Here is a 115,343-nt window from a genome sequence, read left to right as displayed (position 1 = left end):
AGCTCATGTACTCCCAAGGCAAAAGAAATAATTTTCATGGTGTGAGAATCTCCACTTTTTCAAAGCCATTAGGGCTAAGAGACTCCATAAAGGAAGATTTTTTTGCCTTTAAAATTGCTGCATTCGCCGTACCAAATTGGTAATTCTGACCGCTTAGAAAAAAAAATAATTCACTCACCGATGGATTGTGGCCAATCAACAGAATGTTTTTGTCATAATTCATTTCACCAAGCACCTCTAATAAAGTTTCTGGCTCGGCATTATATAGACGTTGATCAAAAATAGATGCAGGAGCGTGATGCATGTGTGAAGAGAGCTGCTCAAAAGTTTGTTGTGTTCTCAATGCCGGGCTGACTAAAGCATAATCTATCTTTAGTTTGAGATGATTTATGTGTTTAGCAATATGCGCCAGCTGCTGATGCCCATGATGGTTTAAGGGACGATCGAAATCTTTTGTGCCAATTGCGGCTTTTTCGCTTTTGGCATGTCGCATGATTAAAAGAAAATTGTTATTGTGCGCCATAATTTTCTCCGTTGTTTGAGTTTTTAGCCTTAAAAAAATGCTCGAGAGAATGATAAAAAAATAATTTCTCTAAGCTCGTTGCTTATAAACTTGTGTTGTAAATAAAAAAAGAAGTAGCCAATGCCCCTTTAGGAGCTTAGCTGCAAGAAGCCTTGCTTTCATGATTTTATTGTTGAAAGCCCCCAGCTGTAAGGAACACTACGTGCAAATTTATCGTGAATGCTTTTGCTTATACTGCTTGTCAGGGTATTAACTGGGAATCTTTTTTGCTTTTTAAACGCTTAGTCGCAACGAGCTCTATAGATAGATAAAAATTAACATCATTTAAACTTTCTATAAGTTATTTAAGAAAAATGGATTAATTGAAGCCTGTATTTCAGTTCTTTGGAGGGGTTTAATTAGGTGCGTATAGCCACAAAAAAATATTGCGGTACGTGGGAGATTGTTTGTGAAAGCTTGTGTCATATGGATTTTTTTTGGGCTGTTAACTTTTTGTGAATTTATATTTTCAATGGAAAATGCCCAAAAAGAGATAGGAAAGGAAATTACAAAAAAGAATTGAGAATAGTAATACCGCCTTATGAAGAAAAGAAGGAACTTGGTTCTCCCAAAAAAAAATCATCACCAACCAAAAAAATAGCTAATTTACTTTCCCCAAAGAGTAGAAAAATTTTAACCCGCTCAGATAGTCAATCACTGAGCAACAGTAAAATATTAGATCTGTCCAGCATTAAAACAAGAGCTCATAGTCCCGTAAATGGTATGGAGTTTTATTGCGATGGTCTCGAAGAAGGCTGTGGCGATAATTATATCGAATATATTGGTAGGTTTTCTTTTTCTTATATAGATGAATGCAGTCTTATAGACTCACTACATCGATTATTAAAAAAAACTCACTTAGATTTTTTTCAGTTAAGTACCTTAGAATTGCGGCAATGCAAACTTAGAGAATCTGAAATATTTTCTGCTGAATATGATATATTAAGGCGCTTGTGGAACCCCATGGTTAAAAAGCACCTTATCAAATTGCTGTTAAATCCAATGTTTCCTTCAATGATTGAAAGCTATACTAGAGATATTAGTGATAAGTATTTTGCCATCAATTCTTTGCCCATTTCTCAAGTGCAAAAAAATGATTCTTTAGAAGAAATAAAAGAAATTAAAAGTGAAATGATTACTCCTAAATCTGCCATCGAGGCTCAGCTTAGGTTTTTTGAAGAGCGGATAGGTAATGCGCAGATTAAAGAAAAGCAAGAAAAAATACCGGATGATTTCTTCGAGGCTGTTAGTAAAGCAGAAATAGAAGTTTTGCTTCAAGAAATAGCCGAAAGTGAGCTGAGTTCTTGCGAGAAAGAATATCTATTTTTGTTAGGAAACAATATTTTAACAATTATTTTTGAACAGCATAATGAAAAAAAGGTCTTTTTTAAATTTCTATATAATAGTTTAATTGATGGGTTGTCTTTAACTATCTCGCAAAAAAAGAAATGTGAAAATTTAGTTTTAAATTCATTATTACTTTATGTAATTCAACCGATCATTCTAAATATTAGAATTGAAAGAACCTATTTTAGCGAAACCCAGTTGCAAGGTTTTGAACAAGAATTTTGCCAAGAGAGGATCGCTAACGGCCAGCGATCATGCTCAAGGGAAAGTTTGATTGAGGGGGTTGTGGGGTTAATGAAAGAATCCGCTCATGATTCAGTCCTTAGGCAAAATTATTTTGAAGCAAAATTAGCTCGTGTTTTGATGAGCAGTTTTCAGGTGACAGAAATCGAAGATGAGCAAAGCCTTTTTATGAATCTTATTACAAAAATTAAGACCTTGATGATAAGAGGGTTGCTTTCTGCATCTAATAGAGTGTAGCGATTGTTTTAAAAGCATTTAAAAAAATATTTTTGCTTCCCTGAGATTACCAAGCCTATCTTTGCCCTTTTTTTCGTTCCAATTTTTGTCTAAACAGCTCCTTAAAGGAATATGCGGGCTAAATCAAAAAAATGTTAAGTTATATGCACTTGTGAGTAAAAACGGGAAAAATATATTATACTTATTGCATTTTTGAGTGATTCATTTAAAAAGAAAATATATTATTTTGACCTTATGAATTGTTTTAAGGTTATTTTATTTTATTTTGAGGTATTTTGATATGAAAATTGTATTGGTATTATTGGCGGCTTGCTCACTAAACGCAGTTAATGATCCTTCTGGTGGACAATCTCAGGCATCTCTTGCCCCTGGGCTCAGAGTTTATAATGTGGCGCAAAGTCTAGAAGATGACCATTTTCTTATGGTAAATGCAAATAATCCTGGTGACTATCGAATAGTTGATCGTGATATTTTTAATATCAGAAGAGTAAACCACAGAAATTCTAATAATTCACAACTTGTTCCATTCTTGCCAGCTTTGCAGGCAGTCCAGCCATTAATCAATAATAGCCAAGCGGCAGTTAATCCTAATAATGATGTGCAAAGCAATGTGGATAGCGATAATTTAAGTGACAGCGATGATACAATGGATTCCGATTCAGAAAACGAAGATGCAGAAGATAATTTCTTTAACTTAGCCGATCAAGAATAGTTTTGTATTGATTAAGACTTTTAAAAAAGCCCCATAAAAATGGGGTTTTTTCGTGGTTTCACCAAAATATTCAGCATTAATTTACCTTATTTCTTAACAAAAACTAAGGCAACAACAAACTACTTCATAGGCAAAAGAGGGTGAGCTTTCAATATGATTACTTAAGGCATTCGAGCGCCAGTTTGAGCATAACTTTATTTGTATCGTTCAGGTAGAAATGAATTTCACAGTAAGGCATGTCTGTGAGCCAATCAACAGTCTAAACAATGTATCGAATTTTTGAGTAGTTATTTCTCTGTGATGGTATTTATCGCCATGCTTTTTTACGTCGTCAAAGTATTTTTGTGAGCTATAGCTTCCATCTAATGACACCTTTTTTAACTATGAAACGCTCTTGGGTTTTATTCTATGTTCAAAAAGAAACGGCACGCTCTAGGCTGGGGGCAGTGACCTGTCTCTTAGAATTTCCTCAATTTTAGCTGAAGAAAATTAGTTAAAAATAATTTTATTAAATCCACTAAAGAGCAAATAATCCAGCTATTAATGCAAAAAAGTTGAGTTTTATTTTTTTATTTTTCAATATGAAAAAAAACAAGCCTCAACAGTGTCTCAGCGTTTTTATAGAATTTAATTTGATTTTTGTTTTAATTTTTTTGACGAAATACGTGAAGTGAGCACACGACATAGGCTAAAACTAAAGAGCATCCTAATCGAGTTGGTCATGATGCTCTTAGAAAATGAAAAAGAGGACACTCAATGAAAAAGAAAATAATTTACCTGATGTGTGCAGTAGCAAGCCTCATAACGGTGAATCAAGTCTTTGCTCAGTCATCCCACGATTCACTCAATTATGCAGATCCAGATACCATGGAAGACATGAGTAAGTTTGCTATATCGACACCCGATGGAAATTTTAAACTTGCTATCAAAGGTCATGTGCAACAGAGAAATGAATGGACTTATGTTCCTGAAACTAAGGACAAAAATTTATCGATTTCACTTCCACGTGCACGATTGAAGGTTCTTGGTAATGCCTTTAACCCCGCCATCACCTACTTTTTTCAAGCTCAATTCGAAAGCCCATACTATGATGACGGTACAGGGCTCGCTACTAATGAATTTCAATATAATGTAGCTGGTTCTACAGGCCTTAGAGATTACTATTTAAATGTTGCTCCCTATCCTGAATATTTTCAGGTCAGAGTTGGTAAGTTTAGAACCCCATTTTCCCGTCAACAACTGATCTCAAGCTCTCAAATGCAATTTGAAGATCAAAGTGATGCAAATAATCAATTCCAATTGACTCCTGATGGTCACGATATTGGTGTGATGTTTCACAATGGCTTTAACAATGCACTTGAGTGGGCATTGGCTGCTGTAAGCAATGGTGTGGTGGCTCGTCTTGGTTATAACTACGGTGGCATCGATGGGTATGACTTTGCTGATTTTGCTGGCGGTGGTTTTCGTTTTGCTCTTGCTATCAACGGTTTTGCTAACACCGATTATCAGTCGAGTGATTTTACAAAGGATCTTCGCGGTGGAGCTGATTACATTGTTAAATGGGCAGGTTTCTCTAGCAATGGTGCCTTTTACTATCGTCGTTATAAAGGTGCTGACCAATTTGGAGGAGGAGCTGACTTAGGATATTTGATAGCCAAGCATTGGGAGCCAGTTGTACGATATTCATGGTTGAAAACAGACAAAGATCATGAACATCAAGCTCGTCTTGGTATCAACTATTACGTATTTGGTCATCATTTGAAATTATTGACTTATGTCGGACCAGACTTGATTAACGATAAAATCGATAAATGGTATGCCGGAACCCAATTCCAGTTTGCTCTTTAATCAGTTTTTTGCTCAATAAAAAAGCCGAAAAATATTTCGGCTTTTTTTAATTACTGTGGATTATTACCTTTCAAGAGGAACAAAGCGTTTAGCATTGCCTCTTCTTGTGAGCATCATGAGGGTAGAGTCTTTCTTAGCATTATCTACAATCTTTTTGAGCTGTGCGGCTGAGCTTAGTGTCTCACCATTTACTTCAGTAATGACGTCTCCAGGCAGTAAACTCGCAAATTCTGCAGCACTTCTTCTTAAAACTGCCACCACAAGCACACCTGGATTTTTTGAGCTCAAGTCCATTTCTTTTCTTAGCTCTACCGACGTATCCATTACTTCAAGACCAACACTTTCAATACTAACGCTTTCTGTTTTATTTTGTCTTGCGTGAGAGATATGCTGGCTTTCTTCTTTTCTTTTTTCTAATTTAATGGTGATTTTTTTGTAACCGCTTCCCTTTCTAAAGAGTTTTATGATGACACTTTGGCCTACGCCTTTATACGCAGTGTGCTGGCGCAAATTGAATGAATCGGCAACTTTTAAGTCATCAATTTCTAAAATAACGTCCATGGCCTTCATACCCGCTTTCTCAGCAGGCGTATCAGGCAAAACCTGCACTACCACAGCTCCTGTGACGTTTTCAGAAAGACCAAGAGCTTTGGCGTACTGCGGAGTAAGATCGGTAGGTTCTACCCCAAGAAAAGCTTTTTCAATTTTGCCATGTTTGAGCAGCTGAGGAACCACGGCTTTGATAATATTGATGGGCACGCAGAAAGCAATGGCTTGACCTGATGCCAAGATGGATTCACTCACACCTACAACCCGACCATAAGGATCAATAACCGGCCCACCAGAATTACCTGGATTAATAGGCATCTGCATTTGAATTAGCTCAGCGTAGAGATCACGTCCTGATGGGCGAATACCCCCACGGTGTTTTTGCGAAATAATTCCTGTATTGACTGATTGAACGAGGCCTAGAGGACTTCCCAAGGCCATGACGGGGTCGCCAAGGCGCAATGTATCAGAATCACCTAAGGGCAAGTACGGCCATTTAATTTTTTCTTCTTTTTTGCTCAGTTTTATTTTGATAAGCGCAATATCGAGTGCTTCATCTGAACCAATAACCTCTGCATCATACTCGCGCGGTTTCATGCCAACGGTTACACGAATTTTTTGTGCACCATCGATCACGTGTTGATTGGTTATGATGTAACCATCTTCATTGATAATAAAACCGCTTCCTTGTCCTCGCTGTTTTTCTGGTGGGAAAAACCTAAAAGGCCCTGGGAGACCTGGAAATTCCATAGCAGGCTGTTGAACCAAAGCTTCGGTTGTGATTACTACCACTGCTGGTTGAGATTTTTCTACTAAAGGAGCCCATGAAGAGATTTCAATTTTTTGTGCTTGAGCTTGTTTATCTGAAAGTTCACGCCAAAGGTTTTGAGTAACCAAAACAAAGGCGCTTGAGCACGCAAAGGTTATTAAAAGCCAAAGCCAGAGAGTTTTCTTTTGTATCCGTATAAACATATATATCTATTCTCCAATAATTTTTAGATGAGCAATTATTCTGATAATCGCTAGCGTTTGACGGACTAGCTTTGATTTTATAAATTTTTTTGGCAAGACTTCGAATTGCTAATTCTGGTGTGATCTTGACAATAATGTTACAGCAATCCCAGAAATTAACTAAAGCTTTAATTTCTGTCTAGTCCTCGCTTTGTTGCGGGCGTTTAGAAATTAAAGCTTTAGTTAATTTCTGGGATTGCTGTTAATCAGGATTTTTTTAGAGGTTTTTATGTATTCAATAAAATTTTTTTTCCTGTTTGTGCTTTCCCCAGCAATTATATTGTGCAAAGCTGTTGATAAAAAAAATCAAGCTCCATCTCATACTCATACTGAGCCAAGCCTTGTCATTGTGTTAGAAAAATTAGTTGAGAAACAACAATTTACCAATGCTATCAATCTTATCGATAAAAAATATTCTGCAGGTCATTTGCATCACGATAGCGCTTTTTATCTAAAGTCTCGTATTTATTTGAAGCAAAATAATTTCAAAGAATGGAAAAATAATCTGCTCAAAATAAAGAAATCTCAGTTCTTGAATAACGTAAAAATTGTAAGTGATTTATTTGAAGAGCTTGATTTTGAAAACAAAAAATGGCTGGCAAAAAATTTAATGGGTCAAAGGATATTTGATAAAGCCGTTCCTAGCTCGTGTCCATTTTATGAACTCAATGAGAGAGCACGGCGAGGAAATTTTTTAAGTAATGTTCTAGAGGTGGCAGAGTTAGATAAAAAGACCAGAACTCACTTTTATGAAGAACTGTATTTGGAAAAACCAGAAAGCATCGATGTTGCAAGATTTAGCAGCAACAAAAAATTTATTAAATGGCAAAAAAAATTAACCGCGCAAGACTACACAAAGCGAATGCTCAATTTAATGCTTTTTGGAAAAAATAAAGAAGCTCGTGAAACCTATGAAAAAGCCCGTAGTTCTCTCAAGAAAATATCGAAAGACGAAAGGTGTGAACTCGATTATCAAAATGCCAAAATAGAGCGAAAAATGCGCAACTATAAAGGCGCTCGTTTGGCTTTTCAGACGCTGATAAAAACATGTGGCTCAGAAGTAAAAAGAAAAGCTCGTTACATGGAGCTGATGTTGGCATCCATGGCAAGTGATGTGAGTCAAAGAGCTCAATTTGATCAATTTGTAAAAGATTATCCTACCGATGGTCTGAGCGATGATGTTCTTTTCTTTGCGGCTGACATGGAAAGAACTGTTGGCAAATATGACGATATGTTTAAGACGCTTGATATTTTAATTAAAAAGTATCCCGATGGGGATATGATCCATAAGGCGTTATTTTCCAAAGCTTTTGAACTTACTAAATTAGGTGAGCTAGAACTTGCTGCAAAAAGTCTCGAGCATCTCAAAAAGATATCTCACCCTGATTCTTTGAGTTTTCAACAAGCCCAGTACTGGATTACACGTTTGAGTATCTCTAAGGATATAAAAACTTTTAAAGCATTGAACAAAAACAAACTCTCTACCATTAAATCTCAGCTAATGGCTTTGGTCCATCACAAGATACCGACAGTCTATTCTTGGTTATCGTGGCTTTTGCTTAAAGAACTCAAGGTGCATGTTCCTCTCAAAAAAATTGCTGCACAAAAAATTGAAGGTCTTCAAACAAGCAAAGATCCAGAACTTATTTTAACCAATCAGCTTATTGAAAATGGTTTTAATAAAGAAGCTCTTGCTTTGTTGTTGGAAAAATCTGTAAAAAGCAGCGATGAAGCGTCAGTCTTTTTTATAGCAAAATTATTTTTGGACTTAGATGATGCCCACCTGGCCTATCTGAAATTAATCCAGTGCAACTTTAAGGCAGGGCAAATTTTAAGAGCTCGTCCAGGAATATATAATGCAATAGCTTTTCCTAGACCTTTTAAAGAAGAAGTAAGAGAGGCAACCCAAAGGTCTCATGTTTCACCAAATCTTGTTTATCCCATTATGAAAAGAGAAAGTTGTTTTTTGCCAGATGCGCGATCGTGGGCGCAGGCTCGAGGTCTGATGATGATGATGAAAGTCAGCGCGGATGAGCAAGCGCAAAGAATGGGGATTAAACTTCAAAGCGAAGAAGATCTCTATAAGCCCAAGACAAGTTTATTGCTTGGGGCAGGTTTGATAAAAAACTATCAGCAGCGCTTCGGTAATTTGGCTGTTGCGCTCGCAGCTTATAACGCAGGTCCAGGTCATGCCCAGAGGTGGATCACAAAAAATAATCATGCTCCTATAGATGCTTTTCTTGAAAATGTTTCTATCGATGAAACTAACCGTTATTTAAAGAATGTACTGGGTGGGATGTTTCATTATTCATTGATGGATCCAAATGCGCAGCTAAATGAATTAGATTTTTTATTAAAAAACGATAATAGCGATGTGTCATCCTCGAAGAGTAAAGCTTGAAAGCCATATTTTATGGCTGTTGTGACATTGGTTTCTTTGTCATCGATCAATAAGATATGTTCTCTGTTAATTGACGAGATGTAGGATAGTCGCTCAAAAAATTGCTTGTGTGGTTTAAGCTGTTTTTCTTTGAACGAAAGAATAGAATTGTTTTTTGTAAAAGGAGAGAGTTTAAGTTTTTTTACGAAGTGATAATAGTGCAATTCATTAATATTGCTGAAAAAAACCCATGGAACTTTAAGCTGATTCAGATGATAGCTTATGGGTAAAGCCTGTACCATTGAGCAGAATATCGATTCGAATTTTTTTGCTTCAAGCGAGAGTTTTGAGCTCTTATTTTTTATAAATTGCGTGCTTGGAATGAGGCCTCTTTGCAGCAATAAAAAATCCTCGTCAAAAAAGTCTTGGATATTGATGCCAGCCTTGTAGCAATGAAAGAACAGCTTACTTTTGTTTATGTGAGCAAGTACACCACCAATGTCGAGTGCTAATAATTTTATATTCATGCACAAGGCCACTCGCGAAGCAGCAATTGTTCCACTACCAAGCGAGGATTAATATTTCTTTCGAGCAGGGTACATGCATTGTTCAAAGCCTGACTGATATGGAGCGCTAAGGAGGGATGAAGATTCTGTGATGTAGCAGAATTGGAGTAAGATCTCAAAAGTATGTGGCATTGTTCACGCATATTTTCTAGTTCTTGATAGAGTTCAGCTCGCTGAGAGCTAAACTGGCCGCATATTTTAAAACGTTTATTTGGGCTTAGTTTGTTTATGGCATGAATTAGTTGGCATGTTTTTTCATCGGGGGAGTCGAGCAGGGCAGCAGGTTTTATTGGCACTGAAATTAATCGTGATGCAATGGTAGGTAAGACGCTTGATCTCGAGGGAGCAAGACAAAAAAACGATTTATTATCACCACTTTCCTCAATGGACTTGAGCAAAGCATTAGCAGCAGCTTTTGTAATTTGATGCATGTGGGTAATAATAAAAATAGCAGTCCCTTTTTCGTAGTTTGCTTTTTGATTTTCAAAAATAATACGACGCACTTGTTCTATTTTTATCTCTTCACGAGAATTTTTTTCAGGTGCATCATCATTGTGCAGGGGCTCTATGTAAGTGAGGTTTGGGTGGCATCGAGTAAGAATACGTTCACAGTTGTTGCAGGTTTGGCATGCTTTATTGTTTTGGATATCAAGGCACAAACTCACCATGGCAAGTTCCTTAGCATGATTCATACGATCTTGATGTTCTGCCCCGCTGATAAGAATATTCATAGTTTTACCGCTTGTAGCTAAGAGACTGTTTCGAAAATAATTACCAAGCTTTTTTTGTCTCTTTTTTCCCGTATCTAACAATAATTTTTTGCTATCGCTTAGTCTGGAGCTCAGTCAAAAAATGGCGATCTTCATTCCCAAACTTAGATGAGGTACCACCATATGCCAACTAAAGCTCGTTAATTTTTAATTGCCAAGGCAAATGACTATTTCAAATATTTTAAAATAGTTTCTAGACTGCTTATAAGCTTGCAAAAAATAATGCAATCGCAATGAAGTAAGCTAATATCCAAAGCCTTTGGGTTCTTTTTCTTAATAACGCTGTAATTCTCGACTAAAAAATAAATCTTGTTTTTAAGGGGATTACAGAAAAAAATGTATAAATTTTATCATCAATGAATTTTCTGCCGCATGGATACTCTGCTCATTTGAGTATGGTGGTAGTCAAATAATTTTGAGTGAGGAGGCAGCGTGGAAAAAAGTTTTAATAAATATTCTAATCTTAATAATTTTGTGGAATTTTATATATTTTTGGGCAGAGTTGCGTAAATATCGGAAAAAAGTTAAGGGGCCCAACGCAAAAAGGCAACTCTGTCCCTCGTCGTGTTCAAGCAAAAAAAGTCTTGTATTTACTGATGATTGGCTAATAGATTTTAAAGATATCGTTCTATTATCTGACCGAAAATATTTATTAAATGCTTTATAGGAGTTGAGAGTTGATTGAAAAATCTATGCCATAAAAAATAGCTCATTTGTCGGCAAGTAATAAAAGCAAAAGAAAACGTCCAAAGATTCGACTGAAAGTTTTGAATAGGACACCATAGTACTTGAGGGTAGAGTTACTACTCATAAGAGCTGTACACAGCATTATTAAACGATTGGATGGTAAGAGGAGCGTACAAAAATGGCAGAAAAAGTCCTCAAAGCAGGAATTACCCGGAAACCGGGCTGGTTGTACTACCTTGATCGTAATCTGAATGTATTTAGAGCAAAAATGGTTCGTGGTGGCGAAAAAAAAGGTCGCGGCCAAAAGCCTGAGCTGGTACTAAAATCAGGATTGCGCAGGGATGAGAACTTTCTTTATTATGTAGACAAAGCGGGAGATATAGCACGAGTGAAAGCAAGCAGAGGCGGTAGTGCCAAAAAAGGAAAAGGGAAGAAAGCTGCTGCAGTTAAGAAAGCAGCAGCAGCCAAGAAAAAATTGCAAGCTAAAAAACAGGCAGCTCTGAAGAAAAAAGTGCTTGCTAAAAAGAAAGCTGCAGAAAAGAAAAAAGCGTTGGCAGCTAAAAAAGCAGCTTTGAAGAAACGTTTAGCTGAAAGAAAGGCAAATGCTCGTAAGAAAGTAGCAGCCAAAAAGCCAGCAGCTCGCAAAAAAGTGGCAGCTAAGAAATCAGCAGCAGGCAAAAAGGTAGCAGCCAAGAAACCAGCAGCAGGCAAAAAGGTAGCAGCCAAGAAACCAGCAGCTCGCAAAAAAGTAGCAGCTAAGAAACCAGCAGCTCGCAAGAAAGTAGCAGCTAAGAAACCAGCAGCTCGCAAAAAAGTAGCAGCTAAGAAACCAGTTGCTCGCAAGAAAGTAGCAGCTAAGAAACCAGCAGCTCGCAAAAAAGTAGCAGCTAAAAAAGCTGCTCCCAAAAGAAAGCCAGTAAGAAGTGCTGCAAAATCAAGCAAGGCTAGAAGAAAGGCTGCATAATCACTTATGTTAGCAAAAAAAATTGCCGGGTATTACTCGGCATTTTTTGTAATTGATGAAAAATAATTTTATTTTGTGAAGAGAATATAAAATTTTTTCTTTGAAAAAAATATTTTTAATTCGTGGTAAAAAAATACGAAATAAATAGCTCTTTAAATATCTTAAGCAAAAAATAGCCGATGCTGATCCTCACGACTTTTGTTGGTGCTGAAGTTCTGAGGGCTTTAGTTTTTTGGAGCTCGCAATGGTGCATGAGTGCAGCCCAGTCATAAAAGAAACTGGATTATCTAGCGATAATTATTTTACAGCTATGGTGGAAGGAAAAAAAATTAGAATACCTGTGAGACGCTTGAGCGAGCAAAAAACCTTTTTTGCTATTTGTTTTGCTTTGGATTCAGATGAGATAGAGATCTCGACTGGAGCGGCATTAGCTTTGGGTAAGCTAAAAGATAAACGTGCGCTACCTTTTTTACTTAAATCATTTCTTACCACCAATTTAAAGCAGGCCCAGGCTGTCGCATGGGCACTGGGTGAATTAAAAGATACCCGTGCGCTACCTTTTCTTATTGAAGCACTGGATGCTGATTTTATATCTCAAAGCGTAATTGTTGCATTAGGAAAAATAGGAAGTTTGCAAGCATTGGAAACCTTTTTTCGACTGTTAGATGAAAGAGACGAGAAACAGCGTGCACTGATTGTGAAGGCTATTGGCCAGTTATCTTTTGAACATGAACATGCTTTAAAAAGAGAGGCTGTGACACGGCTGATGAAATGTTTAGAAAAAGAAAAATCCCGTGCTGTACGTTTGACTATTTGTGTAACTTCAGCACGTTTGGAAAAATTTTAAACTTTGGTGGATTAGAAAATCAACTTTCTGCCTAAACTTCATTTTTTATAATGCGTCAAATTGAAATAACAAAATGCTATAACTTTTGTGGAGTCGTTTATTTGATTGGCCCAAAAATTATTTTGATGAGGTTTTAAGAGTGCGTATTCAAACAACAGCGATCGAAGATAAAGAATTATCTCTGAGTGATTTGTTTATGGGTATATTTGATTGGACTCGAAGAAGATTGAGGTCGCAGTTTGACCTATCAAAAGATGATGCAGATGAAACTGAACTGATTGAAACTTTTAGACAGCATATTGGCCTTAGAGGAAGCAATCTCTGGGTCTTATTTTTTGCAATTCTCATCGCATCTGTGGGACTCAATATTAATTCTACACCTGTGGTTATTGGCGCTATGCTTATTTCCCCGCTCTTAGGGCCTATTATGGGCATTGGCTTTGGTGCTGCAATTTTAGATCTTGATATGGTACGTGAGTCATTTCGTAATTTATCAATAGCTGTTTTAACATCTGTAATTTCTTCAGCACTCTATTTTTACTTAAGTCCCTTGCATCAATCCAACTCAGAATTGCTAGCTCGTACTAGCCCTACCGCATACGATATTTTAATAGCTTTTTTTGGGGGCCTTGCTGTAAGCATAGCTTTTACCAGAAAAAATAAAACTACCAGTGTAATAATGGGGGCAGCCATTGCCACGGCTCTGATGCCACCTCTGTGCACCGCAGGCTATGGCGTGGCTCATTGGAACCTAAGGTTTTTTATTGGTGCGCTTTATTTGTTTTTCATCAATTCTACCTACATTTGTCTTGCCACCTATTTGGTAACCAGAATGATTGGAGTAAGGCAAAGGCGCCGACAAAGTGATGCAATCTGGAATAAATATTTGCCAAAAATAATTGCAGGCTTAGCGATTTTAGCGCTGCTGCCAAGCATTTATTTGGCCTACAAACTGATTCAGCATCAAATTTTTCAAGATAAAATTGACCAATTTATTAAGCATGAAATTATCGAAAATAATTTTGATCTATTGCAAAAGTCTCTCACAGAAGAAAAATCAGGTGATTATAAGTTGAGGCTTGTGGTGTTTGGAGATGGAAAGGTTGCGCTCTTAAAAGATACTCTTGCATCAAAGCTTGGGCGCTATGGGCTTGAAAACGTGCATTTGCAAATAGAAAACACTCTTTCAGAAATACCTGCCTTAGATATGTCTCAACTTAAAACGGGAGTTATTGAAGAACTTTTTGCTAAAAATGAGAACAAACTCAAAGAGCGCGAAAATCAAATAAATATTTTAGAGACAAAAATAAAAAGTTTAGAAGATGCAATTGTTAACTCACCAGAATTGTTGAAAGAATTGGCTGTAGAGCACCCCGAGCTTAAGGAACTTGTCTTGGTGAAGACCATGCAAAAAAATGGACAAGTAGAGCTTGTTGGTTATATCGAGTCCAATAGAGATATGAGTAAAATTGAAATAAACAAAGTAAAGGAATGGCTAAAAATTCGCACTAAAAGTTCAGTTATCAACGTGCTGTTTAAGGTCGTTGAATAATATTTATCATGTTGCTAGGTTCACTTTTTTTGCTGCTAAAGGGGGGAGCCTAGCAATAAATCTTAAGAACAACAGTTTTTAGAAACTATAATTTTTTTAAAAATTTTTTAGCCAAGGATTAAGTTCAATGTCTCTATTAGAAAATTACTCAGGAATTATATATTTATTTTTATTTATTCTTGGAGCTTCTTTAGGGAGTTTTGCTGGCGTTATTATTAGCCGTTGGCCATTAGGAATTTCTATTGTATGGCAAAAATCTTTTTGTGCTTCTTGTCAAAGACCTCTAAAAATATGGCATAATGTGCCAATCCTTTCATATTTATATTTAAGAGGGCGATGTGCCTTTTGTAAAAAATTTTATGGAATAAGGCCTCTTGTAATCGAACTTTTATGTGCTTTTTGTCTGCTCGCTCTTTATATAAAATTGGGCTTTAGTTTTGCTTTGCTTGAGCGTTTTATTTTCTTTTTTGTTCTCTTATGTCTTGCTTATATTGATATAGATACTTTTTGTCTGCCTTATAGCTTGCTTGCAGCATTGATAATTACTGGTGTAGTTTTCTCGATTATTTATTATTATTTCCCTAGTTTTTGGGTTGATTATTATGGACTTAAATTGCCTATCCCATTGGTATTTTCCTCGTCAGGTTTATTTTCACTTCAAGATCGGGTGCTGGGGGCACTGAGCGGTGGAGGAATTTTTGCCACTATCAATCTTGTGGCAACTTTTATTTTGCGAAAACAAAAGCGCCTTTTGTCTCATCAGTGGGCAATGGGGTGGGGTGATCCCATTTTGTTGAGTGGAATAGCTCTCTTTGTGGGGCTCAGTCATCTTTTGCTTGTAATTTTTTTAGCATCAGCCATGGGAGCTTTGCTTGGCATTCTACAAAAATTTATTCATAAAGCTAAAGAAGAAGAAAAATTTGAGGACGATGATGTAGCACAGGGCGCACTTCCCTATGGGCCCTTTTTAGCTATTGCAGGGATTTTTGTTTATTTATTGTGATCTCGTGGTGGGACAGAAGAGTCAGTGATTAAAGTGTAGCTTTTTAGCTTTAGGCTTTTCCTTAGCAAAAATTTAAAGTAAGTGGTCGGGCTTAGATATTAGATAAGAGATTTAAGGAGTGTCAGTATGTATTCAACCAGCGATTTTAGAAAAGGGCTTGCCATCATCTATGAAGGACAGCCTTATATTATTACCGAAGTTCATCATCACAAGCCAGGCAAAGGTGCTGCAGTTGTGAGAACAAAAATGCGTAATCTTTTGACTGGTGTTGCTGCCGATCCCACCTTTCGTTCGGGTGATAAAGTAGCGAGGGCAGACTTAGAAGAAAAAGAAGGACAATATCTGTACGAGAGCGATGGAAATTATCACTTCATGGACCCTGAAACATATGAACAATATCAAGTAGGTGCGTCGGTAATCGACGATAAGAAAAACTTCATGATGGAAAACATGAATGTGCAAATGCTTTTCTTTGAAGGTCGCATCATCTCTATCGAAATTCCTAACCATGTGGTCTTACAAATTATTGAATGCGCTCCAGCTGTGCGGGGGGATACTGTGAGTGGTGCCACTAAACCTGCAAAAGTTACAACTGGATATAGCTGCCAGGTGCCCCTTTTTGTTAACGAAGGCGATAAGATCCGCATCGACACAAGAACTGGGCTCTATATTGAAAGAGCGTAGAACTCGAGCCTTTGGATGTCAGATAACTATAGATCAATAATGATTACTGTCTCTTCATCCTCAGATAAATCTTGAAGATAGGCCTCATCCTCACTTTGCGGCAAGATGAATGCTCGCTCCCGAGCGTCATCCTGGGCATGAGGTTTTTTGGTGAGTTCAGCGATAATGTACGCTTCGGGGATATTGAGCTTTTCAACTTCAAAGATTGCTTTTTTAGGCTGTTTCATGACGTAACCCCGCAGCTTTTTTGAAACTTTCATCTTTATAGAACTCATTCCATAAAAATGGCGAAATAATCGGCTCTAAATTGAATCTAACATTTTCCTTTGTTTCGGCAAGAATGATAAAAATTGCCTTTTTTTGTCATATATTTTTCATGGCTTAGGTGAAACGGAACAGATCGGGTGAGTTCATTGTTTTAGCCTAAACGCTTGATTTAGTGGTAAAGCAATGTGGCGCAAGGCGAAGAAAAAACTGAACAGCCCAGTGAATTAAAATTACGTAATGCCCGTAAAAAAGGACAGGTAGCCAAAAGTGCTGATGTTGCAGCGTTCTTTAGTTTTGCCTGTGCCTTGATAGCTCTTTTATTAAGCGGTTTATGGATAATCAAAAAATTAATAACTTTTATAGTGGCGGTTTATACCGAAAGCTTCATTCGACCATACTCCATTCAACAGACACTTGGTGAGGCGTTTGATATTTGGTTGCTTATAAGTTTGCCTGTTTTGTGGGCAGCAGGCTTAGGGGGAGTGATAGGTAATGTCTGTCAATTTGGTTTTTTGGTGTCGAGCCACCCCATAAAGCCAGATATAAAAAAAATTTCCCCTCTGAAGGGTATAAAAAAAATTTTTTCAAAAGACCGCCTCTTTGAACTTATAAAGCAATTGGTGAAATTTATTATTATTGCCGTGGTTATTATTTACTCGGTAAAAGAATTTATTTTTTCCTTGAGTATATTGCATAGAGTCGAGATAAAAGAGGCAATAAAATTATCTACTGAAATAACCAAAACTATATTTTTTAAAGTTTTACTATGTTTTTTGGTGATAGCTCTTGTTGATTGGGTATGGCAAAAATTTTCATTTATTAAATCAATGAAAATGAGCAAATACGAAGTTAAAAAAGAATACAAACAACAAGAAGGAGATCCGCATCTTAAACATGAGAGAAAAAGAATTCATCAAGAGTATATCGAATCAAATAGTATAAATAACGTTTCAGATGCATCTGTGGTTATTACCAATCCGAGCCACTTAGCCATAGCTCTTAGATACCGTGACAATATTGATAATGTTCCAATTGTTATAGCGAAGGGTTTTGCAAAGAATGCACAACACATTATAAGTCAGGCTCGTGAACTTAATGTGCCGGTATTGAGAAATGTAAGTTTGGCGCGGGACCTCATTTGTTTAGATATAGACGAAGAAATTCCTGAAAAACTGTATGAAGCTGTAGCAGAGGTTCTAAGCTTTATTGTTGAGCTTGATAGGCAACATGAGAAGGGTGAGCTATGAAAATTGCGGGTGCAAAAAATTATTGGAGCTCAATCGGGTCAGTCGTAAAAGATTATCTTTCCGGAAAAAAAGAAAAACTAAACGCTAAAGGTCGCATTTCAAAATTAAAACCAGATAGACATTTTATATCGTGGCCCAGTATGCCCAAGCGACAAATTGATGCCCTTATTGGATACGATGGGCAGCCACATATTGAATTGAAACTAATTGAAAATTTTATTGCGCGTTACGATAAGCAAAAACAATTGGAAAACCATGAAGTGTACCGATCTTTAGACGAGTTTTCTATGCTTGATATGAAAAGAAAAGTTGATATCGAAAGAATGGTGAGCTTGCTCAAAGCAACGTTAGGAAATATGAAGGCTATTGGTGCACTGAATGGATCACATCACAAAGGCTAAGCCAGTGGCAAAAGAAAAACATTTACTTGAAAAACGAGAACAAGATGCTCTTTTTGCTGTCGGTTATAATTTTTTTATGCAGGGGCAGTATCGACAGGCCAAAATAATTTTTGATGGTTTGTCTGCACTGATTCCTCATGAGGAAAAATTTTTTCGTGCAGCTCAAGAGTGTAAAAGCCGCTTTAGTTACAAAAAATAGGTATTTTAAAAATTTTATTTGATGTTTTGAGTGATAACTTGAGAGCTTTTTTCAAGATGTTCAATGAACATAGAAAGAAGTTTTTGTTTTTCTTCTAATGTTTTGAATTCAAATAAGAGTTTTTGTATTAATTTTTTATTTTTATTGTTGTTTTTGGCTTTAGAAAAATCGTCAGTGATTTGTTTTTTTGATGCTCTAATGTGATTGATCTGCTGTAAGCACAGATTATTAAAGGGATCTTTTTCAAAACTATCTATCAAAGAACGAGAATTTTTGGGGCATGTGCCAGTGAGGCGTTTCACATCATTGTAGAAAAAATAGGGTGGATGATGGCGAAAAAAGCCGTCCTTGTAGAAATTTATTGGTGTCATGCTAATACCCTCTAAAACAACTATCATTTTTATGCTTTTTTTGGATTATTCATGAATGCGGGCTCCCAAAATATTAAAAATTCTTTTGACAGTTGGCGTTGGCAATTGGCAAACCCTATTAGGACAAGCGATGATTTAAAGCGCTTTATGGCTCCTGAAGTTGCTGACAAATGGCTTGATAAGAATTTTTCTTTTGCTTCTTTGCCTTTTGCCGTTACTCCATACTTTGCATCGCTGATGAATGGTCAAAGCGACTGTCCAATATTTTTTCAGGTAGTTTCAAGTAAGCAGGAACTTGCACCTGCAGACTATGAGCTCAAAGATCCGCTTGGAGAAGAACCACGCTTAAAAGTGCCCCATCTTGTTCATCGCTATCCTGATCGCGTTTTATTTTTAGCTACCGATCGCTGCGCGAGCTATTGTCGTTTTTGTACACGTAAACGATGGGTTGGGCAGGGGCCTTCACCGCAAAAAGATCAACATGAAGCAGCTTTTCGTTATATTGAGCAGCATCCCTCTATAAAAGAGATTATTTTTTCAGGAGGAGACCCGCTGGTTTTATCGAATGAGCGCTTAGATGAACTTTTTTCCAGGGCTTTTTCAATTCCGCACATTGATGTGGTGCGTATACATTCACGTATGCTTTCATTCGCGCCTATGCGAGTTGACAATGGGTTGCTTGCAGTCTTTAAAAAATATTCGCCTCTTTATTTAGTGACTCATTTTAATCACCCGAAAGAGCTGACAAGCACAAGCTTAGCATCGCTTCAATCATTACATGCTTGTGGTGTTTCATTATTAAATCAATCTGTGTTGTTGCGTGGAGTAAATGATTGTCCAAAGGTTCTTACAACTTTATTTCGCACTCTCGTTAAACATCACACAAAACCATATTATTTGCACCAATGTGATGTTGTTGAAGGAGCCCAACACTTTCGTGTACCTTTGGCTCGCTCTTTGGAGATTATGCAGTCTTTGCGTGGCCATATTTCAGGCCTTCTTATGCCAACTTTTGTGATCGATATCCCCAATGGTCATGGAAAGGTCCCGTTGGTACCAAATCCCGTTGAGGGTGAAGACGCAAAATATGTTTACTTAAAAGGATTTAAAGGCGAGGTAGCAGCTTATCCAAAGTGCTAGCTTCCTAAGCATTTTTTGGGCAGCATATCGATTCAGTCACAGAGTCCATAAGAGGCTGTAAAAAAAGTCTTTTAGGATAAATAGGTTCCCAAAATAACGTCGAGACTTGAAAGTATGACATGAGATTTTTTCGAGAGGAAATACCATGTCACACTTGTATGAAACCTGTTTATCAGATGCAGCCTGGGAAGTAATAGAGCCTATTTCTCCTGCAGATTTAAAAAATGGCAGACTTCGATTCTATAGCGTGCGAAGCATAGTTGATGCCATTTTGTATGTTTTGAAAAATGCTTGCATGTGGCGCTGTTTGCCCAATGACTTTCCTTCTCGTGGTATCGTTTATCATTACTTTCGCTGCCGGTCTATTTCTGGTTTGTAGCAGGCGTTAAATGCTGCTCTTGTAGCAATAGTGAGAAGCCGTGCAGATCGAGAACCAACTCCATCCCTTTCTTCCGTTGACTCTCAATCCCAGACGGCAGAGCCTGGGGTGTCTGGATGGAGGAAAGAAGATAAATGGAAGAAAGCGACATATTGCTGTTGACACCATGGGCCTGATGCTGCTGTGTATTTGCACTGCAGCAAATATGGCTGATAAGGTTGCCGGTGAGAGATTAGTCGTTGAGCTCAACAAGCGTGAAAACTTTCCCAGAATGGCGAAAATACTTGGTGATAATGCCTATCTAAATGTAGGTTCAAGCTTGAATGTAGGAGTAAGCACCGAAGCGGCGGAACGCCTGAAAGGACAAAAGGGATTTGTGCCACAGATATTTCGTTGGGCAGTTGAAAGAACTTTTGCCTGGTTGAATAGAAACAGGCGCCTGGTGCGAAACTATAAGAAGAATACAAAGCACCAGGAATCAATGAACTACATCGCTCATGCAAGCCTGTGCATCAAGCGATTAGAAAAGTGGCTTACCGCCTAAATTTTGATTTATTTTACAGCCTCTTAAAATTTTATTAACCCAAAACAAAATAAAACTATTATTTATATTAAAATGCCCTCCTGACGAGGGACAAAATCAGCTAAAAAAGTATTTTGGTAAATGGATAAAATTTGTTTCCTTGATGTCTAAGAATAAAATCAAAGATATAACCATTTTCCTTTAGTGCATCTAATACTAGTTTACTTTCTCCGGTATCAAATCGAGACCAGGGGAAGTATAGTAATCCGCTAAAGTGCGGAGCAAATGGCATCTTGATAGGGTCTTTTAGACATCTAATTATTTGTCTTTTTATGAACGAAAGATATTCTTCGTTAGGTTCGCTTGGTTCTAAGCTAAGATCGCTTAAAGAAAGATTTTCAAATTCAGGTAAACTTTTACCGCGATTAGTTAAATAAAAATTATCACGTAATTTTTCAAATTCAACTCTATTGCTATGTTCTTGTTTAGCTTCATAATAACCCCAATTTTTTAACCGTTCTTCGCCTTCTTCCTCGCCATAAAATTCTTTGGCTTGCTGTTCTATAATATCAATGTGTTCAGTCGAAATAAATCGGAGTAAACCTAAGTCATCAGTCAAATTATAACCATTATCCGAGTATCCAATAAGACTGCCTTTTATCCCTTTGCCCAAATGATCCACATCGATCAGGCCGAAATAATAATCACCATTTTCATTGCTGCTGTCCAAGATCAGCAGGTTGGAGCGGTGCAGGTCGCCTAGGCCATTACTGAGAAAAATAAATTTTATTAACTCTTTTATAGCTAAGTTAAGTGTTTCTCCATACTCAGAAAAGAGTTTTGCTTGATGAAAATTGTTAGTATTTTTTATAGGTAGCTTTTCTTCAATTAATAGAGCGTGATAAGGCAAGTTGTCTAATAAGAACCCAGCATAATTAGGAACTTTTAGCATTTTGATATTATTTTTATTGATAATATCTAAAGCTTTCTCCTTGGTTTTTTGATAAGTATTTAGCGTTTTTTCATCGACTAGCTTGAATATAAATTTAGGATAATCTTTCATGAGAAATACTGTTTTAGTGCCGCTCTCAACATTTTCGAATTGATCATTGTTGGGTTTGCCATCATTCAACCAATTTTTAATTTCGCTTAATAATCTTTGGTGGTTTATGTATTTATCGTCCAAAGAATTGCGAGTAAAAAAATGCTCATTGATACTCATTTGTGGTACTGAATTGCTGGCAAAGATATTACTTATTTTTGTGTTAATTTTAGTTAAAATATTTGCGTCTGATTTTCTTTGTTTTTCAAGCATGGCTCCTCCAAGTATTCTTTCTTGATTAAAGATAAGCCATTTTTTGTGCGACGTATTTATGTAAGAAATAACATCTTAAAAAGAAATATTATTATCCAGCATAAATTGTAAACCTTCATCATTAAAATCCCATATTTTTAGAATTTGAAGATCATTACCGCTTACTTTAACCATTTCATTGGTGGATTTATGAAGTATATTGAAAGTTTTAGCATCGCTAAAAAAATGATAAGGAGCATCTTCTAGCGACATGGTAATGGATGACGTCAATGGATAAATAAAATCAAACTTAGGAAAATGTTTTTCTTTATGTTTAATTATTGCTGTAGCAGTTGTTAAATATTCAACAGGTTTTGGCGGCGGAGCATAATGAATAATCATATTGAAATATCCTTTTTTTTAAGCAAGCATATCTCATGTATTATTATTAGCAATGAGCAAAAAATAAAAGGTAATGCCCCAAAATTGTTGAAATAAATTTTTCCGTAGAGTTCTTTTAAACAAGCAGTTGTACTGCGTCCTGTTTAGAGGAAGCCTATGACCGTTTATTTGCCTTTGGAATGTCCCAGTTGCCAAGAAACCAAAACCGTTGTGAAATTTGGTCGCACCACCAACAATAAACAGCGTTATCGATGCTTATTGTTGCTAGTCTTGCCAAACCTGACGACGGAATCAGTGTCTTTGCAACGAGGACATTCCAGCGGCAGGTAAACAGTCATGGCCTTCCTTCAAATCTTGTTTAAGAACAAACTCAATTTGTTAACGGACGGACCGTAGAATTTAGTTCAACAAATTTGGTCCACTACCGTTTTATTAATTCTAAAGAATGTAATGTGTTGAATTGTAAGTTTAAATGCAAAAAAATGAATTGATCATGATCTCAAGTTAAGTAAAAAAATATTTATTTGTTATGTATAAGTTATTAGTATGAGTAGTAACGAATAGGAGTTTAACTATGTTTAATATAATTAAAATGATTATTGCTTTAGGATTTTTTTGCGCTAGTTTGTCAGCGTTTAAGGTTGATGTTGCTAAAATTCCTCCAGAGTGTAGGGAGGCTGTAAAAGAGGGGCCTTCTGTATACAGTCAATGCGTAAATAATTTAAAGAATGACACGGCCAATTCTCTAAGCAATGATGAAATTGTATTTGAACAAAGTGATGCTGAAGCTCAAGAGGCGAAGTAGTAGTACATTTTGCCTCCTCTTTCGGCCCTGATATGACACTAGCATAGGGAATTCTCAGAGTGTTTTTGTGTGCACTTGTTATTTAGGGCCTTACAAAATTTTAGCTTCATACTACGAGACCGAATTCAGTAGGTATCGATGAATAATCTGGGAATACAAACGTGTATTCATTCAGATTTTGAAAAGCAAATAATTTTAAAGGTACCAAACGCTTGATTAAGGTGCTTTCCTTTTTGATTTTTGCTTATCTTGGCCACAAACACCAAGGATGCAGGAAATATCTTTTTTTATGCAAGAGCTATTAATGTTGTCGCAATAATTTTTTCCTTAATTTCTGTACCAACCAAGCTTTAGATTCATAAGCGATTACAAAAATCCTTATTACGATCGATTGGCAAAGACAGCGTAGCTTTGCGTTGTAAGTATGGCTAAGCTTAATAATTTTTCTAAGCGCCCCACTTGTTATTTGTTATTTTTTTAACGCATTATTCCTTAATATATTATTTTTTAGTGATTACAAAAATTAGAGGCACTTGTGAGGAATATTTTTTATTGTTTTGAAATATCTTTAATAGCGTTAATTTCTATGAATGCTTATTCTCAAGATATGAATGTCGATAGTGATCCTATGCAACAAATGAATATGCACAGTCTAGAAATTGAAAGTTTAAGCGATGCCGTTGAGATCTGGAAAAGTGCTAACTTTAGCGAATATGCCAAAGAATTTTTGCCTGTTTTGGAAGATATTTATGAGGGGCTAGATTATTTGAAAAATTTGGGTGAACGAAATAAATTGATAACACCTAAAAAAAAACTTATGCAAATCATTAAAATAAAACACGACGTGATGCAGTTTTTTGCAGCTTCTTTTTGTTATTTGCAAGCTTGTATTGAGCAACATATTAATGAACAAGAATTTTTGATGATGAGTAAACAAAAAACCCAAGCAATATTGAATAATCTCAATGAATATAAAGCCTGGTTAAAGCTCAATCGAGGAGCCGTAGCTCTATTTAAAAATATTTCAATCATTAAAAACGATTTATCGAACCAGCCGATAGTAATCAGTGATCGAGAGTTAGCTTTCTCATTAATTATTCTGCAAACAGATGGGCTTGTTTTGACAAGCTTGGGCAAAATTAATGACAATATATGTTCCATGCCATTTTTTTATGCAAATGATCTTGGTTTTCAGTCTCACGTAATTTTTTCATTCGAAAAATGCCTATCAAGTTTTGGTTTTCATGTGAAAAATAAAAATCAGATTCCATCTATTAGTTTGTACTCCGGTGCGTTTTCATCCAATCCTTTTAGTCTATCGCGACTTAGTTTGACTATGGCAAGAAATAAAGACGAAAACTTCCAAGAGTTCTGTAAAAACTATTGTCAAAATCTTTATTCAGATAGCGCAGGGTTCATTCCATTGTTTGAAAATGAAGAAGAAAAACATGGTTTTTTGGCTGAATTTTATAACTATTTGCTTGAAAAATTTAAGTTGACAGGTTTTATTCGTGACTCAGATGTAACTTATGAAGATAGGATAATGTTGCCTGATTTTAATACGCAAAGCAAAGAAGATTATCAGCATGCTGAGGCTGTGCAAGAGCAAGAGTGTAATTCAAAGCAAGAAGAAGAAACGTTTCTTCAATACCGCACAACACAAATTCTAGAGATCAGAAAAAGCGTACGTAAAAAAAGAGATGATTTATTTAATCAGCAAATAAAGAATAAGCATTCAGCAAAGAAAAAATATAAGAAAAAAAGACAAAAAAAGACAGGGCAAGATAATGAAAATCAGCTTCGCTTTAAGCAAGAAATAGAAAATGAAGAAAAAACCTTTTTAGACAGGGTCAACAAAGGACGTATAAAATTTCGCAAGGTAAAAACGCTAATTGGCCGTCTCTTAAAAGAAGAAAAGATTTTGCTTGAGAGCACGCAAAATGGTTCACATATTCAGTTAACCAATTTCTCCACTAAGGAGAAAATTTGCGTGGTCAAACTTCACGGTAAGAAAAACTCGCTTGCACCTAAGCAAGTGGAACAAATCTTACAAAGCATCGTGAATAAATAGCTCTTTAATTAAATCTGAAATTATCGTTTGTATGAAAATTTTACCTGCCAATGTGAGTTTAATCCGTTTTTTTCCGTGATTTTTAAAATTTTAATGTGGCTATCAGCATGCTCGTTGAGTAAATGCTCTATGTATTCATCTGATGTCACAGAGTGTCCTATTTCTTTTTTGCAAAGATGACATGACAAATAAAATGGTTTAGAACTTTGACTAAAAACATGAATTTTTTCGGCGCCGAACTGATGGGGAAGACTATTCTCTGTCGATATTGCAGATAATGAAAATACTACTCCTATAACAAGAGTAAAAAAGGTACGCATGCAAACCTCCTGCCTTTGTCTTCTTAATAAAATAAAAATAGTCTACGTATCTTTACTTTATTATTTTGTTATTAATCAAAAGAGTTTAATTTGACGGAAATATTAGCAACAGTTCTTTCATGTTAAAATTTCTTGTATTTTTTATACTTAACCCTGGGCAATCTTCAATTAGAACAAAAAATAAGCCAAGTTATTCCTTGGAGAGTCTAAAGTTCCCAATTTTTGATGATTTTCTGCTCGGATGCTCTTGTATATCTGGTATACCGCGCTTTTGTGCACGATATCCCCTGCATATTCTCTATCGCGTACTAAAATCAAACTACTTTTTAATCTAAGAGAAGAACTAATATCCCCATAACATTCATAACAAGAGGGAATCTCACGTTAGTTACTAAAAAATTAAGTTGAGATCTTTGCCATCAAGAGCAGCATAGAGGCTTGCCGATGGCATAACTTTTTTTACATAAGCGCGAGTTTGCTCAAAGGGAATACGCTCGACAAAAAATTCAGGGGGCAGATGTCCAAAACGATCAATCCATTTTTGCATCTGATGTGCACCAGCATTATAGGCAGCGATAACAAGATGGTTGCCATCGAATTGGCGTTTGAGAGTAGCAAGAAATAAAGCGCCAAGCTCTAAAGAAATTTTAGGATCTTTTAAGTGGTTGGTTGAAAATTGTTTAAGATCAAGTTTTGCAGCTAAATCGTGTGCAACAAAAGGCATCATTTGCATTAAACCTAAAGCACCACGGTAACTTTTGGCATCAGTAAGAAAAGCACTTTCTGTGTGAATGATGGCATAGAGCAAATTTTCTGGCACGTTATATTTATGGCTCATTCTTTTTATCAAGGCCTTATGAGGCAGAGGGTAAGAGGCGCGTATTTTATAATCAGTGTGAAGACTTGCATTCTTGATCGAAGTTTGAGGGTGAAGTAGATACGAGCGTTGCCACACCTCGTGGTAGTTGCCAAATTGTTGCAGCATCGCAAGTTTATCTTCATTCTTTAGTGAGCTTGCCATGACGAGGTCTCGTGCTTCATCGCCAAAACCCAAGTGATAAAGCGTATGTGCATTTTGGCAGACTGGCTTTTGACATTTGCTCGCCAATTGCGAGAGTGCATCTGCACTTAACGTTTGCCCTTTGATTTTTTTTAATCCCAAAAAATTTCTTGAAAGCATTACGTAATAGCTTGGTTGTTTTTTTTGGGCCAAGCTCCTGAGGAGTGCATCGCCAGCATTTTTTCTGTGAAGTTGATGGAGGCTGTAGCCCAAAAAATAAACGTACTTTTCATGAACACAGCTGGAAGATTTTTTTACGAGCTGTGCAAGCAGTGTTTGAGCATGATCAAAATGGCCGATAAGCATTGAGCTCAATGCTTGATACCATAAAGTTTTTTCCTTCAGTTTGCTGTCAGTTATAAGATGCTGGCACTGTTGCCATGAGTAGTTGGCCATTGAATACAAATTTGCTTCATAGAGAGAAAAGCCAACAAAAAAACAGCCTCTTTCTTTTTCTTTTTTATCGCTTGAACTCTGGGCAAAGCGCGAATAATAATCTGCAGCTTCAACAAGACGGTCAACTTTTCCTAAAGCCCATGCGTAAGTTTCTAAATCTTTGGGAGTTTTTTGTGGACTCAAAGCTCTTTGAGCAGCGCGTTCAATGCCTTGCTCGAATTTATTGTTCAGGATGAGGGATTTTACTGCAAAACTATTGTAGATGCTTTTGCGTTTTTCATCATCACTGCTTTTAAGTTCCCTAAGCGCTTGATCAGCATCGGCCACCGCTTGGTCAAATGCCATTTTGGCTATAAGTTGATTAAATCGTTTTTCATGTTCATCAATAGTAAGTTTTAAATGATGTTTACCACGAAGCTCAGTTGCTTTTTGGGCTTCAAGGGAAGTAGGAAAGCGAATAAGAAGCTGTTTAAAAACATCATCGGCCTCGTTCGTATTTCCAAGTTTGCTCAATGAAAGTGCCAGGTTAAACAAGTGGTCTTTATTTTTTGCTCCACTATCACGCAAGATTTGTCTGTGAGTTTCAACAATAGATGTATCCTCTTGTTTGGCCAGAGCAATATCAGCCAAAAGACGATGAGCTTTATTTACAAATGCGCTTGAGTGCTTGCTTTTGAGCACTGATTCAACAATTTTTTGGGCTATTTGAAGATTGCTGTTTTTGAATTCAGTTTTGGCTTTGGCAAGCATGAAATAATCTTGCAAATCGGGAAGTTTTTGAGCAGCAATTCCAAAAGAACTGGAAGCTTCATTCATGCGCCCTTGTGCCATGTATAGTTTTCCAAGCAATGCCGATTGGCATCCATACTGGGTCTGACTCAAACCAAAGCGATTTTTTAATAATTTTTCTAACTGTAATAATTCATGGGATGTGTAGTGGGAAATATTTTGAGCGAATTCCTTGGCGAGGCACGGATCGCTCGGTTTTATAATTTTTTTGGCCAAGCAAGCATTAAAAAATAGAAGCACTAGCGCAAGAGAAAAAAATATTAACCAATTTTTCATAGGTGAATAATACCCTGCCTGATTCCTTCGGTTACTGCTTCGAGACGATTATTAACGTCAAGCTTTTGATATATATGCTCAAGGTGGGTGCGAATTGTTGTCGTTGAGATTCCCAAAACCTGAGCGGCCTCTGTATTATTCAAACCTTTAGCGATAATTTGTAAACACTCAAGTTCCCTCATGCTTAAAACCATACCAAGTTCAGTTGTGCGAGTTGGTCCTTGCTTTTGTGAAAGTGAAGGAACCCCCTCTAACGGCATAGAGAAATATTTGAGCAGTTGTCGAGCAAGACTGGGTTGAATGACTGTGCCACCTTGATAAACGTCGCTCAAGGCTTCGTAGATTTTTTGAGCTTTAGCACCTTTTAAAAGATAGCCCGATGCCCCTGCTTGAATGGCCGCTAGTACATTTTTTTCATCTTCAAAAACAGTGAAAATTAAAACTTCGATATGAGAGTCCATTTCTTTGATGTGCCTGGTGACTTCGATGCCACTCATTTTTGGCAGTCCTAGGTCGCACAACACTACGTGAGGTTTTTGGGTCAATTGAGAAAGTCGCTTGATACCCTCTTCACCAGACATGGCACAGCCGACGATTTCAATATCAGGATAAACGCTGAGAAGTTTTACTTGAGCTTTTAAAATAGCCGGTTGATCTTCGATAATAAAAACACGGATGATATTCATTTTTCACCGTTAATAGAAGCGCTGCTTGGCTTAAAAAAATTATCAATCAAGACCTAACACGTTTGTAAACGATGGTTAAGACATTTTTTATTGGTGAGTGTTTTTGCTTAACTATTTGATTTGTAAGAATCAGGAGTTATTTATTATCAAATGAAGGTGAGAGAAGTGCGGGGAATAAATATGAATGTAGCAAATCAAAAACTATCAGTTTTTTCAAAATTTTCTTATCTGTGGTTACCCTTAGTGGCAATTATCTGTGTTTTTCCTTTTATTTCATCGATGCAGGCGCTTGTTTTAGGTCTTATTTTGGCTTTGAGTTTAGCTAATCCATACCAAAAATTTATGAAAAAAATAACGCGCATATTTTTATCTCTCTCAATTATAGGTTTGGGAGCGGGGATGGATTTAAGTGTTGTGGCTAAAGTGGGTCTCGAAGGGATTTGGTATACCGTAATTAGTATTTCTTTGACCTTTTTATTTGGTATGCTGCTTGGCAAATTATTCAATATTGAAAATGATATAGGTCTGCTTATTTGCACTGGTACCGCAATTTGTGGTGGATCAGCCATTGCTGCGGTGGCTCCTGTTATTGGAGCAAAAGAAAGAGACATGTCTCTTGCGCTCATAATAGTTTTTCTTCTGAATGCTGTGGCATTGATAATTTTTCCTTCCATAGGGCACTTCTTTCATTTGAGTGAAGCGCAATTTGGTTTTTTTAGCGCTCTTGCTATTCATGATACTAGTTCGGTTGTTGGTGCGAGTTTAGAGTATGGGCCTAAGGCCTTGGAAGTAGGCACCACAATAAAATTAGCACGAGCCTTATGGATAATTCCCGTTGCAGCACTGATAGGGCTTATAAAATCGCGCAGTCAAAGTGAAGCAAAAAATGGGCCAATAAGGCGTCCATGGTTTATTGTAGGTTTTATTTTTGCAGCTGCACTGGTGACTTTTTTTCCTGAGCTTGCGCCAATCGGAGCAATTGTTGAGACAGGCGCTCGACGGTTGATGGTGGTGACACTTTTTTTGATCGGTGCGAGTCTTAATCGAGAAGGTTTAAAAGGCGTAGGAGTTAAGCCATTTTTTCAGGCTCTAGTCTTGTGGCTGATAGTGAGTTCTCTTACGCTGCTTGCTATCAGCTTAGGCTGGATTGCTTGATTAGGCGTTAAAAATCAACTGAATGTTTGTGCCCTTATTTTTTTGGGAGCTTAACTCAAAGGTTCCGCCAGTCATTTCTGCCCTTGTTTTCATGTTAGTTAAACCATAGTGAAATTGTTTTTCTTGAGAGATATCAAAGCCAAGCCCATTATCTTTGATTAATATGTTGAGCCGTTGATTATTCTTGTGTACCTTGATACTAATTTGGCTTGCACATGCATGCTTTAGAGCGTTGTTGATTGCTTCTTTGGCAATACGGCATACGGCGAACTTTTGGTCAAAATTTAATTTATCTAAGAGTTCAACGTCGATTAATTCCACTGCTATGTTGTGGCGATTTTTTGTGTTTTCACAAAGGCTAACAATTTGTTCAGAGATATCAAAGTTATCATTCAGAAAGGCGATGGAGCGTCGCATATCATCTATGGATTCAATAGCGCAATTTTGTATATCATCGATTTCTTTTTCGAGATGATTTTGTTGTAAAAGTTGTTTAATAAAATCGCATTGCATAACGATGCTGGTTAGTTGAGCTCCAATACCGTCATGAAATTCACGTGCAATCCTTTGGCGCTCTTTGCCTATAGCCAATTTTTTTTCTATCTCAAGCAGAGATTGTGTCAGGCGCTGTTCTTGAGCGTGCACTAAATAAATTAAAAAAATTGCCAATGCATTGAGAAAGCAGATGAGCAAGAGCGAGCAAAGAAGACTTAAAAAGCTTGGATCAGGGCTGCCCTTTAGGCTTAGGATTGTCATAGCCGGAATGCTGAGCAAGGGGAACGCCATCAACAGAGGGTTATGAAAAAGTAGAAGAAATAATGCAGTAATAAATGGATGGATTGCAGCGAGAGGAGAGAGCAGATATCCCGATTCTGATGTGAAGTAGACGAGCAGCAGTGAATCAAAAATAAGTGTGAAAAAATAAGCCCATCTTCCTAGTTTTTGATGAGATTTTAGTTGATAACACGCATAGTTATAGGCAAATGAGACGAGTATCAAAAATAAAGATAGGTACGAATGTTTGAACGTTATGGAGTGATCGGCAAAAGCGATAAACCATAAAAGAGAATAGAGCGAGCTTATGGCCAGGCGGCCAAAAAATGCCGCTTGCGCCCGATACAAAAAGCTCTGCTCAAGCTTTAGTGCAAGGGGCTGGCTTGCGTTAGAGTAAGCTATTTTTTTTTTAAGCAAGCTTATTTTACCTCTTTGCCAGTGGCTCTTATGGCTTTCTTGATCTCTTCTTCGTTGATTTTTTGGGGATCATAGATAACTTCAAGGTTGTCGATGCTGCCGATTTTAATTCTAGCTTTTTTTATTCCACTTATGTCTAGAGTCCGAACGATTCCTTTAAAACAATTTGAACAAGGGATATTATCTACAGAGAATGTTTTATGCACATCTGACGCGCTGAAGTTCTTATCGTAGATCTTTTCATGAACATGATCATCATGATAGGGAGCACAACCGTTAAAAATTAGAGCTTGGCTTCCAATTACCATTAAAATAGCTATGTAGAATGGAAACTTCATTGCGGGCTCCTTTTTTTGAGGCATATCCTTGCCTTGTGGATTGTCTGGCAAAAATATTCTGTTTCAAATTTTTTAGGCGTAGAGACGGGTTTGTAAATAGTTGGGGATGCTTTTTTCGGTTAATTTTGCTTTAATTAATAAAAAAATTTCATGGAATATCGATGATATCGCAAAAAAATTATTGAGAACCACGGAAAAAAGAGACAAAAAAATTTTGTCAATTAGTTTTAAAACAGTCTCTTAAAAGGAAGTTATGGGATTACTAAGTTCAGACCAAGAAGGTGATTTATTTGCAGATATCAATGTCACTCCCATGGTGGATGTGGTTTTGGTGTTATTAATTATTTTTATGGTCACGGCACCCTTTATGATTGAAACTATCGGGGTCAACCTACCCAAAGGGGAGGGAGCAGATGCTCAGGGGCTGACGACGCCGCTGACTATCAGTATTGATAAAGATGAAAATATTTCGATTGCCAAGCAAATGTTTAGTCTTGAGATGCTCAAAGAATTTTTAAGGGATAATCCTCGAGTCAAGGATGGAGAGCCCGTCTATGTAGAGGCTGACCAAAATATCAGGCACAAGACCTTGATGGAAGTTATGTCAACAGCTTATGTGGCTGGTGCGAGCAAAATAAATATAATTATGGAAAAACCATAGGAAGGTTTGTTTAATGTTGTTGAAAAAAGCTTTGATAGTGAGCGTGATCATTCATGCCATCGGTCTGGGCTTTTTAGGGGCTGGAGTAAATTTTTCGTGGTTTTTGCACAAAAAAAATCAAGCACCTTTAGAAGCCAAGGTAATTTTTAAAGGTAAGGCGCGCGATAAAGAATTATTGCCCAAGAAAAAAACTGTGCAGCCAGCGCAAAAAGTAGCCCCGGCAAAAGTTGTGCAAAAAAAAACAACGGCAAAAACTCCTGTGCCCCCAAAAAAAACTGAGATAGCTCAAAAAAAAATAAAGAATTTGGCTAAGCCTGTAGTTAAGCAGGCAGAAAGAGTGATAGAGCACAAAGCTGAATATGCCGAAGCTCTAAAAAAACTCTCCGCTAGTTTTAATGAGGATCTCTCGCAGTTAAAAGATGATGTAGCTCCCGAGGATTTTGTGGTTGATAGTGATTATTTCGATCAGATATACACCCTGATCAAGGAGGCTTTTATTGTGCCCCCTCACGTCAATGGGCCTCAAGGGCAGAAACTCCAAGCCATCATCAGGCTCTATCTGCAGCGTGATGGAAGTCTTTTTAAACTTAATCTTGAACGTTCATCAGGTGATGAGCATTTTGATAAAGCGGTGCTAGATGGGGCTAAGCGAGTTAATAATTTTGGAGAGGTTCCTATTTTATTGCAGAACGCTCTTAGTGAAAACGGAGTAGTCATTGAACTTTGCCCTTTTAAATGTGTCAAATAGGAAAGCCAAATGAAGCAATTATTTTTGATAACTATTCTGTGTGCTGTGCATGCCCTAAGCGGTCCAACGTTTGAAAATAAATCGCAGCCCTTAGATAAAAAAAACAATGTTATGCAGGCTGCCCAAAAAATAGTTTCAGCCAATGATATCAGTGGAGCTACTCGCTTGCGAGTTGAAGGGGCCGCATTTAGAGCCTTTAATTTTTATTTTCCCGCACTAGAAGTTGCAGCAGGCGCTTCACTTGCTCAACAAAAACAAGCCCAAGAAATCCGAGACATAATCGAAAGGGATTTTCTTATTACCGGTAATATTTCTTTAATAAAACTTCCTCAGGAAAAAAATCCTACCGAGGCTTTGATAAAGCAAAAAGGAGCAGAAGGTCTCAGCCGCATTCGTTTAAGTTTTTCAAAAGATAAGTTGAATGCAGAAATTCGGCATAAAAATCTTATGACTCAAAAAATATCACAAGTAAATATTTCAGAGTCGAGCAAGGAAATACGCAGGTTTTCTCATTTAATAGCTCAGAGCATTTTTGAGGAGTTTATAGGCCCCGAAAATATTTTTTTGACACAGATAGTTGCGGTGAAACGTTATGGGAATGAATCGCAAATTGTCTTGATGGATTTTGATGGCAAAAATGAGCAAAAAATTACTACGGGAAGCTGGAAGAAAACCATGCCTTATTTCGCCCCAGATGGAAAAAAGATTTTTTATACGGTTATTACCAAGCAAGGCCAAGGAATTGTGGAACAAGAGATAGGCAAAAAGGAGTTTAAGTTTCTTACGAGAAATCCTGGTATTAATATAGAACCACGTGTTTTGCCCGGTGATCTTGGTCTTTTGCTCACTCTTTCTCTCAATAAGGCTGACGCAAATATTTATCGTATTGATTCTAATGGAAAAATAATTGGAACTTTTACAGAGTCTTTAGGGTTTAATCTTTCTCCTGTCATAAGCCCAGACAAAAAAATGGTGGCTTTTGTTTCTAGTCGTTCAGGAACTCCGCAAATCTATGAAAAAGCCATTAATTTGAATGATAAAAAGAGCGAAGCTAAGAGGATGACTTTTCAAGGCCGTTATAATCAAACACCTCAGTATAGTCCCGATGGAAAATATATTGCTTTCACGGGCCGCGATGAAAACAAAGTATTTGATGTGTTTTTATTAGAACGTTCGTCAGGGAGAATATCGCGAGTAACTGAAAATCAGGGAAGAAATCAAGAGCCTTTCTTTTTTCCTTCCGGACGTTTTTTGGTATTTTCATCGGAACGCGAGGGGCGCACTATTTCAGATCTTTACCTTGCTATGCCCTATGGTGATCATCAATTTCGCCTCACGACAGATGGGGGCTATCTTTCTGCGGTGGTACGTCCCAAAGAATAAAAAAAATATGATCTATTTTTGTGTGAGCAATTTTCATAGCTTGCAAGCTTGGTGAGAAAATGTGGTGCCGTGTAGTACATGAAGCGTTAGAATAGCGCCAATGTTCGTTACTATTTGTTATAATATTTTTATATAAATTGTCGGGTGAGATGCTCTCACCCGATTTTTTTAGCTCTTAGAGATTGCTTGCTAAAAAAACTTCGAAGCCCGCCTAAAAAATCCTCAACTGTGATGTAAGGAAAAAAATTATTTTTTAAGCTGTAGAGCTTTATATTCCCTGGCACATTTGCATTTATAGCTTAAGAGACTGTTAAACACTTTTAATAGTCTCTAAGTCTTTGGAATCTTTTGAAGATGCTCAGTCTTTATGACGGCGTTGGCAAAAATTTTTAGTACCATACAAACTGAGACAAATGAGTGGGAGGCATGGGGAATCGATGTCGTTGGAGCAAGAAAAAATTTGTTTAATGTTTGATCGTATTGCTCGGACTTATGATCCGGTTAACCGAATACTGTCCGTGGGACAGGATCAGCGATGGCGCAATTTAATGGTTCGTCAGATTCCTAGGCAAGAGAATTTATCGGTTTTGGATGTGGCGACAGGCACGGCAGATGTGCTGATCGCTTTATGCAAGAATAATCCTCATATGGCTCGCGGTGAAGGTGTAGATTTAGCGGAAAAAATGCTTGAGATTGGCAGAGCTAAAATTAAAGCTTTTGGTCTCAGTGATAAACTGAGCCTTCATAAAGCTGATGCCAAAAAACTTCCTTTCGAAGATAATTGTTTCGATGCTGTAACCATTTCATTTGGCATACGAAATTTTTCTGCGATTAAACAATCTTTGCTAGAAATAGCGCGAGTTTTAAAACCTGGCGGAAGATTATTAATTCTTGAATTTTCTCTGCCCAAAAATTTTTGGGTACGCAGTATTTATTTGTTTTATTTTCGCTTTATTCTTCCTTGGCTAGGTGGGATTATTTCCCGAGAGAAAAATGCTTATCGTTATTTGAATGAAACGGTGGAATCTTTTCCTTACTCAAAAGCCTTTTGTCAGATTTTAGACAACGCAGGTTTTGTTTCGGTAAAGGAAACTCCTCTTTGTTTTGGTATTGCTACACTTTATGAAGGGAGTAATCCGTGCTGAGTGTTAACTTAAAAAGTACACTTAGTCTTTGTGATGCTGCGCGTACCCTATTGCAGTGGTTAGGGCAGACAAACATCGATTTTACACAAAATTTTAGTGTTGGCTTAGATGTTGCTCATGCCTGTGAACAAGAATTTTTTTGTATGGGTGGAATAGGGCGTATTTATTTTAAAAGCAGAGATAGTGAGCTTGAGTGGTGGGGTTTAGGTGCCTGCGAATCTATTTTTCAATCACATGTTGATGATGAGAGCGCTTTAAGCCAAGTAGTAAAAAAAAAATCTCATCTCAATGATGACTTAATTTATTTTGGTGGAATTCGTTTCGATAAAAACCGCAGTATATCTTCTGAGTGGCATGACTTTCGCTGTGAGTTTTTTGTTTTGCCAATGCTTTTAATGAAGCATTCTGCTGAAGGATTCAGGCTTAGTCTCAATTATCGTTTGGGAGGATTACCTTCAAAAGTTTGGCTTGATCATGCTCAGACTATTCTTATGGCAATCATGAACAATAAGGTGGTCTTGGAAAGTATTGACTATAGCTTTAACGATTATGTGTATCCCTCGTTCGATAGTTACAAGACGATCATCGAACAGGCCTTGTCGCTTTTAATGTCTAATGAACACTATAAAAAAGTTGTGATAGGTCGTTGCACCAGGCGAACTTTTTCAAAATCTTTTGATCCGCTGCATATATTTTTGCGATTAAAAGAAGTTCCCCATGCTTTTCTTTTTATGTTTGACAATGGTTTTGGCAGTACTTTTTTGGGCGCAACTCCAGAGTTGCTCTATCGCCGAATTGGACAAAATTTTGAAACTGAATCCCTTGCAGGCACACGCCCTCGTTCCAAGTATGAACAAGAAGATGAGCTGTTGAGAAAAGAATTATTTGCCAGCCATAAAGACAAGTCAGAGCATTTTTTTGTATCAAAACATATTGAAGATCGCATGAGAGAGTTTGGAATATCGGATCTTTTTACGTCGAAGCTTGAAATATTAAGCTTGCCTTTTGTTCAGCATTTGCGCAGGCGTTATCACGGAAGAATAGACGAAAAACTAAGCGATGATAAAATTATCGAAGCATTGCATCCAACACCAGCGGTGTGTGGCCTTAATGCTCATGAAGCTAAGCTATTTATTCGTGACAACGAAGGCTTCGACCGAGGCTTTTTTGCCTCACCCATTGGCTATATTGCTAAAAATTCAGCAGAATTTGCTGTGGCGATTCGATCTGCCCTTTATAAAGATGCGCAGCTTTATATCTATGCTGCTTCAGGTATTGTTCCCGGTTCACAAGCAGAACAAGAATGGGAAGAGATAGAAAACAAGCAAAAAAATATCCTTTGTGTTTTTGAAGAGCTTGCTTGATAAGATGAGGGTTGAGTTCAGATAAAAAATTCTTAGAGCTTTATTTGGTCAAAATACCTGTGAATTTAAAAATTCAGGTGGGCCCCAATAGGAGAAAATATTTCTGAATTTTTTGTGTGCACAAAAAATAGTTAACACCACCCATTTTGCTCCTCAATTTGCGCACTAAGTTTGGCGCATGAAATGCAAAAATTTTACACAGTATTGGTGTCATAAAATGATCGAACGATTGATTTTCAACGGCGTCGATCATTTTTTTGTTGCCCCAGGCTCGCGCTCTTCTCCTTTGGTCTCAGCCATAGCTCACTTAGATGGAGCAAAAATTTATAGCCATATCGACGAGCGTTCTCTCGCTTTTATGGCTTTGGGCTATGCTCAATGCACAGGCATGCCAGGAGTTATGGTGGTGACTTCGGGAACTGCAGTTGCAAATCTCATGCCTGCAGTGGTGGAAGCCAAGGCAAGTTTAGTGCCAATGATTATTTTAAGCGCCGACCGCCCTTATGAATTGCGAGATACTGGCGCCAATCAAACCATTGATCAAGCTCATTTGTTTTCAGGGCACACCATCAAAAGTTATGATCTAGCGCCACCTTCTACCAATGTGAGTATAAAAAAATCCCAGGCCATTTTTGATCAGGCCTTGGGCTATGCTGTGGGAGTAAATCCTGGTCCGGTGCAGATAAATATTCAGCTTCGCGAGCCACTGCACAATATTTCTGATGCAAAGACGTGGTACGAAAGCAGTGGTCTTGAGCATAAATTTATCCAAGCAAAGTTTTATAACCCCACTGCTTCATCGTTAAATTCTTTGTTTGGGGCAAAAAATATTTTGTTTGTTGTAGGGGAGATGCGCCAAGCTTTGGTGCAGGAAAAAATTATAAAGCTTGCCGAGCAACTTGCATGCCCTATTTTTGCCGACATAACTTCCAATCTTCGTTTAAAATCTCATCCGCTCATTATGCATCATTTTGATCTTGCGCTGCTTAACCCGCAGTTTATGGAAGAGCTCAGGCCGGATGTGGTGATTCACTTTGGAGATAGGGTAGTTTCAAAGCGTTATTGGAACTTTGTTGAAAAGAGTCATGCCGTTCGCTTTATTCGTCTTCACGAAAATAATATCACCATCGATCAAACTGGAGTGTATGAGCACGTTTATGTCGGAGATTGGGAGCATTTTTTTAATGAAATTAAAATATACGGGTGCACACATAATTCTTTTACTCAGCGCTTGCTTGGATCCCACAAAGTTATTGCCAAAAAAGTAGTTTCTTTTTTGGCACACCGTCAAAATAATGAAGCATTTTTTGCGAATCAATTGATTGCTTGCATGAGTGAAAAGAGCAACCTTTTTATTTCTTCAAGCATGCCCATCAGAGATGTAGATCAATGTGCTTTGCCACTTGAGGTAGATATAACTATTTTTGCTAATCGAGGAGCGAGCGGTATTGACGGAGTGATCAGTTCTGCGGTGGGAGTTTCTATTGCCTCTTCAAATCCAAGCACTTTATTGATAGGAGACGTGGCTTTTTTGCACGATAGCAATGGATTGATGGCGCTTAAAAATTCTCCACATCCTTTGATGATTGTTGTCATCAACAACAGTGGTGGAGGAATTTTTCATTTTTTGCCTATCGCTTCTGAACAAGAAGTGATTACACCTTTGTTGGATACGCCTCATACGGTAAATATTGAACAGCTTTGTGAAGCACACCAAATAGATTATTTCTTAGCAGATGAAAAAAATTTTCAATCGATTATTAGAAAATTTTTCGAAGAAAAAGCGTCGAGAGTGGTGGAAGTAAAGATCAACAGAGAACAAAATGTTTTGCTTCATAGACAATTTTATCAAGATATTGTTGATGCAGAGCTAAAAAAAGACTGTTGTCTTTCAGCACGACTCCGCTAAGTTCATCGCAAAAAAATCAGTGAGGTGATCGATGAACAGTATGAAATGGCGCATATCTGAGTCTTTTCAAGATATTATTTATGAAAAAACTAAGGGGATCGCAAAGATTACTATCAATCGCCCTGAAGTTCGGAATGCGTTTCGCCCCCTCACCGTAGAAGAAATGAAAAAAGCTTTTGCTGATGTTAGAGAAGATGCCTCTATTGGTGTGGTTATTCTTTGCGGAGCAGGCGATTTAGCTTTTTGTTCTGGTGGTGATCAGCGTGTTCGTAAAGAAGCTGGCTATGCTGATGATAGTGGAGTTAATCGTCTCAATGTCTTAGATCTACAGCGTCAGATTCGTACTTTGCCAAAACCGGTTATTGCCATGGTTGCGGGTTTTGCTGTAGGCGGAGGCCATGTGCTTCACATGGTATGCGATTTAACCATTGCAGCTGATAATGCCATTTTTGGTCAGACAGGTCCAAAAGTTGGATCTTTTGATGGTGGTTATGGCGCAAGTTATATGGCGCGCATTGTTGGACAGAAAAAGGCACGAGAAATTTGGTTTTTGTGTCGCCAGTATAATGCTAAACAGGCGTTGGATATGGGTTTGGTTAACGCAGTTGTGCCGCTGGCAGAGTTAGAAAATGAAACTATTAAATGGGCTCACGAAATTCTCAATCATTCGCCAATTGCTCTTCGTTGTTTGAAAGCCGCGCTTAATGCTGATTGCGATGGGCAGGCAGGGCTTCAAGAGTTGGCGGGTAATGCGACCATGTTGTTTTATATGACAGAGGAAGGCCAAGAGGGAAAAAATGCTTTTTTGGAAAAGCGTAAGCCAAACTTCAATAAATTTCCCAGACAACCATAAAAAATTATTATGGTGAGTACGAATAAAATTGATCCAGTCCTGATTGTGGGAGCTGGACCCAGCGGTTTAATGGCGGCATTGATACTTTCTCGCTTGAATATTCCTATTAGAATTATTGAGAAAAATTTATCAAAAAGCATTTATTCACGAGCTATTGGGGTTCAGATTCGAACTTTGGAAATTTTTTCTTCATTGGGGATTTTGCAAGATCTCATGAAGAAAGGAATTGTGATCGATAATTTTCAAATCAACACTGAAAATGCTGTGCCCATCGATTTGGATCCCAAACTTTATTTTTCTCAATTCAAGCGGCCGGCTATTGTTGATCAAGCTTACACTGAAGAAGTTTTAGAGCACGCTCTTAACAGCAAAAAAATTAGTGTTGAACGAGGTGTTGAACTCATTGACTTTAAGAATACCCAAGAAAACATTGAGGCTGTGCTTAAACAACAAAGTGGAGATTTATCCACGTTCAATTTCAGTTATTTGATTGGAGCAGATGGTGCACATAGTAGTACGCGCAAAAAAATGTCCAATAGTTTTTTGGGTAAAACCTATGAGGATGCATTTATCTTAGCTGACGTAGAACTAAACACTAAACTTTCTGAACGATTATTTAGAATTTATTTTAAGGAAAAAAAGTTTTTAGCCCTCATTCCAATGTTTGGCAAAAATCATTTTCGCCTAATCTCAGTACGCCCAAACGAACGCTCAAAAAAAGCAGCTGAGCCAGATCAAGCAGAGTTTCAAAGTCTGCTCGATCAGCTGGTTCCTTTTTCAGCCAAAATAAAAAATGTTGGTTGGGTTTCGAGATTTTTTGTTCAATGTCGAAGTGCTTCACATTATCAAGAAGGAAGAGTTTTTTTGGTAGGAGATTCAGCGCATATTCACAGCCCAGCAGGTGGGCAAGGTATGAATACCGGCTTACAAGATGCGCTCAATCTTTGCTACAAAGTGGCTTTGGTACTACGCGGTAATGCTCATCCATCTTTGCTGTCGACCTATCATCAAGAACGCAAACCAGTGGGCGATTTCTTGATTAAATACACCGATCGCATGTTTCGTTTCATGGTGCATGGATCGATTTTTGCACGTTTATTTCGCAAACTTGTTCTTCCAAAAATATTGAGTTTTAAATCTTATCAGTCTCGTCTTTTACGCATTATTTCACAAACAGCTATTCGCTATGCTCATGGCTGTATGTGCCAAGAAAAACATCCACTGGTTTTGCCTGGAGTGAGTATTGGTGCTCGAGTTCCCAACTGGGTTTTGATTGGCAGTGACGTACAAAAAACCGATATTCATAGCATTGTCCAAGGAGAATTTTTTAGTCTATTACTTTTTTTTCCTCCGAGCGTTGATAAGCCGAATTGTGAATCGATAATGAGAAAGGCTGAATACTTATGCCACTCTTATCAGGTAAAAATAATTCCAGTGTTTGCTAGTGATTACGATGCTGAAAAAATTATAAGCAATAAAGAGTATTACCTTTTGTCTGAGCATAATTTTTTCAAGGCTCAAGAGGATATATTTTTTATGATGATCCGTCCAGATCATCATTTGTTTTGTATCGGTGGTATTGATGAGCTGGAACACCTTAAAGATAATCTTGCTCGCTTTTTGATACGGAAAAAAGTGTGATGAAGATCAAAAAAAATTCCTTTGCAGCTTGGGTCAAAGCTGCACGGCCACAAACTTTGGGTGCCATATCATGCCCAATTTTTTTAGGCTCTTTTTTGGCCCTTTCTCAAGGGAAATTTTCCTTGTTTTGGTTTTTTGTAACGTGGTTATGCGCCCTGCTCTTGCAAATTCTTGCCAATATTGTCAATGATTATGGCGACTTTATGAGAGGAGGTGACACTAAACAACGTATAGGACCACCTCGTGCTTTGCAGATGGGCTGGCTTTCTGTTCGTGCAATGAAAATAGGCATTGCTATCGCCATACTTGCTATTGGTTCTTTGGGTATCATGCTCACCATTCGCGGTGGGCAGATGGTATTTTGGCTTGGGCTTTTTTCTGTTGTGACGAGTATTTGGTATACGGCTGGGCCAAAGCCTCTCGCTTATTTGGGTTTTTCAGAAATTGCGGTGCTCATATTTTTTGGACCAGTACCTCTCATAGGCTCATATTACATACAGACACTTTCGTGGCCAAGCGAGGGGACAGTTTTGAGTATTGCCCCAGCTTTGCTTTCTACGGCATTAATAATGACTAATAATTTGCGCGATATAAGCGAGGATCGCAAACATCATAAAAAAACGCTTGCAGTACGTTTTGGAGTTAGAAGTTCTCGTTTTGCCATCGTAACATTGGTGCTCTTGGCTGGGTGTACGCCATTATTATTGATGATGATGCATGATTTTCGTTGGCCGGTACTTCTATCCTTGCTTGCGCTTTATTTCCCTGTGCGTTTGTTTCCTATGGTGTTGAAGCAGCCTATAGGTGCTCAGTTTAACCAGATGTTAGCAGGGATAGCTAAGTCTCTTTATGTGTATGGGGCAGTGCTCAGTTTAGGTCTCATTTATGGATCGCCTTGACATTTGCAAGCTAGAACTCAGATGTGGCCCTGATGGATTATCGTATTTTCCATCGGCTTCGCGTTTTGTTATACGCTGCCGACTCATGCAAAAAAATAATTGTGTAGCTTTATCGGAGTGGGCTCCGCTTGATGGAATTCATACTCATTCAATAGAACAAGTGAGCAAGCTCTTATCTCTGGTTAAAAAGTCTGAGTTAAAAAAAATCATGGAGCTTGTAGAAGAAAAAGATTTAAAACTGCTCGATGGTATTTTTCGTGATTCATTTTGTTATCCAGTGAGTTTTATTTTGAGCGTGCTTTTATTTGATGCACAAATAAAAAAAAATAATTATTTTAGACCAAAAATTTCATACTCTTCTTTGATTCTTCCTCATCATGAAACTTCTCACCTAAGGTCGGTCATAGTGGGCGGTAATAGGTGTCTTAAAATAAAAATCAATAAAAATATTGATGAAGAGATAGAGCGTATCAAAAGTATCAGAAAAATTGTTGGTGATGATATTGAACTGAGAATTGATGCCAACAAGAAATTAAATTTTGAAGAAGCCAAAAAATTTTTGCATGAAGTAGAGCGCTGCACTATTCGCTATATTGAAGAACCAACTTATGAGATTGTGCGCCTTAAAGAACTACAAAATAAAACAAGAGTTGAGATTGCCCTTGATGAATCATTTGATGAAAAGAATTGGGAAAAAATTTTTGATGAAAGCCAAGCACGTTATGCCGTGGTCAAAGCCAGCCGCTTCAACAATATTTTTTGGCTAATGAATTTCTGTTGTGAACTACAGTCAAAAGGCATTAAGCCTATTTTTAGTCATTGTTTTGAAAGCCCTTTTTATAGCAGCCTAATGGCGCATGTGGTTGATGCATTGCAATTGCAAGATGATGCCCATGGAATTGTTAGCGATATCTGGGTGGGGCAATAAAAAATGTTTAGCATAAAAGGTTCCCATCTCAATATCAGCGCCTCTGAGCTAGAAGAAAAAGTAAAAGACATAGCTTGTAGATTATCTGGCGTTGTTTCGAAGAATAGAGTCGCGCTTTATGTGGATACATCACCTGATGGCATTGTGCTCTTATTGGCAGCAATGAAACTTGGTTTGGAAATTGTGCTGTGCTCTCTAAGAGAACCTGCCTTGGTAATTGATGTATGGCTCAAAGAACTGGGAGTACACCAGATTTTTTATTCTGGTGATGGCAAAATTGTTGAGGATATATCTTGTTTTAGTTGCCACATTTCAAATTTGCGGGAATTTCCAAAAAGCAATTATCAATCAAAAAATAATTTTTCCACCATCATGCGTACCTCAGGAAGTACTGGGGCTCCAAAAAACGCGGTGATAAGCAGTAAAGCCCATAAGGCTAGTGCTCAAGAGGTGAGTCGTTATTTTAAATATGAGCCAACATCGTGCTGGTTATTATCGCTGCCTCTTTATCATGTCAGCGGTTTTAGTGTTGTGATGCGAGCACTGTATGCTCGAGCCTCTGTTTATTTGTTGGCTATGGGCGAATCATTAACTTCTTCTAAAAAATTCTGGCCAGTAAGCCATTGTTCTGTGGTTCCAGCTCAAGTGAAAAAACTATTGAGTGCTGCAGTTGATCTATCCAATCTTAATGCTGTCATTGTTGGGGGCGATGGGCTGAACACTCAAGATCAAAAAGAGGCACTTAAAAGACGATGGCCTTTGTTTGAAACTTATGGCATGACCGAATCTGCATCCATGATTTGGAGCAATGCTTCTTCACCTTTAAGTGGTAGTTTGCCTCATGCTCAAGTGCTGCTCGCCCATGATGGAGAAATTCTTGTTAAGGGTGAGAGTCTGTTTGAGGGTTATATTAAAGATGGGCAAATTTTTTCTTCGCTCACGAGCGGAGGTTTTTTTGCAACGGGTGATATTGGAAAAATTGATGATCACAATCGACTTCAAATAATCGGTCGAAAAAATAACAGAATTATTTCTGGTGGAGAAAATATACAGGCTGAGGAAGTAGAAAGGATTTTGGAACAACATCCTTCGATCGAAGCATGTGTTGTGTTGGGTATTTCAGATGAGAGCTATGGAAAACGCCCAATGGCTTTTATAAAATGGTATCAAAATAAGTGCGAACAAGAAAAAATTGCTGTGTGGCTTGAGAAGTACCTTGCGCGCTATAAATGTCCAAAATTTTTTTTTGATTGGCCTTGCGATATAGCGTTTGAATCTAAAAAGCCTCGTCATGCACTCGCCTTAAGGCTGAAGCTGATGGATCTCGAATGAGCCTAGTTAATTTTTTCTTCTGCTGTGCATAAGTGACAGGGTGAGATTTTTAGTGTTTTTAGCTCCTGTTGATATGAAAAATTACCAGGATGTGAGACAAACACAGACAAGCTGAATGGACAAAGTTGTCATAGTTGGTGTTTAAATATTTAAATCAAATTTTTTGTAGAATGAATATTTTTAATCGCTTAATAGCCGAAATTTATTGGATTTTTTTAAAAATATGGCAACAAAAACTATTTTTTATTTGGACAAAAAGTTGCGGTCAAATTTTCATGCGCATTAAGTTTTTCCATGCAAGGGGAGATTTTTCCTTCCCTCTCATGGAGGAATGAGAAATGGCAAAGAACTTTTTCGTCAGGGGGCTCAAGGTTGCTAGTGTGTTAAGCGCACTTTTAGCAGCAACCATGCTCGTAACGAGCTGTAATGGTGCCTCAAAAGATAATCATGAAGGTCAAGATGCAAATAATGTTGTAACACCACCAAGTGGCTTACCAACAGAAATTACCGAAGGTCCTGTAGTGGAACCAGCTTCTAATTGGGGCGTTATCGAATTAATGGTGAAATCTGATCCTGTAAGCCCACACAATGAACGCTTTTTAGATGACTGGCGTTTTGAAGTGAGAAGCATCGATGATCAAGCTCGTGCTACCAGCCCAGCTTTCTTTGGAGAAACGGGCCCAGATGGTACAGCTGCTCTTGGCCTTCCATCATTCATGTTTTCACGACCACTGGTAATCACAGCATACAACGATGCATTTCCATTGGCAGATCTTGATAACGATGAAGAAATGGAATGCCGCACGTTCGAAATTTTGGTTCCACCAAACTGCTATGATCAAGCAGTATGGTTGCTTGGACCAGCTGAAAGCGCATTGTGGGATTACTACAAACGAGCAGCAGAACGTCGTGCTGAAGCTTGGAACCCAAGTCAAGTTGATTGCGCTACCTGGCTAGCTAATCTTCAAGGTTTGATCTTGACTGATCGTATCTATGATGAACTTGAAGATATGTCGGATACACAAACAATGATTTTTGATGATGAGTCACTTTACAAAGCACTCAGAGAAAATCAAAATTTCCTTACACCGACACGTCCACCAATTTGTATGGCAGAACGTCGTCATAATGGTGGTGGTCTAGAAAGAGCTGATATTATCGATGAGCTTCCAATAGATATTGATGATGAAGATCCTCCATTTGGTCCTCTTGAAGTTGCTGTTGACCATGACCCAATCCTGATCGGTACCAATGGTATTGTAGATAGGCTTTGCGGTGTTGATCTTGATGGTGCTTTGAATGTTAACTTGGCAGCCTTTACTCCAGTTAAAAGCTACATTTTTGATGACTCAGACTTTATGGGAACGGTTCATGATCAAGTCGGTATCGTTGCTGATATGGATGTAAGCGTATTCAACGTTCGTGAAGGTAACGGTCGTCCTTTGGATCATGATAAGTATGACGATGCATGCTCTCTTACCAGCTTGATTGAGTTCACCAATACCGATGATGATGAACAAGATGTTTTGACCGGTTCAGGTGTTACTTTCTCCAATCTATTTGGTGGTGATGATGCAGTTGTGTACTTGACTTCAGATGGTGATGCTGTTGTAGATGACAATGATTACTGGGCAATATTCTACAATGGTTCAGATTCTCCAATGTCAGAGCGTGTATTGACTGTAGAATTACTTGGACATCGTCAACAAGATTTCCGTGATGTTCTTCATATAACCTTCGATGAGGCTACTGATGATCTTTTCCTAGGATTGCGCGGTGATTATGAGCTTAACGAAGAAGAAACTGACGGTGAAAGAGCATTTCTGGGCTTCACTCTTACTACATGGGACGGAAGTTCTTCCAGTGGACGCTATGCAATCAGAGAAAACATAGCAAACTGCTATGAAGCATCAGATATTTGGGCTCGTCAATTCTTTGCAACTGTTGACTTCCAAGAACGTCTTGATGAGTGCTGCTTTAACGATGAATGTGAATTGGCAAGCACCATTAAACCATTGGTAGCTGCAGAGTTTGCAGTTCGTTCTCAATGCTTCTCGAACAGCCGTTCTAACCAAAGATGGCAAAGTGAAGATGTTGGTTTCTGGAGCATGAACTCTATCCATGGTGTTGCTGGTAACGTTATCGTAAATCCAGGATGGCTTGGACCAGATCTTGATGTTGAACTCTACATTCAAAAATTTGATGAAGCAGTATTCAAAGGCCCACGTACTATTCGTAGAACTGATGACGTAGGTGCTATGATGGCTGCAATACCTACTCTTGTTGAAGGCGATCGTGTCTTGATCAGAGCAGAAGACAGCTGCTGCAGCGATTATGACATTGTTCTTCCATGTGTGCCTGAATTTACCGGTTTTGCTGGAGCCCCAGGCGTACCATATGTTCCACAAGTTATGGGTAATCCTTTGGTACCAGTTGCTCCTGGTGATCCGCTTGCTCCAGGTGGTGCATTGCCGCCAGCAGCAGGTGGTGAAGAACCAGTAGTCAATAATGATGCTGCGGCTGATGCTAATAAAAATGAAGCTTAATAGTAAGTCTTGATTAAGCTTGAAAACCCCAACTTAAGTTGGGGTTTTTTATTTGGACAGGACCATAAAAACATCTTATTGCATTATTTGAAATTTAATTTTCCAATTTGCTAACAAAAAAAAATCAAGGCTTGCATTCTTTGGTTTTGCCCCTAATGTTGGCCAACCATATTTGGTGGTGGTCACGTTTTTATCGTATTTTGTTTTGCGGCATTTTGTTTGGCAGTTATTTGGTTTTATTAAGTGTATAGAGCCTTTGAGCAGCACTTTGCTATCAGGCTTTGAAAAAATATGAAATTGATCCAAGCAAGAATTAGTGGCCAGAACCGATAAAAACTTAAATTATAGATTTCTTGTTTTGTTAGAATAAAAGTTTCTTGGAAGATTTTTTAATGGTTTTCATTATCAATCCAAAAGAGGGAACAAAAAACTAAGGGGCTTATTTATGCATGATCGAGGAAAATTGATGAAAAATTTGGATGAACGAAGTGAACATATAGTGACTCGTTTTTCTCAAGGGCTTCTTATAAATCCCAAAGATATGCTCAACAGATTTAAGCAGAGTGCTCAAGACCAAATGTCCGATACGGAAATTTGCGATCTTTTGATTAGGCAGGCTGCTTCACGTATTGTTGAAGAACCTGATTTTGGCGTTTTTGCAGTACGTTTGCTCAATGTAAAAATCTCAGATGAAGTAGCTGTCGAGAGTGTGCATAATTTTTTTGATTCCATCAAACTTGGGTTTGAGCAAGGTTTACTAAGTGAAAGTATTTTTAATTTTGTGAATGAAAATCAAGCAGAGCTTAATAGAGTTGTGGATGATTCTTACAACGATCTGTTTACCTACTTTGGCCTTGCAACAATCTATGACCGTTATTTATTGCGACATCCCACCAAACGTACTGTCATAGAACGCCCTCAGTATATGTTATTGCGTGTGGCATCAGGAATTTTTCAAGATCTGCCAAGCGTTATAGATCTTTACCAACAAATGGCATCTTTTTCTTATATGCCAGGTAGCCCGACTTTATTTAATGCAGGCACTAAAAATCCTCAGCTTTCCTCATGTTTTTTGGTTGATTCTCCTAACGATAGTCTCGAGGGAATTTATAAGCGCTATATGGATGTGGCTAAATTATCCAAACACGGTGGAGGAATAGGTATTTCTTATTCTAAAGTGCGTTCTAGGGGCTCATTGATCAAGGGGACTAACGGCCGCTCAAGCGGTATTGTTCCATGGCTTAAAACTTTAGATTCATCTGTATCGGCAGTCAATCAAGGTGGCCGTAGAAAGGGAGCATGCTGCATATATTTAGAAACGTGGCACAGTGATATTGAAGAATTTTTAGAGCTGCGTGATAACACTGGAGACGAAGCGCAACGCACTCATAATCTCAATCTTGCAAACTGGGTTCCCGATCTCTTTATGGAACGCGTAAAACAAGATGAACTTTGGTCCTTATTTGATCCGAGCTGTGTTCCTTTATTGTGTGAAACTTATGGCGATGAATTTAATCAAATTTATCAAGATGCCGAAAAAAAAGGTCTGTACACCCGGCAGATTAAAGCTCGTGATCTTTATGGACGCATGATGAAAACCTTGGCCCAAACTGGCAATGGGTGGATGACCTTTAAAGATACTAGCAATAAAAAATCCAACCAGACCGGCAAACCTGAACAAGTTATTCACCTTTCCAATCTGTGTACAGAAATATTGGAAGTTGGATGCGAGGATGAGATAGCGGTCTGTAATCTTGGTTCAATAAACCTTGCTCGGCACCTTAATCAAAAACAGTTCGATTTTGCTAAACTTAAAGGCACTGTTCAAAGGGCTATAAGACAGCTCAATCGTGTGATAGATAGGACATTTTATCCGGTTGAGGAAACCAAAAAATCAAATCAAAAATGGCGTCCGGTAGGTTTAGGAGTTATGGGCTTGCAAGATGTATTTTTTGCCTTGGGCCTGCCCTTTGATAGTGCAGATGCCAAAGCTCTTACTCGCAAAATAGCTGAAGAAATTTATTACTGGGCCCTTTCTACTAGTGTAGATTTGGCTCAAGAAGAAGGTCCTCATGCCAACTTCGGCCTGACGAAAGCTAAAGAGGGAGTATTGCAGTTCGACCTTTGGGGACAAAAAGCAGAACAAGAAGAACGCTTTGATCTTCTCAAAGAGCGCATTAAAAAATACGGGTTGCGTAATTCTTTGACGATAGCAATAGCTCCCACTGCAACTATCGCTTCAATTGTTGGGTGTTATGAGTGCATCGAACCGCAACTGTCCAATCTGTTCAAACGAGAAACCTTGTCTGGAGAATTTTTACAAATAAACCAATATTTAGTTAGGGATCTCAAGAAGCAAGGGCTCTGGACGCAGGATATTCGTGACCAAATAATTGCTAACAATGGTTCTGTGCAGAATATTGATGAGATACCAGGGCAGCTCAAGTGGCTTTACCGGACTGCATGGGAATTGCCACAGAAGGAATTGATCGATTTGGCCGTTGCTCGAGGGCCTTTTATTGATCAAAGTCAGTCACTTAATTTATTCATGGAAACACCGAATATCGGTAAATTATCATCAATGTATTTTTATGCTTGGCAATCAGGTTTGAAAACTTGTTATTATTTGCGTTCGCGTCCGGCGACTCAAATATCAAAGACAACTAAAGCGGTGAGTACCCAAGAAGCTGTAGCTTGTTCATTAGAAAATCCAGATATTTGCGAAGCTTGTGGTTAATAATAGGAGATAAATATGCTGCTTGATCCCGGTATGGAGCTTACATTACGCCCCATGCGTTATCCTCAATTTTTTGAAATGTATAAAAATGCCATAAAAAATACCTGGACCGTTGATGAGGTTGATCTTAAGTCTGATATCGATGATTTAAGGCAGAAGTTAAATCCAAAAGAAACTCATCTCATCAATCGTCTGGTAGCTTTTTTTGCAACCGGCGACTCTATTGTCGCTCATAATTTGGTGATCAACCTATATCGCCATATCAACGCTCCCGAAGCGCGTATGTATCTATCAAGGCAGCTTTATGAGGAAGCGTTGCATGTGCAATTTTATTTGACTCTGCTTGATACCTATTTGCCTGATCCCAAAGAGAGACAGGCAGCTTTTGCGGCAGTGGATAATATACCTTCAATAAAGAGAAAGGCAGAGTTTTGTTTCAGGTGGATGGATTCGATTCATATGCTCGATAAACTTGAAACACAAACTCATCGAAAGCAGTTTTTGCTGAATCTTATATGTTTTGCCGCATGTATCGAAGGTTTGTTTTTTTTCGCAGCTTTTGCTTACGTGTATTATCTCAGGTCAAAGGGGCTTCTTCATGGTTTAGCAACTGGTACCAATTGGGTATTTCGCGATGAAAGTGCTCATATGGAATTCGCCTTTAGTATTGTCGATACCGTAAGAGGAGAAGAACCAGAGTTGTTTGATGATGAGTTGGAGTCTCAAGTACGAGAAATGCTTTTAGAAGCGATTGAGTGTGAACTGGGTTTTGGCGAAGATGTTTTGACTGGAGGAATTTCGGGTTTCTCCATGTTAGAGCTCAAGCAGTATCTGCAATTTGTGGCAGATCAGCGGATGGCACGGCTTGGCTTTAAGCCAATGTTTGGTGTAAGCAATCCTTTTTCTTTTATGGAGCTGCAGAATGTGCAGGAACTGGCCAATTTTTTTGAGAGGCGTGTTTCAGCGTATCAAATTGGTGTTGTAGGCGAAGTAGCTTTTGACGAAGCGTTTTAATACTTAGAAGCCTCAAGGTGGGGTTAAAACGCATAGATATTATTGAAATATTTTAGCAACTTTCGGAATCATTTTTGGCCCATAATGGTGGCATGTCTAATATTTGAGAACGAAAATTGCCTTTTGCCAGGCCTCCCGACCGGGGAATGGCAAAAAAAATCGATTGGAACAGCGAAATTTAGATATGGCGCTCTACTATGCCCCTTTGTTTTTCATGTGTAGGAATAGTAGGGATAAACTCTAAACTAAAAGTTGCAGGCAGAGTATTTTTGTTGTGATTCTTTTCGCTGGATAAGGCAGACCAAGGCCGACTGGCAAATACTAGAAAAAAGTTGAGGGGCTATGCAGATCTTAGCTGGTGTTATTTTATTAGGGATTCTCATTATATTTCACGAGTTGGGACACTTTTTATTCGCCAAAATGCTGGGAGTTCGAGTTTTAGTCTTTTCATTGGGTTTTGGGCCAAAGCTACTTAGTTTCAAAATTGGCGAGACCGAGTACCGTCTGAGCGCGATCCCTCTGGGAGGCTATATCAGAATGTTTGGAGAGTCTTTAGAAGAACAGCCAAACGAAGCAGATAGAAAAATAAGTTTTATGCATCAAGCGATTTGGCGAAAATCTTTGATTGCTTTTGCCGGGCCTTTTTTTAATTTCATCTTGCCTGTTTTATTGCTTTTTTCACTGTCGCTAGGACAGGAACAGGTTTTGATTCCTCGTATTGGTACTGTATTGCCCGGAGGCGTAGCCGATCAAGCAGGAATGTTGCCTGGAGATAAGATAATTAGTATCGATGGCAAAAAGATTTATGATTTTGGGGAGATGGCTGGGATTATTGCTAATTCACCTAGCAGGCCGTTGAATGTAAAAATTGAACGAAGCAATGCTGATGGTAGTCAAGCAATAGTTGCTCTGAGACTCACTCCTGATGCGCAAGCTTCAATGAATCCGATTGAACAAGATAAAATGGTTGGACGCATTGGTATTATGCCTGCGGTCATGGAGCCTGTGGTTGTGCTCGATGACTCGAGCATATTCAAAAAAGAAAATCTCTTACAAAACTTCGACAAAATAATTGAGGTAGATAACAAACCTATAAAGAGTGTTCAGGCTTTGGATGATGCTTTAGAAAACCTGTGGCCAAGTTCAGTTATTAAAATTGAAAGAGAGGGGGCCGATGGAAAAAAACAAGAACTTGTTATCCAAGCCCCTAATCAAGGATTAAAACAGATTTTGGAGGCGGATGTTATCATTAAAAACACTGCCGTAGCCGACGCAGATACTCCGAAGCTGCACACAAAAATTGAAGCCACTGAATCACTTTTGGTCAAAGATAGAAAAAAAACCTTTGCTCATTGGGGAGTGGCTTTAGCCATGGGAAGCATCAAGGAGCTTAAAGAAAATTCACCAGCCGCATCTTTAGGACTCAAAAAGGGAGATCGCATTGTTTCTGTTAACGGGGAGCGTCTTTTAAGTCAGTTTCATCTGCAGCAAAGCCTGTTGCAAAATATGAAAAAAATCCAAGTATTAGGTGTAGTAACTCCCGCACATGATATGTTCGTTTATGCATTCAAGCTTCCTGACAGTATCGAAGAAAACTTCAAACTTGATGCCGGCCTACCTGATATTTTTGGCATAAGTCTGCCCAATGTATTCCATCAGGGAGAAACAATTGGGCGTAATGTTGGGCCCATAGAAGCATTTAATAGATCGATTAAGCAGACTTATTCGATTATAAGCATGACCACAAAATCTATTTGGATGTTGATCAAGGGGGATGCACCCGCTTCTTCAATTGGAGGTCCTATTCAATTGTTTGATGTGGCTCAACAAGCGGCTCATAAGGGGCTTTCATATTATCTTTATGTTATGTGCCTATTGAGTGTGAATTTGGGACTCCTCAATCTCTTGCCAATACCTGCTCTCGATGGTGGGCACTTGTTGCTTTTTGCAATCGAAGCCATACAAAGGAAACCATTGACTATAAGAACTAGGGCAATCGCTATGCAAATAGGTTTTGCCATTTTATTGAGTATTATGGTGCTAGCAGTTTTTAATGATATTTCGCGTCTTTTTCGCTAAGAAAACAATCGCACCGCGGTATAACACTGTTGTAATTGTTGAACAATGAATTGTCACTTTGGGTTGATAGGAAAAAAATATGACTGATACTGAGCTGATAGCAGATGGCGATGGCATGAACCACGGCGGTGGAGGAGTTAATGCCATCAGCATTACGGATGAATTGCGAACTTCATTTCGTGATTATTCAATGAGTGTCATTATCCAGCGTGCTTTGCCGGATGTGCGGGATGGTTTAAAGCCAGTTCATCGTCGTATTCTATATGCCATGTTCAAAGAAGGGCTGTTGTCCAATAAAAAATTTAGTAAATGTGCCGGTGTGGTTGGGGAAGTTTTGAAAAAGTACCACCCTCACGGTGATGTACCTGTGTATGATGCACTGGTGCGTATGGCCCAGCCATGGAATATGCGCGAGCTTCTCATAGAAGGTCAAGGCAATTTTGGATCGGTGGATGGTGATCCTCCAGCGGCTTATCGTTATACCGAAGCACGCATGGCTAAAATTGCCGAATTTATTGTTGCCGATATTGATAAGGATACGGTGGATTTTTCACCAAACTTTGATGCAACGGTAGAAGAACCAACGGTACTACCATCGCGAATACCTAATTTATTGGTCAACGGTTCCGAGGGTATAGCTGTAGCCATGGCGACCAAATGTCCGCCACATAATCTTGGTGAGATAGTTGATGGTTTGCTTGCTATGATAGCGCAGCATTTTGAAGAAGGACCTGAACTAAGCTGGGAACGCTTGGAACAAATAATTCCTGGGCCAGATTTTCCAACGGCCGGTATTATATGCGGGCGAAGAGGATGTTCTCAAGCTTTGCGCACGGGAAGAGGATCGATTACCATTCGTGGTCGCGCGGAAATAGAAAGGAATGAAGCAGGAAATAAAGAACGAATCATTATTACTGAGATTCCATTTCAATTGAACAAGGCCCGTCTGTTGGAGCGTATTGCTGAACTCACCCGCTCAAAGCGAATAGAAGGAATTTCTGACTTACGCGACGAATCATCCGATCGGGGTGGCATGCGGATCGTGGTTGAAATCAAACGTGATGCCATGGCAGAGGTTGTGCTTAATTCTCTTTTTCAGCACACTCCTTTGCAGGGGAGCTATTCGGTCAACATGTTGAGCATTGTCGATGGTCAGCCCATGACGCTCAATATGATGCAGATGCTGGATAATTTTCTCAATTATAGAAGAAAGATAGTAACCCGACGAAGTCGATATGAGCTCAAACAGGCGAGTGCTCGTTTTCATATCATAGCTGGTTTGCTTACTGCTCTTGATGATATTGATCAGGTGATCACCACCATAAGAAGTTCAAAAAATACAGAAGAAGCACGACTAAAACTCATGGCTCTCAAATTTATTAATGCCACTAGGATAGAGCTCTTTTTAGCAAAACCCACAGCGCAGATAGGTGATTGGTTAGAACAGGGTTTTGCAGGGCTCGATCTTGATCAAGCTAACGCGATTTTAGAAATGCGTTTGGCACGTCTGGTTGGGCTTGAAAGAGAAAAATTAATTAACGAGGCCAAAGAGCTCTTACTTGAGATCAAAAAACTAAATTTAATTCTCTCTGATGTTAAGGTTCTGATGGGAGTTATCAAGGAAGAATTAATTGAAGTAAAAGATCAATTTGCTAGCCCTCGTCGAAGTATTTTTGACCGTGAAGCTGAGGCGTTGAGTAAGGAAGATTTGATCGCAGAAGAAGATGTATTGGTTACCATCAGTCATCTGGGTTATGTGAAGAGAGTACAACTTTCGAATTATCGGGCCCAGCGACGAGGAGGTAAGGGTAAAACTGCGGTGGTAGCTCGTAATGAGGATTTTGTACAAGATGCTTTTGTTGCATCAACTCATGCTTATCTCCTGACCTTTACTAATCTTGGACGAGTGTACTGGGTAAAAGTTCACGAATTACCTGAGGGGGGAACTTCTTCGAAGGGACGGCCCATTGTAAATTTAGTTTCTCTCGACGATGGAGAGCAGGTGTGTGCTATTTTACCTGTGCGCCAGTTTCCAGAAATCGAAGGTAAGCAATTTATTATTACCTGCACCAAAAACGGCAAGGTAAAGAAGACAGATTTGCTCGCCTATAGTAATCCTCGCTCTACAGGGCTGATCGCATGTGGAATAGAAGAAAATGATGAGCTTATCGCTGTAAAACTGAGCGATGGACAAAATGACGTCTTGCTTTCTACTGAAAAAGGTATGGCTATCAGATTCATGGAAACCGATGTTCGTGGTTTTGGACGCCAAGCGGTGGGAGTACGAGGAATTAAATTAAAAGATAGCGACAAAGTTGTATCGATGGAAATAATTAACAATGATGCAACTATTCTGACTGTTACCAAAAATGGTTATGGTAAGCGTACAGCTGTTGAAGAATATCGTAGGCAGACGAGAGGAGGCTATGGACTTATCACTATAAAAGTTGATGAGCGAAATGGTCCAGTTGTAGCAGCCATGCAAGTTAAGGATGAGGATGAGATTATGATCGTTACCAATCTTGGTAAGCTTATCAGAATGAGTGTCGACGGCGTTTCAACCTACGGTAGAAATACCAAAGGACTTCGACTTATTTCAATTGATAAAGAATTAGGGGAATCGGTAAGCTCCTTGGTGCATATAAAAGATGAAACAAGTGATGAGAGTATCGACTAATTAAAATTCAAATAGGAATATGTCGGAGGCCTTGTTATATTCTTCCGCTTGAGTTAGCAAAGTTATACTTTGATCAACAATAAGCTTTGAAAATTTGCTAACTTAGCTTTTTGATATTTTGCTTGTTTGTTTTAAAAAAGATTAATCTCAAGATAGGAGAGTAAGAATGAAAAACATAAGTCGTTTACTGCTTGCCACTTTTGCACTCGTTTCCTTTAACTCATTTGCTAGTTTAGTACAGCCAATAACTCCGGCTAATGAGGATTATCCAGTTCGTATTAATGCTGGACTTTTGACTGGTATGAACGGTACTAAAGATGGTTTTGGAGTAACAAATCTTGGTGCAGGCTTAGGTTTTGCTCATAACGTAGGTTATGATTTTGAATATGGTATGTCTTTGGCAGGCAATTGGGCAAGCTACAACAGCAAAGTATTTACTGATGCTGCTAAGGGAACTGATGGAGCTCGCCTCGACGTAGAAATCATGACACGCTATATGCCTGAAATTACCGATAAATTTAATGTTGGTTTGGCGCTTTCAGTAGGTTGGGGACAGCAATTTGGAAAGAATGCTAAGGCCATTAATGATGAGATGGCCTTTGGAGATTTAAATTTCAAAGCTGGTCCTGCTTTGAGTGCCGGACTGGGAGAAATGGCTTCTTTGTATTTTTCTGTTCAATACAGCCTGCACAACATTCGCTTCGGTGCAAAAGATGGCAGCAGTGCAAAAACTAGTGCAAACCGATCAGGTATTGATGTTCCTTTGGGCGTTTGGTTTGCATTTTCTGATAGCGCTGGTCTATTCGTTGAAGCAAATAGCCGCATTACTAACTTTAGTGATTTCAAGAAAAGCTTCAGAGAAGAAGTCACTCTTGGTTTAGGTTTTGCCCTCTAATCAGTTATTAGACTTCTTAATTCTCAAAACGACTCTTATTAAGAGTCGTTTTTTGTTAGGAAATTTCTTCTAAAAAACGCAGAGTTGCCAAAGTATAACCGAGTGTGCCCATGCCACAAATAATACCCTCTGCAATGTCACTAAAATATGAAACAGCTCTAAAATTTTCTCTCCTAAAAATGTTGCTGATATGTACTTCGATGATCGGTGTGTCAGCGGCAAGCACTGCATCACGAAGAGCGATGGAAGTATGAGTAAATGCCCCTGGATTGATAATAATTCCATCAATATTTTTTAAATTTTGAATAAAATCAATTAACTCACCTTCGTGATTGCTCTGAAAAAAAGTAAAATTAACATTTTTGGAAAATTGTTTTAATAACTGCTCTTCAACTTGAGCAAGAGTCTGTGTTCCATATATTTCAGGCTGTCTCGTGCCTAGGGTATTCAAATTGGGGCCATTGATCAAAGCGATAGTTATCATGATGTATCCTTATTTTGAGTAAGAGACTGCTTCGAAACTAATTACTAAAGCATTTTTTGTCTGTTTGCCCTAGGATTGACAATTAATTTAGCCACTATTTTCACTATTCTTCGCAACTTCGAGAGAGTTCCAACTAAGAAATTTTTGGATCTTTTTTCTAATGATTCCACTACCAAGATGGTCTCGTGAGAAAAAATGTTCCAGCAGCTCTCCAAGCTGAAAACCTCATATTTTTTATTAAGCACAGCAAAAGTATTGTAAAAAATTATTAGGCAACTGTATGTAAAACACTCTATTAATATCGATCATTTTGTCGTCTGTGAGGGGTTTAGGTATAGTTTTCCTAGCTCCATCAATGATACGAATGACTTCTCATCTTTATTTTTTATAAGCTCAATACAATTTTTTAAAATTTTTAACAGTTGTTCATAGACATCTTTGTTATGTGGATTGAGTGCCTGAATTTCAAAATAAAGTTGTGGGTTTTCTGAAAAAACTTTGCGGGCAATGCTTAGTAAATTGGAAAATGTCGGCGATGAAAAATCGGACAAAAATTTACTATTGAAGCCGCTGTTCTTGAGAGTTTTTATAAAAATAATATTGATTAAATGAGAAAGTGACAGCAAATAAGATATGACTTGATCATGCTCATCGATGCTCATATCGACAATATTGAGCGATGTAGAAAGAAATAAGTTTTTTGCTGCATTATCAGCCTCGCTATTTCCTATGCTGGTAATAATTATGTGTTTGCCAAATAGAATTTCAACCGACGGGCCAAACATTGGATGAAGAGAAGTGGCTTTTATTCCTTTGGATTGAAGGGCTAATAAATGATTTTTTATAGGTGTCTTAACCGATGATACATCAAAAATAACTGATTTCTTTAGCGAACAGCTCTCCAACTTTTGCAGTATCTTTATGCTTTCTCTGATGGGAGTTGCTACAACTATAATGTCGTGAAATGCCACATTGTCATCGATAGAGTCGCTAAAGCTGCACATAAAATTTGGTTTTATCTTATCGATAACATGAATTTGGTGGCCGGAATCAGCAAAAAAACGACAGAGCCAACTGCCGAGGCGGCCTGCTCCTCCTATAACACATATCGACAATTGTGAATTTGATTTGAGTTCTTTGATGCGATCTCGTTCCTGTCGAGAAAGAGATAGACTAATCAACAAAGTTTGCAGGTCGATCGCAAAATTTTTGGGAAGATCCAAATTACCTGCACGTTCAAGAGCTTTTTGGAAAACTAATTTTTCCCGATTATAATCTTTATCAGCCAAATCAACCTTTCTTTTTGCCTCACCTATTTGGGCTGATATTTTTTCACGGCGTTTAGCTAGCAAAAAAATTTGTTCGTCTATAGCAAAGATTTCTTGGCGGAGAAGTTCAATATTTTTATCGGGATTTTTTTTCATTAAGGTCTTTTCCAATCGACAACTGGCCATTTTTTAAATTGAGCACGAGTTCGTAAGTGCAGATCTGGATTCACAGCGATAGCTTGACCTACGAGATCAAGAAGCGGAATGTCAGTGGCCGAGTCGGAATAAAATGAACACTGCTCCAAGGGGATATCTAATTTATGACAAAGATCTTGGGCAAATATAATTTTGTTGCGTCCAAAACAAGGAGGACCAATAGTTTTTCCAGTATAAATACCCTCTCTATCCACCTCGAGAATAGTGCATAGGCAGTGATCAAGCTTTAAATCTTTGGCTACCAATTCGGATAATCCATCAAAGCTTGAAGTAAGCAAGGATACTATGTCTCCTTGTTCTCGATGTTTGTGTAGTGCTTCAAGAGCACCTGGGCGATAAAGATTTTTGATAGTTGAATAAAAAAAGTCTTTAGTTTTTTCTAAAACCTGAGCTTGGCTCTCGCCTTTCATAAGAGCTAAGCCCTTTTCAACCACTTCATCGAGCTTAGTAAATCCCAGGTGATACTTCGCCAGCCAATAGGAAGCCAGCATCATATGAGAAAATTTTATAGATCGTGACTTCCATTGTGAGTTTAGCCACAATCGAGCGCTATTGTCTGCAATGAGAGTTTTATCGAGATCGAAAAAAGCTATAGACATACTGACCTTGTGGACATGTTTTTTAGATTGTGGAAACTAGACGTTAAAATCTCATCTTAGGGATTTTTTATTCATCAAAGCCTCGCATGATGAGGCTTTGCAATTAAAAAATGCTGTTAATCATTGTTATTTGAGATTTGTACTATAAAGGTGTCGCATTTTGCTTTGTGTAAAACTGCTTCAGCAGTAGACCCAAGAAAAAATTGCTGTAAAGCTTGCCGTCGATGGTGACCAAGCACTAAAAGGTCAACATTAAATTTTTCGGCTTCTGCAATGATCATGTTTTTAGGAAGTCCAAATACTACATGCTGATTTTCTTTGGGAACACCTGATTTCTCGCCGATTACAGCCAATTGTTTAATAGCTTCGACCTTCATTTCTTCCATACATTGTGCCAATAAAAAATCACCAGATGGCGGCGCTACTGAATAGGCAAGTTCCAAAACATGCAGCAGAGATACTTTACATTCATGATCCTTAGGAAGAGGAAGAACAGCTTCAATAACGCTGTTGTCACCTTGATTGACTAGGTCACATGCTATCATTATGTGTTGATACTTTTTCATGATATTCTCCTCGAGTGGATGATGATCACCACGCAGGAAATTAGGAAAACATGCAGATATGCTGCAAAATTTGGCCAAACTTTTTGACCAACTCCTGTGATAATGCTCTACCTTGTGCGTTCAAAAATTACAATTTCTAAAGCTATTTTTTGCGCAGTGAGAGAGAATTTGAAACTATTTAGCGTGTTTTTTCTATCCAGATTTTTTTTGCCGCTTAAAGTAAATACTCTCGCCAAAGACTTTAAAAAAATTAAATTTTGTTAAAAAAAATATGTTTTTTTGGGAAATTATTTTTTGCTTTGAAAAAAATTAATACAAGGAATGAGTTTAAATTTATCAATGTTGATTTACAACTCCAATAGGAAATTAAAACTAAACAATTGAAAAATATCAAAGGGGATTTATCGTGAAATCAGGTTTTGTTTTTGCTGCTTCTTTGCTAGTGAGTTTCTTTCTAACTGAAACGGCTTTGGCAGCTTTACCCGTGTTGATATGCCAAGATGGTATCGGTAGCCAAATTATTATTCAAGATGTCGGTCAGGAAGCACTCATAGATGGTAAGTCGTATAAGGTGGCATCATTTAACATAACAGGGCCGGCTGCTCAGAAAAGACTTTTTAGCGTTTATCCGAATAATTTTACCCAAGCTCCAGGCTATCTTCAGTTAGATAATGAGACCAAAGCTGTTCGTTCTATTATTATCGATTTGAGCACAATGCGCAGCAGCAAAACATTTGATGGTGTTGTCAAAGATAATACACTTACTATCACTTCCAAAAACCCATCTATTAGCGAAGACAATGCCTGGGTTTTTGAAAAATGTTACCCAGCTGTTTAGGCTTTTTCTTATGCAAATCTGCGAGACTGTTGTAAAGGAATGCAAAAATTTCCTCATCACGAAATGATTAATCTAAGTTAGTTTTTGCTCTGAAACAGCTTATCTCGCTCTCATAATTTCATTTACTATTTTTTTAACACGAAGATTCAGCTTTCTGACACAAGCAAGTGTAGTTATTTCGCTACTACGATGGCTATTGTTATCTGATATTAGTCCAATAAAATCTATTTTTTGTCTAGCAGCTGTCTTAATGAAGTGCGTATCTTATGTTTTTTTTGCTTAGGAGTGAGTAGTTTTTTTAACTTGAAGAAAATTGCTCAATTGTATTGGATTGTAATAATTGAAAAGCATTGTTTTTATCCTCTATTGCAAAATAAAAAATGCCAATAATAAAAAAAAAGAGCAAGTATTTCATAGACAGCTATCGAAAGAAATTGTGCCAGCTAAAGCCACTGATATATTTAGTTGATTCAGTTTTTTTAGGAAAAATAAAATATTTAAGCAAAATTGAGTTCTGTATGTGTTGTGGGCTTAGTGAATAATTCATTGTGAGGCTTAAAAAGAGAGGAAGTATGGGGTTTTGGTTTTTTCTAACGACTATTGTTTTAAGCAACATGATCTATAAGTCATTCAAACTACGAATGAGCAAGCAATCGTCTGTTAGCGATTCTGATATTCGGCGTTTAGAAAAACTAGAGAGTGAAATTAAATTAATGCGGGAACAAATGGAAAAAGAAAAATTAGCGCAGCGTCTCACCCAACTAGAGGATGTAGTTTTTTTTGATGACTATGAGCTAAAACGAAAGTTTTCTAAGCTTGATCAAGAAATGCAAAAAGAAGTGCGATAATCGAATACAGACTTTAGAAAGCACACGTGCACGTACGACTCGTGCCTATTCCTGAGCACACAAGGTGCCCATTTTTTTTGCAGGTGGTAGTGATATCTAGAGCAGCAGCTTTTCCTTCGCCTTTGCAGCCAAATTTATAGGGATCTAACGCAAAGATATATCCGCATTCAATCTGATTTAGCCGATCCCCGCTCGGTTTGGTCAGTTGGCTAATTTGTTTGAATAACTTTAAGACCTCTTTGGGTTTTTGCGAAGTAAAGCGAATGCTTCCATTTCCGTTTTCGGCTGAAAATAGACTGTGGTCAGCTGTAAGATTTTGAAATAAAAGAAAAATACCTGCAAAAATAATGTATTTTCTCATTTAAACTACCAGCAAAAAAGTGAATGAGTTTTTTCTTAGCTTGCTCGTAAGAGAGTACTATCAAGTGTACGTGCTAGGAAAATTAACTACTCAATTATTATTGGAAGCTTAGGCGTATGTTGGAAGGAATAATTTCATGAGTGGTGCGGTAAGGGTTTATGTCAATTCCGCCACGTCTGGTGAAACGCCCAAAGACAGTGAGTAAGGATGGCTTACATCGCTCTAAAATATCTACAAAGATTTGTTCAATACAGTTCTCACTAAAGCCGCTGTGCTGGCTGTATGATACAAGATAGCGCAATAGATTATCGTGATTTATAAAATTTCCACGGTAATGAATAAAGATCGATCCCCAATCTGGCTGACCGGTGACAAGGCAATGAGACTTAAACACATGAGAAACCAGTTTTTCTTCTTGTTCTTGCATTTCGCATGAAAGGAGCTCTGCTGAGCGCTGATAAAGACTCACCTCAATGTTTTGCTGATCGATACATTTAAAAACAGAGTCGCTTTCTATACGATCAAGTTCGCTCGGATTAATAAGAACTTTTACCAAAGATTGGCACACCTCGCTCAGATCTTTTTCGATCAAGCTTTTTACTTGCTCGCTGCTTTCAAATCGTTCGTGATTGAGGGAGTTGAGGTAAAGTTTTACCGATTTTGATTCGGCAAGAAATAGAGAGTCGGCTGGCACATAGAAGCTGGCCAAAACCCGCTGAGGTATGCCATTAAGATTAAGCCATGCAAGCTCATAGGCATTCCAAATGTCAACTCCTTGCCACGATAGTTGAGGAAATCCCATCGCTTGACGTTGCTCATCTCTTTTAACCGGATAGAGCAAGCTTTTGTCGTATCCTGCTGGATATGCTGTCTTATGTCCTAAAGGAGCATTGGGGCTCACAGTTTTTTGCAGATGAGACTTCATAGGTCCTCCAAGTAATTCCTTGAAAAATTTTCTAAAGCCTTGCTCGATCTAGGCAAGAGGGAAGAAAGCTTGTGAAATAGAACAACTCTTCATTCTGTTGAAAATAAAGGATTTTGTTAAAAAAAATTTTTGCATGAGGGTGAGAATGGCAAGAATTACAGGCCCAATAGTGTGCTTATGCATCATGCTCAGTGCGAATACGGTCATGGCATTCGATCAAGCTTTTTTTCAGGTGTGTAAGTCTACATTTTATAGCTGTGTGGAGTCCATTACCCAAAATGATACAACCTTTGGCTATGCTAACTGTACTCAGCCATTTGACCAATGCCTAGAAAAGCTTCTTGATATAAAAATTCCTTGGCCATTGGAATGTTTTCAAGCAGAGGCTTCATGGACTAATTTCTATATCTCCATAGGAGCATTTTTTTCTATACTCGCGTTTAATAATATTGTGGTACCAGCGGCACTTAAGGCTGTAGCGTGGGCTGTTACAAAGTGCATGAAGGCGGATATTGAAACGCATCCAAAGATAAATAGCTTCGGTAATTTTCTTGGTATATTTTTTGACGAAAATAGGAACGGGGAGGTAACCGCAAGCGAAATCAACACACCACAAAGTTTTGTTACCTTTGCCGGATTATCTTTTCCTGTTTATTACTTGTTTCAAGCCCTAAGTCAGCAAGCCGGATGTGATTTTGCGCGTGCTGTAATCAAGTGTGCTACTCCTGGTTTTGATGACGATGATTTTTGCGATTATTATCATTGAGAAATTTTCGTTGGATGGGTTAATAAATTTTTATCTCACCAAAAAATATGGAGGGGGTATAATTGTTGTGAGCAACAGTCCCTCAGGAACATCCGATGAAAAAAATTATATTTTGTTTTATAGGATTAATGATTTTTTTTGTTTTAATTTCAATTACAAATCTGTTTTCAAGTAGAGAAATTATTGCTGTTGATGAAAACTTAGATAAAAATTTCAAGCATGCAGCTCGCATAATTTATAGCAAATGTGCAGATTGTCACTCTTCTTCAGGAGTACTGCCTTTTTATGCCCATCTTCCATTAGCTCGTAAGCTCATAGAAAAAGATATTAACGATGGCATAGAGCGATTTAATTTTGATAATAAATTTTTAGGCAATGGAGAAAATTTTAGCGAGCTTGATCTCGCTCGTTTGGAAAGTGTAATTTATGCTAATAGCATGTCGCCTATGCGTTATAGAATATTGCATTGGAATAGTGGTCTTAATAAAAGTGAAAGAGAAAGTATACAAAAATGGATTTATGCTCTTAGAGAAGAAAAAAGAGCACAGCAGGGATTTATAGGAAAGCGCCTTGGCGAGCCAATTTCGCCACTTGTGGTGGATAAAAACCTCGATGAAAATAAAGTATTGCTAGGAAATCTTTTATTTCACGATAAACGTTTATCAAAAGACGATACTATTTCATGTGCAAGTTGCCATGATCTCAACAAAGGGGGCACCGACCGTGCAATCTCTAGTACAGGGATCAATGGGCAGTTGGGTCCAATCAATGCACCTACAGTTTTTAATGCGGTGTATAATCATCGGCAATTTTGGGATGGCAGAGCATCTGACTTGGAAGAACAAGCGGGTGGACCCGTAACCAACCCTTTAGAAATGGGAGCAGAATGGAACCACGTTTTAGCGAAGCTTAAAAAAGATCAAAGTTTGGTCACTCGTTTTGAGCAAAACTATCAAGATGGACTCAATAAAAGTAATATTTTAAATGCAATCGCAACCTTTGAACGCTCACTGGTGACTCCTAACTCTCGCTTTGATCAATATTTGCTAGGAAATGATAATATTCTTTCCGAAAGCGAGCTTAGAGGATATCAGCATTTTAAAAGCAACTGTATTTCTTGTCACGCAGGACCTGGTTTGGGTGGTTTGTCATTTGAGAAGCTAGGTCTAAAGAAAAATTATTTTAAAGCGCGAGGGCGAAAGCCAATGCCAGCAGATATGGGGCTTGCCAATTTTACCCATAATCAAGACGATAAACACAAATTTAAAGTGCCAACCCTTCGCAATATTGAGCTCACCGCTCCTTATTTTCACGATGGTAGTGTCAAAAACCTGGAAGATGCCATTGAACTTATGGCCAAGCATCAGGTTGGAAAAAAATTAAAAAAAGAAGAAATCGGAGAAATCGCTGCGTTTCTTCGCACTTTGAATGGTGAATACCAAGGGAAGTCTCTTCAGTGACATAACACCAATCTCAGAAATTAACTGAGCGTTTAATTTCTACTTAGTCCTCGCTTTGCTGCGGGAGTTCAGAAATTAAACGCTCAGTTAATTTCTGAGGTTAGTATAGGGTCTTCAAGAACAATGCCAATTTGTTTCTTAAAGTTATTCAGGAACAAGTTGTCTCGTTGAATGAAGTCGTGTTTTGAGCATCAAACACTTTGAATAAAATCATAGTTCTGATTTTCTCAACTATTCTGCTGATATCTGCATGAAGGTAAGGCTCTATAATAAATCTATCACTTGCGTGAGTGTGAGTTTCTTACTTCTTTAGTTTGCCTACGTCTTAAAGCAAAATTAGGTCTTTAAGTTTTTGTTGACAGTATTTTTATGGGTTCATTCGCTGACTTTCCTAAGAAAGCTATCGTGAACAGCTTTATATACTTTTGCTGAACTAAGTTTGGGCTGAAGAATATCAGAATAAGAAAGTGCATTGATTTTTTTTATGAGAATTTTTTGTTGATAGGCAAAGTGCATGCCTTCTTCTCTACGTGCAACATTGCTCATTGCAATAAGCTTGGTTCCTGGCGAGACAATAAAGTTGATGTTGTCCATAGTATGTGCGAATAGTTCCGTGTTTTTTTTGTTTTTTATCCACTCAAGTACATTGCTGATACAGAGGATATTGAGCTTAATGCCATGCTGGGCAAGGGTTTGGCTGAGCAAGCGTGTCTGAATTTCATTTGCTAGAGAATAATGAAAAACATAGACATTGCCAAATTCAATTAAATTTTTAATCGTGTCGAAAGATTTTTTCGATGAAAGCCAGCTCCCCTTGCGTTGTAATTCCATGCGTATTTCTTTTTGCCACATAGGAAGATGGTCATTGATCTCAAAATCGCCACGGTTTTTCATCGTGCGAATTACGTAAGGAAGCCAGTGATTTTGAGTATAAGGTATTTCGTTTGCTGTTTGTATGAAGTGTTCTACGAACTGAAATCTTGTTGATACTTTCTTTACTGTTTCAATCGTGAGCGTGTTAAAGCGAATCGTTGCAGTATTGATGTCTACCAAAAAGAAATAATGAGGAGGTTTTACTGCAGCAAAGTCAAAATTTTCCCATGCAGAGACTCCCATGTATGCTGAATTTTGATCAAGCTGAGAAGATTTTTCTAACTGCATTTGAACTTCGGATTGGTTGATCGCGGTGTTGGTAAAAAACACGCCATAGCTTTGTTTTTGGTAATCGTGTGAATTTCGTAAGGCGTCATCGATGCGCGTGATATCACGGCAGAGAATACTGTCAGCCTTTCCACAATATACGGGTGAAAGAGATTTTGTTTCACTGCACGCTTCCAAAAAAATAAGTGTATTTAAGAAAATGAAACCCAGCAGAAAATATATTGTTTGTGATCGCATCAGATGTGAAACCTTTACTTAGTAATGAAATATGCATTTATTTACTTGTACATGGACAAAAATAAAAAATGGCGTTTATAGTCACGATAAGCAATACTGAGGCGCTTTTATTTGTAAAATTAACCAAAAGCAATGTTGACGGCTAGCAACCAGGCTAAAAATATCGCCAAACCTGAATAAAATCTAAGAGATTATTTTAAAAATACTTAAAGTCGACATTGAATTTGCTTTGCTGTTTATAAATTATTAATGTCTGCTTGGCATCTATAACACCACGTCTATCTTTTATCACTCTGCTTAAATTTTTTGCCGTCACTGAATTAGAAGCTCAGGCAAAAAATTTTTACAAAACAATCTTTAAGCGATGTCGATGTTTTTATTGAGATAAACATCTTGAATAGCATTTAGCAAGGCAACGCCCTCGCTAAGAGTTTTTTGAAAAGCTTTTCGTCCTGAAATAAGTCCCATGCCTCCAGCTCTTTTATTGATTACTGCAGTTAATACCGCTTGCTTTAGATCATCTTTACCAGAGGGGCCGCCTGAATTAATAAGGCCTATGCGTCCCATGTAACAATTAGCAACTTGGTAGCGAGCTAAATCAATGGGATTATCAGTGGTGAGATTTTTATAAACCAGGTCTGATGTGTGGCCGAATTTAAGAGCATTATAGCCGCCGTTATTGGTGGGCAGTTTTTGTTTGATAATATCTGCTCCAATAGTCACCCCCAAATGATTTGCCTGTCCTGTCAAGTCGCTTGATGCGTGGTAGTCAATGCCATCTTTTTTAAATGCGCTGTTTCTTAGGTAACACCATAAAACCGTAAACATGCCGAGCTCATGCGCTTGAGCAAAAGCCTCACTGACCTCTTGCAGTTGTCGATGAGATTCCTGTGATCCCCAGTAGATTGTAGCGCCAATGCCTACTGCACCCATTTCAAATGCTTGTGTTATTTGCGTAAACAAAACTTGATCGTATGAATTTGGGTAGCTTAGTGTTTCGTTGTGATTGATTTTGACTATGAAGGGAATTTTATGTGCATATCTTCGAGCTACTGAAGCAAGCACCCCATAAGTTGATGCTACGGCATTGCATCCACCTTCGATGGCAAGTTCGATGATATTTTTTGGATCAAAATAATGAGGGTTGGGTGCAAAAGATGCTCCTGCAGAGTGTTCTACTCCTTGATCGACAGGGAGAATGCTGAGGTAGCCGGTATGAGCAAGTCTCCCATGAGCAAACATAGAAGCAAGGTTGCGCAATACAGTTGGTGATCTATTTGAGTCAGCCATGACCTGATCAATAAAGTCGGGACTCGGTAAATAAAGCTCATCTTTTTTTATGGTATTGCATTGATGACTCAAAAGCGATGCGTGATCTTCTAGCAATGATTCGATGTGTGTCATGTAATAATCCTTTAGTCTTACTTTTTTTCTTCAAGATTTTTTTGTTTTGATTGAATAAATCCATAAGGATAGCCAAAATCAGGCTTACTAATTCGATCGAGTTCTTCGAGATCTTTTGAGCTGAGCGCAAAATCTTGAGCTGCCAGATTATCTTTGAGTTGCCCAAGATTTTTGGCTCCGATAATAACCGAGGAGACATAATCTTTAGCAAGTAACCAAGCAATGGCTATCTGTGATGGTGTTCTATCATTTTGTTGGGCTATATTTTTGAGCAAATCAACAATTTTTTTATTATGTTCGGTGTTAAATCGTTTGGCCCAGTCTTGTTTAACAAAATAGCGCGTACCTTCTTCAATACGGTCATCGATATATTTTCCGCTTAAAAAACCACCTGCAAGTGGTGACCAGACCAGAATACCAGTGGGGTGTTTTTGGCAGAGAGATACATGCTCTCGTTCAATGTCCCGGCACAAAAGATGATATTGCATTTGCATGGAGCAGTAGTGAGACCAATGATTCATGGTACTTATGTAGTGGGCATCTAAAAAGCGAGTAGCCATGTAATTGCTCGCACCGATGTAGCGCACTTTGCCTTGGCTAATAAGATCATCGAGGGTGCGTAGAGTTTCTTCTTCTGGAGTATTGCTGTCTTGCATGTGAACTTGATAAAGATCTATGTAATCAGTTTTAAGTCTGCGCAGACTTTCTTCTACTGCAAAAAGAATATGTTTTTTCGATGCTCCTGATTGATGAGGAAGATCGCCCATAGAAAAACGAAACTTAGTAGCAAGTATAATTTCTTCGCGATTTTTGCGATCGGAAAAATAATCACCCAACAATTTTTCAGTCATGCCGTCTTGGCCATAAACATTGGCCGTGTCAATGAGATTGATGCCCGACTCAATGGCATGATCCAAAATTTTAAAGGCTTCTTCTTTTTTACAACCGATGCCGTAGAACATCGATGATTGATCTGCCTCGCCAAAGGTCATAGTACCGAGTGCAAGTCTGCTGACATATAAGCCACTATTTCCTAATTGCCTGAGTTTCATGACTACCTCCGTTTTTTTCTCCTTACATCGACATGCAAAAGCGCAATACAACCCATCCTTAATTTTTTTGCAGTTCTATGTCTGTTTACTTTTAGCAAAAAAAAATGCCCGCATAGGAACGGGCTAAAAAATATAAGTTCAGTTGTTTGCATTAAAAAGGAATGTCATCGTCTTCAACAAAGCCATTGTGCGAATCTTCTGAGTTTGATGAAGAGGCCGGTGAAAAATCAGAATTGCTTGAGCGAGAAAAATTGTCGCCGTTATTTGACTGATTTTGTCCTGAGCCTAAGAAGAGTAGTTGGTTGGCAACCACCTCAGTAGTATAGCGAGTTTGCCCAGTTTTATCTTCCCAAGAACGAGTTTGTAGACGGCCTTCAACAAATACTTGGCGTCCTTTTTGTAAAAATTTAGCTGCATTTTCAGCTGTTTTACCAAAACATACTACGCTTACCCACTCCGTGTGATTTTTATACTCATCACCTTCTTTGCGACTTTCAGTAACTCCTAGCCGTAAATTCCCCACCGAAACTCCCGATTGGGTGTAGCGCACCTCGGGATCTTTTCCCAGGTTGCCTATTAATGAAACTCGATTTAATCCTGTTGCCATAACAAATCCTCGTATAACAAAAGTCTAGCTTTCCCTACATATTGCTAATCATGAGGGGTGTAAAGCGGCTTATCATACTTAGCCTCCTTGAAGCTATCGGCCAAAGATCTGATGAGAGGCTTAGAGTGTTTCAAAAACATAATTTTTCTCATGAGCTCATCGCCCGGGCTGCGGTATCGTCCGAAAAATATTTAAAAAATTTCTTTGTCTTAACTATGTAATTTCCAATCTTTGTAAGAAAACTTATATTAAAATAGGCGGTTTTTATGAATGTATTAGATGATTAATTTATGAAAAATATTTTAATTGCATGTGTTTTTTATGTGAGTGTTTTTTCTGGATGCTCAAGCCTCTATGTTATTAAGCAGGGGACTTATCAGCTGGAATTAATTCTTGGTTCAGAAAAAATAGAAAAGGCCCTTCGACTTCCTCATTTAGATCAAAAGTATCGGAAAAAACTTATGTTAATTCAGGAAGTTCGTGAGTTTAGTCAGCGTAAACTCAACCTTAAAGCCGATAAAAACTACAAAACAATAAATCTTGAATGGGATAAGAAAATTTATAATATTTCTGCTAGTGATAAAGTAGCTTTTAAGGCTTATACATGGTGGTTTCCCATCATAGGTGCGGTTCCTTACAAAGGTTTTTTTGATGAAAAGGATGCATTGAAAGAGCTCAAGCAACTCAAAGAACTTGAACTAGATACAATGAAACGAGGAGTAAGCGGGTATTCAACACTGGGCTATTTTGAGGATCCCGTATGGCCCAGTATGCTTCGTATGGATGATGCATCCCTGGTTGAATTGATTATTCATGAACTTGCTCACGCTACTATTTATTTTCCAGAGCAGACGCCCTTTAACGAAAGTTTTGCCAATTTTGTGGGAAAAATGGGAGCGCAGCTGTTTTTTGCTCATAAATACGGATCGGAAAGTACAAAGTTTAAACAGGTTAAAAAGTCTCAACTTCAAAATAAAATTTTTACTAATTTTTTTAATAAACTTTATGACGCTTTGAATGAAATCTATTCGTCAGATGAGAGTTTTGATACTAAAGTTTTGCAAAAAAAACTTCAGCTGCAACAGGCAGAAAAGAAATATAAGATTCTAGCTAAAAATGAAGGTCTTCCGTCGCTTGATTGGGAGCAGGTAAATAATGCATTTTTACTTTCATATAAAAGATATAATTTTGATGAAGATGTTTTTGTGCAATTATTTCATCAGTCAAAAGAAAATTTTGAGACATTCTTTAGAGTACTTTCTTTGTTATCACAGTCGAAAGATCCCTTTCATGACCTTAAAGCACATTTAATTTCTTTGAAGGAAAGTGTGTGATGCATAACTCAAATTCTCTACAAAAAATTATTTTTATTGCCACTGTATTTATGATCCTGTTTTCAAAGTCCGCTTTGGCAGCTCTCTACCAAGACATATCTGAACTTGAGCGGATGACCGTTGATGAGGGGCTAAGCCTCTATGGGTTAGAGCCACATGATGATCCCACTGGCAAAAAGATCAAAAAAATTTACATCTATACAAAATCACCTTTTAGCAAAGAAGCGGGATTTTTATCTGTTCTTGATAAACTCCATGTCAATACAAAAAAGTATGTTATTCGTCAGTATTTATTTTTTAAAGAAGAACAAATCTACGATGCTGCAGCCATAAGAGATAGCGAAAAAAGCCTGAGGCATCAAAATTTGGTTCGTTCTTTAGCAGTGATTATTCCTGTTCATAGAAAAGATTCTTCGAGTAAGGATAGTATAGATTTATTGGTAGCTACTCGCGATATATTAAGCCTGAGACCTAGTTTTAATTTTCAGGGCAACTTCGATACCATCACAGATTTTAGTGTTTCCCTTGGCGAACATAATATTTTAGGCAGCAATAAGTCAGCTACCGCAATCTATGCGATGAAACAGGCTATGCATATTGTTTCTGTAAAATACTTTGATCCTCATTTATTTGGTTCGCCATTTGAACTGAGTGTACACCCAGGCTTAGTTTTTTCTCGAGACAGATTTAAGCTAGATGGATTTGAAGGGAATTTTTCAATAGATCGCCCCTTAATTTCTGAAACTGATAAGTGGGGCTATGGTTTTAAAATTCGCTGTGGTTCCAAGCCGATCATCGATTTTAATGGCAATGAGATCAGGCGTTTTGATATTCCAGAGACCGTTGAGGTAGAAGAAATCGAGCGGCGCTATCGGTGGCGCTATGCTAAAGGAAGTTTACATGGCCGGAGATCATTTGGGTCTACTTACAAAAAGGAGCTTTGGACGAGTTATGGCTTTAACGTAAAAAGACCTTCTATCAATAAAGATATGAAACTGAATGAACAGGAGAAAGAATCTTTTCAAAAGCATGTTTTGCCTAAGGACGAATTTGAAAGCTATGTCACCTTTGGGTTTGACTATTTTCAAAATCAATACCTAAACCTTTATGACTACAATAATTTTAAATTGGCTGAAAATAAGCGTATTGGCCCTGATATCAGCCTTTCCATCGATTTTTCTTCAAAAAATTTTTTACTAAGCGATACTAATTTTATACGTCCAATCTCAAAGTTTTCCTATCTGTTGCCTTTTGGTAGTGATTCATTTGGAAAGCTTTCTGTGTCTACCACAAATCGTTATGATGGAAGCTTTAATGATAATACCTATCGATTTGGTTTAAGCCTGGTCTCTCCTAAAATCTTGGGCTTGGGCCGCATAATTTTTGACGGAAGGCTCTCTACTGCGCTTGATAACCGAGACAATAAAAGTTTTTCCTTAGGAGCAGATAGCGGTGTAAGAGGAGTGAAGTCAGGTTTTTATAAAGATGCCAAAGCTTTTCGCACGAATTTAGAAATTAGAAGCGCGCCTGTCGATCTGTGGATCACCTATGTGGGCTTCGTGCTTTTTTATGATGTGGGTGCGGCTTTTAAAGAATGGGATGAAGCCAATGCTACGCATACTTTGGGTTTTGGAATTAGAGTTTTGACGCCGCAGATTAGCTCGCAAGTTTTTCGCTTGGATATTGGTTTTCCTATTTTTGGCCCTGGGCAGCGTCAACACGTGGCAGTACCAAGTTTTGGTATGGGTCAAGCTTTTTAGAGTTGTAGACAAAAAAGAGGCCCTCTCTTGCAAGGGGGGAGGGCCTTTTAAACTTATGAGCTTTTTGCTGAATATGAGCCTTGTTTGCTTTTATGCTTAAACAGTGCGAGCGTTTCTTATTCAGCTTGTTTTTTATGCTTGACCTCCAAAGCTTTCGCAGTGATTAGCGGCAAAACTTATTTTTTTACTTACTTCCCCACCTTCACTAAGAGAAATATCAATATACTTGGTAGATTTTTTCTTTGACTCTTCTAGCGAGTCGTAGAAAAATTCTCTGCGTTCTGTGACTTGTGCTTGTACTCCATCTTCATTTTGACAAAAAGCTAAACGAGCCTTCTCATCGATCAGGCAGGAAAGTTTTTGAGCCCAGGTATCGATTTCTATGCTGGGAGAGTCAAGCGAAGGTACATATTGGGTTTGTAGTGAATAGCCATTTTCGTTGGGAGCGAGGATAAACTCATGCAAGGAACCATTTTCCAAGCGGTTATCACTTCGGCACATCAGGCCTGCTGAAGGTGTTGCATTAAGCATGGTTGTTGTTAATGTGAGCAATGATAGTATAACTTTTTTCATATTTTTCTCCTTAACTATTCTTATGAATAGTTTTGATGGAGAAACTCTACTTAAAGGTATTAATGCAAACATCCGTCAAATGACCGATGGTATAAATTTTTTATAAAAAAAGGCAAGCATATGCTTGCCGGTACAATCTATATTTTGGCGTCCCCAAGGGGATTTGAACCCCTGTTACCGCCGTGAAAGGGCGATGTCCTAACCGCTAGACGATGGGGACAGGAGATACTGCTATTATCACCAATCTTACTTGTGTCAAGCAGGTTTTTAAAAAAACTTTAAAAAACTCTTGCACTAGTGATCGTCGTAAGCAAGGTCATAGGATGATTTATCGTGAATGTCGATAACCGAAAGTGAGAAATTATCATTGTTGATTAAGAATTGTTCAGCAAAGTGTTGAGCAGTTTTTTTAATAATTCCGGCCAACAAAATAATACTCGAAAGATTGATAATTGCCATAAAGGCACTGATAAAATCGGCCATTTGCCAGATGAGAGGGACTTGAGCCAGAGCACCAAAAATTACTACCAACAAGACACTGATACGGTAGAGAGTGATGTATATTTTTTTATTGCTCATGAATCGAATATTTGATTCTCCATAAAAAGTGTTGCCTAAAATAGTTGTGAAGCCAAAAAAGATAATGGCGATAGCGATAAAAAAGTGTCCGAAAGTACCAAAATGAATAAGGGCTGCGTTTTGAGTTAAAACAATGCCACTTGCATTCATATCGATACCTGGTGCCAGTAGAATCAAGAATGCTGTTGATGTACAAATGAAGAGTGTATCGATATAAACAGCAAGCATCTGTACAATGCCCTGTTGCACAGGATGATCAACCGCTGCGCTAGCGGCTGCATTTGGTGCCGACCCCCAACCTGCTTCATTAGAAAATAACCCTCTTGCAACTCCGTAGCGAAAAGCATCTTTGATGCTGTGACCTACCAAGCCTCCAACGAGCGCTTCTGAACTAAAGGCATCATCAATAATATTGCCAATTAATAGTGGAATTTCATGGTAGTGGCTGAGCATAACTATGAGGGTAAGCGACAAATAAAATAAAGCCATGAACGGCACGAGTTTGGCTGCTATCTGAGCAATCTTTTGTTGGCCACCAAAAATAATAACGCTTGCACCAAGGGCAAGAAGGATCCCGCATATGAGCGGGTTCAAAGAGAAAGCGCTTAATAGGCCTTGAGCGATAGTGTTGCTTTGTACTCCGTTAAAAACAAAACCAAAAGCAACGATCATAAACACACTAAAAATTGCTGCAATAGTTTTTGAACCCAGGCCTATATGAATATAGTAAGCAGGGCCACCATAAAATGAGCCGTCTTTTCTTTTGACTTTAAAAACCTGTGCCAGTGTGCATTCTGCAAATGAGGTGGAAGCACCTAAAATAGCAGTGATCCACATCCAAAAAATTGCGCCTTGACCGCCATAAGTTATAGCAGTAGCCACGCCTGCAAGATTACCAGTGCCTACACGTTGAGCAAGACTTGTGCAGAGAGCTTGGAAAGAAGAGATTTGTTTTATGCCAGTTTTATTGCTGCCCAAAAGAGCAACGATGGATTGTTTTAGGAAACGCACCTGGACAAAACGTAAATACAAAGTGAAAAATAAACCAGCCAATAATAGAAACCATAATACGATTTTATTCCATAAAAAATCATTCATATTGGTGATGAGATCTAATATCATTTTTACTCAGTCCTATGGTTTTTTAGTGGTTGAGTTGATAATTGCCGTTGAGTTGTTTGAAGATAGAAAATATATTTTTAAATAATTATTCATCTCTTTGAGGTCAATTTTTTCAACGTGTTTTACATCATCTTGCGGGGGCTTAAGTTTGGCAAGTTGATTTTGATTAGACGTCAAATAATCAAGCCAATATGTTAAATCTTCATTATTTCCTTTGAGATAATTTATCAGTGCAGCTTTAGCGCTATTCAACTGCTCGGGTAAGACTCCATTTGCAGCCAATTTATGTATGATGTCGATCGCGCTTTTCTTAATCTCCTGAACCTTATCTTTTTGGGCTATTAAGAAGACATCTAAAATATTTTGCATGAGTCCGTATGCGTCGGTCGCAGCATAAACTTGGGGAGAGTAAATAGCTCGCTGTTCTTCACGCAATTTGAACCATAAAATTTCTTGAATAAGATTTTTGGCCAAAGGCAGCAAATATTGATTTTCTGTATTGATATCAAGGGGATAGCGAATAATGATTCGAGATGCTTCATCGTAGGCTTTAGTATTATAGCTGCGATGGATATTTTTCTCATATGTAATAGGCTGAGGCTTTTCAAATATTTTTGCATGTGGTTTTGGTAGAGAACCAAATACCATGCCTACTTCTTTTATGGCTTTATCTACATCGATATCACCCACGATGGTAATGCTAAGAGGACGCTCTTTAATCCAATTACGGTGCCACTCAAGAAGGTCTTCTCTTGAGATATTTGATATCAAGGATAATGGAGCGCGGTAGGCGCGGGGGTCGTGCTTGCTTAACAACGAGGGGAAATCAACCTGCAAAGGCCAACCCAAAGATAGTTTACTTTCCTCATAATTTTGTTGGAGCTGTTTTTTTCCTTGCTTGAGTGCATTGATATTAAAATCAGCATCGGTGATATAGGCGCGAGTAAGCTCAAGATCAAAAAGAAAATCTTTTGGTCGCACCACACTTGATAAGCTGAGATGCTCTAGAGAGCTGTTAAACCACAATTTGAGCTGTTTATCCTGCATCAATTTGCCTATGTCTTTCCAAGTATGTTTCTTGAGTCCTCCATTTAAAAGTACTGAGCCTTCCAATTCCATATGGGCTCGTTCCATTTGATTCATAGAGGCAAGACCTCGATCATTATTGATTTGCAGCAAAATAGTGTCTTTTTTAAAAGGAAGATTTTTGACAATCAGTCGAGTGCCGTTGGCAAATTGTACTAAATGGCTATCGATGTTTTTAAAATATTCTTGCTTTTTAATTTTTGCTGTAGCGTTTGTGACTGCATACAAAAATTTTATTTGAGAGTGTTTATTTTCTTTAAGAGATTTGCTTTTTTGAGACAAAGAGTCAGACAGTATGCGCTGTAGCTTGTCTATATTTTCTTCGTTATTTTCTATATCACCGAATGAAAATAAATAATGATTAGATTTATTAAATGCATTCCAAAGTGCTTTTTGACAGTCGCTTATGGATATCTTTTTTAAAATATTCTTCGATACTGTTGCCAATGTTTTGGCATCGCTCAGTGGCCCTCTTTGATTGATATAGTTAAGAATTCTTTGCGCCCAATTACTTGATTGCAAATTAGATTCTTGGACAATACTTTGTTCTAGATTATCGAGCTCAATATTGAGGGCTCTATTGAATTGTTCCTGACTAAATCCGTGATCGAGGGCTCGTTTTAAGGGGGCAAAAGCCCGACTGAACGCACTTGTTTGATCTTCTAGGGTACTTGATACTCTAAGACTGAGCTCTGGTTGTTGATAGTTATCAAAAAATCCATAAAATTCTGCTGGTCGCAGTTCGTCATCTGCTTGTTTTGCAGATTTTTTATTTATGCTTTCAGAAAGCATACTGATAGCGAGCTCAAAGCTTAATTTTTTTTGCAAACTTTCATAATTAAACTCAGCCAAATTAAATTTCTTGGGCTGCAAAATAAAAACTGTTTCTACTGATTTAATTTCTGAACTTGGGGCAATAAATACAGGCTCTTTATAAGAAGGAGTTCCGCGATCGAGTGCTGAAATGGGCTGAGTATTTTCTAGCTTACCAAAAAGAGTAGTTACTTCATTTTTTAAATGTGCTTTATTGATGTCTCCCACAATAATTATTTGGGCATTGCTAGGTTGATAGAATTTTTGATGAAAATTTATGAGCATTTCTTTTGTAATAGCGTTTCGGATATTTTTTTCTCCCAAAACGAAATTATTTTCGAAAAGCGTTCCTGCAAATAGTTTCTGCGCAATAGTTTCGTTGAGCTTGCTAATGCTATTTTTGTAGTGCCTTTCTTCTTCATCAATAATTAGTTTTTGTTTTTTTATCAGATCATCATCAAAATTAATTTTATTCAGAAAGCTATGAAAAATTTTAAGCCCGTCTCTAATACTTTGCTCTTCACAATTGTTGAGGTTCATGTGGAAGACCGTATGATCGACCGTGGTGTAAGCATTGATATCTGAGCCAAAGCTCATGCCTTGTTCTTGGAACCAAAGGGCCAGCTCTTTTTTGGAGTCCGGCAATCGGTTTTCAAACGCGAGGTGCTCAATAAGATGTGCAATGCCATTTTCATCTTTGGATTCGTGAAAACTTCCCACTTTTACGTTGAGGCGTAGAAAACATCGATTTTTAGGGGAAGTATGGCGCATGAGATAGAGCGAGAGGCCGTTTTTAAGCTTATCCTGTTCAACAAGAGGAGTTATTGAGCTGCTTATAGAGGAACGGAAAGAGACACAATTGGAAAGCACTAAGGTGCTTAAAGAAGCTAGCACTATGTAAGGAAATAAATAAACAAGTAATAATGAAAGCCTTTTCATCGGTCACCTCAAGCGTAATTGCATATTATTCACCTGTCTTTAGTTGTCATGGGGGTTTTAATAACTAGGGAGCGAGCTTTTTGCTCGGGTTCATTTTGGGCAATTAATTTAATTTTTGTTGGCTTTGGCGAATTCACTGCTGCTGACATAAAAACTAAGCCTAGCTGTGCAAACTTGCTTTTTTATGAAATTAAGCCAAATTTATTAAATGTATACTTTGCGGCAGGTCTTTTACAATGGAACGTTTTGCTATGAAATTCTTCTTAGTTCTTTTTGGTTTTTTGAGCTTTGGCTTATCTGCACAGCAAGAAGAAATGAAAAATAAATACATAACCAAGCCCTATGTCGTGCCTTATGAAAGGCCTATTGGATTCTCATTTAACTTAGCAGGGATAACCTCCATGACCTTTGAGGGCAGGTTTTTACTGGGTTTGGCACGAAATTTCTCATTGGTCGTATCGCCTAGTTATCAAAACACGATTGAGTTTCCTTTTTATCACCCAGAACGAGAGGAAATGAACTTTTTTGCAATCAAGCGCTTTAATCTCGGTGCTGGGATTAGAACTAATTTTCATGAGTATGACTCTTTAGATGGATGGTACATTGAAGCACTTGGGCGCGCTGGCATGAGTTGGATTGGGCAAGATGAACCTGCATGGGCCTTAACACCTTCACTCATGATTGGTTATGAGACAACCTATGATTTTGGATATTTGGTCTCTTTTGGTGTGGGATTTGAGTGGGAGTTTTTACTAAGCAAAAAAGAAAAGATGGGATACTACACAGATTATTTGACTTCCGCATATTATGGCATAACAAAAATTCCTATCATGGCTGAACTTTCAGTCGGATGGTTATGGTGGTGATAATTTTATGCAAGAGATTGCTGCTCGTAACAGCTTTTTGGCTATTATGAGTAAATAAAAAGGCCTTCCAAAAGAAGGCCTTAGTTTTTTGGTGGGTTGTCCGAGACTCGAACTCGGGACCATCGGATTAAAAGTCCGGTGCTCTACCAACTGAGCTAACAACCCTGCCAATCAAGTTCTTTCTATTAATGTCTGTCTTAAGAATCGTCAAGCAACTTTTAGCAACTTATTTAAAATAAATTTAATTTTTTGCCAAAGAACTCTTTTCAACAAGTGTTAATGCATTGATTAAAGATTCACTAAAACATGGTGCCAAGGAGATAATTTCGTTTTTACTGTCACCTATTGCTTCATGTGTGTGGGCCTTGTGCCAATCGTCTTTGCTTAGCTCAACCCCCTGTAAAAATTTGGGATTTTTTTGGTAGGTGATCGCTTTTGCTATGACTTCTTGTCCCACGTAACATCCTTTATCCAAAGAAATATCCGATAAAAGGCCGACTTCCTGGGGCATGAAGCGAGTAGTGATTTCCTTGTGCCAAGGCATAGAGCATGCAATGCGTAAGCTCTCCCACTCACTTGCGCTGAGTGGAGGATAATTTGAATCAAACTGCACAAAAAAAGTGAGGTGCAGCTTTGATTGAGAACACCATAGTTTCGCAGCGGAAATAGTATTTGAATGAGCAACAACCACGTATGCTTTTTGATGATGAATGGATAGGGAAAAATCTTCTATAAAATGAAATTGCTCAAGCCAATCAAGTAATTTTTTAGGCTCATAAAAACTGCTAACTAAAAAATAACTGTCATCTTCGTCTTCATTGATAATAACCAAGACTCTGTCGATAAGCCGCCCGTACTTGTTGAGAAAGCATGTGGTCTGAGATGTTTTTTGAGTAAGCTTTGAAAGATTAGCAGAAGACATGCGTTGCAGAAAATCTTTGGCATCCGGGCCATTAATTTTTAAAGCAGCAAGACTAAAAGGTGATTGAAAGAACGCGCCTTGTTTGAGTTCAGTGATGGTGTGAAGTATTGTCATGGATTCGTATTAAGGTGGCAAACATAATCTCGCCAGTCCTATTAGGCAAATTATCAGCAGAATCCAAAAATATGAGCAAGCATCGCTATTTGATCTAAAGAATTCTGCAGATTGAATGAATTTGTTAAGTCTTATTGTTAGTTAGGGAGGGAATTAATTTTGTTGTGATGAATTATGAATAATGCTTTTATTATCAAGCTGATGATATTTTTTTATTTAAATATCAATGTGTTAATGGCATATAATCAAGCTTCAATTGCTGGATACAATCAAGCCTATTCGTTGAGTGAATTTGTTGGCAAAGAAAAACTCGATAATTTTAAGCCTGCATTCCTAGAACAGCATGGCAGGGTTTCAGTCCTTAATTTTAATGAACCCAAAATTATTGAGACTAACATCTATCCACGCTTATCAAAGGAAACAGTAGAAGACTTTTTTGTTGATTTTGCATTTGAGCATAATTTTTTCAACGCAACGGTAAACGCAAATAATTCCTATGCCTGTGTTGATAGTGAGGTGCATCCCATAAGTAGCTATTTCGCACAATTTATCGCCGAAATAAAAATTAAGCCTGCATGTGCCAAAAACATAAATAATTCTCGTTGGTTTTTAAAAGAGGTGAATGGTGCCAATAGTGGAGAAATTAAGAATCTGGCCTTTTTGAATATGAATAGAAAGATATTTTCATACTTTCCACATGATATTGCCATTGTTATTCCGCACTATTTTTTTTCCTATTCTGAAGAAAAATCTTCGAATCTTGGAGTTATAACTAATTTTGGTGTTCCTTCATATTCTTTGCCAAGAGATAAAAATTATTTTTATTTGATCGAAGCAGCCAAAGGAGAAGATCTAGCAAGCATATTTGCTAAAAAAGATTTTAACCTGCTTGCCTTGGCTCTCAAAGATTTTGCCAAAGCTTTAGCATTTATTCATCAGTATTTTATGGATAGAAACTCGCTGCCTCACCAATTTGATCCTAAGCATGTCTTGGAATATTACCGGACCATAACCCATGGCGATGCTCACTGGGCTAATGTTTTCTACGATAAAAATAGTGGACTTATCAGTTTCATTGATAATGAGACATTTATGGGTAGCGTAGAAAAGGGTCGTATCATCGCTTATGAGATGGAGAAATTATTATTTTATTCGAGCAGTAACTTTGGTAAATGCGCAAAGGATCATTTTAATGCAGAACTTTGCAAGATATCTATCGATGCCAATATCTATTTTATCAACCAGTATATAGCGAACTATCCTTTAGAGTACCAAGAGGCTTTGATACACTATCTGCAAATGGTGCTAGGGTTTTTAGTTGAGCAAGGAAATATCAATAAACACAGCCACCCAGATGCCAATTATTATTGGAAGCAACAAATCTCATCTTTGAATGCTAAACAGAATTGAGTTGTTGCCGTTACAATATAATCGAGTTGTGTGTGAAAAAAATGGCAACTTTGTAGCAGAAGGCAGATAAAAATTTAGATGCGGCACCAGTACCTGCCAAAAATAATTTCGAAGTTGATAAAAAAATATTTTTTAAACACTCTGAGTTTGTCGTTATTAAGGCTATCAGCTCTGTTGTAAATTTTGGCGATGTGCCATCATGCAGTTCGCAATAAATTCTCAAAAAAGGGAAGAGTCATGAAGTACCGTTTATTGGCCCCAGGCCCCACTCCTGTTCCAGATCGCGTTCTTAAAGAAATGAGTAAAACCATTATTCATCATCGTACCGCTCAATTTGAGAAGATTTTTTTTGAATGCCGTGAAAACTTAAAGTGGCTGCTGAATTCTAAATATGCGCCTCTGATTTTATCATGTTCAGGTACGGGAGCATTTGAAGCTTCGATCGAAAATTTTTTCTCTACCGGCGATACGGTTCTATGCGTAACAGGCGGAAAATTTGGCGAAAATTGGTTCAATATGAGCAAAGCCTTTGGTCTTAACGCTATCGCTATCGAAGTTGCTTGGGGGGAAGCACTTGATGTTAATAAAGTTGAGCAGGCGCTTAAGGCTTACCCGCAAGCGCGGGGCGTGATCTTGGTAGCCAGCGAAACTTCAACTGGCGTAAGACATCCTTATGAAGCTGTAGCCCAGCTGGTAAAGGAAAAATCTGATTGTTTGCTGGTGATAGATGCGGTGACAGCTTTAGGAGTGTGGGATATTGCTCCAGAGCAACAGCACATCGATTTGTTGGTAGGAGGAGGGCAAAAGGGCTTGATGTTGCCCCCTGGTCTAGGTTTTGTATGGGCCAGCGAAAAAGCCTGGGCGAGACAGTCTCAGTCAAATCTACCAAAATTTTATTTTAATCTGGTCAAAGAAAAAAAAGCCCAAGAATCTAACCAGACGGCTTACACGCCGGCGGTGTCTTTGATTATGGGTTTGTATGAAGCATTGCTGATAATGAAAGAGGAGGGGCGCGAAAAAATTTTTCAAAGACACGCTCGGCTGGCGCATGCTACTCGCGTAGCAATGACAGCTCTAGGGCTTAAGTTATTTGCTAAAGCTCCCAGTGAATCTATTACCAGCGTGATAAGTCCTGAGATCTTGCCCGATAATGCCATTTATAAAGCTTTGATGAATCATGCCAACCTGACCATTGCGGGTGGACAAGGGCAGCTTAAAGGAAAAATTTTTCGTATTGGGCATATGGGATATGTGGATGAGATAGATCTGATCGGTATTTTTGGGACTTTGGAAATAATTTTAAAAAAGCTTGGCTATGATGCATTTACACCAGGAGCATCCTTCGCCGCTGCGATGCCAATTTTGCAATCTGGTTTTTAAAAAAATAATTTATTTTTCATAGAACGATTAGCTTCTCGAACTCCCCCAAAAGCCAAACAGACTGTCAAGAGCTGTTTGGATTCTCGGGGGGAATAGGTGAAAAAATCATTTTTAATAGTTCTGGGGTCAATTTTTTCTATAGTTTCATTTGCTAATATTTCAGTTATGAGTGACGGAGGTGATGGAACAGTTTTAGCAAGCATCACTACCGACGATCCTGTGAGTAATCCTACTGGAGAAGAGGCTGGCTATACACTAAATAAATCCTCTGGCCGTTCTTCGTGGGTTATCAAAGAAGGTCGAGCTAATGCGATTGTGAAAGAATACATGCCGGATGCTCCAGGTGGTCCAGGTTATGTAGTAGAAATTACCTATGATATGAAAGTACGTTTCAAAGGCCATCAACAAGGAAGCATCGCCTTGCTTGTGCCTGAGCAAGTATTTGCTGACAACTTTATAGAAGACTTGATGGGAAATCATCCGATGGCTTTTGGTGGTTTCGAACTTGATTATCACGGAACAGACGATGCCAAGGATGCAGACGACAATCTCTATGAAGATTGTGCAAAGACAAGAATATTTAACATCGACACCGATTATCAACCACCAGAATCATCTAACCCTTCAGTTTACGTTTTATATTCTAAAGGAGCGAAGATCGAAAACCTAGAAGTTAAGATGAAAGTACACGATAGCTTGCCCGTGATTGGTGCGGTACAGCTGGATGTTTCCGGAAAAGTCTTGGGTTTTAATTTTAAAGCAGGTTTTGATTATAAGCCAAACAACTAAGCAATCCAGAAAAAAGCTGAGAGCAAAAATATTGAACAATCGAGTGAGATGGGTGTCTTGAAAATCATTTTTTGTAAGCCAAAGCAGAGCACGTGATCAAATCAAGCATTTTAAAACATTCTCTTAGAGTTATAGATAGTACACCTGAGCTTTAATGCTAGAGTTTATATCTTTTTGATAATTCAAGTTCCATAAAATACGTGAGTCGGGCCATAAGATTCGACGCACGTATTTTTTATTGCGCCTGATCACAGCATGCGGCCCACCGATGCTGTCGGCATGAATAAGTGCTTTAAAAAAATGCTCGGAAAAATAGACTGGATGTCCTGCAGCTTGATAAAAATGCGGAACAGCTATTATTGGCCAATTAAAATCGATCGTGGTGATAAAAGCGTTTAAAAGAGAGCGAGAAAAAAAAGGAGCATCAATGGGAAAGATCAATAAACCTTGAGTTTTTTTGTTTTCCGCTAACACCGTTTTGATGGAACCACTGAAGCCTAGATTTGGATAACGATTCGCTCTAATGAGAATGTCAAACATCGATAGGTAGTCACAAAATTGTTTATTGTGCAACAAAAAATCCGGCAGTGTGAGAAAAGTTTTGATCCTCAAAGCCCATAAGAATTTTAAGGGAGAGATAGCTATATTATCGCCATCATAGGGTAAAAGAACTTTGGGAAAGCCCATTCGTCTGCTGTGACCTGCTGCCGCAATTAAGGCTATAATTTTTTGTGTTTTCATTTTTTACCATGATGACTTGAGCAAGAATTGAAAAAGCAATTTCTTGGGGAGTTTGAGCGTAAATATCAAGTCCTACAGGGCATCGTAGACGGGCAATCTGCTGTTCATCCAAATTTTTTGCCCGCAAGCGTTTTTGAGTCATGAGAGCTTTTCGCTTAGAGCCCACCAGTCCAAGAAATTTTGTGGGATACTTGAGCACAGCTTCTACAATGCTTTGATCAAGCTGGTGATCATGGCTTGTCACCACAACGTAGTCATGCTCACAAATTTGCAAATTTTCGATAGAAAAAATTGAGGAATCACAGATTTTTTCTTGAACATGTTCAAAACATGGGAGCGTCAGGAGATCTTTTCGATGATCGAGAAGAAACACATTAAAATCTAGAGAAAGAGCCTGAGGGCATAAACTCTGAGCTATATGACCAGCACCAAAACAGATAAATCGAGGCTTTTGTGCGATAGGCTCTATAAAGACGGTCATTTCTCCTCCACAGCACATACCAAGTTCATTGCGGAGCGAAGTAGTTACCAATCGGGAAGAATTTTCTTTGAGTGCTTCAAGAGCTTGTTTACGAATATGATGTTCGATTGCTCCTCCTCCAATGCTTCCTTTTATGTCTCCGAAGCTTGTACCATCGTTTAGAACCAGCATTTTAGCGCCAGCTTTTCTGGGAGTTGATCCGCTGATAGCAACCACCGTGCACAATGCACTTGCTTGCTTTAAATTGTGAAGCTCTTTTAATAGATCAAAAAAAATCATTGCTCATTTTTAAACGTGATTATCAAAGAAAAAAATCACTTCACCCAACTAAAATGACAGGGCTAAACATTTTCAAAATGCTTTCTCAGCTTAGAGAAAAATTAATTTCAAAACAGTTTCTTGGGCAAACATCCCAGGTCTAGGCGATTTCTTTTTGAGGAACCTTGGTCGTCTTTTGTGCTGGGCGACGGTTAGTTACTTGTTCGCAACGTTTCACAAGCTCGGCGTATGAGGCTTGAGAAAGTTGAGGCTCCTTCTCGCTCCCTAGGTGAGATTCTTCTTGAGCGTTTTTGAATAAAAGACAAATGGCCTGTCCTTTCACAACAACATCACCATTTTGGTTTTCTACCCAGACAGAAAATTGCACGCGATGTTCATCATTTTTGCGGTAGCGCCGCACGATAACTCCTTTCGCACTCAAAACATCGCATGGCCAAATAAGTCTTTGAAAGGTTGTGCTCAGGGTCGTGATCGACATATTTTGAGCAAAGGTTTTTAGACCTTCTTCAATTATTCCAAGAGCTATGATGCCTGGGGCGTAGACACTGCCAAGTCCTGCGCTTTTGGCATACTCTTCATCAAGGCCCATGGGAGAAAAATCATCACATGCTGCTGCAAAGCGCGCAATCTGTAGACGGGTTATAGGTTTTTTAGGAGCAACTTTAAGTTTGTGGCCTATTTCTACGCTATCCCAATATTTTTTCATGCTCTACCTCGATTAAAGCCACCGCGAATTGCCAAAACTCGCTCGGCATAAAATGCAATTTCTTGTTTTATTGAGGCGATGGTTTCAAGAATAATAAAACCGATTGGATTTGAGGTTGCCTGTTGCTCATAAGCGTCTTTAAGGAATGTTCTGAGTTTTACTGTGTCTCCCACACTAAGAAAATGGCCGATCAAAAGAGACTCTCGACTTAGGAGTATATTTTTGTTGTTGATATTGAGATTTTTATAGATAGTTTCCGTATCAACTAAATTTCCATAGACAAAGGAAGGCAAAATATTATTTGACTCATAGAGCTGCGGGTCAAAATCACTGGAAATATATGAATTTTTTAGTTGGCTAAACTCGACCAGTCGCGTGCTGGAATCGAGCTCATTTCCTATAAGTGAAATAATTTTTGACATTGATTTGCCTTATAAAACTATAAACCAATATTATTATCAATCAAGCAAAAATAAATCACAAATAATGTTTAAATAAGTAGATTTTTCTATTGTATGTTGCAGTTTTTGTTTGCTTCACCAGATTGATTTTGAGTGAACATGTTTGCAGCCGTACCGATAAGAGCGGCAGAAGCTTCAATCGCTTCATTGGGCTGGCTCCAGTCAGTTTGACCTTGGAGCACCCTTTTGATAGGAGCGCTTAATTCTTGATTATTTATATTAAAAAAAGGAAAGGCTAAATCAGCATTTTCGAGCGCTTGTTTGGCTACGTGACCGCAGTTGTGGCTATAGAGGTTATAAGAAGCCTTAGTGGCTTCTTTGTAGTGATTATCGATAGTTGCCCATAACTTTTCATAGTTAGCTTTTAAAATGGTATGAAGGACGGTTTCACATTTAGCATCCTTATAGTTTTCGTTAGCAACTCTAGAATTCATATTTTGCCCGGCTAATATCGATGCTATTTCATCTTTGTTAATCGGATCGTAGCTGAGCACATTGACCTTAAGTGGAGTTTCTCCTCGCACAAAGATGTGCCAAGCATTAGTGAAACTTTCTTCTATACCGAGTATTTTTGTAAGGCGAATTTTGCAAACTTCTATTTTGTAGGAAGCCTGTACAGAAAAGCAAAATGATAAAATTATAGCAACGGATAAAGTATATTTTTTCATACTAATTTCCTTTGTATTGAAAACTAAGATATGGAATTTTTACTAGATTTTTCATATTTGCCTGTCAACCGTCTCATGTATGGGATTTTTGGCGATAGTTTCGGTGGTTGTGTAGAGAAAAGAAAATTCATTGATAAAAAACCATATTAACAGCGCGCACTTATTGAGAGATTATGTGCTTGATAAGTTTGAAAGCGAGGGCGAAGAGCATGCAGAATAATACGCTCAATACTGACGCTAAACAATCAAGTTCGAGTTTGACTCGTAAACAGTTGATCAAAAGACTTAAGGAACAAGACTTTGATGTATTGATCATAGGCGGCGGTGCTACAGGGGCGGGTTGTGCTCTTGATGCTGCAACGCGAGGATTGAAGACTGCTTTGATCGACAGTCATGATTACGCTTTTGGTACCTCAAGCAGAAGTACTAAATTAATTCATGGAGGAGTTCGTTACTTAGAAAACGCCATCAAGCACTTTGATTGGAAAGAATATGAACTGGTGCGTGATGCACTGCATGAAAGAAAATATTTTTTACACAATGCTCCTCACTTAACACATCCGATAGCTTTATTGACACCTGTCTATAGTTGTTTTGAATCTTTTTATTACTGGGTTGGTTTAAAAATTTACGATGTAATTGCGGGGAATGCTCGCTTTGGAGCTAGCACTTTTTTATCAAAAAAAGAAGTTCTTAAAAGGTTTCCTGCCATACAATCCCAGGGGCTTAAAGGTGCTGTTCTTTATTATGATGGGCAATTTAACGATGCCCGCATGAATATCGCTTTGATCTTGAGCGCTCTTCGTGCTGGAGCTGTGACGCTCAACTATGTGGGAGCTCATGATTTTATTAAAAAAGATAAAAAAATTGTTGGCCTTAATGTGGAGGATAAAGTTTCCAAAGAACGATGGCCGGTGTATGCCAAGCTCGTTATTAATGCGACCGGGCCCTATACTGATAGCATACGTAAACTTAATGATAGTAACGCCAAGAACATAATGGTGCCTAGTCAGGGCTCGCACATTATATTGCCTAGGGAATATTCACCGCGTGATGGGGGAGTGGTGATTCCAAAAACCAAAGATGGCCGAGTGATATTTTTATTACCTTGGCAGGGGAAAACTTTAGCTGGAACTACCGATCAGCCTCAAAAAATTACTGACAATCCTACGGCAAGCAAGGAAGAAGTGGATTATATCATTGAGCATGTGGCTCATTATGTGGCTAAGCCCATAGAGCAAAAACAGGTTCTAGCAAGTTGGAGCGGTCTTAGGCCTTTAGCTAAACCAGAGCATCAGAAAAATTCTACCGCTGCCATGTCTCGCGATCATTTAATTGAGCTCAGTGATTCGGGTCTGTTGACCATCGTGGGCGGCAAATGGACCACTTATCGAAAAATGGCTCAAGATGTGATCGATAGCGCTGTAAAAGCAGGCTCGCTTAAGGTTAAAAATAATTGCATAACTAAAAAATTAAAACTTGTAGGAGCCGATAATTATGGGCAAGAACAGGGCTGTTTCAATTTTTTGGATAAAGATATCGCTAAATATTTGCTTCATGCATATGGAGACCAAGCTGAACAAGTAATCAAAATAGATCGACCTTGTCGTTTGCTTGAGGATAATCCTTATATCGAAGCAGAAATAATTTATGCCTTGAGGTATGAATATGCGCTTTATGCCAACGATATTATTGCTCGCCGCATACGCATAGCTTTTTTAGATCAAAGGGCCGCGCTGAAGATTGTTCCCAAAGTAGTAGCGATTATGGCTCAAGAACTAAGTTGGGATAGCGAACGCGCGGCTCAAGAAATTAAAGAGACCAATAAATTCGTTCAATCGATGCTTATTTCATAACACCAGTTTTTTCCATGAACCGCTTAAAAACTTGCTAGCGCACGCAATAAGAAGACCAGCAGCATAAATGATAGCGGCGATCCAGCAGCCGAGAATACCTAATCCAAAATGCAGTGCCAAAAGCCAGGCCAGCGGTACTAGGCATAAAAAGTGAAGGCAAAATTCAGCGATCATTATGTATCGTGTCTCGCCAGCTCCATACAATGCCTGCGTTAATACTAAGGCTGCAGCTGCAGTGGGCGATAGTAAAAGAGCGCACATCTTTAGTGAAGGAGTTGCTGTATTGATAACCAGCTCTTTTAGGTGACTGGCGTCCAAATCGGGTGGCAAAAATAGAGCGAGGATAGGTTTGGGTAACAAAAAAGTTATAAAACCAAAAATAGACATGACATAGACTGCGAGTAAAACGCACTGCCACACATAACGTTCGGCAAGCTTGGGAAGCTTTGCTCCGATAGATTGAGAAACAAGCGTAGCGGTTGAAGTACCAAAAGCTAGGCAGGTCATGAAAACCAACATCATGACGTGAAGAATGATACTTGCAGCTGAAGCATTGATGGAGCTGCTTCCCTCAGCAACATCGATTGCGCTCACAATAAAATTAAAAAGACCAACTCCAACCATTAAAACGACTGTTGCAAGGCCAGACCATAGAGATAAACGGGATACTGCCAATGCTATGGTGCTGTTAAGATTTTTAAAACGAAAGATTTTAAACCGTTCTCGGTCTTTTTTTCTTAAAGCCCAAAAAATCATGACTAAAAGACCAGTATAGCTTGCTATAACTGATCCCCAGGCAGCTCCATTGACGCCCAAGTAAGGGCTTTTAAACCCAGCAAATTCAGAACCGAAAATTAAAAAATAATTACAAATAATATTAACGATGTTCATGATGATAGCAACTGTCATGTGGATGCGTACTCGTCCTAGGCCATCATAAAAACTTTTAAATGAAGCCATGAGCGCCATACTAGGAAGTCCCAATAGACGAATTTGGCTGTATTCACTCCCAACAAGCTGCACTTCTTGGCTTTTGGTGAGAAGCGTCATGGTCGGTTCAATCAACAAGATAGCAACAGTAGTGATAACAATGCTTGCAACAACAGAGACGGCAACTGAATTGGTGAGGACTTGTCCGGCTTTTTCAAAATTCCCTTCACTATAACGACGAGCCGATAGGGCTTGTGTACCAACGGAGATGGATGATAAGAATCCGCCATATGCCCATAGCAAAACAATCGAAGCCATAATGGCGGCAGTACCTGGTACTGCTTCGGCATCGCTTAAGCGGCCGACCATAAGGAGATCGATGGTGTTGACCGCAGTTTGGGTGAGCATTCCAACGATCACGGGCCATCCCAAATGAATGATGCGACCAAGAATTTTAGGTTCCAAAAATAAGAAACGAAATTGTGCAGGCCCCGGATCTTGGGCGTACACTGATTCTGAAAGGCGGGAGGCCTGTGTTGTTTTTTGTGTTTTCATATCCAAATTCACAATGAGTAACCTTATTTCAGTGAAATAAAATAATGATGCCGTCTTTTCCTATAATCACAAATGTCTAACGTAAATAACATACTTACTTTTGAGATGATGTGCGTTAAGTATGGCCAAAGAATTATGAGTTTGGTGGAGGAAAAAATGTCCATGTACAGGAAAAAAACTTTATATATCGGTTTGATAGCCTTTGTTGTGTCTACGTTGTTCAGTGGGTGCCAAAAAAAACTGCAGCCAGGAATGTGTATTAAAGACAGAGACTGTGTGGTTGATGCCAGCGGTAAAACTTTGAACGGAGTGTGTATTGAGCAGCAATGCCAAGAGTGCCGCGAAGATATTGATTGCACAGGCTTAAATCAGTGTATCAACAACCGGTGCGAACAATTGTGCCAAGCAGATACAGACTGCGGCTATGAAAAACATTGCGAAGACAGCATTTGCGTAAATAATTGCTCTGAGAGCGTAGCCTGTTTAGAAGATCAGACGTGCTCCAATGGTCGCTGTGTTTCCCAATTAGATTTGGAAAGTCAACAAGATCAACTGACACTAGAAGGCTGTAAAAAAATTGAACGCATTCAATTTGATTTTAATCGTTTTGAAATCAAAGAAGACTATCGTTCAGATGTGCAAAAACTTGCCCAATGCTTGGAAAAGCACCCTACTCTTACCCTAAGCATTAAGGGACATACTGATGAAAGGGGAACTCCTGCCTACAATATGGCGTTGGGGGATAAAAGAGCGCGTGCTGTTTTGAGCTTTCTGCAAGGAATGGGCATTGCAACGGCTCGCGTAACAACGCTATCCTTGGGCGAGACAGAGCCTTTAGTGAAAGAGAGTAATGAGTATGCCTGGCAGCAAAACAGACGTGCAGAATTTAATTGGGATAATAACTAAACCTAAAAAGTTTCTTTTGGGCGCACTAGGCAAATCAATTTTTGTTGGTGCGTTTTTTATTTGCGCTTCTGGCTGCATTATGACCAAGGCGCAAGGTGATAAGCTTTCTCACAAAGTAAATGATATGGAAGGTGAAGTCGCAAAACTTCAGCGGGTTCGCCATGATATGGAAATATTGTTGAGCGGCCAAGTGCGGGATTTGTTTGATCGGCTAGCTCGATTAGAAAATCAACTCAATAATATTCGCCAAGCCATCAACGACGGTTCAAGTAAAAATCTCAAGCTGATAACCGAAGTGCAGGATCTGCGTGGGGAGCTTGAAGAGGCACAGCACAAGTACAGAAATTTAGAACAAGAACACCAAAGTTTGGCAAAAAATCAGCTGGCACTCAAAAAAAGTACAGAAAAAATCAAAGTTCCGCCTCTAAAGGATGAGCATTTTGCTTTGGCTAAAAAGCTTTTTGCTGCTGGAAAATACAATGATTCTATCTACTTAGCTGATGAATTTATTAAAGAGTACGCTGAAGGAAAAGACAAAGATGCTCTTGGGCAGATGTATTTTTTGATGGGCGAGAACAACCGTAAACTATCTGAAAATAAAAAAACGGCCGATGATGTGGAGAAATATCGCAAAACTGCTGTTGTTAACTATCAAAAAATAGTGGAATTATTCAAAGTTTCGGTTTTGCGGGAAGAAGCCCTTTATCAGATAGGCAGCATATTAAAGGAAATGGGAAATTCAGAGGGAGCAAAGGCTGCTTTTAGAGAATTGCTTTCTTCAAACGAAAAAAGTAAACGAGCACAAGCAGCCAAAAAGCATTTGGCATCTTTAGAAAAATAATTAGCTGGCGTGTAATACTAATCCTAGAAATTAGGCTTGGTTAATTTCTAGGATTGCTATAATTCCTTACCGATCATGATTGAAGGCCAGCAAAAAGTATTTTTTAAAACTGCTGTAGAGTATTTAAGTATTTATTAATCGTGCGCTTGAAAGATGTTGTCATGAGAAAAAATAAATTTTTGGGGAGATTATGGAGGCACCTTCCATAATAGTTGGCCGTGATAGATCTCACGTGCGTGAGTTGATAGTCTTGGCAAATAAAGCTGAAGTTATCAGCGCTTCGGCTTTTTTTGATAAAGTTAGAGCATTGGCCTTTTTGTATGATAAAAATCTACGCCGCGATGATTATGCTCCGTTAATTTTTGCTCAAGAGTTTATTGCACGCGATCGACATTATCCGCTGCTTTATGCGCGCAATTGTGCGACGCTGTATTCATCGCTTTATCACGGCATAAGTCCGCCAAATGAAAGTTACGCGAAGCTTTTAGAGCATAATCCTGTATACATTGAGGTAATAAAATTACTTTCCAAAATTGATGAAGCGATGAAGGCTCAATCCTTGGTAAATCAAGTGAGTGCTTTGTATAGAGCTTGGCAGATTATTGAGAAGCATAAAATTGTTCCTCTTGCGTTGAGACAAAAGAAAATAGCTCTTTATTCATTGATCGATCTGACAGCTCTTGAAAGCGAAGTCATTAAATCTCTTGCTCGTTGTGGCATTAGTTTTTCAATTAATTTTCCCTTCGACTTTGAAAAACGCAGCTTTAACATTCCCGTTGACTATGCTGCAAGACCTTTTGAAAGGGAACATAGTGCAAAACTCATAGATTTAAATTTTTTCCCCTTGGGGCAAGAAGGCCCCCTTGAGCCTTTGGTCAATAATGTTCTTAAAGAAAATAAAACTATTAGTCTTGCCGAGCGACATTGCACTATCCATGCAGCATGCACTATCGATGAAGAAGCCTGCCTAATTGCGCAAAAGATAGCTTACCTTAAAAGAGATAATCCTGAACAAAAAGTTGCTTTGGTAGTGAGAACTATTGATGAGCGCAGCGAATTTTACAAGCGCACCTTGTTAGAGCACAATATATCCGTACGAGATCGTAAGGGTATTCCTCTAAGCGAGACAGCAGCCGGAATTTTTTTGAGTAGCATTTTTTCAGCCTGTGAAAGTTCTTTATCGCGTAAAGATTTTTTAAGTTTAATTTGCCATCCTCTATCTCTTTTTGAAATCGATGACATTGAAAAGCGCGGGCAGTTTATAAAGCTTATTGATGAATTAGGTATCGATGAGTGTGTTATTACTGCTTTTGGCGATCAGTGTCGCTATACTTATGCTTTTGCTAGCGCTAGAAAAGTGTGGAGCCAGGATAGTGAAAAGTTGGAGCTCGTCCAAGACTTGTCCGATCTTGTTGCTAAGATCAAATGGCAGCTTTCACGCTTTAAAAGCAAGGCCAGTTTAAAAGATTACCTAGAAGTTTGTATTGATCTCATAGCTCAATGTTTTAAAGGAGAAGAGAGTTCTATAGAGCATCTTCTATCTGCACTTAAAAATATCAAAATAAGTTTGTCATTAAAGACGCGCTCGGAAATATCTTTTTCTGACTTTAAATCATTTTTAATAAATGAACTTAAAGCTCTTACCATTGCTTATCCAGATGTTTCCGATGTTTATGCTGTAGAATTTTTGATGCTTCCTGAACTTTTGGGCAGAAAATTCGATCATATTTTTATTGCCGATATTTCATTTGGACGTATGCCACAAAACATTACACCCGATCCTTTGCTGAGCGATGAATATCGGATTCACATCAACAAATTATTAAAAAAAGATGTATTAAAAATATTTTTTGATGATCCTTTTGAACCTATGATTGTACCTCCCAGGCAAGCATTGGAGCCATTTTGGTTTGTCAGTGCCATAGCTGCTGCCCAATCGAGTGTGCATTTTTCCTATGCCAAGTATGATCACAATAATTCGGAGCAAGCTCCGAGTGAATTTTTTTTGTGGCTGCAAGAAAATGTAGAAATTAAAAAAGAAAACAGCCTATTAAAGCCCTATGTGAGTCATCTAAAAGAAAGATTTTATCAAGGGCAAAAAGCTTCTGATCAGAATGATTTTTCTCATACGAGTGCTTGTGCGCTCAAGCAAAGAAGGGAAATGTTTCATTCAAAAAAAGCCGATGAGTATGCTGGAGCTTTCAACCCATTTCAAGTGGAGCAACTGTTTTTAGGACGTATCGGAGATAAATCTTATCGTGCTCTTACCCCTACATTGCTTGAATCATTTTCTGAATGTGCTTTTTATGGATTTTTTCATAGAATTTTGAAACTCGAACGAGAAACGACAGAACACGATGAAGCTGATTTTCGGGCCTTGGGGCAGATAGCCCATCAGACTTTGCAGTTTTTCTATGAGAATCATGATTCACACGAACAAAAAGATTTAGAGGGCATTATACAAAAAGTGAGCGCAGATTATTTAGCCCACAACTACGTTGCTCAGCCTGAGATTTTTTATTGTCAGATAGAAGGTTTAAAAGTTTTGCTGCAAAGACTGATAGAACAGTTAGCGCTTTACTTTTCTAAAAAGCCGATCGCTTTGGAAATTCCATTTGGATTGGGATTAGGGCAGAAATCGGTTCCCATTAATACAAAAGGCAAGAAATATTATCTCGGTGGAGTGATCGATCGCATTGATAAGCTAGAAAATTCTTTGGCCATTATCGACTATAAACTTTCATCTATAGCGCAGCTTAGAATTAATGCATCGGAATCAACTCTCTTTAAAACTAATTTTCAGATTCCTGTTTATATACGGCTTGCTGCATCCAAGTTTGGTGGTTCCGAAATTGATAGTATTAATTTTTCATATGCTTCAATACGTGACGGAAAGCTTATGAAGTTGTCTTTAAAAAACAACGAAGGCTTTATGAGAAAAATTCTTAATGATAATGAATGCGGCGGTCTTGCTGATGCAATCGGAAATATTATTTCTCCCATCGAAGAAGGAAAAATTATTGCACAAGCTGGCTCACAATGTACCACCTGTCACTTTCAATCTATGTGTAGAAAATCTGAAGTGTAGATTATGAATAAAAATTTCTTTCATATTGCAACGTTGGCAAGCGCAGGAACAGGTAAGACATATTCTTTAGTAGAAAATTATCTATCTGCTCTGTTCGGACTCGATGAAAGTGGAATTAAAAAACGTCCTGCCCAAATTTTGGCTCTGACTTTTACGCAAAAAGCGGCCAATGAAATGAGAATCCGTATTGCAAGGCGTCTAGGAATGCTCTTGGTTGAAAATAATTGCGATGATCCACTCGTGCTTTTAGCTCAAGAAAAGGGAATTAAATTTCCTAAAAACGAAGAGATAAAATTAATTCTTCGTGCTCTTCCCAATGCTCCTATAGCCACCTTTCATGCTTTTTGCTCTTCGCTTCTTAAGCAAGAGGCCTCGAGTTTGGCAATGTTAGGAAATTTTGATATCTTGGAGCCTTCACAAGAGTATGAGCTTGCCAAGAATATCGTGCGCTCCATTTTGATTGCTAAAATAGCTAAGGATAAAAACTTAAAAAATCTCGTTGCTCGCTTTCGGTTGAGCAGTGGTATGCGCAGTGCAGGTTTGATTGAAGGCATTTTAAATTTATATTTTAAGTTGTTTGAAAAAGGTGTGTCTCCGTCAGATATTCCTTACTATGCCAAAAATCATAAGCTTTCTTTAAGCCATATCGAGCATAGTTTTTCCTTGCTCAAAGGAGCCTATGAGAAATTCAGTGAAATAACGCTCACCAAAACTGCTCAACTCCGATTAGAGATCATTAAAGAAAAGATTAAACTTTTTGAAAATTGTCTTAGCGATCCTCATGAGCAAACATGTGCTCATGCCTTTCAAGAATTGCGTGAGAGTGTCAAAGGTAATTTCGGAAATAGTAGTTTACGAAAGAATCTGGTTGAAAAGACCCTAAAATTAGGTGCGTTGCTTGTCGATTATTTTGTGATGGCCGATGAAAATACTTTGATGTCTTTAGTGATAGAGTTTCATGAAATCTTTGCAAACACAAAACTACAAATAATGAAGTTTTCTTATTCCGATCTTTTGGTGAGAGTGAGAGATGCTTTGAGGGATAATCTATCGTTCAGACAAAAAGTAAAAGAACGATTCAAGCATGTCATGGTGGATGAATATCAAGATACAAGCCCTCTGCAAGAACAGATAATAGCGCTGCTGTGTGAAAATAAAAATGATGCTTTGCCTTTGGGAAGCCACGAAGATGCTTTGATGGATTTAGATTTTAGACAGGGAAGCTCACTCTTTGTGGTGGGTGATAAAAAGCAGAGTATCTATGGATTTCGAGGGGCTGATACCAGTCTTTTCGATAGAATGCTTAAAAAGATGCAAGACTCGCACACGTCTTCTGATGCTCATGAAAAGCGTATATTAAAAACCAATTATCGATCGTCAAGCGAAGTAATTAACTTGGTTAACAAAGTTTCGAGGCAGGCTTTAAGAAAACAATCCTATAGTCAAGATGATGATTTGCTTGTTCATAAAAGCAAAAATTTAGGCAAAGCTTTGTTATGGGTGAGTGATTCCGATCAAGAAATGCCTGCTAGTATGTCTAACTTATTTTGTGCGGCGCACGGAATAGCACAGCTTTTAAAAGAGCGGCCAGATTTATCCGCAAAAGATATTACAGTCTTGGTGCGAAGAATTAAGTCGGCAGCTGTCATCAAATCACAATTACACAATTTGGGAATCAACTCACGCATTGTGGGCGGTGAAGGATTTTTTCAACAGCAAGAAGTGATAGATATTCTTTCTGCTCTAAAGCTTTTAAACGATCCTTGTCACTCGATCGCTTTATTAACAGTATTACGCTCTTTGCTGGTTTTGATCCAAGATCAAGAAATTTTGTCGATGCTTGATGAAAATAATTGCATAACACTGATGTCTGTACAAAAGGCTCTGGACGAACAACGTCTGAGCAAAAAATCAGCCGAACGTTTAAGCATTTTTTTAGAAGCGCTTAAAGAAATAAAAAGCAATCTTTATAAAAATTCATTGCTTGAAGCGGTGAATACTTTAATCGAACGCACTGACTTTAGTTTTTCTTTGGGGTTTTATCCCAATGCCAATCAACGGCTTGCTAATGTTTATAGACTGCGAAGCATGCTGACAAAAGGTCATGATAATTTTGTAAAAAAAATTGAAGATTTTTACCAAAAAATTACAGACGACTTAAGTGAGCCCCTTGCCCCAGATGCAACTTCCGAAGATGTAGTCAGCATCATGACGATTCATCAATCAAAAGGTCTAGAGTTTAAGGTGGTGGTGTTAGCAGACAGTGAAAGTGCTCAACCCAATGATAGTGATGAGATACTTTTTGATAAAAAATTGGGATTTAGGATCAAGGCAAAACAAAGAGCTGTAGCAGTGTGTGCACCTACAGCATCTGAAAAAGATTGTGCTGCTACAGCTTTTGATCAGATTAAACTTCAAAAAGCCAAGGAAGAAAAAGAACAAAATGCCCGTCTATTGTATGTGGCGCTCACGCGTGCGCAAGAAGAAATTTATGTAGCCGCATCAAGGGCGGCAGTGGATGCAGAAAAAAAATCCCACAGTTTGCTGAATATTTTTTTATCATCGCTCGATCAAAAAGATGAGTTCCAAAGAAAAATTGTATTTGATACCAGACTGCTTGCTCCAACTGTGAAGTTAGCATTGTTAGAAGATAACGTGGGTATTTATCGCCAGGAAGAAAAATCTCGAAGAATTTTTTCCAGCAACCTTAAAGCTCCAGCTTATCTAGATTTTCATAATTTGATCGATAGAAAAATATATTCTTCCTTTAAACATATTGATGGAAATTGTGCACACTCGATCATGGCAGAAGTCGGAGCGCAGTTAGTAACGCTTGAGCATGTTGAACATGAGGCGCTTAGGCAGCTGATTGATGCGAGCGTGCGCGCCTTGGGCCCTTATGAAAATCAAGATGTGTTAGCTCGTACCCAAGAAGCCTGTTTTTATTCATTACTCAGACTGCATGAAATTCTTAAAAATTCTATGCGATCAATTTTCGAAATGCCACTGAGTTCTATGCCTGTGCCAGGCTATATTATCGAAGGCTTTGCAGATTTAGTGGTTGAGAATAATGATTTTATCGGAGTGATTGAATTTAAATCAAGTTATCGTTTGGCAACCCATCCTGATACTTATTTGCAGACTCTCGCCTATGCCAAGGCATTAGAAGAGTTTGCTAAACCTCTGAGATTTGCTGTTTTGCTAATCGGAGCCCAGCAGCCTATTAAGTGGCAGGAATTTAATCATGATTATGAAAAATTATTATTAGACGCACTGGATTTCATGGCTAATCAAGCTGGGCATAAATAAAAAGTGAAAGATTAAAAATCTAAGCAAGTTCGCAAGTGCCAATATGCTTATGAAACTGCACAAATTATTTAGGAAAACAGTCTGCGAAAGCTTGCCTGATCTAAATATTTAAAAACCTGATTATTAGTTCTGATTTCGCTCATTGTTTCATGCTCACCGCCATAAGCGTGGCCAGGATAGACCACTGTGCTTGGGGTTATACTGCCTAAACGCTCATGAATTGTGCGATACATTTCATCAACATTTCCGCCAGGCAGATCAACGCGGCCGCAGCCCTGCAGGAATAAAGTGTCACCAGAGAGCAGAGCATTTTTGATGCGAAAACAACATGAACCAGGAGTATGTCCCGGAGTATGAAGCAGTTCTATGGCGATATCGCCCACCATAATCACATCGCCAGAATCATGAGCGACGATATCGTTCTCAGATACATGAGTAACCGAAATGATGCCTTCTTTTTCCAAACGATGAGCATGAATTTTACAAGGATTTTTTGCCATCAATTGTGAAAGGCCTTCAATATTCATGCCAAAAATATGTCCACCAACATGGTCGGGATGATAGTGGGTAGCCAGTGCTCCGATAATTTTCATGTTGTCTTTATTGGCAAGAGCTAAAATGCCATCGATGTCCCATGCAGGATCAATAACAATACAAACATTTTTTTCACGATCACCGATCAGGTAGACGAAATTGCCCATGTGTTGAGCAGCGTCGTTGTTGAGGGCGAAATCTCGGCCAGACAATAGCTGGCGAAAATAAAGTTTTTCCATAATTTTTTACCGAAAAATATTAAGGATAGAGACGATCCAGTGTGCGGGCAAATGGAATGGTTTCTCTCACATGGTGAAGCCCACAAAGCCAAGCAACTGTGCGTTCAATACCAAGCCCGAAGCCTGCGTGCGGGACCGATCCGTAGCGTCTCAAATCCAAAAACCATTCGAAGTCTGCTTGATTGAGTTTGTGTCGTTCGATCTCCTTCATCAAAAGGTCGAGATTATCTTCACGTTGTCCGCCGCCAATAATTTCGCCATAACCTTCTGGTGCAAGAATATCCATGCATCGAGCTATGGAAGGATTTTGTTCATCCTTTTTCATATAGAAAGCTTTTACTGCAGCAGGAAAACCGTGGACTACAACAGGTTTTTCAAAGCGTTTAGTAAGCTCTGTTTCGTGTGGTGAGCCAAAATCCATACCCCATTGGATGTCGAGTAAGTTTTTAAGATCAGTATCTTGAGTTTGAGTTTGAATTTCGCGAATCATTTTTACAGCGTCGCAGTAGCTTAAACGAACAAAAGGTTTTTGAATTTTTTTAAGAGGAGCAATATCTCTTTCAAGTACTTCAGTCAGCTCATGCTCATGCTTATTGAGAACCTGCTCAACAATAAAACACAAGAAATCTTCAGCAAGGTTGATATCACCTTCCAAATCCATGTAAGCGGCTTCAGGCTCGACCATCCAAAATTCATTGAGATGGCGTCTGGTTTTACTTTTTTCTGCTCTAAAGGTTGGGCCAAAGCAGTAAGTTTTACCAAATGCCATAGCGGCTGCTTCTTGATAGAGCTGGCCTGATTGAGACAAAAACGCTTTGGAATCGTCAAACCATTTTGTTTCAAAGAGGGTAGATGTTCCTTCACAGGCATTGGGAGTAAAAATGGGGCTGTCCACCAATAAAAAACCATGACTGTCTAAATAATCTCGTGCAGCTTTGATGATGGTGGCTCTAATACGCAAGATAGCATGTTGACGGCGTGACCTAAGCCAAAGGTGACGGTGATCCATGAGAAAGGCATCACCGTGAGCTTTTTTGGCGATAGGGTAGTTATGGCTTTCTGCTACAAGTTTGACTTCATCGAGATGAAGCTCATAGCCGCAGTAGGGCGCCCTTGGTTCTTGTTTCACTACACCACTGACAATGATCGATGCTTCTTGGCCAAGTTTTTTGGCTTCTTCAAACATTTCTTCACTGACATCGGCTTTGGCTAGTATTCCTTGAATAAATCCAGAACCATCACGAATGTGCAAAAAAAGTAATTTTCCTGAACCGCGTTGGTTATAGAGCCAGCCCTTAAGAGTAACTCTTTGATCAGCATAGTTGGCGATTGTAGAAATTGTGACATGAGGTGGTTGCAAGTTTGTTTCAGTCATGGTGCTTTGTGTCCCTTTAAAAAAGTTTACGAAGCCTTGTTTAGCAAGTTGCATGAGTGCTCACAACTTAGTTGAAGCTTTTTCCTAAGCAATTATGAAAATATTTTTGTGCCAAATAAAGAGGTAGTGGAATGGGCCAGGTTCATGAAATTGAACATGTTTTTATGAATGGACATAGTAATTTAGAAATAATCTGTGGCCCGATGTTTTCCGGAAAAACAGAAGAGCTGATTAGGCGTATCAGAAGGGTGGAATATGCTCGCATGAACGCTATCGTTTTCAAGCCTGAGATCGATGCACGCTATTCTCGCGATTTAGTTGTCAGTCACTCCGAACAAAAAATTTCTTCTGTACCCGTGCCTAATGCTGCGCGCATTCGGGATTATTTGGGGGCAAACCAACAAAAAATTCATGTTGTTGGTTTAGATGAAGTTCAGTTTTTTGATGATGATGTGATTTATCTATGTGAGGATCTTGTAGCCATGGGGATTCGCGTTATTGCTGCAGGCCTGTGCGAAGATTATTTGGGGCGACCTTTTGGACCCATGCCCGATCTCTTGGCTCATGCAGATACTGTTTCTAAGCTGTGGGCGGTCTGCATGCGTTGCGGTGCTCCAGCCAGCAAAACTCAAAGAGTAGCTCGCAGTGGAACGAAAGTAGCCGATAATCAGGTGTTGGTAGGTGCAGATTCCTGCTATGAAGCTCGATGCCGTGCATGTCATGTCAAGGGTATTGTTGAGCTTATCGACGTCAATGATGCATAAAACAAGAGAAAAAACTCTCTAGCTTTATTTGACTTCTGTCTGTAATCTTAACGCGGATTTTAGGTATTTCCCATAATATCAAATTAGCAAGCTGGTCAGCTGATAAAAATAGTTCGGCAAGAAAATTTAATTATCCCTGGCCAATATTCGATGCTTCGATTGGTATGGCTTGGTAATTTTAATACATTTTTTGAGCACAGGTGTAAGACGATTCTGCGGCTTTCATTTGTGCTCCTTACTAATTTTGTATGAAAGATTTAATTTGAATTAAAAAATATTTTATAAATAATTTTATGGCATTATATGTGTGGTGATTTTTTGCGATTAAGGCTGAGAAATAATGTCTAAAATATTTTTCTTTTGTCTTTTCTTTATTTTTATTGTTGGTTGTCATCAAAATCTATTAGAAGAAGAATTTGATGGGAAATTTCTGCTTCATAACCGGCTTTTTTCCATTTTATCTGAGGGCTCCTATCATGATATAGCTGACGAATATCGAAAAAAAATAGAAACTCAGCTTTTATTGTCTGACTATCACAATGCTCCTCCTCGAGAAAATCCTTTCACCCTTATGGGAAGAGGAAAACTCAATTTTTCTGCTTATCACCGCTTTGAAACCTACAGCAAAGTAGAGCCTTCTTTAGTGAAATTATACAAGCAATGGCATAAAAAACAGCCTCAGACTTTGGGAAATGTTGTGTTGAATGATTACATCACTAACAAGCCTGTGCAATCGCCTGTTTCCAATGAATATATAGTTACAAGTTGGCTAGATGAAGCAGGTGTGGAACAGGTATATCAAACACTATTTGGAGAAAAATTAAATAAAAATCAAGGAGCTGGTCATAGGTTAATTGGAAATGTTGTAAGCATGCATGAGCTTTTTGCACACGAAATATATAAGCAGTTTATGTCAGCATATCGGTTGGAGAATAATGCTGATTTGTTTGGTATTTCATCTTTATATATCGATAGCCAGTTAAAGGTATTGGCGCAAAACAAGATAGATGAAGCAGCAAGTAAACTCAATCTTTCAAAATTATATCAAAGTGTTTATAATAATATATTATTTGCTATGGATATTATGCTCGATATAAATGCTTCGCCAGAACTTTATATATGGTTGAATGAGTTTGTTAATAATAATATTAAAATCCTTTTAGTTCATGAGCCATTTAATGATAAAAGTCTTAATGATTTTATTGCAGATTTGTATCCAAATTTTCAGGTAAATACAAGCTTTGCCAGTGGTGGAATGAATGCTCTTCAGCAAACGGTTAAAGAAATTAGTTTGGTAGATACCAGTGAGAGAGTTATTGTTAGCAAAGGCTCTTATTTTGAATTTATTTCACTTATTAAAACTTTAAATAAAAAAAATATAAACATATATAATAAAGAAGAGTTTATTAATAGTTTGGATAGCGATGCAAGACCAATCAACACGCTTTTGCTTGAATGCTACGATGCATACAGCCGCAAATCACTCGATCCTTTAGAGTGGGTTAAGCTTGCTCAAGAACGGCATATTCCTGTTTCACGCGTTGTGATTGATATTACTCATGAAGCTCATATAGCTTCTGCTCGCCTAAAAAAGATTGTCACAAGTTTGCAAAATAGCGGCATTCAAGTGGATATGCACAGAAGTGGCCATAAGTGGGATTTGATAGGAAACGATGATCGATCTTTGGGGCTTTTTATGCGATTTAATAATAAGGGTCCGTCGGACGAGCTCTCTAGAAAATACAATCCTCTGACATTCCAATATTATGTTCTAAGTCTAAAGGCTTTATATTTGAACCCTCAGCTAATTTTAACCGAGCTCTTTCAAAACACGCTTAATAAAAATGCTAATCAATGCCGTAAAATTTTAGATAAGCCCTTAAGGGGACTTAAAGAGGAAGATGTGCAATTTCTATTTTTACCAATAGATAGTATTGGCATTAGACACTATTTCGATACACCTTTTTATACTCGAGCAAGTTTTGCCTATTTGCTACCAGCATCGACCCCTTTTAGTGGTGAGAACAACAGAGTGATTTTTGGTGCATTGCCACAAAAAAGTAATTCAGATTTTTGTCATTCCTTAAAAATTTTTATTCAATCTAAAACTCGTCGCAATGAAGTTTTGAATGCTAATGTTACTGAACTTAAAAAAGTAACTAAAGAAAATTCAAGTTTTGCTTATGAAAGAGCAAAAAAAATAGAGGTGAAAATTAAAACCCTTGAAGAGAAAAAACAAAAAATAGTGAGCAAATATAGAGAAATGGTAGAGGTTATCGATTATGTAATCGAGCGCAGTAAGATTAGAAGAAATAACCTCATCGATTTATTGAATTAATCCGAGCCACTAGTTAGAGACTGCTTTGAAAATTTGTTAAAGTCGATATTTTTGCTTTGACACTTAAAAGTTATCTCACTTGGCTTGGTTCATAGCGGCACTGCATCTAACTTTTTGTCGCTCTGCTCGAATTTTTTGCTTTCGCTCATTGAGAAGCTTAGGCAAAAAATGGACGATCTTCGCTCCTAACTATTGGATGCTGCGCCACCAGGTGCCGAAAATACTTTCGAAGACCTGCAAAAAATTATTTTCAACAGTCTCTAACAGCAAGCACTGATTAATGAGAACAGTTGTTCTTGTTTCGCCATTGGCTTCAAGGAGATTTTGGTGTTTGTGTAGGGAGTTTGCTTTTTATAAGCTGCTACTTATAGAAATACTGCCTTTAGTTATTAAGGAGTTTTTATGGATGTGCAAAAGACAGAGAACAAGGGTGATCAAATCTATCGCTCGCTGAGTTATGAAAAATCTGAGCTAGAGCACTGTTATGGAAAAAATATTCATATTTTGACTGATCCTGTATCGTTGCTCCAGCTTGCTGATTTATGCCAAGCAAAGACCAGGCAGCCTGCGATCAACAATTTAGTCCGGGAACTTTATCAATTTTTGGTGCGCAATGTGGTGCGTATTGAATTTCCTATTGAAGAAGTTCATATAAAGACGCGAATGGCAGCTGTCAGTGAGTTTGGTATTTGGACAGGCCGCGTGATAAAAAAACAAACTAAAACAGTGACAGTAAATATTATGAGAGCAGGAGCTTTACCCAGCCAAGTGAGTTTTGATTTTTTTAATCGTATACTCGATCCTGATTTTGTTCGCCAGGATCATGTGGTGATGTCACGCATTACTGATGAAAAAGACCGTGTTACGGGGGCCCATATGGGTGGATCAAAAATCGGAGGAGATGTGGATAATTCAATGCTGCTTTTTCCCGATCCCATGGGAGCTACCGGGACCTCTATCTCAGAAATAATTTCTTTTTATAAAGAGAAAGTCGCAGGAAAACCTTTGGGAATATTTGCTCTTCATTTGATGGTGACTCCAGAATATTTGGCTCGTATGAAAAATGATCATCCTGATGTAAAGATCTACGCTCTCAGACTTGATAGGGGAGCTTCCAGCGCTGAAGTTTTGTCTACTAAGCCTGGATCTCGGTGGAAAGAAGAAAGCGGACTAAGTGATAAACACTATATCGTTCCCGGTGGTGGCGGCTTCGGTGAAATAATTAATAATTCATTTTGTTAGGAGAAACTGATGTCTATTTTTGGAAAAGACCGAGTCGAAGAGCTTATCAGCCAAGAGGAGATAAGCAAGAAAGTAAAAGAATTGGGAGAGAGTATCAAGGCTCATTACGAGGGAATGAAAGAGCCATTAGTGCTGGTAGGGGTATTAAAGGGTTCCATAATTTTTCTTGCCGATTTATGCCGTGCCATAGATATGCCGGTAGAACTAGATATGATGGGAGTGTCTTCTTATGGAGAAGCAACTCAATCTTCGGGAGAAGTAAGAATCACACAGGATCTCACGAGACCAATCAAAGATAAACATGTGCTGATCGTAGAGGACATTTTCGATACGGGATTAACCGTCAAATATTTGATAGAAAATTTAAAAGCACGTGAGCCTGCAAGTGTGAAAGTTTGCACTTTGCTAAAAAAAGAAAACCACAAACAGCTTAGTTGTGAACTCGATTTCGTAGGCTTTGTTATACCCGATAAATTTGTGGTAGGTTACGGACTTGATGTGGCTGAGCGCCTAAGAAATCTACCAATGATTGGAGTTTTTTATCCGCCTAGCTCGTCATTGTGAGTTTCTTTTTTGTGTCTTTGCGCTTTAAAGATTACCTTGAATAAAAGAATTGATTAAGGTGATTTTTTATGGCTGAGCTAGAAACTATTTCTCAGGTAATAGAGCGCTTACATAAAAGGGGTTACGCTCAAGATTTTAGAGCATTGGAAGCAAATTTTCATATAACGCCAGCAGGCTTAGATGTTGAGCCAGATCAGGTTGTTGTGGATGCTATTTATCGCTTTGAGGGTGAAACCAATCTTGATGATGAGGCGGTGATATTTGCATTGAGCTGCCCTCAACATAATTGCAAGGGAACCTACATTGTTGCTTTTGGTCCTATGATGGAACAGCGTGACAGTATAATGGTTCAGCGATTAAACAAGAAAAAAATGTCAAATAAATAAAAAAGGCAGCCTTGCTGCCTTGAGTGTTCGAATTCTAATGATGAACTGGCACAGGTATAGGTGTGAGTACTGGGTCAGGTATAGGCCATACCGGAAGAGTTACGTTTGGCACATCGTTGTAGGGTTTAATAAAATTTACAACGTAGTAGGGACGACGATGCTGCCAATAGCGGGTGACAATAATTTTAAAAGTATTTAATTCATCATGATCGCATACTTTATTGATGCCAACTAATTCGTATGTCAGTACTTCATCTTCGTTTTCAGAAATAATTTCGGTGGCATAGTCGAGTTCGACAGCCCTGTGCTCAAGATTCATTTCGGCAATATCATAGAGTCCGTTGAGAAGAGCTCCTATCAACCAAAAAGATTCTGCAGGCAGAGGAGAAGTGATTGAATGATTAGAATTAGTGAGGCTTACATATTTTTCTAGGCGGATCTGATAGTTACTTAAAACTCGTCCATCATGGAGCACATCCTGTCCTTCGATAAGGTAAATATAGCGATTTCCTTCCCAGGTTTTTGTTGCATGAGTTACGATTCTATCGGCGCCTGTTGCTGGTCGTGCCAAGTCAAGAGCGATATCTGGAGCAAGTTTAACAATTAACTCTGCTATTTCTATGCTTTCATCATTGAGCTCGCTCTGTTCTGCCAAAATATGTGCGGAAAATCCCGTGAAAAATAACACAATGAAACTGAATAGTTTTTTTGTCATATTTTCTCCCAAAAATAGTTTTTTTAATGATAACTGAGTGTTGATTGGGAATCTAATTTGATAGTGAAATCAAATAAATCGACTGATAATTATGAGCTTAGCGTAGTTATTGGAATAAAGATTCTAAGCTTTTTGCTGCTGAATAAATTTGTTGTGGACTTAATCTCCACGAGAAAAGAAACTTTGATGCGCTCGTGAGACTATCATGCGTCTGCTTGTTGTCACTTTGCTTAGCCTCTTGTTTTCGTTGTCTTTACTAGTGGCGATTCCTTATTCTGATTTCTCTACCTATGTTACAAGCAATAATCTCGATTATTCCGTTAATTTGAGCGCTTTCTTGCCTGAGGATCGTTTGCTGTTGAAAGAGATCCAAGAAGAGCTGCCATACTTGCATAGCTATGAGAATTTTTTGGATTATCTGGCAACGCGGCGCCCTCAACTTTTTAAACAGTCTGTCCTTATTCATGATAGCGGTAGTTTGCAGTATGCCGATCGCGAAAATCCGCGAGTCATACTTTTTGCCGATGGACTTATGCTGGGCTTTGCTGAGGATCCAAGGACCAAAGAACGGCAGGTGGAAATTATAGCTTTTGAGCGTGGCCATGGTTTTCAGTTTGCTGAATTGCGCTTTAGCGAAGGAGGTCCACGTTATAATGCTCAGCCAGAATCCTGTAAGAGCTGTCATGGCAGTCCAGGGAAACCGCTTTGGGAGCCATATGATTTTTGGCCAAATGCCTTTGGCAGTGCGATTGGCCGCTTTGGAAGCATTGCTGAAAAAGAAGCTTATGAACAGTTGCGCCAGAGTAGTTCAAAGACAGGAATCTATACACATTTACAGTGGCCGGCTCCAGCTACCGGCCACGAAATAAATATGCCAGGGATTGAAACTTTTACTCAATATGTGACGCAGCTCCAGATGTTCAACACTCTGCAGGTATGGAAAGAAAAGTATCCTATCTTCACTCGCCTCGCTCCCGCCTTGCTTGGCGTAGTTAATGGATGCGTGCTGAATGAAAGCGATGCCATCACCGCTCATAATTTGGCTGCGTATTTTCCCAGTACTTGGCGTGGTCATATAATCAGTGACTTTCCTGCATTTCATCAAAAGGTGAAGAATAAGCGCCAAAGCCTAAAAGCTTATCAAAGCAGGCGCTATAAGAATCTTTTTGGTGATAGTCGCACACTTTTCCATATCGATCATGAACGACTTTCTGGTGAAAGCTCTGGCATCGCAGCGATATTTTTCATACTTAAGCTTGCTGGCGTCGATACTCGTGATTTCTCGCTCAGTCAAGGTTTGAATCCTTTTCTTATATCGGTGCCTAATAACTATAAAACAGATTTTAATGCCAATATGGCACTGGTTGTTTTAAGTCTATTTCAGCATTTAAAACCTGATAGACAAGAAATCGCAGGTTATAGTTATCTGCGATTTGATTGTGATGCATTGCGTACAGAGAGCATAGCGCTACTTGCAGAGCAGGAAGTACCTGAGACAAGCATCGATGATTCTTTCCCTGCGCCCACCGTTTTTGGCGAGTGCATCATGTGTCATAGCAAAAATCCCAACAGTTCCGGTATCACTCCCATACCCTTCGATAGGACAAGTGCTTTGCGTTACTGGATGGAGGTTAATGGATACCGTGGTTTTAATGAAATAATCGATCGGATCAATCGATCGGGTTCAGGGCGCATGCCACCATATCGCTCATTAAATAAAGCAGAACGAAGGGCCTTTAATGGCAACTTAGAGAGCATATTGGGGGGGGGAAATCATTCATAAAATCTTTTTTCAGAGATCTCTTGAGGTTGTTTATTTGCTAGAAAATTTATGTAGGAAAACTGTTATGAGAAGCCTGCTTTGTGTTTTTTTATTTCTATTTTCTTGTTTGATATTTTGCACTAATTATCAATGCGATAACTGCAACTCCTGTGATTTCGTATGTGACATTCACGAAGGCGATTGCATCTGCAAAGAATGCGGTATGATAGTGGATAGGATTATCGTTCAGAGCGAGGATGAAAAAGAAAATTTTACTGATGATTAAGCTATAGTCGGTGAAAATTTAATTATAGAACAGAAGTTATTTCCTACTCATACATATTAAAAATAAAGTTATCAGCTCAAAAGATGACGAGCTGACACCAAGTCAGAATTGCTTATGCAGCTATCCAAAAAAATGGAAGCATACACAGATTTTAAAAGCTCGGTTAATTGAGGGGTTGATATAAGTTTCAGTTTTTTGCTCAGAGCTGTTTAAGTTGAGCTTTTTTACTTTTTTTCAAACATTTTTCTTATTTTATCTACTTTATGGGCCCACTGTTGTGGGTCTTTTTGATGGCAATGTTTGAAATAGCTCGCGGCATCTTGAAGGGCACGTGGTTTGCTTTGAGTAATAAAGTGAATAAGCGATTCAAGTTTTCGCCAGTAATCAATTTTTTCTAAAAGAGGATTGAGATAATCAGTCATAACGCAATAGTGAGTTTCTCGCTCTTTGGTAAAATGATGCAATCGGTGATGTTCCCTCGACTGCATAATGCCAGCCTTTTGTAAAAGCCAAATAATATAACTGGCATCCTTGATTTCTTTTGATGTTTGATGGGCCATTTGATGAATCCAGTTGGCCATAGCGGTAAATAAAAGAGAGTAAACGATACAATCAGGCACATCTAAATAAATGGCCGCAGCTAAAAAGGGAGCAACTGCCAGAGCCGATCCTTGAATGCTTTTAATAAAGGGAGTTTCAATAATTCGTCTCGGTTCCAAATGATGGAGGCGATTGTTACAAATTATTTCGTTTTTGGGCAGAAAATCATAAGTATCTTCAAGCCAGTGAAAATGAGCGGAAGTAAAGTCTGCAAGAAGGTATCCTGCAATCAAAGGAATCCACTCAAAAGACCAATCCATACAAAGAGTCACGCCAGTTGCAATCAAAAATATTCCGTCGATCAAATGTTTGGGAAACTGTTGGTAATACGATTTAAATTTGGGGGTGCCACTAATTGGTGAGTCTCTATCTACATCAAGCTGATGAAGGTCAATAATCTCTTGAGTCGCCGGCTCTTCTTCCATACGTTCATCAAATCCGTAGCTAAAAAAGCTAAACAAACAAAAAAAAATCATGACGAACGAGTTTCGAGCACAAAAAAATATATTCATTTTGCCTTCTATCTGATGGGTTGAGGGTGAAAATTAGGGCACTAGATAATTAGCCAATAAGCATGTGCAATAACAATATTTGCATCATGCCTTTGTTTTTATGTCTTAAACATTTTCTTTTGATGCAAGATTTCCCTGAGGCTAAAAAAATCAATAATTTTGTTTAGAAATTATTTGGTAAATAAAAATAGTTGATGAGTTAATTTTGAAGGGACCATCAAAAAAATTTACCAGATGATTTTTTCATGAGCTCATCGTTTTGTTGCGGTTCGTTCAAAAAACATCTAGTAAACTTTATGGATTGAAATTTTAATAATCTGTTCATAAGAGTGGAAAAAATTATTCGTAACCGGCCATTTCTGTGAATCCCTGGCCTTCAATTTTATTTCCTTGATAAGAGCCCTCTATTGAACATGAACCTTCCCAATAAATCGGAGTGATTTGAGCTGGTACTTTAAATTTTTGATCAGCAAAGCGCGCTTTTATATTGAAATCAATGGCGAAAGGTTCTGGTACTTTGATTGCCCACTGAGTGGGGTAATAAACCTCATGATCCTTTATAGAATCTATTGCAGTGATATCGATGAGCTCATCTGGGATAGAAGTAATAGTGCTTTGATTATCTATGATAAAGCCAGTTGTTTTTACGATCTCTTTGCTTTTTGTGTCGCGTATGTGAAAGATCATGAAATCGTTGCCATCATCGAGACGTATGCTAAACCAGTCCCATCCCATTTGAGTGGGGTTAGCTGCATCTGCATCGCCCCACTGGTGATCCATCCATGTTATTCCTGCAACGTGGTAAGTTTTGGCCTTTCCATTTTCTTCAAGAGTGGTCAATGTGCCAGAAGTGAGCATACGTGTGCGGCTGTAGTAAGCTAATTTTCCAGCTACACCATAATCAACGATTCCTTGATCACCAAAAAGAGCAACAGGTTTTATTGCATCGAGTTGTAGATCAACAGCATAATCGGAGTTTCCTGCCTTGATGTTATCGTGACCATCAAGGCCACTGATTTCCCATTTTTCCAGACCTCTTCGAAAGACAAATTTAAATCCTTCATCGGCAGGAGCAGGAGGTCTACGAGATGCAAGCGGATTAAGTCTCTCAAAGGGAATATGCTTTTTATTATCTAAATCGATCAATGCAAAGTGCCCAACATAGCCTGAAATTGGCCTCAGTGGAGAGCCGCGAAACACTGTCATTTCAAAAGCAAATTTTCTTGTAAGACCATTTTCATCAAGCGCATTTAAGTGGCCAGTATAATACCACCATTCGATATTGTAATCGTGAGTGGCTTCATCATTAGGTAAAATGACACGAGATAAGTCTTTAGAAAAAACATGGCAAGAAAAAAACAGCAGTACTCCAAACAACAACGAAATATTTTTCACACAAACCTCAGTTAAGAAATAATCTAAAAATTATATTATAAATTACTGGTGTAGTTAAAAATATTTTTACATTTAAGAGCTGTTTTTAGTGCAAAGTTATGCGTTGTAATTAGCTCTTTAAATCTACAGATGCGTTCCTAAGCGGTCTTCGCAAAGAGTTGTACTGTGCTAACAGCATAAAAAATCGAATTTAACACAAGAACTAAGCTTGGAGAAAACAATGCAAAGTAGGGCAGTACACCTTTCCCTAAGGTTTTTTTGGGGATTGATTTTCAGCCTTCATTTTGCTGGACAAGTGGCGCACCATAATGATGGTACAAGCTATACAAGCAGCGGTACAAAAGCCTATGCAAAGAGTAAACACGGTCCTGATGGTGGGAAGTTTTTGGATCCTTATTTTATTCCTCACATAAGCTCATTAAATGGAAAAAAATATTAGATGCTGGCTGCGGCGCGGCTCCTTGGGCAATAGTAGCGGCACAAAATGGAGCTTTGGTATACGGGATTGATATTCAAGCAGATATGTTAAAACTCGCAGAAGCTGCAGTTCTTAAAGCTTCGTTACAAAATAGTATTTCACTGATTCATGGCAGTGTGGCAAGCATGCCATTTAAAGATGAAAGCTTTGACTTTGCCATGAGCATAAATGTAGGATGCAATCTTCCTAACAAAGGGGTAATATTTAAGAAAAACATAAAAGAAATTGCACGAAGCTTAAAGAAAGGGGGAGGTTTGGTGATCACTGCCCCTATGTCATTTGGTGTTGTGTTTACCAACGGAGCCAAACAAGAAGAAGTAATGGCTCATGTGAATGATGTATTAAGAAGAATTATCGATCCATCAGATGATAAAGAAATAATTGCATGCATCAATGAGCTCACCGAGGTGCATCGGGCCACTTTTACCGTAGAAAATCAATCATTAGTTCTTGTTAGAGATGAATCATCACTCGCATCAGGTCAGATAATTTGGCGCAAGCTTCCAGGTCTTACTGTTCCCAATTATTATCATTCAGTGGATGAGTACATTAAAGCTTTGGATGATACAGGACTTAGGGTAATCCAGCTGGAACAAAAAACATTTGCCGATGAGCAAGAAAGAAGTGATTTTAATGAAGGACGCAATCAAGAAAATATGCTTGGAGCCGAATATCTTGAGCATCCTTCTTTTGTCGTCATTCATGCTGTGAAAAATTAATCAGGGATAATGTTAGTTTCGGTATTTTTAAATCTTTTCACATGAAAGACGTGCTCTGTTGAAGTTTTATCTGGACAGGTCTGTGAAAGAATTTTTTATCATTGACAATAGTGTGCAGGGTAAACGTAGCCCTGGGTTCTAACAAAATAGTACCCTGCAGCTCTCGCATCCTGACGACCGCGAGATGTAGCTGTTGAAAAATTATCTTCCCTGGAAGCACTCCAGTAAAGGTCTAATGGCACGGTTCCAGGCCTTTGGTAGGTGTAAATATAACCTTGAACTCTAACATTATAATAATTAGCAGCACGAGCATCATTTTCGCCTTGTCGTGTTGCAACAGAAAAATTATCTCCCCTGTTGCCGTTCCAAAATAGTTGCAATGGCTCAGTCCCTGATTCGGCTCTATCTAAAATGCAGGCTTCAACACGAGCAAAATTATAAGAAGCAGCAATTGCATCATTGCCGCCTTTAGTAGTGCCGGAGGTGAAATTATCTCCCCTGGCATTTGAATAGTACAGTTCCAAAGGTTTTAGCCCCGCGTTAAGAGTAAAACTGGATATGGCGAGTAATGAACAAATGGCTATCTTAAACATGTATCCTCCTCTGAATGGTCACGTTTAGATAGTTGTTAGTGCTTGAAACGATTCTATTGTTTAGTTCAGAGCAAACTTTTTGCTCATTATGCAGTACCTAAGTTTCTAAATTACCAGCACCAGTTTTCCAGTTGTTTGGCCCGACTCAAGAGCTTGGTGGGCTAAGCGAGCATCTTCTAAGGAATATGTGCTTACCTTGGGAGCATTAATTTTTTTGTGCTCCAAAAATTTTATAAGATCACTCATTGCTTCATCCAAAAGATCAAAGCGGTCGATCAAGAAACTCAAATTAAAACAAACAATGCTTTTGTTTTGATTGGAAAGATCAAAGGGATTAAAGCGAGGAGTTTGTAGGTAGCCGTAGATCAAACGAAAAGGATTGAGTAGGCCACCTTTTTTGGGAAACATGGAGTGGAATCCGTAAGACATAAGTTTGCCCGTACCTCGTAGATGTTTTAATCCTTGTTTGAGAGTGGTGTAGCCGTTGGCATCAAAAATAAGATCGTAGCCTTCTGGGCTGATTTCTTTCGCTCGTGTCCAGAGATTTTCTTTGGACTTATCAATAACAAAATCAGCGCCCAGTTTTTTGACCTCTTTGACTTTGTGAGATGAACCGACAACTCCAGTAACCTCTAAGCCTAAATGTTTAGCTAACTGGGTTAAAGCGCTGCCTACGCCGCCAGCTGCAGAGTGGATCAAAACTTTCATGCCCGGGCGTGTTGTCACATTTTGAAACAATGCATGATAGGCGGTGAGATAAACCGCTGGAAAAGCTGCAGCTTGCTCCATTGTCATCTCTTTTGGAATGTTAAAAACCTGTCTTTCGTTGACTACCACATGGCTTGCCTGCGCTCCAAAAAGGCTTACTCCAAAAACCTGATCGCCTTTTTGAAATTTACTGACGCCTGGGCCAACTTTTTCTACAACTCCAGAAAATTCAAAGCCTGGAGTTATAGGGTAGCCTACAAATTTTTTGGCCGATTCATAGAGGCCCCAGCGAATAATACAGTCAGCGTAGTTGATGCCTGCTGCTTTGACTTTGATCAGTACTTCATTTTTTTGTGGTTTGGGGATTTTCGTTTTTTCTACAACCAGACGCCCGTATCCTCCTGGTTTGGTTATGATAAGTTTTTTTACCATGTGATGCTCCGTAGCTCAAATTTGTTAAATGGTGATGCTAAGAATAATAAAATTAAAACTCTTTTGCTCGGCTTAGAAGGATCTTAGCTTTTAATAGCGACTAAAAAGTCACTAAAAGCATTAAATTATGCTTTAAACGAGAAACAAATGAAGAACGCAAAAAGTTGGCTCTCCATTTTGAATTATTTGAGAGCTTAGGCTCTGCCCTTAAGCATCCCATACCAGTAAAAGTAAGGCAGCAAATATTTCTTGAGCAGATACATAGAATATCGCTCTTTGCTTTGATCGAATGGAAAGGTTTCACAAGGATTCTTATCATAATCAAACTCTGCCAAAATTAATTTTCCATAACCTGTTACTAGCGGACATGAGGTATAGCCATTATAGATAAGATCGCATTTTTGTTTTCGTCTATGGGCAAGCAGTTGAGCGCTGAGGACAGGTGCTTGTTTACGTATGGCAGCGCCTGTTTTAGAGGTTGGTAGACTGCTTGCATCGCCCAAGCCAAAGATATTGCTAAATTTTTTATGTTGAAGTGTTTTTGGATCGACATTTACCCAGCCGTGATCATCAGCAAGAGGGCTTGTCTTTATAAAGTCGGGAGCACTCATAGGGGGGGAAACATGCAAAAAGTCAAAGGCAATTTCTACTTTATTTCCAGACTCAAGCTCTTCGAATGTAGCAATTTTTTTAGGCCCATTTACCGCAACAAGATTATGTCTAAAGCGTGTTTGAATTTTTCTGTCTTCAATAATTTTTCTCAAGGGCTTGGCGTATTTTTCAATACCAAAAATTTTGTCTCCAGCAGATGCAAAAATAATTTGGCTTTGATCTCGAATGCCTTTTTTACTTAGATAATCTTCAGCTAGATACATGATCTTTTGAGGAGCTCCCGCGCATTTTATCGGTGTGTTGGGAAAAGTAAAAATTGCTTTTCCAGCTTTAAATTCTTGTAAAAATTGCCAGGTTTTTTCCACATATTTTTCTGAATAATTAGAACAAACTGAGTTTTCTCCCAGAGTTTCCTTAAGGCCAGATATTTTATCCCAATCAGTTTGCATTCCAGGGCACACCACCAGGTACTGATAGCTTATCGCGCCTCTCTCACGAGCGATAACTTTATTTTTTTCTGGTACAAAACTGCATGCGTAATCTTTGATCCAAACAGCTCTTTTGGGAATTAAGTCTTCTTCTTTTTTTAGAGAATCGGAAAGTGAGGCAGCGCCAGCACCCACAAGAGTCCAAAGAGGCTGATAATAATGTTTATCACTTGGCTCAATAATGGCAACGCTGAGTTTGGGTTCGGCCTTGAGTAATCGGGCAGCAACGCTGATTCCTCCGCTCCCGCCTCCAATAATCACGACATCATAGTATTTGTTTTCCATATTTCCCCCCTTAGAGTGGTTTTGTTAAAGCATAACTTAAGAGCCCTCATTATTTTTTATAAAATAAGTCCAACTTTGGATGAGAATTGCAGAAAGCGGCAACAAATTGAGCTTTTGTCGCCGCTATTATGTGCTTTTGATTTAAATAAAAAGCTTATTTCAAATTGCTGTTGGCAAATTCCCAGTTTACCACGTTCCACCACGCATCGATATATTTGGCGCGCGCGTTGCGGTAATCAATGTAATATGCGTGTTCCCATACATCGCAGGTCAAAATCGGAGTATTATCGCCACTAAGAGGGCAGCCTGCGTTGCCGGTGGTTTCTATCACTAAGGCACCATTTTTGTCTTGATTTAGCCATGCCCAACCTGATCCGAACTGTCCTAAAGCTGCCTTAGAAAATTTTTCTTTAAAAGCATCGAAACTTCCGAATGCGCTATTAATGGCTTGAGCTATTTTTCCATGAGGAGCGCCACCTGCTTTGGGGGCCATGGAATTCCAATAAAATGTATGGTTCCATACTTGAGCTGCGTTGTTAAAAATGCCACCGCTCTCGTTCTTAATAATTTCCTCTAAAGATTTTTGGGCAAGGGCATTGCCCTCGGTCAGATTATTGAGATTGGTCACGTATGTTTGGTGGTGTTTGCCATGGTGATAGTCCAAAGTTTCTTCAGAAATAAATGGTGCTAAGGCATTTTTTGCAAAGGGAAGGGATGGAAGCGTAAAAGCCATAATTTTCTCCTCATAAGATTGCTGTGGGAACTATTAGCTCTGTGAATACATACTTCAAGGCAGGGGAGTAAAACTGAAGCGTAGCTGCTATCGGCGATTTTTACGCAGGCTTGATGCTTTTTTTATTGTTTCGAGAGCTTGCTGAGGAGTCATGGTAAAACGCCATGGACCTTGCATCGTTGGATGCTGATGACTCTTTT

104 protein-coding genes and 2 tRNA genes (2 of these 106 cut by a window edge) are annotated in these 115,343 nt (G+C 38.5%); 60 read left to right on the top strand and 46 right to left on the bottom strand.

Translation table 11 applies throughout. From position 1 onward, the window contains the following. Positions 1-38 carry the start of a hypothetical protein gene (locus tag H6731_03915; protein ID USN51564.1) on the bottom strand. 307 nt of this gene lie to the left of the window's left edge, so only the first 38 of its 345 coding nucleotides appear in the window; its start codon is at positions 36-38; its stop codon lies off the left edge, out of view. Then, the gene (locus H6731_03910) at positions 35-523 is read right to left on the bottom strand and encodes a histidine phosphatase family protein (GenBank protein ID USN51563.1); all 489 of its coding nucleotides are present in this window, start codon (positions 521-523) and stop codon (positions 35-37) included. The genes H6731_03915 and H6731_03910 overlap by 4 nt, the downstream gene beginning before the upstream one ends. 558 nt (positions 524-1,081) lie before the next feature. Here H6731_03910 and H6731_03905 point away from each other — a divergent pair. The 3 genes from H6731_03905 to H6731_03895 all read left to right on the top strand — a co-directional run bounded on the left by H6731_03905 (position 1,082) and on the right by H6731_03895 (position 4,949). Next, positions 1,082-2,389 carry a hypothetical protein gene (locus tag H6731_03905; protein USN51562.1) on the top strand — a complete coding sequence of 436 codons (1,308 nt, stop codon included), beginning with the start codon at positions 1,082-1,084 and terminating at the stop codon, positions 2,387-2,389. Positions 2,390-2,669: 280 nt separating this feature from the next. Continuing rightward, positions 2,670-3,101: a hypothetical protein gene (locus H6731_03900; protein USN51561.1), complete on the top strand. Its 432-nt coding sequence runs from the start codon at positions 2,670-2,672 to the stop codon at positions 3,099-3,101. Positions 3,102-3,857: 756 nt separating this feature from the next. Beyond that, a complete protein-coding gene (locus H6731_03895; protein ID USN51560.1) occupies positions 3,858-4,949 on the top strand; it encodes a hypothetical protein in 1,092 nt (363 codons plus the stop codon). A 63-nt stretch (positions 4,950-5,012) separates the two neighbouring features. On the opposite strand, the gene H6731_03890 is transcribed toward H6731_03895, so the two are convergent. Continuing rightward, a complete protein-coding gene (locus tag H6731_03890) occupies positions 5,013-6,470 on the bottom strand; it encodes a trypsin-like peptidase domain-containing protein (GenBank protein ID USN51559.1) in 1,458 nt (485 codons plus the stop codon). Between the two features lie 268 nt (positions 6,471-6,738). Here H6731_03890 and H6731_03885 point away from each other — a divergent pair, with 268 nt between their 5' ends. Next, positions 6,739-8,910: a transglycosylase SLT domain-containing protein gene (locus H6731_03885; GenBank protein USN51558.1), complete on the top strand. Its 2,172-nt coding sequence runs from the start codon at positions 6,739-6,741 to the stop codon at positions 8,908-8,910. Here H6731_03885 and H6731_03880 read toward each other — a convergent pair. Beyond that, the gene (locus tag H6731_03880; protein ID USN51557.1) at positions 8,814-9,416 is read right to left on the bottom strand and encodes a hypothetical protein; all 603 of its coding nucleotides are present in this window, start codon (positions 9,414-9,416) and stop codon (positions 8,814-8,816) included. The genes H6731_03885 and H6731_03880 overlap by 97 nt on opposite strands. Then, positions 9,413-10,186, bottom strand: coding sequence for a hypothetical protein (locus H6731_03875; protein ID USN51556.1), 774 nt, complete (start codon positions 10,184-10,186; stop codon positions 9,413-9,415). The genes H6731_03880 and H6731_03875 overlap by 4 nt, the downstream gene beginning before the upstream one ends. Positions 10,187-11,090: 904 nt before the next feature. Here H6731_03875 and H6731_03870 point away from each other — a divergent pair. The 5 genes from H6731_03870 (at position 11,091) to efp (ending at position 15,962) form a co-directional block, all read left to right on the top strand. Continuing rightward, positions 11,091-11,876: a hypothetical protein gene (locus H6731_03870; GenBank protein ID USN51555.1), complete on the top strand. Its 786-nt coding sequence runs from the start codon at positions 11,091-11,093 to the stop codon at positions 11,874-11,876. Between the two features lie 244 nt (positions 11,877-12,120). Next, positions 12,121-12,723: a HEAT repeat domain-containing protein gene (locus H6731_03865; GenBank protein ID USN51554.1), complete on the top strand. Its 603-nt coding sequence runs from the start codon at positions 12,121-12,123 to the stop codon at positions 12,721-12,723. A gap of 139 nt (positions 12,724-12,862) precedes the next feature. Beyond that, a complete protein-coding gene (locus H6731_03860; protein USN51553.1) occupies positions 12,863-14,275 on the top strand; it encodes a DUF389 domain-containing protein in 1,413 nt (470 codons plus the stop codon). 127 nt (positions 14,276-14,402) lie between these two features. Further along, a complete protein-coding gene (locus tag H6731_03855; protein USN51552.1) occupies positions 14,403-15,278 on the top strand; it encodes a prepilin peptidase in 876 nt (291 codons plus the stop codon). A gap of 126 nt (positions 15,279-15,404) precedes the next feature. Next, the gene (gene efp, locus H6731_03850) at positions 15,405-15,962 is read left to right on the top strand and encodes an elongation factor P (GenBank protein USN51551.1); all 558 of its coding nucleotides are present in this window, start codon (positions 15,405-15,407) and stop codon (positions 15,960-15,962) included. A 26-nt stretch (positions 15,963-15,988) separates the two neighbouring features. Here efp and H6731_03845 read toward each other — a convergent pair whose 3' ends face one another. Continuing rightward, on the bottom strand, positions 15,989-16,189 hold the full coding sequence (locus H6731_03845) for a hypothetical protein (GenBank protein USN51550.1): 201 nt from the start codon (positions 16,187-16,189) through the stop codon (positions 15,989-15,991). 225 nt (positions 16,190-16,414) lie between these two features. Here H6731_03845 and H6731_03840 point away from each other — a divergent pair, with 225 nt between their 5' ends. The 3 genes from H6731_03840 to H6731_03830 are packed head-to-tail and all read left to right on the top strand — an operon-like array spanning position 16,415 to position 18,076. Then, the gene (locus H6731_03840; GenBank protein USN51549.1) at positions 16,415-17,476 is read left to right on the top strand and encodes an EscU/YscU/HrcU family type III secretion system export apparatus switch protein; all 1,062 of its coding nucleotides are present in this window, start codon (positions 16,415-16,417) and stop codon (positions 17,474-17,476) included. Then, positions 17,473-17,877 carry a hypothetical protein gene (locus H6731_03835; protein ID USN51548.1) on the top strand — a complete coding sequence of 135 codons (405 nt, stop codon included), beginning with the start codon at positions 17,473-17,475 and terminating at the stop codon, positions 17,875-17,877. The genes H6731_03840 and H6731_03835 overlap by 4 nt, the downstream gene beginning before the upstream one ends. Beyond that, the gene (locus tag H6731_03830; protein USN51547.1) at positions 17,855-18,076 is read left to right on the top strand and encodes a hypothetical protein; all 222 of its coding nucleotides are present in this window, start codon (positions 17,855-17,857) and stop codon (positions 18,074-18,076) included. Before H6731_03835 ends, H6731_03830 begins: the two co-directional genes overlap by 23 nt. A 14-nt stretch (positions 18,077-18,090) precedes the next feature. Here H6731_03830 and H6731_03825 read toward each other — a convergent pair whose 3' ends face one another. Continuing rightward, positions 18,091-18,447, bottom strand: coding sequence for a hypothetical protein (locus tag H6731_03825; GenBank protein ID USN51546.1), 357 nt, complete (start codon positions 18,445-18,447; stop codon positions 18,091-18,093). Between the two features lie 51 nt (positions 18,448-18,498). Between H6731_03825 and H6731_03820 the strand changes: the two genes are divergently transcribed. The 3 genes from H6731_03820 to H6731_03810 all read left to right on the top strand — a co-directional run bounded on the left by H6731_03820 (position 18,499) and on the right by H6731_03810 (position 20,510). Further along, entirely contained in the window at positions 18,499-19,587 is a 1,089-nt protein-coding gene (locus H6731_03820; GenBank protein USN51545.1) for a KamA family radical SAM protein, read from the top strand. A gap of 145 nt (positions 19,588-19,732) precedes the next feature. Then, positions 19,733-19,966 (top strand): transposase, encoded by a 234-nt coding sequence (locus tag H6731_03815; GenBank protein ID USN51544.1) that lies wholly within the window; start codon positions 19,733-19,735, stop codon positions 19,964-19,966. Positions 19,967-20,006: 40 nt separating this feature from the next. After that, positions 20,007-20,510 carry a transposase gene (locus H6731_03810; protein ID USN51543.1) on the top strand — a complete coding sequence of 168 codons (504 nt, stop codon included), beginning with the start codon at positions 20,007-20,009 and terminating at the stop codon, positions 20,508-20,510. A 100-nt stretch (positions 20,511-20,610) separates the two neighbouring features. Here the strand turns inward: H6731_03810 and H6731_03805 are convergent, their stop codons facing one another. Both H6731_03805 and H6731_03800 read right to left on the bottom strand, forming a co-directional pair. Next, a complete protein-coding gene (locus H6731_03805) occupies positions 20,611-21,804 on the bottom strand; it encodes a hypothetical protein (protein ID USN51542.1) in 1,194 nt (397 codons plus the stop codon). A 75-nt stretch (positions 21,805-21,879) separates the two neighbouring features. Next, complete coding sequence (locus H6731_03800; GenBank protein USN51541.1) at positions 21,880-22,185, bottom strand: hypothetical protein; 306 nt, start codon at positions 22,183-22,185, stop codon at positions 21,880-21,882. 156 nt (positions 22,186-22,341) lie between these two features. Here H6731_03800 and H6731_03795 point away from each other — a divergent pair, with 156 nt between their 5' ends. From H6731_03795 to H6731_03785, 3 genes are all read left to right on the top strand, one after another. After that, positions 22,342-22,515, top strand: a complete 174-nt coding sequence (locus tag H6731_03795; protein USN51540.1) for a hypothetical protein — start codon at positions 22,342-22,344, stop codon at positions 22,513-22,515. Between the two features lie 244 nt (positions 22,516-22,759). Next, the gene (locus H6731_03790) at positions 22,760-22,990 is read left to right on the top strand and encodes a hypothetical protein (protein USN51539.1); all 231 of its coding nucleotides are present in this window, start codon (positions 22,760-22,762) and stop codon (positions 22,988-22,990) included. Between the two features lie 535 nt (positions 22,991-23,525). After that, on the top strand, positions 23,526-25,061 hold the full coding sequence (locus H6731_03785) for a type II toxin-antitoxin system HicA family toxin (GenBank protein ID USN51538.1): 1,536 nt from the start codon (positions 23,526-23,528) through the stop codon (positions 25,059-25,061). Between the two features lie 20 nt (positions 25,062-25,081). On the opposite strand, the gene H6731_03780 is transcribed toward H6731_03785, so the two are convergent. The 3 genes from H6731_03780 to H6731_03770 form a co-directional block, all read right to left on the bottom strand. After that, entirely contained in the window at positions 25,082-25,381 is a 300-nt protein-coding gene (locus H6731_03780; GenBank protein ID USN51537.1) for a hypothetical protein, read from the bottom strand. A 391-nt stretch (positions 25,382-25,772) separates the two neighbouring features. Continuing rightward, positions 25,773-27,902: a transglycosylase SLT domain-containing protein gene (locus tag H6731_03775; GenBank protein ID USN51536.1), complete on the bottom strand. Its 2,130-nt coding sequence runs from the start codon at positions 27,900-27,902 to the stop codon at positions 25,773-25,775. Then, positions 27,899-28,588, bottom strand: coding sequence for a response regulator transcription factor (locus H6731_03770; GenBank protein USN51535.1), 690 nt, complete (start codon positions 28,586-28,588; stop codon positions 27,899-27,901). Before H6731_03770 ends, H6731_03775 begins: the two co-directional genes overlap by 4 nt. Positions 28,589-28,768: 180 nt before the next feature. On the opposite strand from H6731_03770, the gene H6731_03765 reads away from it, so the two are divergent. Continuing rightward, a complete protein-coding gene (locus H6731_03765; GenBank protein ID USN51534.1) occupies positions 28,769-29,743 on the top strand; it encodes a putative sulfate exporter family transporter in 975 nt (324 codons plus the stop codon). Here the strand turns inward: H6731_03765 and H6731_03760 are convergent, their stop codons facing one another. After that, positions 29,744-30,934, bottom strand: a complete 1,191-nt coding sequence (locus H6731_03760) for a sensor histidine kinase (GenBank protein ID USN51533.1) — start codon at positions 30,932-30,934, stop codon at positions 29,744-29,746. 2 nt (positions 30,935-30,936) lie between these two features. Next, complete coding sequence (locus H6731_03755; GenBank protein ID USN51532.1) at positions 30,937-31,272, bottom strand: heavy-metal-associated domain-containing protein; 336 nt, start codon at positions 31,270-31,272, stop codon at positions 30,937-30,939. 253 nt (positions 31,273-31,525) lie between these two features. Here H6731_03755 and H6731_03750 point away from each other — a divergent pair, with 253 nt between their 5' ends. The 17 genes from H6731_03750 to H6731_03670 all read left to right on the top strand — a co-directional run bounded on the left by H6731_03750 (position 31,526) and on the right by H6731_03670 (position 56,083). After that, complete coding sequence (locus H6731_03750; GenBank protein ID USN51531.1) at positions 31,526-31,933, top strand: biopolymer transporter ExbD; 408 nt, start codon at positions 31,526-31,528, stop codon at positions 31,931-31,933. Positions 31,934-31,946: 13 nt separating this feature from the next. Beyond that, positions 31,947-32,681, top strand: a complete 735-nt coding sequence (locus H6731_03745) for a TonB C-terminal domain-containing protein (GenBank protein ID USN51530.1) — start codon at positions 31,947-31,949, stop codon at positions 32,679-32,681. A gap of 9 nt (positions 32,682-32,690) precedes the next feature. Beyond that, positions 32,691-34,064, top strand: coding sequence for a PD40 domain-containing protein (locus H6731_03740; protein USN51529.1), 1,374 nt, complete (start codon positions 32,691-32,693; stop codon positions 34,062-34,064). A gap of 437 nt (positions 34,065-34,501) precedes the next feature. Then, entirely contained in the window at positions 34,502-35,209 is a 708-nt protein-coding gene (ubiE, locus tag H6731_03735) for a bifunctional demethylmenaquinone methyltransferase/2-methoxy-6-polyprenyl-1,4-benzoquinol methylase UbiE (protein USN51528.1), read from the top strand. Then, entirely contained in the window at positions 35,203-36,573 is a 1,371-nt protein-coding gene (locus H6731_03730; GenBank protein USN51527.1) for an isochorismate synthase, read from the top strand. Before ubiE ends, H6731_03730 begins: the two co-directional genes overlap by 7 nt. Before the next feature lie 217 nt (positions 36,574-36,790). Then, positions 36,791-38,482: a 2-succinyl-5-enolpyruvyl-6-hydroxy-3-cyclohexene-1-carboxylic-acid synthase gene (gene menD / locus H6731_03725; protein USN51526.1), complete on the top strand. Its 1,692-nt coding sequence runs from the start codon at positions 36,791-36,793 to the stop codon at positions 38,480-38,482. Between the two features lie 31 nt (positions 38,483-38,513). Next, positions 38,514-39,335 carry a 1,4-dihydroxy-2-naphthoyl-CoA synthase gene (gene menB, locus H6731_03720; GenBank protein ID USN51525.1) on the top strand — a complete coding sequence of 274 codons (822 nt, stop codon included), beginning with the start codon at positions 38,514-38,516 and terminating at the stop codon, positions 39,333-39,335. A gap of 9 nt (positions 39,336-39,344) precedes the next feature. Further along, positions 39,345-40,976, top strand: a complete 1,632-nt coding sequence (locus H6731_03715) for an FAD-dependent monooxygenase (protein ID USN51524.1) — start codon at positions 39,345-39,347, stop codon at positions 40,974-40,976. Continuing rightward, a complete protein-coding gene (menA, locus tag H6731_03710) occupies positions 40,973-41,875 on the top strand; it encodes a 1,4-dihydroxy-2-naphthoate octaprenyltransferase (GenBank protein USN51523.1) in 903 nt (300 codons plus the stop codon). Before H6731_03715 ends, menA begins: the two co-directional genes overlap by 4 nt. Further along, positions 41,862-42,803: a hypothetical protein gene (locus tag H6731_03705; protein ID USN51522.1), complete on the top strand. Its 942-nt coding sequence runs from the start codon at positions 41,862-41,864 to the stop codon at positions 42,801-42,803. The genes menA and H6731_03705 overlap by 14 nt, the downstream gene beginning before the upstream one ends. Before the next feature lie 3 nt (positions 42,804-42,806). After that, positions 42,807-44,135 (top strand): AMP-binding protein, encoded by a 1,329-nt coding sequence (locus H6731_03700; protein ID USN51521.1) that lies wholly within the window; start codon positions 42,807-42,809, stop codon positions 44,133-44,135. A gap of 338 nt (positions 44,136-44,473) precedes the next feature. Further along, positions 44,474-46,681 (top strand): hypothetical protein, encoded by a 2,208-nt coding sequence (locus H6731_03695; GenBank protein ID USN51520.1) that lies wholly within the window; start codon positions 44,474-44,476, stop codon positions 46,679-46,681. A gap of 445 nt (positions 46,682-47,126) precedes the next feature. Further along, positions 47,127-49,418: a ribonucleoside-diphosphate reductase subunit alpha gene (locus tag H6731_03690; protein USN51519.1), complete on the top strand. Its 2,292-nt coding sequence runs from the start codon at positions 47,127-47,129 to the stop codon at positions 49,416-49,418. 15 nt (positions 49,419-49,433) lie between these two features. After that, entirely contained in the window at positions 49,434-50,432 is a 999-nt protein-coding gene (locus H6731_03685; protein ID USN51518.1) for a ribonucleotide-diphosphate reductase subunit beta, read from the top strand. A gap of 342 nt (positions 50,433-50,774) precedes the next feature. After that, positions 50,775-52,511, top strand: a complete 1,737-nt coding sequence (rseP, locus tag H6731_03680) for an RIP metalloprotease RseP (protein USN51517.1) — start codon at positions 50,775-50,777, stop codon at positions 52,509-52,511. Positions 52,512-52,590: 79 nt separating this feature from the next. After that, positions 52,591-55,188, top strand: a complete 2,598-nt coding sequence (gene gyrA / locus H6731_03675; GenBank protein USN51516.1) for a DNA gyrase subunit A — start codon at positions 52,591-52,593, stop codon at positions 55,186-55,188. A gap of 166 nt (positions 55,189-55,354) precedes the next feature. After that, positions 55,355-56,083 (top strand): hypothetical protein, encoded by a 729-nt coding sequence (locus H6731_03670; GenBank protein ID USN51515.1) that lies wholly within the window; start codon positions 55,355-55,357, stop codon positions 56,081-56,083. Between the two features lie 55 nt (positions 56,084-56,138). On the opposite strand, the gene aroQ is transcribed toward H6731_03670, so the two are convergent. From aroQ to H6731_03650, 4 genes are all read right to left on the bottom strand, one after another. Next, on the bottom strand, positions 56,139-56,567 hold the full coding sequence (aroQ, locus tag H6731_03665) for a type II 3-dehydroquinate dehydratase (protein USN51514.1): 429 nt from the start codon (positions 56,565-56,567) through the stop codon (positions 56,139-56,141). A gap of 305 nt (positions 56,568-56,872) precedes the next feature. Next, on the bottom strand, positions 56,873-57,991 hold the full coding sequence (locus H6731_03660; GenBank protein ID USN51513.1) for a bifunctional chorismate mutase/prephenate dehydrogenase: 1,119 nt from the start codon (positions 57,989-57,991) through the stop codon (positions 56,873-56,875). Continuing rightward, positions 57,991-58,650, bottom strand: coding sequence for an HAD family hydrolase (locus tag H6731_03655; protein ID USN51512.1), 660 nt, complete (start codon positions 58,648-58,650; stop codon positions 57,991-57,993). Before H6731_03655 ends, H6731_03660 begins: the two co-directional genes overlap by 1 nt. Positions 58,651-58,766: 116 nt before the next feature. Beyond that, positions 58,767-59,216 carry a universal stress protein gene (locus tag H6731_03650; protein USN51511.1) on the bottom strand — a complete coding sequence of 150 codons (450 nt, stop codon included), beginning with the start codon at positions 59,214-59,216 and terminating at the stop codon, positions 58,767-58,769. A gap of 406 nt (positions 59,217-59,622) precedes the next feature. Between H6731_03650 and H6731_03645 the strand changes: the two genes are divergently transcribed. Then, the gene (locus tag H6731_03645) at positions 59,623-60,054 is read left to right on the top strand and encodes a hypothetical protein (GenBank protein ID USN51510.1); all 432 of its coding nucleotides are present in this window, start codon (positions 59,623-59,625) and stop codon (positions 60,052-60,054) included. Between the two features lie 572 nt (positions 60,055-60,626). Then, positions 60,627-60,902 (top strand): hypothetical protein, encoded by a 276-nt coding sequence (locus H6731_03640; protein ID USN51509.1) that lies wholly within the window; start codon positions 60,627-60,629, stop codon positions 60,900-60,902. A 13-nt stretch (positions 60,903-60,915) separates the two neighbouring features. On the opposite strand, the gene H6731_03635 is transcribed toward H6731_03640, so the two are convergent. Both H6731_03635 and queF read right to left on the bottom strand, forming a co-directional pair. Next, entirely contained in the window at positions 60,916-61,263 is a 348-nt protein-coding gene (locus H6731_03635; GenBank protein USN51508.1) for a hypothetical protein, read from the bottom strand. Positions 61,264-61,360: 97 nt separating this feature from the next. Beyond that, positions 61,361-62,188 carry an NADPH-dependent 7-cyano-7-deazaguanine reductase QueF gene (queF, locus tag H6731_03630; protein ID USN51507.1) on the bottom strand — a complete coding sequence of 276 codons (828 nt, stop codon included), beginning with the start codon at positions 62,186-62,188 and terminating at the stop codon, positions 61,361-61,363. Positions 62,189-62,333: 145 nt separating this feature from the next. On the opposite strand from queF, the gene H6731_03625 reads away from it, so the two are divergent. Together H6731_03625 and H6731_03620 are read left to right on the top strand one after the other, a co-directional pair. Further along, positions 62,334-62,954, top strand: a complete 621-nt coding sequence (locus H6731_03625; protein USN51506.1) for a hypothetical protein — start codon at positions 62,334-62,336, stop codon at positions 62,952-62,954. Between the two features lie 95 nt (positions 62,955-63,049). Beyond that, positions 63,050-64,414 (top strand): heme-binding domain-containing protein, encoded by a 1,365-nt coding sequence (locus H6731_03620; protein USN51505.1) that lies wholly within the window; start codon positions 63,050-63,052, stop codon positions 64,412-64,414. Positions 64,415-64,789: 375 nt separating this feature from the next. On the opposite strand, the gene H6731_03615 is transcribed toward H6731_03620, so the two are convergent. The 4 genes from H6731_03615 to ssb all read right to left on the bottom strand — a co-directional run bounded on the left by H6731_03615 (position 64,790) and on the right by ssb (position 68,875). After that, positions 64,790-65,812: a hypothetical protein gene (locus tag H6731_03615; protein ID USN51504.1), complete on the bottom strand. Its 1,023-nt coding sequence runs from the start codon at positions 65,810-65,812 to the stop codon at positions 64,790-64,792. 357 nt (positions 65,813-66,169) lie between these two features. Next, positions 66,170-67,216, bottom strand: coding sequence for a class I fructose-bisphosphate aldolase (locus H6731_03610; GenBank protein USN51503.1), 1,047 nt, complete (start codon positions 67,214-67,216; stop codon positions 66,170-66,172). A gap of 17 nt (positions 67,217-67,233) precedes the next feature. Next, on the bottom strand, positions 67,234-68,268 hold the full coding sequence (locus tag H6731_03605) for an aldo/keto reductase (GenBank protein ID USN51502.1): 1,035 nt from the start codon (positions 68,266-68,268) through the stop codon (positions 67,234-67,236). A gap of 151 nt (positions 68,269-68,419) precedes the next feature. Continuing rightward, positions 68,420-68,875, bottom strand: a complete 456-nt coding sequence (ssb, locus tag H6731_03600) for a single-stranded DNA-binding protein (protein ID USN51501.1) — start codon at positions 68,873-68,875, stop codon at positions 68,420-68,422. 290 nt (positions 68,876-69,165) lie between these two features. On the opposite strand from ssb, the gene H6731_03595 reads away from it, so the two are divergent. Together H6731_03595 and H6731_03590 are read left to right on the top strand one after the other, a co-directional pair. Then, the gene (locus tag H6731_03595) at positions 69,166-70,209 is read left to right on the top strand and encodes an aminopeptidase (protein USN51500.1); all 1,044 of its coding nucleotides are present in this window, start codon (positions 69,166-69,168) and stop codon (positions 70,207-70,209) included. Beyond that, complete coding sequence (locus H6731_03590; GenBank protein ID USN51499.1) at positions 70,206-71,969, top strand: hypothetical protein; 1,764 nt, start codon at positions 70,206-70,208, stop codon at positions 71,967-71,969. The genes H6731_03595 and H6731_03590 overlap by 4 nt, the downstream gene beginning before the upstream one ends. Positions 71,970-72,101: 132 nt before the next feature. On the opposite strand, the gene H6731_03585 is transcribed toward H6731_03590, so the two are convergent. The 4 genes from H6731_03585 to H6731_03570 all read right to left on the bottom strand — a co-directional run bounded on the left by H6731_03585 (position 72,102) and on the right by H6731_03570 (position 77,081). After that, the gene (locus H6731_03585) at positions 72,102-72,542 is read right to left on the bottom strand and encodes a hypothetical protein (GenBank protein USN51498.1); all 441 of its coding nucleotides are present in this window, start codon (positions 72,540-72,542) and stop codon (positions 72,102-72,104) included. Positions 72,543-72,687: 145 nt separating this feature from the next. Further along, positions 72,688-72,762: transfer RNA gene (locus H6731_03580), tRNA-Glu, on the bottom strand. A gap of 74 nt (positions 72,763-72,836) precedes the next feature. Then, positions 72,837-74,243, bottom strand: coding sequence for a sodium:alanine symporter family protein (locus H6731_03575; protein ID USN51497.1), 1,407 nt, complete (start codon positions 74,241-74,243; stop codon positions 72,837-72,839). 12 nt (positions 74,244-74,255) lie between these two features. Next, the gene (locus H6731_03570) at positions 74,256-77,081 is read right to left on the bottom strand and encodes an insulinase family protein (protein ID USN51496.1); all 2,826 of its coding nucleotides are present in this window, start codon (positions 77,079-77,081) and stop codon (positions 74,256-74,258) included. A gap of 236 nt (positions 77,082-77,317) precedes the next feature. Here H6731_03570 and H6731_03565 point away from each other — a divergent pair, with 236 nt between their 5' ends. Then, the gene (locus tag H6731_03565; GenBank protein ID USN51495.1) at positions 77,318-77,947 is read left to right on the top strand and encodes a hypothetical protein; all 630 of its coding nucleotides are present in this window, start codon (positions 77,318-77,320) and stop codon (positions 77,945-77,947) included. Between the two features lie 89 nt (positions 77,948-78,036). Here H6731_03565 and H6731_03560 read toward each other — a convergent pair. Further along, positions 78,037-78,112, bottom strand: a tRNA-Lys gene (locus H6731_03560). Between the two features lie 76 nt (positions 78,113-78,188). Then, positions 78,189-78,983: a hypothetical protein gene (locus H6731_03555; protein ID USN51494.1), complete on the bottom strand. Its 795-nt coding sequence runs from the start codon at positions 78,981-78,983 to the stop codon at positions 78,189-78,191. A gap of 174 nt (positions 78,984-79,157) precedes the next feature. On the opposite strand from H6731_03555, the gene H6731_03550 reads away from it, so the two are divergent. The 3 genes from H6731_03550 (at position 79,158) to H6731_03540 (ending at position 82,562) form a co-directional block, all read left to right on the top strand. Beyond that, positions 79,158-80,393, top strand: a complete 1,236-nt coding sequence (locus H6731_03550; GenBank protein ID USN51493.1) for a hypothetical protein — start codon at positions 79,158-79,160, stop codon at positions 80,391-80,393. Between the two features lie 237 nt (positions 80,394-80,630). Continuing rightward, a complete protein-coding gene (locus H6731_03545; protein ID USN51492.1) occupies positions 80,631-81,773 on the top strand; it encodes an alanine--glyoxylate aminotransferase family protein in 1,143 nt (380 codons plus the stop codon). Between the two features lie 165 nt (positions 81,774-81,938). Continuing rightward, on the top strand, positions 81,939-82,562 hold the full coding sequence (locus H6731_03540; protein ID USN51491.1) for a hypothetical protein: 624 nt from the start codon (positions 81,939-81,941) through the stop codon (positions 82,560-82,562). 129 nt (positions 82,563-82,691) lie between these two features. On the opposite strand, the gene H6731_03535 is transcribed toward H6731_03540, so the two are convergent. From H6731_03535 to H6731_03515, 5 genes are all read right to left on the bottom strand, one after another. Then, a complete protein-coding gene (locus tag H6731_03535) occupies positions 82,692-83,303 on the bottom strand; it encodes a nucleotidyltransferase family protein (GenBank protein USN51490.1) in 612 nt (203 codons plus the stop codon). After that, complete coding sequence (locus H6731_03530; protein USN51489.1) at positions 83,218-84,063, bottom strand: XdhC family protein; 846 nt, start codon at positions 84,061-84,063, stop codon at positions 83,218-83,220. The genes H6731_03535 and H6731_03530 overlap by 86 nt, the downstream gene beginning before the upstream one ends. 139 nt (positions 84,064-84,202) lie before the next feature. After that, positions 84,203-84,769, bottom strand: coding sequence for a MaoC family dehydratase N-terminal domain-containing protein (locus H6731_03525; protein USN51488.1), 567 nt, complete (start codon positions 84,767-84,769; stop codon positions 84,203-84,205). Then, a complete protein-coding gene (locus H6731_03520; protein USN51487.1) occupies positions 84,766-85,191 on the bottom strand; it encodes a hypothetical protein in 426 nt (141 codons plus the stop codon). Before H6731_03520 ends, H6731_03525 begins: the two co-directional genes overlap by 4 nt. A gap of 86 nt (positions 85,192-85,277) precedes the next feature. Further along, a complete protein-coding gene (locus tag H6731_03515) occupies positions 85,278-85,898 on the bottom strand; it encodes a hypothetical protein (protein USN51486.1) in 621 nt (206 codons plus the stop codon). A 257-nt stretch (positions 85,899-86,155) separates the two neighbouring features. Here H6731_03515 and H6731_03510 point away from each other — a divergent pair, with 257 nt between their 5' ends. Continuing rightward, on the top strand, positions 86,156-87,754 hold the full coding sequence (locus H6731_03510) for an FAD-dependent oxidoreductase (protein ID USN51933.1): 1,599 nt from the start codon (positions 86,156-86,158) through the stop codon (positions 87,752-87,754). Here H6731_03510 and H6731_03505 read toward each other — a convergent pair. After that, positions 87,749-89,239 (bottom strand): MATE family efflux transporter, encoded by a 1,491-nt coding sequence (locus H6731_03505; protein ID USN51485.1) that lies wholly within the window; start codon positions 89,237-89,239, stop codon positions 87,749-87,751. The genes H6731_03510 and H6731_03505 overlap by 6 nt on opposite strands. Positions 89,240-89,395: 156 nt before the next feature. Between H6731_03505 and H6731_03500 the strand changes: the two genes are divergently transcribed. The 4 genes from H6731_03500 (at position 89,396) to H6731_03485 (ending at position 97,383) form a co-directional block, all read left to right on the top strand. Further along, positions 89,396-90,145: an OmpA family protein gene (locus H6731_03500; GenBank protein ID USN51484.1), complete on the top strand. Its 750-nt coding sequence runs from the start codon at positions 89,396-89,398 to the stop codon at positions 90,143-90,145. 79 nt (positions 90,146-90,224) lie between these two features. After that, the gene (locus H6731_03495; protein ID USN51483.1) at positions 90,225-90,986 is read left to right on the top strand and encodes a hypothetical protein; all 762 of its coding nucleotides are present in this window, start codon (positions 90,225-90,227) and stop codon (positions 90,984-90,986) included. 190 nt (positions 90,987-91,176) lie between these two features. Continuing rightward, the gene (locus tag H6731_03490; protein ID USN51482.1) at positions 91,177-94,074 is read left to right on the top strand and encodes a PD-(D/E)XK nuclease family protein; all 2,898 of its coding nucleotides are present in this window, start codon (positions 91,177-91,179) and stop codon (positions 94,072-94,074) included. A gap of 3 nt (positions 94,075-94,077) precedes the next feature. After that, the gene (locus tag H6731_03485) at positions 94,078-97,383 is read left to right on the top strand and encodes a UvrD-helicase domain-containing protein (GenBank protein USN51481.1); all 3,306 of its coding nucleotides are present in this window, start codon (positions 94,078-94,080) and stop codon (positions 97,381-97,383) included. 68 nt (positions 97,384-97,451) lie between these two features. Here the strand turns inward: H6731_03485 and H6731_03480 are convergent, their stop codons facing one another. Beyond that, on the bottom strand, positions 97,452-98,159 hold the full coding sequence (locus H6731_03480) for an MBL fold metallo-hydrolase (protein USN51932.1): 708 nt from the start codon (positions 98,157-98,159) through the stop codon (positions 97,452-97,454). A 16-nt stretch (positions 98,160-98,175) separates the two neighbouring features. Next, a complete protein-coding gene (gene asnS, locus H6731_03475; protein ID USN51480.1) occupies positions 98,176-99,531 on the bottom strand; it encodes an asparagine--tRNA ligase in 1,356 nt (451 codons plus the stop codon). A gap of 164 nt (positions 99,532-99,695) precedes the next feature. On the opposite strand from asnS, the gene H6731_03470 reads away from it, so the two are divergent. The 5 genes from H6731_03470 to H6731_03450 all read left to right on the top strand — a co-directional run bounded on the left by H6731_03470 (position 99,696) and on the right by H6731_03450 (position 104,825). Then, positions 99,696-100,295: a thymidine kinase gene (locus tag H6731_03470; GenBank protein USN51931.1), complete on the top strand. Its 600-nt coding sequence runs from the start codon at positions 99,696-99,698 to the stop codon at positions 100,293-100,295. A gap of 340 nt (positions 100,296-100,635) precedes the next feature. Then, positions 100,636-102,633, top strand: coding sequence for a hypothetical protein (locus H6731_03465; GenBank protein USN51479.1), 1,998 nt, complete (start codon positions 100,636-100,638; stop codon positions 102,631-102,633). A gap of 402 nt (positions 102,634-103,035) precedes the next feature. Continuing rightward, on the top strand, positions 103,036-103,875 hold the full coding sequence (locus H6731_03460) for a uracil phosphoribosyltransferase (GenBank protein ID USN51478.1): 840 nt from the start codon (positions 103,036-103,038) through the stop codon (positions 103,873-103,875). 9 nt (positions 103,876-103,884) lie between these two features. Continuing rightward, the gene (hpt, locus tag H6731_03455; protein ID USN51477.1) at positions 103,885-104,439 is read left to right on the top strand and encodes a hypoxanthine phosphoribosyltransferase; all 555 of its coding nucleotides are present in this window, start codon (positions 103,885-103,887) and stop codon (positions 104,437-104,439) included. 68 nt (positions 104,440-104,507) lie between these two features. Further along, positions 104,508-104,825, top strand: a complete 318-nt coding sequence (locus H6731_03450; protein USN51476.1) for a hypothetical protein — start codon at positions 104,508-104,510, stop codon at positions 104,823-104,825. Positions 104,826-104,859: 34 nt separating this feature from the next. Here H6731_03450 and H6731_03445 read toward each other — a convergent pair whose 3' ends face one another. Then, positions 104,860-105,540, bottom strand: coding sequence for a hypothetical protein (locus tag H6731_03445; protein ID USN51475.1), 681 nt, complete (start codon positions 105,538-105,540; stop codon positions 104,860-104,862). Positions 105,541-105,745: 205 nt separating this feature from the next. Between H6731_03445 and H6731_03440 the strand changes: the two genes are divergently transcribed. Continuing rightward, a complete protein-coding gene (locus H6731_03440) occupies positions 105,746-107,323 on the top strand; it encodes a hypothetical protein (GenBank protein ID USN51474.1) in 1,578 nt (525 codons plus the stop codon). Positions 107,324-107,387: 64 nt separating this feature from the next. Continuing rightward, positions 107,388-107,588: a hypothetical protein gene (locus tag H6731_03435; protein USN51473.1), complete on the top strand. Its 201-nt coding sequence runs from the start codon at positions 107,388-107,390 to the stop codon at positions 107,586-107,588. 224 nt (positions 107,589-107,812) lie between these two features. Here H6731_03435 and H6731_03430 read toward each other — a convergent pair whose 3' ends face one another. Further along, positions 107,813-108,700: a hypothetical protein gene (locus H6731_03430; protein USN51472.1), complete on the bottom strand. Its 888-nt coding sequence runs from the start codon at positions 108,698-108,700 to the stop codon at positions 107,813-107,815. Between the two features lie 339 nt (positions 108,701-109,039). Continuing rightward, positions 109,040-110,095 (bottom strand): hypothetical protein, encoded by a 1,056-nt coding sequence (locus tag H6731_03425; GenBank protein ID USN51471.1) that lies wholly within the window; start codon positions 110,093-110,095, stop codon positions 109,040-109,042. A gap of 220 nt (positions 110,096-110,315) precedes the next feature. Between H6731_03425 and H6731_03420 the strand changes: the two genes are divergently transcribed. Both H6731_03420 and H6731_03415 read left to right on the top strand, forming a co-directional pair. Continuing rightward, a complete protein-coding gene (locus H6731_03420) occupies positions 110,316-110,534 on the top strand; it encodes a hypothetical protein (protein ID USN51470.1) in 219 nt (72 codons plus the stop codon). Next, complete coding sequence (locus tag H6731_03415) at positions 110,513-111,292, top strand: class I SAM-dependent methyltransferase (protein ID USN51930.1); 780 nt, start codon at positions 110,513-110,515, stop codon at positions 111,290-111,292. The genes H6731_03420 and H6731_03415 overlap by 22 nt, the downstream gene beginning before the upstream one ends. Positions 111,293-111,390: 98 nt before the next feature. Here H6731_03415 and H6731_03410 read toward each other — a convergent pair whose 3' ends face one another. From H6731_03410 to H6731_03390, 5 genes are all read right to left on the bottom strand, one after another. Beyond that, on the bottom strand, positions 111,391-111,885 hold the full coding sequence (locus H6731_03410; protein ID USN51469.1) for a hypothetical protein: 495 nt from the start codon (positions 111,883-111,885) through the stop codon (positions 111,391-111,393). A gap of 105 nt (positions 111,886-111,990) precedes the next feature. After that, positions 111,991-113,025 carry a zinc-binding dehydrogenase gene (locus H6731_03405; GenBank protein ID USN51468.1) on the bottom strand — a complete coding sequence of 345 codons (1,035 nt, stop codon included), beginning with the start codon at positions 113,023-113,025 and terminating at the stop codon, positions 111,991-111,993. 194 nt (positions 113,026-113,219) lie between these two features. After that, positions 113,220-114,410: an NAD(P)/FAD-dependent oxidoreductase gene (locus tag H6731_03400; GenBank protein ID USN51467.1), complete on the bottom strand. Its 1,191-nt coding sequence runs from the start codon at positions 114,408-114,410 to the stop codon at positions 113,220-113,222. 154 nt (positions 114,411-114,564) lie between these two features. Then, positions 114,565-115,143, bottom strand: coding sequence for a superoxide dismutase (locus tag H6731_03395; protein ID USN51466.1), 579 nt, complete (start codon positions 115,141-115,143; stop codon positions 114,565-114,567). A gap of 87 nt (positions 115,144-115,230) precedes the next feature. Beyond that, a protein-coding gene (locus H6731_03390; protein USN51465.1) for a leucyl/phenylalanyl-tRNA--protein transferase crosses the window boundary here: on the bottom strand, positions 115,231-115,343 show its end. The gene runs 634 nt beyond the window's last position; the window shows 113 of its 747 coding nt (coding positions 635-747); its start codon lies off the right edge, out of view — the gene reads right to left on this strand; its stop codon occupies positions 115,231-115,233.

This window comes from Myxococcales bacterium (genome assembly GCA_023898405.1).
Lineage (GTDB): Bacteria > Myxococcota > UBA727 > UBA727 > JABDBI01.
The sequence above is the reverse complement of the archived record's forward strand: the minus strand, read 5'-3'. Positions and strand labels throughout refer to the sequence as shown.

Excerpts from the sequence above, each read along its gene's own strand:
- H6731_03910 (USN51563.1), bottom strand. The coding sequence starts at position 523 with ATGGCGCACAATAACAATTTTCTTTTAATCATGCGACATGCCAAAAGC.
- H6731_03900 (USN51561.1), top strand. The coding sequence starts at position 2,670 with ATGAAAATTGTATTGGTATTATTGGCGGCTTGCTCACTAAACGCAGTT.
- H6731_03895 (USN51560.1), top strand. The coding sequence starts at position 3,858 with ATGAAAAAGAAAATAATTTACCTGATGTGTGCAGTAGCAAGCCTCATA.
- H6731_03890 (USN51559.1), bottom strand. The coding sequence starts at position 6,470 with ATGTTTATACGGATACAAAAGAAAACTCTCTGGCTTTGGCTTTTAATA.
- H6731_03885 (USN51558.1), top strand. The coding sequence starts at position 6,739 with ATGTATTCAATAAAATTTTTTTTCCTGTTTGTGCTTTCCCCAGCAATT.
- H6731_03880 (USN51557.1), bottom strand. The coding sequence starts at position 9,416 with ATGAATATAAAATTATTAGCACTCGACATTGGTGGTGTACTTGCTCAC.
- H6731_03875 (USN51556.1), bottom strand. The coding sequence starts at position 10,186 with ATGAATATTCTTATCAGCGGGGCAGAACATCAAGATCGTATGAATCAT.
- H6731_03870 (USN51555.1), top strand. The coding sequence starts at position 11,091 with ATGGCAGAAAAAGTCCTCAAAGCAGGAATTACCCGGAAACCGGGCTGG.
- H6731_03865 (USN51554.1), top strand. The coding sequence starts at position 12,121 with ATGGTGCATGAGTGCAGCCCAGTCATAAAAGAAACTGGATTATCTAGC.
- H6731_03855 (USN51552.1), top strand. The coding sequence starts at position 14,403 with ATGTCTCTATTAGAAAATTACTCAGGAATTATATATTTATTTTTATTT.
- efp (USN51551.1), top strand. The coding sequence starts at position 15,405 with ATGTATTCAACCAGCGATTTTAGAAAAGGGCTTGCCATCATCTATGAA.
- H6731_03845 (USN51550.1), bottom strand. The coding sequence starts at position 16,189 with ATGAAACAGCCTAAAAAAGCAATCTTTGAAGTTGAAAAGCTCAATATC.
- H6731_03835 (USN51548.1), top strand. The coding sequence starts at position 17,473 with ATGAAAATTGCGGGTGCAAAAAATTATTGGAGCTCAATCGGGTCAGTC.
- H6731_03830 (USN51547.1), top strand. The coding sequence starts at position 17,855 with ATGGATCACATCACAAAGGCTAAGCCAGTGGCAAAAGAAAAACATTTA.
- H6731_03825 (USN51546.1), bottom strand. The coding sequence starts at position 18,447 with ATGACACCAATAAATTTCTACAAGGACGGCTTTTTTCGCCATCATCCA.
- H6731_03820 (USN51545.1), top strand. The coding sequence starts at position 18,499 with ATGAATGCGGGCTCCCAAAATATTAAAAATTCTTTTGACAGTTGGCGT.
- H6731_03815 (USN51544.1), top strand. The coding sequence starts at position 19,733 with ATGTCACACTTGTATGAAACCTGTTTATCAGATGCAGCCTGGGAAGTA.
- H6731_03805 (USN51542.1), bottom strand. The coding sequence starts at position 21,804 with ATGCTTGAAAAACAAAGAAAATCAGACGCAAATATTTTAACTAAAATT.
- H6731_03800 (USN51541.1), bottom strand. The coding sequence starts at position 22,185 with ATGATTATTCATTATGCTCCGCCGCCAAAACCTGTTGAATATTTAACA.
- H6731_03795 (USN51540.1), top strand. The coding sequence starts at position 22,342 with ATGACCGTTTATTTGCCTTTGGAATGTCCCAGTTGCCAAGAAACCAAA.
- H6731_03790 (USN51539.1), top strand. The coding sequence starts at position 22,760 with ATGTTTAATATAATTAAAATGATTATTGCTTTAGGATTTTTTTGCGCT.
- H6731_03780 (USN51537.1), bottom strand. The coding sequence starts at position 25,381 with ATGCGTACCTTTTTTACTCTTGTTATAGGAGTAGTATTTTCATTATCT.
- H6731_03775 (USN51536.1), bottom strand. The coding sequence starts at position 27,902 with ATGAAAAATTGGTTAATATTTTTTTCTCTTGCGCTAGTGCTTCTATTT.
- H6731_03770 (USN51535.1), bottom strand. The coding sequence starts at position 28,588 with ATGAATATCATCCGTGTTTTTATTATCGAAGATCAACCGGCTATTTTA.
- H6731_03765 (USN51534.1), top strand. The coding sequence starts at position 28,769 with ATGAATGTAGCAAATCAAAAACTATCAGTTTTTTCAAAATTTTCTTAT.
- H6731_03755 (USN51532.1), bottom strand. The coding sequence starts at position 31,272 with ATGAAGTTTCCATTCTACATAGCTATTTTAATGGTAATTGGAAGCCAA.
- H6731_03750 (USN51531.1), top strand. The coding sequence starts at position 31,526 with ATGGGATTACTAAGTTCAGACCAAGAAGGTGATTTATTTGCAGATATC.
- H6731_03745 (USN51530.1), top strand. The coding sequence starts at position 31,947 with ATGTTGTTGAAAAAAGCTTTGATAGTGAGCGTGATCATTCATGCCATC.
- H6731_03740 (USN51529.1), top strand. The coding sequence starts at position 32,691 with ATGAAGCAATTATTTTTGATAACTATTCTGTGTGCTGTGCATGCCCTA.
- ubiE (USN51528.1), top strand. The coding sequence starts at position 34,502 with ATGTCGTTGGAGCAAGAAAAAATTTGTTTAATGTTTGATCGTATTGCT.
- menD (USN51526.1), top strand. The coding sequence starts at position 36,791 with ATGATCGAACGATTGATTTTCAACGGCGTCGATCATTTTTTTGTTGCC.
- menB (USN51525.1), top strand. The coding sequence starts at position 38,514 with ATGAACAGTATGAAATGGCGCATATCTGAGTCTTTTCAAGATATTATT.
- H6731_03715 (USN51524.1), top strand. The coding sequence starts at position 39,345 with ATGGTGAGTACGAATAAAATTGATCCAGTCCTGATTGTGGGAGCTGGA.
- H6731_03705 (USN51522.1), top strand. The coding sequence starts at position 41,862 with ATGGATCGCCTTGACATTTGCAAGCTAGAACTCAGATGTGGCCCTGAT.
- H6731_03700 (USN51521.1), top strand. The coding sequence starts at position 42,807 with ATGTTTAGCATAAAAGGTTCCCATCTCAATATCAGCGCCTCTGAGCTA.
- H6731_03695 (USN51520.1), top strand. The coding sequence starts at position 44,474 with ATGGCAAAGAACTTTTTCGTCAGGGGGCTCAAGGTTGCTAGTGTGTTA.
- H6731_03690 (USN51519.1), top strand. The coding sequence starts at position 47,127 with ATGCATGATCGAGGAAAATTGATGAAAAATTTGGATGAACGAAGTGAA.
- H6731_03685 (USN51518.1), top strand. The coding sequence starts at position 49,434 with ATGCTGCTTGATCCCGGTATGGAGCTTACATTACGCCCCATGCGTTAT.
- rseP (USN51517.1), top strand. The coding sequence starts at position 50,775 with ATGCAGATCTTAGCTGGTGTTATTTTATTAGGGATTCTCATTATATTT.
- gyrA (USN51516.1), top strand. The coding sequence starts at position 52,591 with ATGACTGATACTGAGCTGATAGCAGATGGCGATGGCATGAACCACGGC.
- H6731_03670 (USN51515.1), top strand. The coding sequence starts at position 55,355 with ATGAAAAACATAAGTCGTTTACTGCTTGCCACTTTTGCACTCGTTTCC.
- aroQ (USN51514.1), bottom strand. The coding sequence starts at position 56,567 with ATGATAACTATCGCTTTGATCAATGGCCCCAATTTGAATACCCTAGGC.
- H6731_03660 (USN51513.1), bottom strand. The coding sequence starts at position 57,991 with ATGAAAAAAAATCCCGATAAAAATATTGAACTTCTCCGCCAAGAAATC.
- H6731_03655 (USN51512.1), bottom strand. The coding sequence starts at position 58,650 with ATGTCTATAGCTTTTTTCGATCTCGATAAAACTCTCATTGCAGACAAT.
- H6731_03650 (USN51511.1), bottom strand. The coding sequence starts at position 59,216 with ATGAAAAAGTATCAACACATAATGATAGCATGTGACCTAGTCAATCAA.
- H6731_03640 (USN51509.1), top strand. The coding sequence starts at position 60,627 with ATGGGGTTTTGGTTTTTTCTAACGACTATTGTTTTAAGCAACATGATC.
- H6731_03635 (USN51508.1), bottom strand. The coding sequence starts at position 61,263 with ATGAGAAAATACATTATTTTTGCAGGTATTTTTCTTTTATTTCAAAAT.
- queF (USN51507.1), bottom strand. The coding sequence starts at position 62,188 with ATGAAGTCTCATCTGCAAAAAACTGTGAGCCCCAATGCTCCTTTAGGA.
- H6731_03625 (USN51506.1), top strand. The coding sequence starts at position 62,334 with ATGGCAAGAATTACAGGCCCAATAGTGTGCTTATGCATCATGCTCAGT.
- H6731_03620 (USN51505.1), top strand. The coding sequence starts at position 63,050 with ATGAAAAAAATTATATTTTGTTTTATAGGATTAATGATTTTTTTTGTT.
- H6731_03615 (USN51504.1), bottom strand. The coding sequence starts at position 65,812 with ATGCGATCACAAACAATATATTTTCTGCTGGGTTTCATTTTCTTAAAT.
- H6731_03610 (USN51503.1), bottom strand. The coding sequence starts at position 67,216 with ATGACACACATCGAATCATTGCTAGAAGATCACGCATCGCTTTTGAGT.
- H6731_03605 (USN51502.1), bottom strand. The coding sequence starts at position 68,268 with ATGAAACTCAGGCAATTAGGAAATAGTGGCTTATATGTCAGCAGACTT.
- ssb (USN51501.1), bottom strand. The coding sequence starts at position 68,875 with ATGGCAACAGGATTAAATCGAGTTTCATTAATAGGCAACCTGGGAAAA.
- H6731_03595 (USN51500.1), top strand. The coding sequence starts at position 69,166 with ATGAAAAATATTTTAATTGCATGTGTTTTTTATGTGAGTGTTTTTTCT.
- H6731_03585 (USN51498.1), bottom strand. The coding sequence starts at position 72,542 with ATGAAAAAAGTTATACTATCATTGCTCACATTAACAACAACCATGCTT.
- H6731_03575 (USN51497.1), bottom strand. The coding sequence starts at position 74,243 with ATGATATTAGATCTCATCACCAATATGAATGATTTTTTATGGAATAAA.
- H6731_03570 (USN51496.1), bottom strand. The coding sequence starts at position 77,081 with ATGAAAAGGCTTTCATTATTACTTGTTTATTTATTTCCTTACATAGTG.
- H6731_03565 (USN51495.1), top strand. The coding sequence starts at position 77,318 with ATGGAACGTTTTGCTATGAAATTCTTCTTAGTTCTTTTTGGTTTTTTG.
- H6731_03555 (USN51494.1), bottom strand. The coding sequence starts at position 78,983 with ATGACAATACTTCACACCATCACTGAACTCAAACAAGGCGCGTTCTTT.
- H6731_03550 (USN51493.1), top strand. The coding sequence starts at position 79,158 with ATGAATAATGCTTTTATTATCAAGCTGATGATATTTTTTTATTTAAAT.
- H6731_03545 (USN51492.1), top strand. The coding sequence starts at position 80,631 with ATGAAGTACCGTTTATTGGCCCCAGGCCCCACTCCTGTTCCAGATCGC.
- H6731_03540 (USN51491.1), top strand. The coding sequence starts at position 81,939 with ATGAGTGACGGAGGTGATGGAACAGTTTTAGCAAGCATCACTACCGAC.
- H6731_03535 (USN51490.1), bottom strand. The coding sequence starts at position 83,303 with ATGAAAACACAAAAAATTATAGCCTTAATTGCGGCAGCAGGTCACAGC.
- H6731_03530 (USN51489.1), bottom strand. The coding sequence starts at position 84,063 with ATGATTTTTTTTGATCTATTAAAAGAGCTTCACAATTTAAAGCAAGCA.
- H6731_03525 (USN51488.1), bottom strand. The coding sequence starts at position 84,769 with ATGAAAAAATATTGGGATAGCGTAGAAATAGGCCACAAACTTAAAGTT.
- H6731_03520 (USN51487.1), bottom strand. The coding sequence starts at position 85,191 with ATGTCAAAAATTATTTCACTTATAGGAAATGAGCTCGATTCCAGCACG.
- H6731_03515 (USN51486.1), bottom strand. The coding sequence starts at position 85,898 with ATGAAAAAATATACTTTATCCGTTGCTATAATTTTATCATTTTGCTTT.
- H6731_03505 (USN51485.1), bottom strand. The coding sequence starts at position 89,239 with ATGAAAACACAAAAAACAACACAGGCCTCCCGCCTTTCAGAATCAGTG.
- H6731_03500 (USN51484.1), top strand. The coding sequence starts at position 89,396 with ATGTCCATGTACAGGAAAAAAACTTTATATATCGGTTTGATAGCCTTT.
- H6731_03495 (USN51483.1), top strand. The coding sequence starts at position 90,225 with ATGACCAAGGCGCAAGGTGATAAGCTTTCTCACAAAGTAAATGATATG.
- H6731_03490 (USN51482.1), top strand. The coding sequence starts at position 91,177 with ATGGAGGCACCTTCCATAATAGTTGGCCGTGATAGATCTCACGTGCGT.
- H6731_03485 (USN51481.1), top strand. The coding sequence starts at position 94,078 with ATGAATAAAAATTTCTTTCATATTGCAACGTTGGCAAGCGCAGGAACA.
- asnS (USN51480.1), bottom strand. The coding sequence starts at position 99,531 with ATGACTGAAACAAACTTGCAACCACCTCATGTCACAATTTCTACAATC.
- H6731_03470 (USN51931.1), top strand. The coding sequence starts at position 99,696 with ATGAATGGACATAGTAATTTAGAAATAATCTGTGGCCCGATGTTTTCC.
- H6731_03465 (USN51479.1), top strand. The coding sequence starts at position 100,636 with ATGTCTAAAATATTTTTCTTTTGTCTTTTCTTTATTTTTATTGTTGGT.
- H6731_03460 (USN51478.1), top strand. The coding sequence starts at position 103,036 with ATGGATGTGCAAAAGACAGAGAACAAGGGTGATCAAATCTATCGCTCG.
- hpt (USN51477.1), top strand. The coding sequence starts at position 103,885 with ATGTCTATTTTTGGAAAAGACCGAGTCGAAGAGCTTATCAGCCAAGAG.
- H6731_03450 (USN51476.1), top strand. The coding sequence starts at position 104,508 with ATGGCTGAGCTAGAAACTATTTCTCAGGTAATAGAGCGCTTACATAAA.
- H6731_03445 (USN51475.1), bottom strand. The coding sequence starts at position 105,540 with ATGACAAAAAAACTATTCAGTTTCATTGTGTTATTTTTCACGGGATTT.
- H6731_03440 (USN51474.1), top strand. The coding sequence starts at position 105,746 with ATGCGTCTGCTTGTTGTCACTTTGCTTAGCCTCTTGTTTTCGTTGTCT.
- H6731_03435 (USN51473.1), top strand. The coding sequence starts at position 107,388 with ATGAGAAGCCTGCTTTGTGTTTTTTTATTTCTATTTTCTTGTTTGATA.
- H6731_03430 (USN51472.1), bottom strand. The coding sequence starts at position 108,700 with ATGAATATATTTTTTTGTGCTCGAAACTCGTTCGTCATGATTTTTTTT.
- H6731_03420 (USN51470.1), top strand. The coding sequence starts at position 110,316 with ATGCAAAGTAGGGCAGTACACCTTTCCCTAAGGTTTTTTTGGGGATTG.
- H6731_03410 (USN51469.1), bottom strand. The coding sequence starts at position 111,885 with ATGTTTAAGATAGCCATTTGTTCATTACTCGCCATATCCAGTTTTACT.
- H6731_03405 (USN51468.1), bottom strand. The coding sequence starts at position 113,025 with ATGGTAAAAAAACTTATCATAACCAAACCAGGAGGATACGGGCGTCTG.
- H6731_03400 (USN51467.1), bottom strand. The coding sequence starts at position 114,410 with ATGGAAAACAAATACTATGATGTCGTGATTATTGGAGGCGGGAGCGGA.
- H6731_03395 (USN51466.1), bottom strand. The coding sequence starts at position 115,143 with ATGGCTTTTACGCTTCCATCCCTTCCCTTTGCAAAAAATGCCTTAGCA.